This is a genomic window from Pelagimonas varians, from assembly GCF_003208435.1.
GTDB lineage: Bacteria > Pseudomonadota > Alphaproteobacteria > Rhodobacterales > Rhodobacteraceae > Pelagimonas > Pelagimonas varians.
The window spans coordinates 229,590-340,557 of the sequence record NZ_QKMF01000001.1; the positions used below are offsets into that span (position 1 = coordinate 229,590).

Sequence of the window (110,968 nt, forward strand, 5' to 3'; positions counted from 1 at the left end):
TATCGTGGCTGACGATGATCACTGCACCTGAATAGGCCGTCAAAGCTTCGACAAGCGCTTCGCGGCTCTCGATGTCCAAGTGGTTTGTTGGCTCATCGAGGATCAGCAAATGCGGTGCGTCAAGCGTTGCCAGTAGTAAGGACAAACGCGCCTTTTGACCACCGGACAAGCGGCCGACTTCGGTGTCGGCCTGCGCCGCCATCAAACCAAATCCGGCCAGCAAGGCCCGCAGTTTGGGCGGCATTGTTTCGGGGCGCTCGCGCTGCAAATGCTGGATCGGCGTTTCGTCCAGATGCAATTCGTCTACCTGATGCTGGGCAAAATACCCGATGCGCAGTTTGGACGATTTGCTCATCTTGCCAGCTTGCAAGGGCAGGCGGTCGGAAAGCAGTTTCGACAGGGTCGATTTACCCTGACCGTTGCGGCCCAGAAGGGCGATCCGGTCATCTTGGTCGATGCGCAGATCAAGCTTTTTCAAGATGGTGGTGTCACCATAGCCAGTCGAGCCGTTCTCGATCGCGATGATCGGGGGCGACAGTTGATCGGGCTGTGGAAAGCTGAACACGCGCTTGGCCGCATCTTCGGGGGCCGAAATCATGTCCATCTTTTCGATCATTTTCAGACGTGATTGCGCCTGTTTGGCCTTGGAAGCCTTGGCGCGGAAGCGGTCGACAAAGCTTTGTAAATGGGCGCGGCGTGTTTCTTGTTTTTTCGCACTGGCGCTGGCCTGGGCGCGTTTTTCGGCGCGCAATTTGACAAAGCCGTCGTAAGGCGTGCCGTAATAGGTCAGCTGTTTGTCTTCGAGATGCAGGATCGAATTCACCGCCCGGTTCAATAGCCCGCGGTCGTGGCTGATGACAATCACGGTGTGCGGGTATTTCGACAGATAGCTTTCCAGCCACAAAGCGCCTTCAAGATCCAGATAGTTTGTCGGTTCGTCGAGCAAAAGCAAATCAGGCTGGGCGAACAGAACACCGGCCAAAGCCACCCGCATCCGCCATCCGCCAGAGAAATCCGCGCAGGGGCGCAGTTGGGCTTCGGCATCAAACCCCAGACCTTTGAGAATCGACGAGGCGCGGCTTTCGGCGCTCCAGGCATCGATATCGGCAAGACGCGTTTGCACTTCGGCAATGCGGGTCGGGTCGGTTGCGGTTTCGGCTTCGCGCATCAATTCGGCGCGCTCAGTATCGGCCTCAAGCACGGTATCGATCAATGAGGTATCCGAAGAGGGCACCTCTTGGGCAATGCCGCCAATCCGGGCGCGCGGCGGCAAGGAAATGTCGCCGTTGTCGAGCGCCAGTTCCTGCTTGATAATGCGGAACAGCGTGGTTTTCCCAGCACCATTGGGACCGACAAGGCCCACCTTGTGACCTGCGGGAATGGTGGCGGTCGCGCCTTCGAACAGGGGGCGACCTTCGACGGAATAAGAGATATCTTGGATACGTAACATGTGCGGGCAGTGCCAGAGGCACCCGTCAGTGTCAATTGGCGCTGAGAGCGCGACGGCAGGTTTTGGGCGTGAAGCCGCAAGAGTTTGCAACCGAGGTCGGTTTGAGGGCTTCCCAAAAATTGCAGCCCATGCTAACGCCCGCCCAATAGGTATCACCGGGCATTCTGCCCGAACTGAATTTTGACCCATTTTGACGGAGCAAGCCCATGACACTTGAGCGCACTTTCTCGATCATCAAACCTGACGCAACTCGCCGCAACCTGACTGGCGCGATCAACGCCAAGTTCGAAGCCGCTGGCCTTCGTATTGTTGCACAAAAGCGCATCCACCTGACCAAAGCCCAAGCCGGCGTGTTCTACGCTGTGCACGCTGAGCGCCCTTTCTATGACGAACTGTGCGAATTCATGGCCTCCGAGCCAATCGTATGTCAGGTTCTGGAAGGTGAAGGCGCAATCGCGAAAAACCGCGAAGTTATGGGCGCAACCAACCCTGCAGACGCAGCTGCTGGCACCATCCGCGCCGAATTCGCTGAATCTGTTGGCGAAAACTCGGTTCACGGGTCGGACGCACCTGACACAGCCGCGATCGAAATCGCTTACTTCTTCTCGGGTCTTGAACTGGTTGGCTAAAGCCTGTTCGATCCAATGAATTGAAAAAGGGGCCTTTGTGGGCCCCTTTTTTTATGCCGGTGCTGACTTGGCTAGGGCGTCCGGTCAAAACCGGGCGGAAGGACGCCGATTGCAATCAGCTCGGCTTCGATCCGGGACAGGGGGGCGGCTTTGGTGCTGGATTTCAGATCGTCGAATTGTTTGCGCAGGCTGTCCTTTTCAGCGCCTTTGCAATCGTTCCACGGGCGACCTTGCAAGGCCATGTGCAGCACATAATAGCCAATGAAATGCGGATGTGTGCCCGATTGCAGCATCTTGCGATAGGCTTCGTTAGCCCCCAATTCGCGCAGGGTTTCGGCATCAAGAATACCGGCTGCATGGCATTGTTTTTCAACCGATGGACCAAGGTTGCGTATGGTTGTGATCGGTGTGCCTGTCATTTTAATCGCGTCATTTCGTCAACAGAGCGTCGATGGTGTCGCCGGAGATACCATTGCCGAGGCTGTCAAAGCGGCCTTCGCCAAACATTTGTTGCGCGGCGTCATGGATCGCACGGTGGGTGACACGGGCAAGGGCCGACCCGAGAGAGATACGCGCCACACCGGCCTTGGCAAAATCGCGGCGGCTGTGGGCTGTAAACGGGCCAGCTGCCAGCGCATTAACCGGAAGCGCTGTTGCGGCGCAGATTGTTGCGAGATCACTGAATTGGGGCGGTAGAGGGATGTAGACGCAATCGGCACCTGCGGCCTCATAGGCCTGAATGCGGCGGATGGCTTCGGCCAGATCGTATTGGCCGTTCATGACACCATCGGCGCGGGCCACCAAAACAAAATCGCGCGGCAGGTCGCGGGCTGCGGCGCTGGCCGCTTTGATACGCTCTGCAGCCAGATCAGCGGCGTAGGGGGTGGCGGCGGGCAGGGCGGTGTCTTCGATCGAGATGCCGGCAAGGCCGGCTTCGCAGGCAAGGCGAACGGTTTCGGCGCAGTCTTCTGGCGCGTCGCCAAAGCCGTTTTCGAAATCACCCGATACCGGAACAGAAACTGCGGCGACGAGGTCGGCGGCATGGCTGAGCGCTTCGTCGCGGGTGACATGGCCCATATCGGGGCGGCCAAGCGTGAAGGCGTGAGCCGCAGACGAAGTCGCAATTGCTGGTGCGCCCATTGCGGCCAGCATTTTGGCAGAGCCGATGTCCCAAGCGTTGGCTAGGATGAACGGATCACCGGGAATATGCAGGGCACGAAAGGCGGGACCGGGATCATGTGGCATTGCTGCGGCCTTGTGTAAGTTGTTCGGCAAACTGGCATATGGTGCGCACGGATGCGGCCAGCTTGTCATCAGCAACGGTAAGGGCGACGCGGATGTGACCGGCGGCCGAGGTGCCAAAGCTTTCGCCCGGCATGACTGCGATTTTATGTTCGGTCAAAAGCGCTTGGGCAAAGTCAAAACCGGATAGCCCCGTGGCGCGGATATCCAGCATTGTGTACATCGCGCCATTGGATGGAATCGCAGTGACGGTGTTTTGTTCCGACAGAACATCCAAAACAAGTGTGCGGCGGCGGCGGAAGGGGGTTGCGATTTGTTCTTCGAGTGCGTCCCCTTGCGCCAAAGCAAAAAGCGCCGCGTCCTGAATATAACCCGGTACGCCATAGGTGGTTGAGGTGGCGAGATCGATCATGCAGTCGATGGCTGGCTTTGGACCGATAATCCATCCGATCCGTGATCCGGTCATGGCATGGCTTTTGGACAAGGAGCCGACCACGAATGTGCGGTCCGCCATTTCGGGTAGGGCGCGGGGGCTGAGATGCGCGCCTTTCCAGATCTGGGTGTCATAGACTTCGTCCGAGATCAGCCACATGTCGTTGTCGACGCAAGATTTCGCAATCTGCTCAATGCTTTCGCGGGGGTAGACCGAACCGGTTGGATTGTTGGGCGAGTTGACTAGCAAACTGCGGGCTGCGTGGGTTTGGGCCGCAGCGTTTATTGCCTCGGGATCGGGGAGAAACGCATCCCGCGCTCGTGTTTGAATTGCTACAGGTTTTGCAGAGGCCGCGCGAATAGTCCCCGGATAGGTGGCGTAGTATGGATCGATGTAAAGCGCGGTGTCGCCGGGTGAACATGCGGCCATGTGGGCGGCAAACAGCGCGGATTGGCCTCCGGGGGTGATCAGAACATTGTCGGCAGATGTAGGTACGCCGGTGCGGGCTTGAACACGGGCGGCAACAGCGTCGCGTAGCGCAGGCACGCCCGGTACAAGAGCATAGCCGGTTTGGCCGCTACGCGCGGATCGATGCATAGCGTCCAAAATGCTGTCATCGGTTAGGATATCATGCTCGCCCTGCGTCAGCTCGGTGACCGTTTCTCCGGCGGCAATCATCTGGCGCGCGCGATTGAATACTTCCCAGCCATCCGAGCCGCCACCGGTGATGGATGTGATCCGTGTCGATAGTTTTGCCATGCCGGTTCCCCCTTTGTGTTGCGCCCCTGATGCCAGAGCAAGAGCAGGAGTGGCAAGAGGAGACACGCTTTCAGTAATACATTGTTAATTTTAATTAACAGTATCAGAATGTTACGACCGTGCCCCAGATTGACCGAACGTCGGGCGCGCCGTACATTCCCAAACATGCTGGACGAGGTATGACAGCGGCCCTTGGATCAACCTCCCAAGGTCCGGTTTCATGCCCTGCGCCCTGGAGGGGGCAACCTTACAGGCAAAAAAGGTGTCGAGCATGGAAAGAGCAGAAAAAGATCCGGTTTTGATCCGGGCGAAAGAAGATGTTCAGCGACTCGAAGAACAGCGCGAAGAAATTGCGCAGGAGCTGGATGACCTAACCACGGAAATCCGTGAGTTGAGGGCACGCATCAGGAATGGAGATCCCGATAGGAAAGGCGAGTCCGGCAAATTGCTGGGCGATGTGAAATATTGGCTGAAGGCAGCCCGAGAAACGGAGTGTGAGATTGATGCGATCAGACGAAAAGAAAGCGAGATCACCGGAGAATACGGACTTGATCTTGAAGCGGCCCGACATGAGATCGGGTGCCGTTTGGCTCGCCTCCGCCCCTGCGACGGTGAAAGATGAGTTCTTGAGGGAACTATCGGTAGGGGGGCGCATGGCGCTCCCCTATCTATTTGAATTTTGGGCGCATGCGCATCAGCTGCCGCCCGAGGGAGATTGGCGGGCTTGGGTCATTCTGGGCGGGCGCGGAGCAGGCAAAACGCGCGCGGGGTCAGAATGGGTGCGATCAATGGTGGAGGGGGCGCGGCCGCTGAGCAAAGGTAAATGCAAGCGGCTGGCGCTGGTTGGGGAAACCTTTGATCAAGTCCGCGAAGTGATGATTTACGGCGACAGCGGGATAATGGCCTGTTCGCCGCCGGACAGAAGACCCAAATGGGTGGCTTCGCGTCGTTGTTTGGTCTGGCCGAACGGAGCCGAGGCAATGGCGTTTTCAGCGCATGACGCCGAAGGGCTACGCGGGCCGCAATTTGACGGCGCGTGGGTTGATGAATTGGCCAAATGGAAAAAGGCACGTGAAACTTGGGACATGCTGCAATTTTGTTTGCGCTTGGGCGATCATCCGCAGGTTTGTGTCACAACGACGCCGCGCAACGTGGGTGTTCTAAAGGAATTGTTGGAACTGTCGTCAACCGTGGTCACACGGGCTGCCACTGAGGCGAACGCCGCCAATTTGGCGAAGACATTCCTTGACGAAGTGCGCGCCCGTTATGGGGGATCGAAACTGGGCTTGCAGGAACTGGACGGGGTGTTGCTCGATGAAATCGAGGGCGCTTTGTGGACACGTGAGGTGTTTGATGCAGCACGGGCGGGCAAGCTGCCGGAGTTTACGCGAATAGTCGTGGCGGTTGATCCACCAGCCGGCGAGGGCAAGACCAGCGATGAATGCGGGATTGTTGTGGCGGGCGTGGTGCAAGACGGTCCGCCGCAAGACTGGCGGGCCTATGTGCTGGAGGATGCAACGGTTCAGGGCCTGTCGCCCTTGGGATGGGCCCAAGCGACTGTGGATGCAGCCAAACGCTGGGAAGCAGACCGAGTGGTCGCTGAGGTGAATCAGGGCGGGGCCATGGTGACCGAACTTTTACGGCAGGTTGATCCGATGGTATCGGTCAAATCTGTCCATGCAACGCGCGGCAAGTCTGCGCGGGCGGAACCGATTGCGGCGCTGTACGAGCAAGGTCGCGTGCGTCACTGTCGCGGGCTGGAGGATCTGGAGACACAGATGTGTCTGATGACTCATGCCGGATTCGAAGGTGCGAACAGCCCCGACCGTGTGGATGCAGCCGTTTGGGCCTTGACCGAGCTGATGTTGCAACCTGCCGGTTGGCAGTTGCCTCAAGTGCGTACGCTGGGGTGAGATGGTTTTAACTTTGGAAATCTAAGTTGGTTTTCAAGACGAAGGGCGACCTTCGAAACAGGTATCCAGAGGATGTGAAACAGGTGGTTTCGACACAGCGGGCAAGGCAAAACGCTTTGCCCGCAGGGGAGAGATTTGCCCGCATCATATCCGCCAAGGAATAGGAGCGAACGGCATGGTATTCGATTTTCTGCGACGGGCCCGAACACAGCAGGCTGCAAGCGCGGACGCCCCGGAAGCCAAGGCATCTGCCACCGGACGCATTGTTGCGCAGGTGAGCGGTGGCCGGGTGGCTTGGTCGCCGCGCGATACGGTCTCTTTGACCAAGCAAGGCTTTGCTGGCAATCCGGTTGGCTTTCGCGCGGTGAAGTTGATCGCAGAAGCGGCCGCCGCGTTGCCCTTGATTTTGCAAGATTCTGAAACGCGATATAGCGAGCATCCGGTTCTGAATTTGATTGCCGGTCCCAATCCGGCGCAGGGCCGCGCCGAGTTGTTTGAGGCGCTCTATGGGCAAATGCTGTTGTCTGGTGATGGCTATATCGAAGCGGTTTCCGGCGAACAGGGGGTGCCTTTTGAACTGCATGTTTTGCGATCGGACCGGATGCGGGTTGTGCCGGGGGCGGATGGTTGGCCCGTAGCCTATGAATACGCGGTGGGCGGGCGCAAACACCGTTTTGATGTGAGCGGTCCTATTTCGCAGATTTGCCACGTGAAGAACTTTCACCCCCAAGACGACCATTATGGATTGTCACCGCTGCAAGCGGCTGCCCAAGCCGTGGATGTGCACAACAGTGCCAGCCGTTGGACCAAGGGGTTGCTGGACAATGCTGCCCGCCCGTCGGGGGCCATTGTTTGGAAAGGGGCAGAAGGCCAGGGGCAGCTGAGTGCCGAGCAATTCGACCGTCTGACCCATGAAATGGAAAGCATGCACCAAGGGGCCCGCAACGCGGGGCGTCCAATGTTGCTGGAGGGGGGGTTGGATTGGAAGCCGATGGGCTTTTCCCCCAGCGACATGGAGTTTTTGAAAACCAAGGAAGCCGCCGCACGTGAAATTGCCACGGCCTTTGGGGTGCCGCCGATGTTGTTGGGGGTTCCCGGCGAGGCAACCTTTGCCAATTACGCAGAGGCGCAGCGTGCGTTCTACCGTCAGACTGTCTTGCCATTGGCGACCAAGGTTTCGGCGTCGATTGGACGTTGGCTGTCGGGGTTCATCGGCGAAGAAGTGTCGCTGAAGCCGGACCTGGATCAGGTGCCTGCGCTGGCGTCGGAGCGTGATGCGCAATGGAACCGCGTGACGACAGCTGAATTCCTGACCGCAGCTGAAAAACGTCAAATTCTGGGACTGCCGGCCTTGGCAGACGAGGAGGCGGGCGGTGACTGAGTTGCGCACAAAGGAGCCATTCGCCTGCGCCCCTTCCATGCGGCTGGAAAGCCATGAACGGGTTAGCAAGCTGCAATTCGAGGCGTTGAACGACAAGTTCAGTCGCATCGAGGGGCTCATTGAACGTCTCGAAAAACGGTTGTGGTTGGCAGTGTACGGAGTCGCGGGGGTCATTTTGGCTCAAGCCTTTCTTGGCCTGATGAAAGTTGCGCCTTGAGCGCTGGTGAGAAAAGGACGGAACATGGATCTGGAACACAAGTTCTGCCGCTTTGATGCGGATGTGACCCTTGTCGAAGGGACCAAGATTGAGGGCTATGCTTCTCTTTTTGGGGCCTGCGATCAAGGCGGTGATGTGGTGACAAAGGGGGCCTATGCCCGGTCGCTGACCAAATTGTCTGGTGATCAGCGGGCGGTGAAAATGCTGTGGCAGCACGACCCTGCACAACCGATCGGGATCTGGGACGAGGTGCGCGAAGACGACCGCGGTTTGTATGTCAAAGGCCGCTTGCTGGAGAGTGTCGAGCGCGGCCGCGAAGCCGCCGCGTTGATTGAGGCGGGCGCGATTGACGGCCTGTCGATCGGCTACCGGACCGTAAAATCATCAAAGAATGACAAGGGCCAACGGCTCTTGAACGAACTGGAGCTTTGGGAAGTGTCTTTGGTGACCTTTCCAATGCTGCCCAGTGCCCGAGTGGCGGCCAAGGGGGATGACCCTGAAAGTGACCACTGGGCTGCACTGGCGGATGTCCTTGAGGACGCCCGCCGTAACCTGGCGGGCGACTGACGCGCGCCACTCATGAGGAATAGGTACATGAGTACAGCCGAGACCAAGTCTCGGACCGGGGAAGATATGCCTCCGGTCGCCCGGGTAAGTGCCGCGATGGCGGGACTAATTGGGGATTTCAGGGCCTTACAGGCTGACCTTCAAAAGAAACTACATAAACAAGAAGAGCGACTGACTATGCTTGATCACAAATCTGCCGTTGCGGCACGTCCTGTTCTGTCAACCCGCGCAGAGGTTGATGCTCCCCATCAAAAAGCCTTCGATTCCTATCTGCGTTCCGGCGACGATGATGGTTTGCGCGGCTTGGAGCTGGAAGGCAAAGCCATGTCCACGGCGGTGAATTCCGACGGCGGATATCTGGTGGATCCGGTGACCTCTGAAACTATTAAGTCAACGCTTGCGGCCACTGCGTCGATCCGTGCGATTTCGAGCGTCGTCAATGTAGAAGCCACGTCTTTCGACGTGTTGATCGATCAGAACGACACCGGCGTGGGTTGGGCCGATGAGGCCTCTTCTCCGGCTGAAACCGGAACTCCGACAATCGAGCGGATTTCAATTCCACTATACGAACTCAATGCGATGCCGAAGATTTCGCAACGCTTGTTGGATGACAGCGCCTTCGACGTGGAAAACTGGCTGGCGGGGCGGATTTCGGAAAAGTTTGCCCGCGCCGAGGCCTCTGCTTTTGTCACCGGTGATGGTGTTGACAAGCCGCGCGGTTTTTTGAACCACACCTCTGTCGACAATGGCATTTGGTCTTGGGGCAACCTTGGTTACGTGCAGTCCGGCGCTGCTGGTAGTTTGGGCGATGGCGATGCATTGATCGATTTGGTCTACGCTTTGGGCGCGCAGTATCGCGCCAGTGCCAGCTTTGTCTTGAATTCAAGGACGGCGGGCGCATTGCGCAAGCTGAAGGATGCCGATGGTCGCCATTTGTGGGCCGATGGGCTTGCTGCAAGTGAGCCAGCGCGATTGCTGGGTTATCCGGTATTGATTTCAGAAGATATGCCAGACGTCGACGCAGGGTCTATACCTGTCGCCTTTGGCGATTTTGGAGCAGGTTACACCATTGCCGAACGCCCGGACCTTCGTGTTCTGCGCGATCCGTTTAGCGCCAAACCGCATGTCCTGTTTTATGCCTCCAAACGTGTTGGCGGCGATGTAAGCGACTTTGCTGCGATCAAACTGCTGCGTTGTTCAAACGCCTAAGCGCGCAGTCACGAGATGAGAGGCGGGGGCAGGTTCCGCCTCTCACAGGGCGCGCGCAGCCGATGTTGTCCAGCAATCCCCCTCCGCCCGTGCAGCGTGGGCGGCGCGCGCCCGTCAAGGCAGGGGGATTGAGGCAAGCCTAGGGAATTCGGAGAAGAAACATGATGTTGGTGGAAGAAACTCAGGTGCCCGAAGCGGCCCTTCCGATTGATGCGCTACGGCGTCATTTAAGGCTGGGCAGCGGGTTTGCCGAAGATGATCTGCAAGACGCGGTCCTGTCTTCGTTTTTGCGCGCTGCACTTGCAGCAGTGGAAGGCCGAACGGGCAAAGCATTAATTTCTCGCGATTTTTTGGTGCGGTTTGCGAAGTGGCGCAGCAGCTCAGGTCAAAACCTGCCGATTGCCCCCGTTGAGGCGATCAACGCTGTCACATTGGTCGATCGACTAGGGAGCAATAATGAACTTCAGATCGAAGAGTTTCGTCTGCAAAAGGATCCGTTTGAACCAAAGTTGAAGCCAGTCGGATCGATTCTGCCCTCCATCCCCGCAGAGGGCGAAGCCGTGATCCAAGTGACCGCCGGGTATGGACCCAGTTTTGCAGACTTGCCCAGTGATCTTGCCCAGGCGGTGCTTTTGCTGGCGGCGCACTATTACGAATACCGTGATGAGACCGCGCTTGGTCAGGGGTGTATGCCTTTTGGGGTAACCAGTCTTATTGCCCGATATTGTGTCGTTAGACTTGGGGCAGGCGTATGAAACGGATCGCGTTGAACCGGCGGTTGGTGCTCGAATCCATGCAGCGCAGTAATGACGGTGCGGGTGGATTTATCGAAGTATGGCAGGAGCTTGGAACGCTTTGGGGGAATGTGCGCCCGAGATCGGGCCGTTTGACTGAAGGCGAAGTCGGCGCGCTGTCGGTTTTCGGATTTCAAATCAGGGTCCGCGGAGCCCCAGAGGGGCAAACGAACAGGCCGACGGCAGGACAACGGTTTCGTCTTGGAACGCGCATTTTTCGGATTGAAGCCGTGACAGAAGATGAGCCCAAGGGGGCCTATTTGATCTGCCAGTGCGAAGAGGAGTTGGCAGCATGAGTTACGCGCTTTCAGGTCCTTTGCAGACCGCTGTTTTTGCGGCGTTGCAATCGGACGGTACATTGGGTGCCTTGGTAGACAACAACATCTTTGACGCTTTACCCAGTGGAAAATTGCCCAATATTTACGTGGCCTTAGGGCCGGAAACAGTGACAGAGGCCGGTGACGGAAGTGATGCCGGAGCATGGCACAATTTCGTCGTGTCTGTGGTGACGCAAACATCCGGTTTTTTGGCGGCAAAACATGCAGCTGGCGCAATCAGTGACGCTTTGCACGAGGCGGATTTGGTATTGGGCCGAGGCCGATTGATCGGTCTGTGGTTCCGCAAGGCCAAAGCAACACGCGAAACCGGCGGACTTCGCCGGATCGACCTGACTTTCCGCGCCCGCGTGGAAGACAATTGACCTTTTAAAACGGAGTGATGGCTATGGGTGCTCAGAACGGAAAAGACCTTTTGTTAAAAGTGGATCTGACAGGCGGTGGTTCGTTTGAAACACTGGCGGGCTTGCGGGCTACGCGGATCAGTTTTAACGCTGAACAGATTGATGTGACATCGCTGGAAAGCCAGGAAGGTTGGCGTGAATTGCTGGCAGGCGCGGGTGTCAAATCGGCCAGTATCTCTGGCTCGGGTGTGTTCAAGGACGCCGCCAGTGACGAACGGACACGGCAAATCTTCTTCGATAGTGAAATCCCTGATTTTCAGGTGATTATCCCTGACTTTGGCACAGTCGAAGGTGCGTTTCAGGTGACCAGTATCGAATATTCGGGCTCTCACAATGGCGAGGCAACCTATGAGGTCTCAATGGCCTCTGCCGGAGCGCTCAGCTTTGTTGCGGCTCCGGTGGTGTGATGGCCAATCCTTGGCGGGGAGAGGTGGCGCTGACCATTGATGGAAAGCGCCACCTGATGCGGCTGACCCTTGGCGCTTTGGCTGAGTTGGAAACCCAGATCGGGAGCGGTACTTTGGTTGAATTGGTGCAAAGGTTTGAAACCGGCGGATTTAACACACGCGATGTGTTGGCGTTGGTCGTGGCGGGCCTGCGCGGCGGCGGTTGGCAAGGGCAGACCAAAGATTTGCTGGATGCCGAAATCGCCGGTGGGCCCATGGCGGCCACCCGTGCGGCGGCCGAACTTCTGGCCCGCGCCTTTATGCTGCCGGAGCACGCGGATGCCGGACAATAAACGCGGGTTTGATTGGCCAACATTAATGCGAGCAGGGATGCGCGGGCTGGGCCTGCGCCCTCAGGAATTTTGGGATTTGACCCCGGCCGAACTGCAACTGCTGCTCGGAGAAGGGGAGGGGGCGACGCCGATGGGACGCTTGCGGCTTGATGAGCTTATGAGCGCGTTTCCGGACAGCATGACCCCACAATACAAAGGAGATGCACCGCGATGACAAAAAGCGAGATGATCGATGATCTGCAAGGGCAGGTTGAGGCGTTGGAATCCTCACTTGGAGGCGCAATTGGCGTTGCAGCGCAATTTGATGACGAAATGCGCCGTGTCCAAGAGACTTTCACAACAACAGGTCAGGGCGCGGCGCGGCTTGAGCGGACGCTAAGTTCTGGCGTGACGAGGGCAATTGATGGCGTGGTTCTAGACGGTATGAAGCTGTCGGATGCGTTGAAAACGGTGGCCAACTCCATGATCGACGCGGCATGGAAGGCGGCCGTGCGGCCTGTATCGGATCATATCGGCGGCATGATGGCCAGCGGGGCGGCTGCGATGTTCGGATCCTATACGCCCTTTGCGGAGGGGGGCAGCTTTTCTCAAGGGCGGGTGATGCCTTTTGCCAATGGCGGCGTGGTTAACGGGCCGGTCAACTTTCCAATGCGCGGCGGAATGGGGTTGATGGGCGAAGCGGGTCCGGAGGCAATCATGCCACTGGCACGCGGCGCTGATGGCAAGTTGGGCGTGCGGGGTGCTGGCGGCGGCAGCCCGGTCAATATCGTGATGAATATCCAATCCCCGGATGTGCAGGGGTTCCAACGCAGCCAGTCGCAAATCGCCGCTCAGATGAGCCGCGTCTTGGGCGCTGGCGCACGCAACAGGTGATCGGAGACTAACATGTCATTTCATGAAATTCGGTTCCCAACGGACCTTAGCTTTGGCTCAGTCGGCGGCCCTGAACGGCGCACGGACATTGTGCAATTGACCAGCGGTTTCGAAGAGCGCAACACGCCTTGGGCCCATTCGCGCCGGCGGTATGATGCGGGGCTTGGGTTGCGGTCGCTGGATCATATAGAACAGCTGATTGCGTTTTTTGAAGCACGTCAAGGTCAGCTTTTCGGGTTTCGGTGGAAGGATTGGGCTGACTATAAATCCTGCGCTCCGTCACAACGACCAGGGGCTGACGATCAACTGATTGCTCTGGGAGACGGGACCAGTCGCAGTTTTCAGCTGACAAAGAGCTATAGTTCAGGGGCCGCGACCTATGTGCGCCCGATTACCAAACCCGTGGAGGGCAGTGTCGTTGCGGCCGTTCAAGGGGCGGAACGTTCGACCGGTGTGGACTTTGAGGTCGACGTGAACACCGGATTGATCACTTTTGATGTTCCACCTTTGGCGGGTGAAGAAATCACGGCTGGGTTTGAATTTGACGTTCCAGTGCGGTTCGACACGGATCGGCTTAGTGTATCAATGGCCAGCTTTCAGGCGGGTCAGGTGCCGGATGTTCCAGTGGTGGAGGTTCGGGTCTGATGCCAACAGCACAAGCACTACATACCCACTTGCAAGCCGGTGTTGCATCGGTTTGCCGCGCTTGGTCTGTCACGCGCAAAGACGGGGTTCAATTCGGATTCACGGACCATGACTGCGACCTCAGTTTTGATGGTTACACCTTCAAAGCAGACTCTGGTCTGTCGGCCAAGGCTTTGCAACAAGCCACCGGTCTGTCGGTGGACAACACCGAAGCCATGGGTGCGCTGAGTGATGCATCCATTCGCGAAGAAGACATTGCTGCCGGCCGATTTGATGGGGCCGAGGTAACGGCTTGGCTGGTCAATTGGGCAAATGTTGAGGCGCGCAGGGTGATGTTTCGCGGCTCTATTGGTGAAATGCGCCGCGGCGGCGGGGCTTTTCATGCAGAGCTGCGTGGATTGACCGAAGCGTTGGGCCGGCCAATTGGTCGAGGGTATCAAAAACCTTGCTCGGCGGTATTGGGTGATCGCAACTGCCAATTTGATTTGGACACTCCGGGGTACTTTGCGGAGGTGCCGGTTTTGGCGACTGCCGAAAATCGGGTGTTCGAGTTCGAAGGTCTGGCGGGTTTTGACCCTGACTGGTTCCAACGTGGACGGTTGGAAATTATCAGCGGTGCGGCCGCTGGCCTGACCGGCGCAATCAAGCGCGACCGATTTTCTTCCGGTGTACCGCGACGTGTGGAAATATGGGAACCCTTGCGGGCAATGGTTGCGGCAGGTGACGTGATCCGGCTTGTAGCGGGCTGTGACAAACGCATGGAAAGCTGCCGGGTCAAGTTTAGCAATTTGCTGAACTTTCAGGGATTTCCTGACATTCCAGAGGATGATTGGGTCACAGTACATCCTACGCTGGCCAAAAAACAAAACGGCGGTAGCCGTAGATGAGGGGCGTGGTGACAGCGGCCCGCGGATGGATTGGCACGCCCTACCTGCATCAAACCTCGCTCAAGGGGGCTGGATGTGATTGCCTTGGATTGTTGCGCGGGGTTTGGCGCGAAGTGATCGGGCCGGAGCCAGAGAAGATTCCGGCTTACAGCATGGATTGGTCAGAACCACAGGGCGACGAACGCCTTTGGCGTGCAGCGGTGCGCCATCTGAGACCCAAGCCATTGACGTCCGCAACGCCCGGCGATGTTTTGCTATTTCGCATGCGGGACAATGCGGTGGCCAAACACATAGGCATTCAGGCGGATATCGAAACAAAATCCGGGTCGGGGGCCTCTTTCATACATGCCTACAGCGGGCACGGTGTGATTGAGAGCGCCCTCGGCCCCCAATGGGCCAAGCGCATTGTAGCGCGGTTTGCCCTACCATTGGAGATCTAGTGATGGCGACTATCCTTCTTTCAGCTGCGGGCGCAGCACTTGGCAGTTCGATGGGCGGTTCGCTCTTGGGACTTTCGATGACTGCTGTCGGGCGCTTTATCGGTGCCTCTGTCGGGCGGTCGTTGGACCAGCGTTTGCTAGGGCAAGGGTCGGATGTCATTGAAACGGGCCGCATTGAACGGTTTCGTCTGAGCGGCGCAGGTGAAGGTGCGCCGATTGCGCAGGTCTATGGCCGGATGCGGGTCGGGGGGCATGTGATTTGGGCCACAGAGTTCAAAGAGCATGTGAAAAAATCCGGAGGCGGGGGTAAAGGCGGCCCGTCACAACCAACGGTTAAGGCCTTTAGCTATTCGATCAGCATTGCTGTTGCACTGTGCGAAGGTGAAATCACCGGCGTAAACCGCGTCTGGGCGGATGGGGCCGAAGTCCCCGTCAAGGACCTTAATATGCAGGTCTACTATGGCAGCCAAGACCAGCAGCCTGACCCCACAATGGAAGCCATCGAAGGCACCGGTCTGGTTCCGGCCTATCGCGGGACTGCTTACGTGGTAATGGAAAATCTCCAGCTTGCCAGTTTTGGCAACCGGGTGCCGCAATTCAGCTTTGAAGTCACCCGTCCGGAATTGGCCGACAGTGAAGATGTGCCTTTGGCCGTCAAAGGCGTGGCTGTGGTTCCGGGCACGGGCGAATACGGGTTGGCGACAGAACCTGTATATTTGACCTATTGGAAATTCGGGCTGGAGCTGCCGATTGACTGGATCAAATTACCGTCCAAACGCGGGGTGGTGAATGTGAACTCACCATCAGAGCAGCCTGATTTCAACACCTCCCTGACCCAGCTACAAGACGAGCTGCCAAATTGCGGGGCGACCTCCCTTGTGGTCAGCTGGTTTGGCAATGATCTGCGCTGCGGCTCGTGTGAGATAAAACCGAAAATTGAACAAAAGGAATTTGATTCCGACGACATGCCTTGGGGTGTGAGCGGCCTTGACCGTGAAACGGCGGACCTTGTGCCGACCATCGATGAACAGGTCGTCTATGGCGGTACGCCGACGGATAAATCGGTTGTTCAGGCGATCCGCCGGATGGCCGCGCAGGGCCTCAAAGTCATGTATTATCCCTTCATTTTGATGGACCAGTTGGAAATAAACGGGTTGCAAGACCCGTGGACCGGCGGCCCAGATCAACCCAGATTACCATGGCGCGGGCGCATAACATTGAGCCATGCGCCGGGGCAAAGCGGATCGCCAGATCAAACGCCTGATGCCGACAGTGAAGTGGCCGACTTCTTTGGTACAGCAAGCGCGGCTGATTTCGGGGTTGTCGATGGAACCGTTGTCTATAGCGGACCGGATGAATGGGGTTACCGCCGGTTTATCCTGCACCAAGCCGCGCTTTGCGCTTTGGCTGGCGACGTCGATGCGTTTTGCATTGGCTCAGAGATGCGCGGCTTGACACAAATTCGCGGGGCAAATGGATTTCCAGCGGTTGAACAGCTGAAACTGCTGGCAGCCGAATGCCGGGTGCTTTTGGGGACGCAGGTCAAAATCAGTTATGCGGCGGATTGGTCGGAATATTTTGGATATCACCCGCAGGATGGATCTGGGGATTTGTATTTCCATCTTGACCCACTGTGGAGCGATGCGAACATCGATTTTGTCGGTATCGACAACTATATGCCGTTGGCGGATTGGCGCGACGGAACAGAACATGCGGACGCCCATTGGGGCACCGTCTATGATACGGACTACCTGAAATCCAATATCGAAGGCGGTGAAGGCTATGATTGGTATTACGCATCGCCTGCGGCCCGCGACAGCCAAGACCGCGTACCGATTGACGATGGCGCTTATGATGAACCTTGGGTGTGGCGCTACAAAGATATTCGCAACTGGTGGGGACAACCACACCACGAGCGCCGTGCAGGAGTTCGTGACAACGCTCCGACGTCATGGCAGCCACAGTCCAAACCGATTTGGTTCACCGAATTAGGCTGTGCAGCGATCAACAAAGGGGCAAACCAACCCAATAAGTTCCTTGATCCCAAATCCTCGGAATCCTCGCTTCCGCATTATTCCAATGGTTTGCGCGATGAAACCATACAGCGCCAATATCTGCGTGCTATGTTGAGCCACTGGGGAAATGATTCAAACAATCCCGTCTCCGACATTTACGGGGGGCAGATGCTGGACATGGATCATGCCTTTGTTTGGGCGTGGGATGCGCGGCCTTTTCCATGGTTTCCTGCCAATGACACGCTCTGGTCGGATGGGCCGAATTACCGCCGCGGTCATTGGATAAACGGGCGGGTGTCTGCCCGCTCCTTGGCGTCGGTTGTCACCGAGATCTGTAATCGGGCGGGCGTCGGTCAGATCGACACCACAGGCTTATACGGCGTTGTGCGCGGGTTTGTAGAGCCCAATATCTCGGATGGGCGGCGGGCGCTGCAATCCCTGATGCTGGCGTATGGTTTTGATGCCATCGAACGCGATGGTCAATTGGTCTTTCGGATGCGCGATGGGTTGAAAGCCGTTGATATCGCTTACGAAGATCTTGCGATCAGCGATGAAATCGACGGTGACCTAAGCGAGGTCAGAGCTGCCGAAGCCGAAATGGCGGGAAGGGTGCGGCTACGGTTTGTTCTGGCAGATGCCGATCATCAGGTTGCAGCAGAAGAGGCGGTTTTGCCTGACGAAGAAACCCATGCAGTGGCGGAGTCCGAGTTGGCCTTGGCGATGACACGCGGAGAGGGCCTGCAAACCGCAGAACGCTGGTTGGCAGAGGCCCGGGTAGGGCGCGACAGCCTGCGATTTGCCTTACCGCCGTCCAAGTTATCCTTGGGGGCAGGGGATATCGTCCGCCTGCCGTCCAAGTCAGGTCCGACCTTGGCGCGGATAGATCGTGTTGACGTCATGGATCACCAGATCGTTGATGCGGTCCGTATTGAGCCCGACGTCTACGAAGCATCAGACTATGCGGAAGACAGTGTGACACTGCGGCCTTTCACACCGGCTATGCCAGTGATGCCAATCTTTATGGATTTACCCTTGATGGGAGGGGATGAGATCGCACATGCGCCGCATTTGGCCTTGGCTGCCGAACCCTGGACGGGCGCAGTTGCGGTCTATGACTCTGCGACGGATGCGGACTACTCCTTGGTTGATACCATTTCTGCGCAATCGGCTGTCGGGATCACTGAAACGTCCTTTCCAGCGGCTCAGGCAGGGTTGATCGACCGGGGTGATGCCCTGCAAGTTCAACTTCTGTCAGGGGCACTACAATCCGTCAGCGACGAAGCATTGCTTTCCGGCGCGAATTTGATGGCAATTGGTGATGGCACCTCCGGAAATTGGGAACTGTTTCAGTTTCGCGATGCCCAACTGTTGTCAGAAGATCGTTGGCTCGTTTCGCACAGGCTACGCGGTCAGGCTGGCAGCGATGGCATAATGCCAGCAGTGTGGCCGGCTGGATCATTGGTTGTGCTTCTGGATGGGGCCCCCTCGCAGATCCCGCTCAGTGCTGCGCAGCGTCGGATCGAACGACACTACCGGATTGGCCAGGCAAACAGGTCTTATGATGATGCTGTCTTTGTACATCAGGTGCAGGCTTTTGAGGGCAATGGTCTTCGCCCTTACCGTCCGGCGCATTTGAAAACGACTGTTTTGGTGGGAGAAATGAACGCGTCAGATTCCGACGCAGCAGCGAGCATGCCAACTTTGATGGCAGACTTGATGATCTCTTGGGTGCGGCGCACGCGGATCGACGGCGATGATTGGGAAGGGTTCGAGGTGCCGCTTGGGGAGGACAAGGAAACTTATATCGTACGGGTTCAGCAAGGCGACACGATTGTCCGAGAAACCCAAACCGCAGTTGCTCAGTGGACCTATAGCGCATTGAACCGGTTTTTGGATGGGATCAGTGGGCCCTTTCAGATTGCGGTGGCCCAGGTTTCTGAGCGCTTTGGCCCCGGCCCGTTTGCGGTGATCGATTGTCAACCATGAGACCGGTCTTGCCCGGCGATATCAGCGCAGCGGCGCGGGCTTTGTTGCCCGTTCCGCCTGCACAGCGCAGGCAATTGGCGGCAAGACTGCTGCGCGAAGCCCATGCGGCTGATTGCTACCGCAAACGGTTCAAGAAGGCGCACGCAATGTGGGGAAATGGAACCCTGATGGCGGCCGCCTTGAAACGGCCAACGGGTCGCGAACCGCGTTTGGATGATCAAGAATACCTTGAATGTCAGAGTATTGTATTCAACGCGCTTCAGGTTCGGAACAAATGGAAAAGAACTCCTTGAGACTTGAATACTTCCTTCAAGTGCCAATACTTTCAGGTATTTTTAACTGTGACAGGAGCCATCACAGAATTGCGTTTCGCAAAATGTGTACTATCTGTTAGTCTGGATTGGTCAAAGGAGATCACTGATGGCAGAGAGACGCGCAAAACTGGCGGAAATCGATCCCGTCTGGGCTCGCATCATGCGCGAGGCCGAAGAAGCCGTTGTGGATGAACCGCTGTTGGGCGGTTTGATTCACTATTCGGTTCTGCATCACCCGACGTTGGAACGGGCGCTGAGCTACCGCGTGTCGTTGAAACTGGCCAATGCAGAAATGTCCGAGCAAATCGTTCGTGAAATCTGCGACGAGGCTTATGGCAATGAACCGGATCTGGCGATGGCAGCGCGTGCTGATATCACCGCCACCTTTGAACGCGATCCAGCCTGCCTTCGCTTTTTACAGCCTTTGTTGTTTTTCAAAGGGTTCCAAGCGATCCAAGCCCACCGCATTGCAAATTGGTTGTGGAAACAGGGGCGCAAAGACCTGTCCTACTTCTTTCAGATGCGTTGCTCCGAAGTGTTCGGCATCGACATCCATCCGGCAGCCACAATCGGCCGGGGCATTATGATCGACCACGCCCATTCCATCGTAATCGGTGAAACTGCGGTTGTGGGCGACAATGTATCGATGTTGCACTCCGTGACTTTGGGCGGCACCGGCAAAGAAGAAGAGGACCGGCATCCAAAAATTGGCAACGGTGTTCTGATAGGCGCGGGCGCAAAGGTTTTGGGCAATATTCGTGTTGGCCATTGCTCGCGGATTGCTGCAGGTTCGGTTGTGCTTGAAGAAGTACCGCCCTGCACAACAGTTGCGGGCGTTCCGGCGCGGATTGTTGGCAAAGCAGGCTGCGATCAGCCGTCAGTTGAAATGGATCAGCTGTTGCACGGCAAAGCCTGATAAGTCTCAATGAGCGACAAAAAGGCCGGTCTGATTGACCGGCCTTTGGTGTTAGAAAATGGATAGGTTTAGGCCAACATAACCATCGGGTTCTCTAGGTTCTCCACGATGGCTTGCAAAAGTTGTGCGCCAAGCGCGCCGTCAATCACGCGGTGATCAACACTGAGGGTGACAGACATTACGGTGGCCACGGCCAATGCACCTTCGCTGTTCACTACCGGTTTTTTAACCCCTGCGCCGACAGCCAAAATGGCACCATGCGGTGGGTTGATCACCGCGTCGAAATTGTCGATGCCAAACATCCCTAGGTTTGAAATCGCAAAACTGCCGCCTTGATATTCATGCGGAGCAAGTTTGCGGTCGCGGGCCCGCGTTGCAAGGTCCTTCATTTCCGCGCTGAGGGCCGAGAGCGATTTGTGATGGGCATCTTGCAAAACCGGGGTGAACAAACCGCCATCGATGGCAACAGCAACTGCCACATCGGACGGGGTCAATTGCAAGATTTTGTCACCGGCCCAAACAGCATTGGCCTCTGGCACTTGTTGTAATGCATTGGCGCAGGCCTTGATGATGAAGTCATTGACGCTGAGCTTGATCGAACGTGCTGCTAGCTGCTTGTTCAACTGGCTTCGAAACTCCAAGAGTGCATCAAGCTGGATGTCGCGGCGTAAATAGAAATGCGGGATGCTTTGTTTGGCTTCTGTCAGTCGCGCGGCGATGGTTTTGCGCATGCCATTTAGTTCAACGACCTGATAATCGCGGTTCTCGTACATGCGGGCAATGGTGTCGGATGACGGACCGCTGGCGAGGGCCTGACCGGCTGCAACAGCAGGAGACGGTTGGACGCGCGGGGTTTGGGCCGCGCCCGCTGCAACAGTAGAACCTGCGGTGGCATTTTCAACATCGGCTTTGACAATCCGTCCGCGTGGGCCACTGCCTGTGATCTGCGACAGATCCAACCCTTTTTGACCTGCTATCCGGCGGGCAAGCGGCGATGCAAAAACGCGCGACCCGTCTTTTGATAGGGCAGGGGCGGCTTTGTCGGAGCCCCCTGCGGGAGCCACCTCCGCAGCCGCGGCAGCAGGCTGTGCCTCTGCCGGCGTTTGCGGCGCGGTGGTTGCTATATCATCCGCAGTTTCGCCTTCTTCGAGCAAAATCGCGATGGGCGTGTTCACTTTGACATCCGCACTGCCATCGGGGATGAGCACTTTGCCGATGATCCCTTCATCCACGGCTTCGAATTCCATGGTGGCTTTGTCGGTTTCGATCTCGGCGAGGATATCGCCCGAATGCACGGTATCCCCTTCCTTGACCAACCATTTGGCAAGCGTGCCTTCCTCCATGGTGGGGGAAAGGGCGGGCATGAGAATTTCGATCGGCATGGGGGTCTCCTGTCGCGGGAGGCTTGGTTGTGAAACGCAGCCGAGGCACCAATGCCCCGAGCTGGTGTGGAAGAGATGTCGCCTAGCGGTATGTCACCTTTTTGACAGCATCAACGACCTCTTGTGAGGTGATCAACGCGTGTTTTTCTAGGTTGGCTGCATAAGGCATGGGCACGTCCTTACCGGTGCAGTTGATCACCGGGGCATCGAGATAGTCGAAAGCCTGTTCCATCAAAACGGCCGAGATATGGTTGCCAATCGATCCGACAGGAAAGCCTTCTTCGACGGTCACACAGCGGTTGGTTTTCTGAACACTGGCGATGACTGTTTCGGTGTCAAGCGGGCGCAGGGTGCGCAGGTCAATGACTTCGGCGCTGATGCCTTCCTTTGCCAATTGATCTGCGGCGGCAAGAGTGTGCGCCATGCCGATACCAAAACTAACCAGCGTTACGTCGGTGCCGGTCTGCCAAACCCGCGCTTTGCCAAAGGGAACGGTGTAATCATCAATTTGTGGCACGTCGAAGCTGCGGCCATAGAGGATCTCGTTTTCTAGGAAGATCACAGGATTGGGATCGCGGATGGCCGATTTAAGCAGGCCTTTGGCGTCCGAAGCGCTGTAGGGCATAACAACTTTGAGGCCGGGGATATGGGCATACCACGCGGCGTAATCCTGAGAATGCTGGGCTCCGACGCGGGCGGCCGCGCCATTGGGGCCGCGAAACACAATCGGGCAGCCCATTTGGCCACCTGACATATACAGCGTTTTCGCAGCGGAGTTGATAATTTGATCAACGGCTTGCATGGCAAAGTTAAATGTCATGAACTCTACAATAGGCCGCAGGCCGCCAAAGGCTGCGCCGACACCAATACCAGCAAAGCCGTGTTCGGTGATTGGTGTGTCGATCACGCGCTTCGCGCCGAATTCCTCAAGCAGGCCCTGACTGATCTTATAGGCCCCTTGGTATTCGCCAACCTCTTCTCCCATGAGAAAGACTTCGTCGGTGCCGCGCATTTCTTCGGCCATGGCATCGCGCAGCGCTTCGCGTACGGTTTGCTTTTTGGTCTTGGTACCTTCGGGCCAAGGCGTTTCGGCTTTCACCGGAGGAAGGGGGGCGGCAGTGTCGGAGCCCCCTGCGGGAGCCGCCTCCGCTGCCGCGGCGACCGATGCCGGAACCGTGGGCGTTGCTGCAGGCGCGCTGGCCGCTGGCACGTCCTCTCCCTCTTCGACCAAAATGGCGATGGGGGTGTTGACCTTGACGTCGGCAGTGCCCTCAGCGATCAGGATCTTGCCCATCACGCCTTCGTCGACGGCTTCAAATTCCATCGTTGCCTTGTCGGTTTCAATTTCTGCAAGGATGTCGCCCGATTGGACGGTGTCCCCTTCTTTGACCAACCATTTGGCCAGTGTGCCTTCCTCCATCGTGGGGGACAGGGCGGGCATTAGAATTTCGGTTGCCATCTTGGTATCTCCTGTGGTCCCAGTGGGTTAGGCGTCTGCGTAGATATCCGTCCAAAGCTCATCCAAGGGAGGCTCCGGACTTTCGCGGGCGAAATCGGCGGCGGCGCTGACAACGGCTTTGATGTCTTTGTCGATGGCCTTCAAATCGTCCTCGGTTGCGTGTTTACCTTGCAAAAGCAGATCCCGAACATGATCGATCGGGTCCCGCTCTTCACGCATTTTTTGCACCTCTTCTCGGGTGCGGTATTTGGCTGGATCAGACATGGAATGGCCACGGTAGCGATAGGTCTTGATCTCGAGAATATAGGGGCCCTTACCGGCGCGGCAGTGCTTGACCGCCTTTTCACCGGCGGCCTTGACCGCCAGTACATCCATCCCATCGACAACTTCGCCTTTGATGCCAAAGGCTTCGCCGCGCATGTACAGCTCGGGGGAGGACGTGGACCGGTTTTGCGCGGTGCCCATCGCATATTGGTTGTTTTCAATGACAAAAACCACGGGCAAATCCCACAGCGCTGCCATATTGAAGGTCTCATAGACCTGTCCCTGGTTCGCGGCTCCATCACCAAAATAGGTAAATGTCACACGGCCGTTGCCTTTGTATTTGTCGGCAAAGGCCAAGCCGGCACCCAATGGCACCTGCGCGCCAACAATACCATGCCCGCCGTAGAAATGCTTTTCCTTGGAGAACATATGCATCGAGCCACCCTTGCCTTTGGACAAGCCGTCAATCCGGCCGGTCAGCTCGGCCATCACACCGTCCGGTTCCATGCCACATGCCAGCATGTGCCCGTGATCGCGGTACGAGGTGATCCGTTTGTCACCTTCTTCGGCGGCGGCCTCAAGGCCGACAACAACGGCCTCTTGCCCGATATAAAGATGGCAAAACCCGCCAATCAGGCCCATGCCATACAGCTGGCCAGCCTTTTCCTCAAAACGTCGGATCAGCAACATGTCTTTGTAATAAGCTTTGAGCTCATCTGCGGACACATTGGGCTTGGCAGTCGATTTGCGCGCAGCCATGGCCGTCCCTCCCCAATAATATGTTTAATGCTAAACCATTTTTCAGGTTTGGGAGGAGCGTAGCGCGGGGCGGCGGAGACGTAAAGTGTCCCATTGTCCCCATGCCAAGGACATTTTTGCAAAGTTGAAAATGAAACGGCGGATTTATGCGCTTAGTTCACGACAATTTCGTCAGACCGCACAAGGCCCAACACATCCCGCGATTGCTGATCAAGCAGGTCAAGATCCAGAAATTCATCCGACAAACGCAATGTCAGGTTTTCCATGCGTGCGACTTCGGTGCGCAATCCGTCGACTTCTTGCGCCAGCTTTTTGCCTTCGACAACGATCTCGGCGCGGCGAAACAGGCCAAAATCACCTTGCACAGCGGCGAAGGTGAAATACGCTGACAAGCTCAGCGTCACAGCAAAAAAAATCAAGACGCCGAAAGAGGGGCGTGCGGAACGAAGAGTCATTGAGGTCTGCCCTTTTGCATCTCTTAATTGGATGCGTGACACAGTTGTGCCACAGGCGACGCAAGGGGAAAAGACATCCTGCATTGCCAAGCGAATCAGTTTGAAAAGCGTTGCATTCCTGCCAAAGCTAACCGTATTCCGAAGAACGCGGAAAATTTTTGGTGGTGTTGCACGGTGATCAAATCTTGGCTTATCCTAATGGTAACGATTGCCCTTGTAGGGTGCGCGCCGCGTGGCACATTTCATTTTGAGGAAAACGGGCAAGCGGCGCATGTGGTGCAGCCGATTTATGTGGCCACCAATAGATTGCGCGATGATGACCAAACCCAGGGCTTTTTCCGGCAGGATTTTGGTGACAACCGCGATTCCCACGTACGGTTCGCCCGTATGGATATCTCAATCCCGCCAAGTCACACCATCGGACGGATTGAATGGCCCGGTCACAATCCCCCCAATTCAAACCGGCATTTTGTGGTGCAGGAAAATACCCTGTTCGACGGGGAAAACGGGTTTTTAACCGACTTGAATCATCCTGCGAATTCGAAGGATGTCATTGTTTTTGTCCATGGTTTTAACGTCAATTACGCCGAAGCCGTTTATCGCTTGGCGCAGGTTGCGCATGATTATCAATCCCAACTTCCGGTCATTGCATTTTCCTGGCCATCTGCGGGCAGTTCACGTGGCTATGCCTACGATCGTGACAGCGTCACCTTTTCACGTGACAGTCTGGAAACCTTGTTTTCGCTTTTGGCGCGAAAACACCGAAAGGTGTATTTGGTAGCCCATTCTATGGGCAGTCAATTGGTGGTGGAAACCCTGCGACAAATGTCCATTTCTGGCAATAGGTCGGCATTGGCGCAATTTGAATCAGTGACTTTGATCAGCCCTGACATCGATGAAGATGTCTTTATACAGCAGTTGCGCCGGATTGATCCCTTGCCGGTGCCCTTTACGCTGATGGTGTCGCAGCATGACCGGGCGTTGGACATATCCGCCTTTTTGACCGGCAAACCCAATCGCCTAGGCACCATTCAATCGGGTGATCGGCTTGGGGATTTTCCGGTCAATGTTGTCGACCTCAGCTATGCAACCGGCGGCGATAGAAGCGGGCATTCCACCGCATTCACATCCCCTGAGGTGATCGAAGCATTGCGCACGTGGTGATCTAACGCAAAAGCGCCACCCGAACGGACAGCGCTTTTGACGTCAGGGTTTTGAAGTAAGCTCTAGCTCAGCGCGGCAACTCCGGGCAGTTCTTTGCCCTCCATCCATTCCAAAAAGGCACCACCAGCGGTTGAGATGTAGCTGAAATCATTGGCTGCATCCGCCTTGTTCAAGGCCGCAACGGTATCGCCGCCACCGGCGACAGACACAAGTTTACCGGCTGCACTACGCTCGGCTGCGAATTTCGCAGCGGCGTTGGTGGCAATGTCAAAGGGCGCAATTTCAAACGCGCCAAGCGGGCCGTTCCAGATCAGTGTCTTTGCCTTGTTGATCGCGTCCTTGATGGCTGCAACCGCTTCGGGGCCCGCGTCCAAAATCATCGCATCAGCGGGGCAAGCGTTGGCGGCCACGGTCTCATTCGCTGCACCTTCTTTGAATTCACGCGCCACGACAACGTCGGTTGGCAAAATGATTTCGCATCCGGCGTCCGCCGCTTTGGCCAGAATTTCACGGGCGGTGTCAGCCATTTCATGTTCGCAAAGGGATTTGCCGACGTCGATGCCTTGGGCTGCCAAAAAGGTATTGGCCATCCCGCCGCCGATCACCAGCATATCAACTTTGGCGACCAAATTTCCTAGCAAATCCAGTTTGGTCGAAACTTTTGCACCGCCAACCACTGCCAGCACCGGACGCTCGGGCTCGGACAGTGCACTTTCCAGCGCGGAGAGTTCAGCCTGCATCAAGCGCCCTGCGCAAGAGGGCAGCAACCGAGCCAACCCTTCGGTGGAGGCATGCGCGCGGTGCGCGGCTGAAAAGGCATCATTGCAATAGATGTCACCGAGTTTGGCCATTTGCGCAGCCAATTCAGGGTCGTTTTTTGTTTCGCCAGCATGAAAACGGGTGTTTTCCAGCAAGGCGACTTGACCGTCCTGCAAAGCATCCACCACAGCCGACGCTGCGGGTCCAACGCAATCAGAGGCAAAAACCACCGGAGACCCAAACACAGATTCAAGCGCCGGAATCAGCGATTGCAGGCTCATGTCCATGTTCCGCTCGCCCTTGGGACGGCCGAAATGCGCCAGCAAAACAGGCTTTCCGCCGCGATCAAGGATATCTTGAACCGTTGCTGCAATGCGTTCGATACGCGTTGTGTCAGTGACTTTTCCGTCTTCGAACGGCACGTTGATATCAACACGCGTCAGCACGCGTTTGCCTGCCAGATCCATGTCGTCGAGGGTTTTCCAGACCATGATTTTGCTCCCAAACCAGTTGGCATTTGTCTGCCTCTTTCCGGCGCAGAGGTCAACGCCTGCTTGGCATTGGCGCGCAGGCAGGCTACCTGTGCGGTCAGGATTTTTTACGGAGAGAGACATGGCCGATATCAAGGACCCGGAAAACACTATTCTGATGGAGCTGACTGGCGGGACCGTCACCATCGAATTGCTGCCCGATGTGGCCCCAAAGCATGTGGAACGCATGAAAGAGCTGGTTCGTGCCGGTGCCTATAATGGCGTGGCATTTCACCGCGTGATCGATGGTTTCATGGCCCAAACCGGCGATGTGGCCTTTGGCAACATGGACGGCGAAGACTATCAACCGCGCCGCTGTGGTACAGGCGGTTCCGATCTGCCCGACGTTCCAGCAGAATTTTCCAAGATTCCCCATGCACGCGGGTCTTTGGGCGCAGCACGCTCTGCGAACCCGAATTCGGCAAATTCGCAGTTCTTTATCAATTTCAAAGACAATGATTTCCTGAACGGCCAGTACACCGTTTACGGTCAGGTTGCGTCTGGAATGGAGCATGTGGATGCCATCGTCAAAGGCGAGCCACCCGCGAACCCCGACAAGATGATCAGCGTCAAGGTGGCTGCAGATGCGTAAGCTAGCGTTTGTTTTGGCGCTTTTGGGTGCCCCCGCCTTTGCATCCGGTCTGAAGATCGAAGTTGCTGGCGAAGCCAATGGTGTGATTGAAATTGATCTGCTCGAAGATGTTGCCCCCGGCCACGTTACGCAGATCACGGCACTGGCGGCAGATGGCAAATATGATGGTGTGGTATTTCACCGCGTGATCGAAGGCTTCATGGCGCAGACCGGCGACGTCAAATTCGGCGTTCCTGGTGGTGACATGCGGATGGCTGGAATGGGCGGTTCCGATTTGCCCGATCTAAAGGCCGAATTTTCCGACATCACCTTTGATCGCGGTGTGGTTGGTATGGCCCGGTCGCAAAACCCCGACAGCGCCAATTCCCAGTTCTTCATCATGTTTGCACCTGGTTCCTTCCTGGACGGGCAATACACCGTTGTTGGCAAAGTCACCTCTGGTCTTGAGGTTCTGGATGCAATCAAATTGGGCAAGGGCCAAAACGGGTCCGTTGTCGGCGCGCCTGATCGCATGATCAAAGTAACAGTCACAGACTAAACTTGCACGTCGCAGGGTTTTACACATGGGGCGCGCCTTTGGGCGCGCTCTTTTTGTTTTTCGTTCAGGCCACGAAGGCCTTGGGGCAAGCCCCAAACCCCGAAAGCTGCGCTGACATTGGTTCACAACTGCGTATCGTCTCTGGGCAGGTTGGGCATTCTGCGGCATCTTGGGATCAGGAGGATTGCCCCATGCGTATTATTGCTGCTGTGCTTGCCTGTGTTTTGACAACCGCCGCCAGTGCCGATCCTAATTTTTGGAAGCACGAATGGCCACAGACAGATTTTGCCAACACATCGGTGAAAAACTGGGTTGAAATCATGTCGGGTGGGCCGCCCAAGGATGGCATTCCTGCGTTAAACGACCCGCAGTTTATCGTTGTTGAGCAAGAAAGCGGTATCGCGGGCAACGAACCGGTGATCACCGTCGAGATCGACGGAGAACGCCCGCGCGCCTATCCGATCCGATATTTGACTTGGCATGAGATCGTGAACGATCGCATTGGCGGCGTGCCTGTGGCCGTCACTTTTTGCCCGCTGTGTAATTCCGGCATAACGTTTGACCGCCGGGTCAAGGGCAGGGTGCTGACGTTCGGTGTGTCGGGCAAGCTTCGCAATTCTGACATGGTGATGTTTGATCGTGAAACCGAAAGCTGGTGGCAGCAAGCGATCGGAACCGGCATCGTAGGGGATATGAACGGAGTGGAATTGACAGCGTTGCCCAGTTGGATGGAAAGTTGGGACCAGTTCAAGGCTCGAAATCCGGATGGATTGGTGATGTCTGAACCGGCGTGGAACCGGTCTTATGGCAGCAATCCTTATCGCGGGTATGACAGTTCTCGGCGTCCTTTTTTATATTCAGGAGAGATGCCGCCGCATGGCATTGCGCCTTTGATGCGCGTGGTTCGGGTTGGGTCGCGCGCCTGGCCGATGGACCGCTTGGCCAAAGAGCAGGAGGTAAGCGAGGCTGGGGTGACGTTGTCTTGGCAAGCTGGCCAAGCGTCGGCTTTGGACACAGCCGTGATCGCCAAAGGGCGCGATGTTGGTTCGGTTCGGGTGCGGGACGGACAAGGTCGGGATGTGCCGCATGATGTGATGTTTGCCTTTGCCTTTCATGCGTTCTGGCCCCATGGCACATGGATGCGCGGACAATAGGGGTGTCAGGCGGCCAATCGCATCGGAAGATGGCGGGCAAGTGGGGCCAGTGCCCCTTGATGCAGCCAAGTGCCCCCTAATTGGTGAATATACGCGCCAGTTCCAAGTTTGAAATGCGCCAATCCGGGGGCATCATCACGGTTTAAAAGGCCCAGATCCAACATGTCATGACCTTGGTCAGACAGCCAGTTCATCATCCGCCAAAGCACCAGATTCATAGCATTCAACTGTCGGCCTGCCGGTGTTGAGCTGCCAATCTGCCAAGTTGCCATGGACCCGTGCCGCAACACCAGCGCAGCTGCCACGGGCTTTCCATTGTGGCGCGCCTCAAACACCAATGCCTGGCCGGGATTGACCTTGGAATAAGCGGCGGAAAAGGCCGGTGGCAGACCGCGATACCCACGTTTGCGGGACTGCGCGATTTCCGCGCCCAAAATCCAGTGACGCGCATCCAGCGCATGCCGTGTCACTTTTAGGCTGGCGGTTTCGGCCTTATTAAGCCTGTTGCGCCACTTTTGCTTGATGGCGGCCCGCATCTGTTCCCGCGTCCCCAATGGCAGTATTGCCAAGGACGCCGGGGTCATCAAAGGCCAAAATCCGGCGCGGCGCAAATCAACGGCACCCATGCCGTCCGCATTCAAAATCAATGGCCGGCCATCGTGCCAATGTTGCCAGCGGTCCAGCCAGCTGGCGCGATCGTCTGGCGTGGCGGCGACAGGCCCGCGTGACACCATATCCACCCGTCCCAAGGGGCCAAATTTGCGCGACTGAATTTGCCACAGCAACCGCACCTCTCCGTGGGCTTCACGCTTACACAAACGGATCGGGCGGCCAATCGCATCGCAAGCGCGGGCGTATTCGGGGGATTGGGGCAGGGGTAAATGAAAAGCTGTCATAGCGTAAATTAACGCCATGGAAAGTTTAGGCTGGGTTAATAGCAGCCATGAAACATGATTCTTTGTCCCGAGGGAATTCAGGCCGTCCCGCCAAGGCCGTCAGCCAGCAACGGCCCCGCCCGACGATGGCAGCAGCGCTGCTGTTTGCATCGCTGCTTTCTGTGCCATTTCTGGTGTTGGCTGTGGCGCAATTGGTCTTTTAGCGGGCCAGTTTCACCAGCGCGTGCCGTTTTTTGCCTGCGCTTAGCTTGATCGGTGTTGCCAACGCGTCGGCATCCAAAATCAAACCGGCTTCGGACAATGGGGCGTCATCCATTTTTGCACCGTTTTCCGAAATCAGACGCTTGGCCTCTTTGCCGGATTTTGCCAGTCCGGACCGCACAATCAATTGCACGATGGAAATCCCATCGCCAATCTCTTCAGCGCTCAGTTCAAGCGTTGGCAAGTCATCCCCGACGCCGCCTTTTTCAAAGACTTCGCGTGCAGTTGCAGCCGCGGCAGCCGCAGCATCGGCCCCGTGGCACAGGGTTGTGACTTCATTTGCAAGCACGATTTTGGCGTCGTTGATGTCAGACCCTTCCAAAGCGCCCAAGCGGTCACATTCTTCAACGGGCAGTTCTGTATACAGCTTGAGGAAGCGGCCTACATCCGCATCTGTGGTGTTGCGCCAGAATTGCCAGAACTCATAGGGCGCGCACATATCCCCGTTCAGCCAAATCGCGCCGTTCAACGATTTGCCCATCTTTTTGCCATCCGAGGTGGTCAGCAAAGGCGAGGTAAGCCCGTAAATTTCATGGTCGAGCACTCGGCGCGTCAGATCGATACCGTTGACGATATTGCCCCACTGATCACTGCCGCCCATTTGCAGCAAACAGCCGTAGCGGCGGTTTAACTCCAAGAAATCATATGCTTGCAAAATCATGTAGTTGAATTCAAGAAATGACAGAGATTGTTCGCGGTCGAGCCGTGATTTCACCGATTCAAACGACAACATCCGGTTAACGCTGAAATGGCGGCCAATGTCGCGTAGAAAATCAAGGTAGTTGAGTTCGTCCAGCCATTCCGCATTGTTCAGCATCAAGGCTCCGCCGGGGGTGTCATCATAGCTGACGTATTTGGCAAACACTTGCTTGATGCCATCGATATTGGCGTCAATCTGGTCTGGCGTCAGCAATGGTCGTTCATCCGCCCGAAAGGATGGATCGCCGACCTTGGTTGTGCCGCCGCCCATAAGGGTGATCGGCTTGTGGCCGGTCTTTTGCAGCCAGCGCAACATCATGATCTGGATCAGCGATCCGACATGCAATGATTTGGCCGTTGCGTCAAAGCCGATATAGGCGGGGACGGTGCCGTCAACCAATGCATCATCCAATGCTTGATAATCCGTGCAGTCGGCCAGAAAGCCGCGCTCGATCATCACGCGCATGAAGTCCGATTTGGGATGGTAGGTCATGTGTCCGCCTCTTAGTATTACGCGCAAAGCTATAAGTAAGGTTTGAGCAGAGGGAAAGACCATGTTGGGTGCAGATGTGGTGAAAGCGCTGGGGGCGATGTCCGGAACGTCTCTGGACGGTGTCGATGCAGCGCTGATCGAAACCGACGGAGAGCGGATCATAGCCTTTGGGGCTTCGGCCTATCATCCTTATTCGGATGAAGAGCGGGCAGTTTTGCGTGCTGCCTTGGGAAAGTGGCAGGGCGATGATTGCGCCGCCGCCGCTGGTGTTGTTCACCGTGTGCATTGTGAAGTGCTGGCCGAACTACAAGATGCTGATATCGTTGGATTTCATGGCCAGACTTTGGCCCATGATCCGCATGGACGCGGAACCCACCAATTGGGGGATGGCAATATTTTGGCTGAAACCTTGGGCCTGCCTGTGGTATGGGATTTCCGGTCGGCTGATGTGGCAATGGGCGGTGAGGGCGCGCCCTTAGCCCCGTTCTTTCACTTTGCCTGCGCCAAATGGATCGGAGCAACCGAGCCAGTTGCGTTTTTGAATCTAGGCGGGGTTGGCAATCTGACATGGGTCGATCCAAGCAAGTCAAAACCGCAAGAAGACGGCGCATTGTTGGCGTTTGACACTGGACCGGCAAATGCACCGTTGAATGATTTGGTTGCACTACGGCTTGGGCTGGATTGCGACAGGGATGGAAAACTGGCGGCAAAAGGCAAAGTCGAGGAGGGCGCGTTGGAGCTTTTCCTTGAAGAGGCATTCTTTAACAAGATGCCCCCCAAGTCATTGGACCGCGATGACTTTTCCGTCATGCTCGACCTTGTCCGAGAGCTGAATGACGCGGATGCGGCCGCGACAATGACAGCGATGGCTGCCACAGCAGTTATGGTAGGGATGGAGCATTGTCCAAGCCCTCCAACTCGCGTCTTGGTTACTGGCGGAGGGCGAAAAAACCCTGTGATGATGCGCATGCTCTCGGTTGGTCTGGATTGCCGGGTTGATCCGGTTGAGGCTGTGGGGCTGGATGGGGATATGCTGGAAGCGCAGGCGTTTGCTTTTCTAGCTGTTCGGGTTGGCCGCGGACTGCCGACTTCTGCGCCCTCGACAACACGTGTTGCTGCTCCTGTTGGAGGCGGGCAAATCAGCCGCCCAGATTCAGTTTAGGCGTCATGTCATTTGATTGTGCGCCTGCGGCGCATGCCTCCGGCGGGGATATTTGCTGGACAGAAGAAATCAAGGAGCGCAAAAGGCAGGCCGGATTTCACACCGACCCGCCTTGAAAGAAGCAAAGCTTCTCCTGTCACGGCCATCGGCGTCCCCGCCTGTTCCGCAATACAAGATTCCGCCAAATTGGTTAATTATTGGTTTCTTCTGTCTTGAAATATCCCGGGGGTTTGGGGGCAGAGCCCCCATGAAATATATTCCAATACGCAAGTCGCAAACTTGCTCCCGTGTGATGAAGTAGCGGATTTATCCGCCGGTATGGCTCATGTGCCGAGACATTTTTCCGTCCACAGATTGACGGGAGTAGTCAAAATCATGACCTTTGGGTTTGAGCAAAATTGCTGACCGGATTGCGTCTTCCAGTGGGGCTTCGCTGTCGGGGTTATCTCTCAGGGCCGCGCGTAGATCCGCATTGTCTTCTTGGCCCAAACACATGAACAGTTCGCCGGTACAGGTCAGACGCACGCGGTTGCAGCTCTCACAGAAGTTATGGGTTAGAGGTGTGATAAATCCAATCCGTTGGCCGGTTTCCTCAAGCCGTACATAGCGTGCAGGGCCGCCGGTGCTGTCGGGCAGATCGGTGACTGTGTAGTGCTCGCGCAAGCGATCGCGTAGATCATCCAGTTTCCAGTATTGATCCAAACGATCTTCGTTGCCTATGTCCCCCATGGGCATCACTTCAATCCATGTCAGATCCATATCCCGTTCGGCGCACCATTTGGTAATGGTGAGCAGCTCAACATCGTTGAATCCTTTCAACGCCACCGCGTTGATTTTGACACGCAAACCAGCCTTCTGCGCGGCATCAATCCCCTTCAGAACCTGCGGCAAGCGGCCCCAGCGCGTGATGTCTGCAAATTTGGTTTCATCCAGCGTGTCGAGCGAAACATTGACCCGGCGAACCCCGGCTGCATACAGCCCTTCGGCATATTTTTCCAACTGGGATCCGTTGGTTGTCAGTGTCAGTTCTTTGAGTGCGCCGCTTTCAAGGTGCCGGGACATACCTTGGAAGAACCGCATAATGTCGCGGCGAACCAAAGGCTCGCCTCCTGTGATGCGCAGCTTTTCAACACCAAGGTTGATAAACGTCGAACACATGCGGTCCAACTCTTCCAGCGTCAGCAACTCCTTTTTGGGCAAAAAGCTCATGTTCTCGGACATGCAATAGACGCATCTAAAATCGCAACGGTCGGTCACCGAAACGCGAAGATATGAGATGGGGCGATGAAACGGGTCAATCAGCGGCTGTGTCATTAAAAACAGATAGCGCTCGGCAATGAATTGGGCAAGTCTCTGGCAGCAATTGTAACCTCAAGACCAAGGTCGTAGGGTATGCCCATGAGAGTCCTATTTGTTCCCCTTCTGGCTGTGTCCCTTGCGGGCTGCGCCAATAGTCCGCTTTTCAAAGGCAGTGGCCAGTCGGGCACTGACGCGCCAATTGCACAAGATGCCGATGGCCAATTGCGCCCACAGTCGCGGCCCGGTGCCTTGGAGGCAAATGCGGCCATTCCTGTTGTTTCGGCCCAAACGCCTGAGCAGTTCGATACCACCACCGCCGAAGAACGTTTGGCAGCCGCCGCGGCCCCTGAGGATGCCGGAGGCGAAAAACTGTTGGGCGAAACTGTTGCCAGTCTCGGCGATCCCACAAAACCGGGATTTTGGCTGGAAACACCGCTTGTGTCCAAGCCGACAATCGGGCGCGTACATTTCGTTGGATCAGGGAAATCCGCCCAGGTTGATTTGATCCCTATAGATGGTCCACCAACCGCAGGCAGCCGGATTTCTCTGGCTGCGATGCGCTTGATTGATGCCCCTTTGACAGATCTTCCAACGCTACAGGTGTTTGCAAATGACTAAAGCCATGTTGATCGTTGCGGGCATTCTGGCAGCGGCACCCGTTTGCGCGGATGAGGCCAGTGATACATTTGTCGAAGCCAACATTTTGGGAATTTTCTACCACGAATTGGGCCATGCCTTGATCGACACAGAAAACCTGCCGGTATTTGGGCAAGAGGAAGACGCAGCAGATGTGTTTTCGATCCTGCTGGTTGATTCCTTATACGACCACGAGACCGCCGTAGACATGGCCTATGATGTTGCGAACGGGTTCTGGGGCGAAGCTTTGGTGCGGGATCAAGACAATCAGGATGTGGCTTGGTGGGATGTGCATGGACCCGACGAGCAGAGATTTTACAACACTGTTTGCTTGTTCTACGGCGCTGATCCGGACGCCCGCGAAGATTTTGCCGCAGATATGGACCTGCCGCAGGAACGGGCCGACTATTGCTACGATGAGTTCTCGAAGGCCTTGGACAGCTGGGGATCGGTGTTGGACGACATGGCCGAGCGAAAAAGCGGTGGCACATTGGAATATGCTGGCGGCTCAGACAGTTTGACGGAGCAAATCATTGAGCAAGAAGTTGCGGCCCTGAACGCTGAATTCCGTTTTGCGCACCCCGTAACGATATCGGTCGAATCTTGCGGAGAGGCGAATGCATTTTATGACCCCCAAGACCGGGCGATTATCATGTGCACGGAATTTGAAGATCACCTGCGGGCAATGGCTGACCTTCTTTAGTCTACTTCAGGTATTTACCGGCTTCTTTAACCGCAAAACCCTTCATCTTTGATCCGTGCTCTTCTAGAAACGCGATGCTGCGCGCAGCGTCGTGTTTCGATAGGTCACGCACCCACCAAGCCACGGCTTTTTGGATAAACCAATCTCTGTCAGACACATAATCGGCAGCCCAGCCCAAAACGCGATCCCGCGTTGCAAGATCGGCTTCGGTTGGAAAATTCTGTTTTGTCCAGGGTAGGGTGATTACCAATGCGGCGCGGCGCGTCCACATGTGTTCGGACACCGTCCAGGCCTCAACCTCATCCAGACGTGATGGATCAGCGACCAGCCGTTTCGATCCCGCACTACAGACGTGATCGGCAATCGCCCAAGCGTCAAAGCCGGGAACCCATGAGGCAATCAGCGCCCAGACCTGATCGTCGGGACGAATGCGGGCCTGTGTGAGAAGTTTGGCAGCCGCAACACGGGCCTCGTGGATGTCTGTGTCCCAAAGCTGGACGCACAAAGCAATCCGTTGGTCCAGATCAAGATCCTTGCGCCAATCTCGGGTCAGATCGTTGATGACCGGATTGGGCGTGCCCAGATAGTCACGCTTGGCCTTGTGATAGGCGGCACTGCCTGCGGCGCGTTCGGGATCAGAATGCGCCCGCAGCGCCTCTAATGCTGTCTCAACTGTGATCATCGGTGACACCGGTTGCAAATCCATCCAAAGTTTGTCCGTTACGTTCTTGCCAATAGGTGTCGATCCCGTCGCGGTCTTTCTTGCCGGACCAGCTTTCCAGAACCTTGCGGTCCTCTTTGTAGTCAAAGAAGGGCACTGCATACCCGCAGGAGGTCTGAACCATGTCGACGGTCATGTCATATATCTGCCTTGCGCCGATATCATCAGGGAATTCAGCGTTCAGCACGGCGAATTCCGGATCGCGGAAGTGGTAGGTATGGGCCGTGCCGTAGCAGCGCAAAATAATCGGGCGGGTTTCAAACCCGCACCACATCAAAGTCATGCGGTTGACCCGTGTCAGATGTCCGGCGGTTTCGTTGCCCGAACCTGTCAGGTTGCGCCAGATGATCCGGTTGGGTCCTTTGATCCGCAGGCAATCCCCGCCTTTGGGCGATATATTGACCTTGCCGGTTTCAGCAGCGGACCCGACAAAAAACAGCTTTTGGTCAGCAATGAAACCGGTGTGGTCGTCGGTGAGGGCAGCAAACTGTTTGCCCATTATTCAACCGTTACAGACTTGGCCAAGTTGCGCGGCTGATCGACGTCTGTACCCTTGGCGACGGCGGTGTGATAGGCCAACAGCTGGGCTGGCAAAGCATAAAGCAGGGGTGAAAGAACTTCGGGTACGGCGGGCAGTACAACTGTGCGCCAAACGTCTTCACCGGCGGCCTCAGCGCCAGCGGCATCGGTGATCAAAACCACCTTTCCGCCGCGTGCCATGACCTCTTGCATGTTGGACACGGTCTTTTCAAACAGGCTGTCTTTGGGGGCAAATACCACCACGGGCATATGTTGGTCGATCAGTGCAATTGGACCGTGCTTCAGCTCGCCTGACGCATAGGCTTCTGCGTGTATGTAGCTGATTTCTTTTAGTTTTAACGCGCCTTCAAGGGCGAGCGGATACATTAGGCCACGGCCGAGGAAAAGAACATCACGCGACTCTGCCAAGCGGCTGGAAATGCTGGAAAAATCAGCATCCCTGTCCAGCGCAGCATTGAAGGTTCCGGGCATTGCGCGCAGCCCTTCAAGGATGTCCTCAAGCCGGTCTTGGGTCATGCGGCCCCGTTCTACAGCAGCCTTAAGGGCCAGCAATAACAGAACGTTCAACTGGCAGGTAAAGGCTTTGGTCGAAGCCACGCCAATTTCTGCGCCTGCGTGGATGGGCAAGGCCAGGTCGCTTTCCCGCGCGATCGAGCTTTCGGAGACATTGACCACCGAGAAAATCTTGTCGGCTTTGCCTTGGCAATAGCGCAGCGCGGCCAAAGTATCTGCTGTCTCGCCTGACTGGCTGACAAACAGGGCTGCGGTGCCTTTGGTGATCGGGGGTTCCCGGTAGCGAAACTCGGAGGCAACATCCACTTCGACGGGCATGCCAGCCAGTTGTTCGAACCAGTATTTCGCGGTGAAACATGCGTAGAATGCCGTGCCGCAGGCGACCATTGTCAAACGGTCAATCTTGGAAAAGTCGATACCGGGATCGGGCAGGGCGATGCCATGTTCCGTGACATAGGCCGACAAGGCATTGGCCAGAACCGAAGGTTGCTCGGCTATTTCTTTTGCCATGAAGTGTTTGTAGCCATCTTTATCAACGCGCGCCGCGTCCACCTGAATGGTTTTTTGTTCGCGGTTGACCAATCGGCCTTCGGCATCGCGGATCTCAACACTGGTCCGGGTCAGGATGGCGCTGTCACCTTCCTCAAGATAAGTGACTTGATTGGTCATCGGTGCCAAAGCAAAAGCATCAGACCCGACATACATTTCACCGTCACCATGCCCGATGGCAAGCGGAGAGCCTTTGCGCGCGGCGATCATCAAATCCTGCTCGCCCTCAAACAAAAACGCCAGCGCAAAAGCCCCCTCAAGCCGGCCAAGGGTCGCCATCGCGGCCTCGGTTGCGGATTTCCCAGAGGCTAGGAATTGATGCGTCAGCAGGGCAATGGTTTCCGTGTCGGTTTGGGTTTGCGGCTCGATACCGGCTTGGGCCAGTTCTGCGCGCAACTCCTTGTAATTTTCGATAATCCCGTTGTGGACCACCGCCACATCACCGGCGCGATGCGGGTGGGCATTGGCGACGGTTGGCGCGCCATGTGTCGCCCATCGGGTGTGGCCAATGCCGGATTTCCCGGCCAGCGGATCGTGGACCAGCAAATCAGACAGATTAACCAATTTTCCGACAGCCCGACGGCGGGCCAGTTTGCCATCGTTGATTGTGGCAATTCCGGCGCTGTCATAGCCGCGATACTCCAACCGCCGCAGCGCATCGACCAGAATAGGGGCCACCTCATGGGTTCCAAGTACACCGACAATGCCACACATGTTCAAATCCTCTTTCTGCTCAGATCCCCTAAAGGGGGCGCAAATTTTAAAATTAGTCTTTTTGGGCTTGCTGTTTGGCCTTTTTGGCACGCAGCATCGCGAATAATTTCGTTGCAAGCCCGGGCTTGGAAACTTGTTTGGCGCGGCCAATGGCCAACGCGCCGTCTGGCACATTTTCTGTGACAACCGATCCGCTGGCCGTCATCGCTTCGTTGCCGACACTGACGGGGGCCACCAGCATAGTGCTGGACCCGATAAAGGCGTCCCTGCCGATGGTGGTTTTGTGTTTAAACACGCCGTCATAATTGCAAGTGATTGTTCCAGCACCAATATTTGTGCGTTCCCCGATTTCGGCATCGCCGATATACGTCAGGTGGTTGACCTTGGCACCTTGATGCACCTGCGCGTTCTTGATCTCGACAAAGTTGCCGACATGGGTGTCTTCTGCCAGCTCTGCACCGGGGCGCAGACGGGCATAGGGGCCAACTGTTGCGCCGCGGCTGACATGCGCGCCCTCAAGATGTGAAAACGCCCGAATGCGGGCTTCGCTTTCGACGGTGACACCGGGGCCGAAGATCACATAAGGCTCCACCTCGGCGTCGCGGCCAATGACAGTGTCCCAAGCCAAAAACGTTGTGTCCGGCGCATGCATTGTGACACCGTTGTCCAGCAGCTCTGCGCGCGCAAGGGTTTGAAAACCGGCTTCGGCGCTTGCCAGCTCGGACCGTGAATTTACACCCAGTGTTTCGGCTTCCGGGCAGCGGACAACACCGGCGGTCAGACCGCGTGATTTTGCAATCGCGACAATGTCGGTCAGATAGTATTCGCCCGAAGCGTTGTTGTTGCCAACGGCGTCAATCAAATCGAATAGCACTTCCGCTTTGGCGGAAATAACACCTGAATTACAAAGCCTTAAAGAACGTTCCAGCGGTGAGGCGTCTTTAAATTCGACAATGCGCATCAGCTCGTCGCCATCGGTGATCAAACGGCCATACCGGCCCGGATCAATTGCATCAAAGCCCAAGACAACAACGTCATTTGAAACGCGGGCCTGTGTGATGGCCGCAAGGGTTTCTTCGCGGATAAACGGAGTGTCACCGTACAAAACGATCGCATCGCCCTCAAACCCGTCAAGCGCGGGACGGGCCTGTGCGACTGCATGGGCGGTGCCCAGCTGTTCGGTTTGCAGGGCAATCTGGATTTCGGGATCAAACTCATGCGCCGATGCTTGAACCAAGTCAGCGCCATGCCCGGCAACAACAACAGTTTTTTCCGGCTCAAGCACCAGACCGGCGCGCAGGGCGTGCCACAACATCGGGGCATGGGCAATTTTGTGCAGTACTTTCGGCAAATCCGATTGCATGCGGGTTCCCTTGCCAGCGGCAAGTACGATTAAGGCAATGCTCAAAAACTCAATCCCATTTGTCTTTTGCTTGTCGCCGTTTTATCGCTTTGAACAAATAGGGCAAGCCAAGACTGGTCACGCTTGGTTTCCGGTTATGACAAAGGGGCATGGGCATGAAGCGATGCGTAATATTTGATCTCGACGGCACACTGGCCGATACCAGCGGCGATTTGATTGCGTCGGCCAATCATTGTTTTGCGCAGATGGGGATAGATGAGAGGCTTGATCCGCTGTTGGACGCCGGCACAGCGGTGCGCGGCGGTCGGGCAATGCTGACGCTGGGCCTGACCCGTGCGGGATTAATGTCCGAAGAAACCGTCACCCGCTGGTATCCCGAATTGCTCACCGCTTATGACGACGCGATTGACCATCACACAGTGATGTACCCCGGCGCGGTTGAGGCCGTCGAAGATTTGCGCCGCGCCGATTATGCCGTAGGGATCTGCACCAACAAGCCCGCCGCTTTGGCCGAAAAGCTGCTGCGCAGTTTGGGGGTGAGAGACATGTTTGCTTCCATGATCGGGGCGGACACGATGCCGACGCGCAAGCCGGATGTCGCCCCGTATTGGGCGGCAGTTGATCGCGCTGGCGGACGGCGCGATGCGTCACTTTTGGTGGGCGATAGTGTAACGGATCGCAACACGTCCGCGGCGGCCGGGGTGCCGTCAATCTTGGTGACTTTTGCGGTGGGCGGCGAAGATGTGCATCCCCTGAAGCCGGAAAGCGTGATTGACCATTTTCACGAACTGGTGCCCGAAGTCATACGTCTAATCGGCTGATTTCCGGTGAACTATGCATGAAACGACTATTTCCTTTTTTGAAATGTCGCGAATACGTCTTTCGATCAGATTGCCATCGCGCAAGGATACGGCATGACTGAGAATTTTTCGGGTAGTTTCACCCAACAAGAACCCATCCCCCAAGACGGGATCGATGCCGCCTTGGCGGTGATGCAAAGCGGGCGTTTGCACCGCTATAATGTCGCTGAAGGGGAGCTGGCCGAGGCCGCTTTGCTTGAGCGCGAATTCGCAGAGCAAATGGGCGCGCGATTCTGCGTAGCGGTCGCGTCGGGCGGTTATGCGCTGGCCAATGCTCTGCGTGCGGTTGGGGTTGTGCCGGGCGATACCGTGCTGACCAATGCCTTTACGCTGGCCCCTGTGCCGGGCGCGATTGCCAGCGTCGGTGCCAAGCCGGTGTTCGTTGGAGTCACCGAAGATCTGGTGATTGATCTCGACGACTTGGAGACTAAGCTGGATCAAGCAAAAGTGTTGATGCTGAGCCATATGCGCGGCCATCTGTGCGACATGGACCGCTTGTTGGAGATGTGCAACGCGACCGGTGTCCAGGTGATCGAGGATTGCGCCCACACTATGGGGGCGAAATGGCGCGGCGTGCCGTCCGGCCGTCAGGGGATTGTCGGCTGTTATTCTGCGCAAACCTATAAACACGTCAATTCCGGTGAAGGCGGGTTTCTGATCACTGATGACGAAGACGTGGCTGCGCGGGCGATCATGCTTTCTGGATCATACATGCTGTATGGACGTCACCTTGCTGCACCGTCACCAGAGGTTTTTGAGCGGGTGAAATACACAACGCCAAACGTGTCTGGCCGTATGGATAACCTGCGTGCAGCGATCTTGCGGCCGCAATTGCGCGATTTGGAGACACAGGTCCGGCGTTGGAATGAACGCTATGAAACCGTTGAAGCCGGATTGCAGAACACGCCGGGCCTGCGCTTGGTCACCCGCGATGATCGGGCGCGTCCTGTTGGGTCTTCGATCCAGTTTCTTTTGCTGGATTGGTCGCCGGAGCGTGTGAACAAGGTGATTGCGCGCTGCGCGGATCGCGGAGTTGAGCTCAAATGGTTTGGCGGGGCCGAACCTGCCGGTTTCACTTCGCGGTATGACAGCTGGCGCTATGCCAACGCCGAGCCGATGCCTGCCAGTGACCGGATTTTGGCTGGCATCGTTGACATGCGCCTGCCGCTGACGTTTTCGCTAGACGATTGCGCCTTGATTGCTCGGATCATTCGGGCCGAAGTCGGTGCCGTGTGGCAAACCCCATAAAACAAGGGCTTTTGTCCACTGCTACTAGAAAAACCCTGCGCCTTTTGGCGTAGGGTTTTTTCATGCCGCTTGACCCGACTCAGAAAATGCGCTTATTAACTGAACACACGTTCAATAAGCGCGAGGAGGCGCTGCGTAATGTTCCTGGCCAGCATGAATTTCGACCTTGGTGAAGACGTCAATGCCCTGCGCGACATGGTGCACAAATGGGCGCAAGAGCGGGTCAAGCCGATGGCGGCTGAAATTGACCGCTCCAATAATTTCCCCAATGAACTGTGGACCGAAATGGGCGAGCTGGGTTTGCTTGGCGTCACAGTGCCCGAAGAATTCGGCGGCGCGCAGATGTCCTATCTTGCGCATGTGATTGTGGTCGAGGAAATCGCCCGCGCCAGCGCGTCGGTGTCTTTGTCCTACGGGGCGCATTCCAACCTGTGTGTGAATCAGATCAAGCTGAACGGCACGGACGAGCAGCGCCGCAAATACTTGCCCGGTCTGCTGTCGGGTGAACATGTCGGCGCTTTGGCCATGTCAGAGCCCGGTGCCGGATCCGACGTTGTTTCGATGAAGCTGCGCGCCGAAAAGCGCAATGACCGCTTTGTTCTGAACGGTAACAAATACTGGATCACCAACGGCCCCGACGCCGATACGCTGGTCGTTTATGCCAAAACCGACCCCGATGCAGGGGCCAAGGGCATCACCGCCTTTATCGTCGAAAAATCCATGACCGGTTTTTCAACCAGCCCGCATTTCGACAAGATGGGGATGCGTGGATCGAACACCGCTGAGCTGATCTTTGAGAACGTCGAAGTGCCCTTTGAAAACGTGCTGGGCGAAGAGGGCAAGGGCGTGCGCGTCTTGATGTCCGGCCTTGATTACGAGCGCGTGGTTCTGGCCGGTGTCGGCACTGGCATCATGGCCGCCTGTATGGACGAAGTGATGCCCTATGTGGCCGAGCGTAAGCAATTCGGCCAGCCAATCGGGAACTTCCAGCTGATGCAGGGCAAGATCGCGGATATGTACACAGCGATGAATTCCGCCCGCGCTTATGTGTACGAAGTGGCCCGCGCCTGTGATCGCGGCACCGTGACCCGTCAGGATGCTGCGGCGTGCTGCCTATATGCGTCCGAGCAGGCGATGGTGCAGTCACATCAGGCGGTTCAAGCGCTTGGCGGGGCCGGTTTTCTGGCAGATGCGGCGGTTGGCCGTTTGTTCCGCGATGCAAAATTGATGGAAATCGGGGCTGGCACAAGCGAAATTCGCCGTATGTTGATCGGGCGCGAGTTGATGGGCAAAATGCTCTGATCACGTGCAGGCCGGGCAGGGTGTCCGGCCTCTTTCAAACATCAGGAGCCCATATGCGCCTTTTCAGCCTTCTTTGTATTCTGGCCGCCGCGCCCGCCGCTGCGCAGGATTTGAACTATTCGGACCATGCCACTGACGCCTGTATGCAGAGCGGGAGCGACCATGGTGACTGTATCGGTTTGTCCGCACTTCAGTGTATGCAAGACACGCCTGGCGGGTTTTCGACCTATGGCGAAGGCGGGTGTCTGAACGCCGAATTGGAGTATTGGGACCGGTTGCTCAACGTCAATTACAAGGCACGCATGGCGGCTTCAAAACGCAATGACGTTGCAAATGACGGCTTTGGTCCCAGTCAGGCCGAGGCTTTGAAAATGATGCAGCGCGCTTGGATTGCCTACCGCGATGCGAAATGTGATTTTGAGCGCAGTCAATGGGGTGGCGGAACGGGCGGTGGTCCTGCGACGCTCAACTGTTTGATGTACGAAACCGCGCATCAATCTGTTTTCCTTGGGCTTTATTCGAATTACTGATGTTGGAGCGCGGGTTATCATATGACGCCCTCAGGGCTGCAGGATTGGGCGATGTTCCAAAACTTTTGAACATGGCCGCACAGGTCTGCGATGATTGGGTGGATCGCAATGCAGATCGTCTGGCCATCATTGATCTGTCAGAGGGCCCGCGCAAGGACATCACCTATAGCGACCTGCAAAAACTCAGCTGGCAAGTGCAGGCTGAACTGGTGGCGCGCGGTGTGCGCTCCGGTGACCGAGTAGGCGTCTTGTTGGGGCAATCGCCGCTTTGCGCGGCGGCCCATATCGCGGCATGGCGGATGGGGGCGATTTCGGTGCCTTTGTTCAAGCTGTTTCGCCATGATGCACTGGCGTCCAGAATAGCCAACTCCGGCATGCAAGCCGTTGTTTCCGATGAAGAAGGGGCCAAAATGCTGGCCACTTTCGATTTGGATATCGTCTTGCGTTCCGATCTAAGCGATCCAGTGCCGCAACCCAGCGTTCAAACCAATGCCAATGATCCGGCGATTATCATCTACACCTCTGGCACCACAGGCAAACCAAAGGGCGCGCTTCATGCGCACCGCATGCTGAGCGGCCATCTACCCGGTGTGGAAATAAGCCATGATTTTCTGGGTTTGGAGGGGGATGTTCTTTGGACACCCGCAGATTGGGCGTGGATCGGCGGCCTCTTTGATGTGTTGATGCCTGGCCTTGCATTGGGTGTTCCGGTTGTTGCTGCGCGTATGGCCCGCTTCAATGTCGAAGAGTGCATTAATATAGTCGAACAAACATCTGTGAAAAATGTATTTTTCCCTCCAACGGCTCTCCGGATGCTTCGGTCGGAAAGCGCGCAAATCGATGGCCTAAGGTCTGTTGCATCTGGCGGCGAACCGCTTGGGGCTGAAATGTTGGCATGGGGGCGTAAATCGCTCGGCGTTGAAATCAATGAATTCTACGGGCAGACCGAATGCAACATGGTGGCGAGTTCCTGCGGTGCCTTGTTCACCGCCCGGCCCGGTGCGATCGGCAAAGCCGTGCCGGGGTTCGACGTGGCAGTGATTGACGAAGACGGTGTTGAGACCGACGGAGAAGGCGATATTGCGGTTCGCTGCGGTGCACCCTCTATGTTGTTGGAATATTGGAATAACCCCACAGAAACTGCCCGAAAGTTTCGCGGTGACTGGCTGGTGATGGGGGATCGCGGTGTGATCGAAGACGGTTTTTTACGGTTTGTAGGACGTGATGATGACGTCATCACCTCTGGCGGCTACCGCATCGGCCCGTCCGAGATTGAAGACTGTTTGCTGACGCATTCTGGCGTCGTAACGGTGGGTGTTGTCGGCAAACCTGATCCGCTGAGAACTGAAATTGTAAAAGCTTATGTTGTTCAAAAACAAGGCGTTAACCTTTCGGAAATAGATCTTCAGACATGGGTCAAGGATCGGCTGGCAAGCTATTCTTACCCAAGGGAAATCACGTTTGTAGACGAATTGCCTATGACGGTGACCGGCAAGGTCATCCGCAAAGAACTCAAAGCCCGCGCAACTGCCGAGGCAAAAATAGACATCTCGAAAGAGCAGGAGGCGACATGAAGCTTCAATCCCAAGCCATTGCTTCATCAGAGCAATTTAAAACCAACAAGGCGTCTCATACCCAAGCGCTTGAGCAAATTCGAGAGGCGGCAGCCCTTGCGGCGGCGGGTGGCGGTGAAAGATCGAGGGAACGCCATGTCAGTCGTGGCAAGATGTTACCCCGCGAACGGGTGGCCAACCTGCTTGATCCTGGCTCGCCCTTTCTTGAGGTCGGCGCGACGGCTGCGCATGGTCTATATGACAATGCAGCCCCCTGCGCGGGTGTGATTGCCGGCATCGGTCAGGTTCAGGGTCGACAAGTTATGGTTGTGTGCAACGATGCAACCGTTAAGGGCGGAACGTACTTCCCGATGACGGTCAAAAAGCATCTTAGGGCGCAAGAGATCGCCGAAGAAAACCACCTGCCTTGTATCTATCTTGTCGACAGCGGCGGTGCGAACCTTCCGCAGCAGGACGAAGTGTTTCCCGATCGTGACCACTTTGGCCGGATCTTTTACAATCAGGCCCGCATGTCCGCCAAAGGCATCGCGCAAATTGCTGTGGTCATGGGGTCGTGCACAGCTGGCGGGGCCTATGTGCCAGCAATGTCGGACGTGACGATTATCGTCAAAGAGCAAGGCACGATTTTCCTCGCCGGTCCGCCGCTGGTCAAAGCTGCAACGGGCGAAGTCGTCACCTCCGAGGATCTGGGCGGCGGTGATGTGCACACCCGCCTCTCCGGCGTCGCGGATTACCTTGCCGAAGACGACAGCCACGCCTTGGCACTGGCCCGCCGCGCGGTTGGCAATCTAGGTCCCGTCAAAGGGGCGTTGGTCAATCTGCAAAGCCCCGAAGATCCGGCCTATGATCCCGACGAAATTCTCGGTGTCGTGCCGGGTGATTTGCGCACGCCTTACGACATTCGCGAAGTCATTGCCCGAATGGTTGACGGATCGCGCTTTGACGAATTCAAAGCACGCTTTGGCGAAACCCTTGTAACTGGTTTCGCCCATGTGATGGGCATGCCGGTGGGGATTATCGCCAACAATGGCGTGCTCTTTTCCGAGGCTGCGCAAAAAGGGGCCCATTTTGTCGAACTGTGCTCACAGCGCGGCATTCCGCTGGTGTTTTTACAAAACATCACCGGCTTTATGGTCGGCCGTAAATATGAGAACGAGGGCATCGCCCGTCACGGTGCCAAAATGGTGACCGCCGTTGCCACCACCAATGTGCCGAAAATCACCATGCTTGTGGGGGGCTCTTTCGGGGCTGGAAACTATGGCATGTCAGGCCGGGCGTATCAGCCACGCTTTCTTTGGACATGGCCCAACAGCCGTATCTCCGTGATGGGCGGCGAACAGGCCGCAGGTGTTCTGGCAACTGTGAAACGGGACGGGATCGAACGCCGCGGCGAAAGCTGGTCCGCTGAGGATGAAGCCGAATTCAAACGCCCGACCATCGAGATGTTCGAGAGACAAGCACATCCCTTGTACGCCTCGGCCCGCCTTTGGGATGACGGTATCATTGACCCGCGCAAATCCCGCCAAACCTTGGCCCTGTCTTTGCGCGCCGCATTGAACGCCCCGATTGAGGAGACACGTTTCGGCGTGTTCCGCATGTGATGCCGTTCTTTGATTTCTTCTGTCTAAAAATATCCCGGGGAGCGCGAGGGGCTGGCCCCTCGCTTGCACCACGTGGTCGAGGAGACCGACAATGATTGATACTATCTTGATCGCCAACCGCGGTGAAATTGCCTGCCGCGTCATCGAAACAGCCTCAAAAATGGGGCTGCGCACTGTGGCTGTACATTCTGACGTTGACGCAGGTGCGAAACACGTTGCGATGGCCGACACCGCAATTTGCATCGGCGAAGCAGCACCCGCCGCAAGCTATCTGCGCGGCGATGCCATCATCGCGGCGGCCCAAGCCAGCGGAGCGCAATTGATCCATCCGGGCTATGGTTTCCTGTCCGAAAACCCGGATTTCGTAGACGCGGTCGAAGCGGCGGGTCTGATCTTTGTTGGCCCCTCGGCCCATGCGATCCGCTCTATGGGACTAAAAGACGCTGCCAAACGGCTGATGGACCATGCGGGGGTGCCGATCGTCCCGGGCTATATGGGCGAAAATCAGGACCCTGCGCATCTGAAATCAGCGGCTGATGGCATTGGGTATCCGGTCTTGATCAAGGCCGTTGCTGGCGGCGGCGGCAAAGGGATGCGCTTGGTCGAAGACCCTAAGGATTTCCTCGATGGGCTCACAAGCGCTCAGTCCGAAGCGCGTACCGCCTTTGGCAATGATCATGTGTTGATCGAAAAATACATTCAAAAACCGCGTCATATCGAAGTGCAGGTCTTTGGCGATGGCACTCATGCGGTGCATCTGTTTGAGCGCGATTGCTCGTTGCAGCGCCGCCACCAAAAAGTCATCGAAGAAGCCCCAGCGCCGGATATGCCCCCAAAAGTCCGCAAGGCTATGGGGGACGCGGCTGTCCGTGCCGCCGAAGCCATCGGCTACAAAGGGGCAGGGACGGTGGAATTCATTGTTGACGGGGCAAATGGCCTGCGTCCGGACGGGTTCTGGTTCATGGAAATGAACACGCGTTTGCAGGTCGAGCATCCCGTGTCGGAACTGATCACCGGTGTTGATCTGGTGGAATGGCAAATCCGGGTTGCCGCGGGCGAAAGCCTGCCTGCCCAACAAGACGAATTGTCAATCAATGGACATGCTTTCGAGGCGCGTCTTTACGCCGAGGACGTTCCAGCCGGTTTCTTACCTGCCACGGGCCGCCTTGCGCATTTGTCCTTTCCGGAAGGGGTGCGCGCCGATAGCGGTGTGCGCTCTGGTGATACCATTAGCCCGCATTACGATCCGATGATTGCCAAAGTGATTGTCCACGGACCAACCCGCGCTGTGGCTTTGCGGCAATTGGCACGCGGCTTGCGTGATACGCAAGTGGCGGGCACAGTGACCAATCTGTCCTTTCTCGGTGCCTTGGCCGAACACGAAGGATTTGGCCGCGGCGAAGTGGATACAGGCCTGATTGCCCGCGACCTTGAGGCATTGGTACAACAACCCGGGGTCAATCTGGTTGCACGGGGCTTGGCTGCCCTGATCGCGGCCGGTCTGACAGAGCCAGAGCAGACTTTGAGTGGTTTCACTTTATGGGAGCCCTTGCGCCGCACAGTTCTGATCGAAGAGGCCGGAGAGGCGCATGAGGTACAGCTGCGCCTTTCGGGAGCAAACACCTGCCTGATTGACACCGGCGGCGACACGATTACTGCACAGCGCAGCGATGCGGGTTGGACGTTGAATGGACAACGGGCACCCGAATTTGCTGTGGCCGGTGATGATATCACTGTGTTCGCAGACTATGGCCGCAGCTACCGCATAATTGACCCGTTGGCGCGCGATACCGCTGGCGGTGCGGATGCAACCTTGACCCTTGCCCCGATGCCGGGACGGGTGGTTTCTGTGCATGTGTCTGCTGGTGAAGCCGTATCCGAAGGTGACAAACTGGCCGTTCTTGAAGCCATGAAAATGGAACACACCATGTTGGCCGGCCGCGACGGCGTGATTGCCGAAGTTCTGGTTTCGGGTGGGGACCAAGTAGAGGCGGGGGCCCCGCTGATCCGTCTGGAAGACGAAGCAGAGGGCTAAACGCATTGCATGTCCCGCTGACAGGGGCATGCGATCAAACGAAAGGGAGGTTCCATGACTCAAGAGATCATTCGCGTCCACAATGTTCCGTATTCACGCGGGTTTCGGGTTCTTTGGCTGCTCGAAGAGCTGGGCCTGAGCTATGATGTTGTGAACTATAAGATCGGGGATCGCTCGATGCGTGAGGGCGGGCTGGACGCTTTGTCGCCTGCCACCCGTGTGCCAGCAATTGAAATCGGTGATTTGGTCATGGCCGAAAGCGGCGCGATTGTTCAGCACCTGATCGAGACCCACGGGCCGCAGTTCGGCCGCCCTGTTGGTGATCCAGAACGTCCGGCCTTTTTGCAGTGGCTGCATTATTCCGAAACCATGGCATCTTTGGTCGAGCAGTTGAACCTCAACCACGTGTTCTTGCGCCCACCTGCCAAGCCAAGCGCCATTGTGATCAAGCTAAACACAGCGCGCCTGCGCCAGTCACTGGCCGGAATGGAGGCGCGTTTGGGCAATCATGACTTCCTGCTGCCCGGAGGCTTTTCGGGGGCGGATATCATGATGGGTTTTAACCTGTATGCGGTTCCGTTCTACGTCGATTGCTCGGAATTCCCAAAGCTGTTGGCCTACCGAAAACGGCTTGAGGCGCGGCCAGCCTATCAAACGGCTTTGGCTAAGGAAGGCCCACAAGAATTCTACGACCGTGATTTCTATCCGGTCCCCGAAGAATAACCTGATCGCTCGGGCATAGGATAAAGAACATGTCGCAATATGTTGAAATATTTGAAGTAGGTCCACGTGATGGTCTGCAAAACGAAAAGCGGGAAATCCCAACTGCGGATAAAATCGCGCTTGTGGATTGCCTGAGCGGTGCCGGTTTCAAACGGATCGAATGCGCCAGTTTTGTCAGCCCGAAATGGGTGCCCCAAATGGCGGACAGTGCCGAGGTGCTGGCCGGGATTACGCGCGCCACAGACATTTCATATGCGGCGCTGACCCCGAATATGAAGGGTTTGGAAAACGCGATTGCCGCCAAGGCAGACGAGGTTGCGATCTTTGGCTCGGCCTCCGAAGGGTTCAGCAAGGCCAATATCAACGCCTCCATTGCCGAAAGTCTGGAGCGGTTCAAACCTGTGACCGAAGCGGCGAAGGCGGCAGGGTTGCCGGTACGGGGCTACGTGTCATGCGTTGTGGAATGCCCATATGACGGGGCCATAGATCCCGCCTCGGTGGCCCGTGTTGTGGCCGCCTTGCGCGATATGGGCTGCTATGAGGTGTCGCTGGGTGATACGATCGGGCGCGGCAAGCCCGAAGCGATCGCCGCAATGTTAGCTGCCGTGTTGCAAGAGCTACCGGCAACGCAACTGGCGGGGCATTTTCACGATACGGGCGGGCAGGCGCTTGCTAATATCGAAGTGGCTTTGGAAAAGGGGCTGCGGGTGTTTGATGCGGCGGTCGGCGGATTGGGTGGATGCCCTTATGCCCCCGGTGCCGCGGGCAATGTGGCCACCGAGGCGGTGCATGATCGCGTCTTGGCTTTGGGGTATGAAACCGGTCTCGACCGCACCATTTTAATGCAAGCCGCAGCAATGGCCCGCGCGATGCGAGGAGATGCCTAGATGTTTGAAACGATAGCAATCCAGACGGATGATCGCGGTGTGGCAACGCTGACGCTGGACCGTGCCGAAAAACACAATGCCATGTCGGCGCAGATGATCGCCGAATTGACACAGGCGGCGGTGCAGTTGGGCGCGGATGAAACCGTGCGGGCGGTTATTCTGACCGGCGCAGGCCGCAGTTTTTGCGCGGGTGGTGATTTGCGTTGGATGCAAGACCAGATGGCAGCGGATGCCGCGACACGCTTTGTCGAGGCGAAAAAACTGGCGATGATGCTCAAAGCGCTGAACGAGCTGCCAAAACCGTTGATTGGCCGCGTGCAGGGGCAGGCCTTTGGCGGCGGCGTTGGTATGGCGTCGGTCTGTGATGTGGCGATTGGCGTCGACACGGCCAAATTTGGCCTGACGGAAACCAAGCTGGGGCTGATCCCGGCCACCATCGGCCCCTATGTTCTGGCCCGCTTGGGCGAAGCTATGGCGCGGCGGGTCTTTATGTCTGCGCGCATCTTCAAGGCCGATGAGGCGGTGACCTTGGGCCTATTGGCCAAGGCGGTGCCTGCGGATGAACTGGACGCCGCTGTCGAAGCCGAAGTCGCCCCCTATCTTTCCGTAGCTCCGGGCGCGGTGGCCGAGGCCAAGCGCTTTACCCGCTGGCTTGGCCAACCCATCACCGAAGAGATTATTGATCAGACCATTCAAGGGCTCGTCGATCGGTGGGAAGGGGCCGAAGCCCAAGAGGGAATCGGAGCCTTTTTCGACAAACGCAAACCCGCCTGGCTGCGCTAGTCTATTCGGCACAGACCGCGATTTTGGAGACAATCCAATAGACTTCGGTCTCTTGCTTATAGAGACCGATTTCGAGCGCCTGCGGAGAGTTTTCAGGATTGATGTGCAGCCAAAGGTGGTGCGGCGTGCCATCGGCTGACAAAAAGTCCACTCCGACTCCTTCGTCGACGCTGTCGCGTATGTCTTCACATGAATAACTGCGTGGCGGCGTTCCTATAATTTCAACGCGGTCGGCGACTGCGCAAAGGGCAATGTCGCGCTCAAAGCGAATATGGCGGACGTTTTCTGGCAATTCCAGAAATCCGCCTGCGATGGGGGCTATCCCGAGTTCCTGGCTTTCGCCGTCGCAGTCATGGCCTTGGGATCTGGTTTGTGTTTGGTTTTCCGCCAGAACCACGGGCGGATTTGAAGACTTCGCTGGTGGCATCAATGGCTGCGAAAAAAGGGCTGTCATGCTTGATAACAAGGTGAAAATTGCAATAAATTGGGTCATAAATCGGGGCTCCTACAAAAAACAGGTTGGGAAATTGCCGCGGGATGTCGTCTAGGATACCATAGATCGAAGCTATTTCGAAACGGGGGCATTATGACCACTCAGATTGCTCATTTATTTGCGACAGGTTGTATCGCAATCTGTTTCTTTCAAATCGCGCTGATCGCAGGTGCACCTTTGGGGGAATTCACCCAAGGAGGCCAGAATCGCGGAGCCTTGCCGCTGAGTGGCCGCGTTATTGCCGCCGTATCGATTCCCATTTTGGTGTTTTGTGGTTTGGCAATTGTGTCTGCCGCCGGCTTTCCGGGGCTGAACTGGTCGCGAAAGGCAGGGTGGGTGGCCCTTGCTGTTATGACAATAAGCGCAATTTTGAACTGGATCACCCCCAGCGCCAAAGAGCGGGCCGTTTGGGGTCCGATAATGACCGTTATGGCCGGATTTTCGGCGCATGTGATGATCGCAACCGGAGATCTGGGTTGAAGTGAGGCAGGCAAAGAAATCTGTTTCCGCGACGCATGCGCGCGCCTTACGCTGGAACTGGACTGTGGTGTCTGTAGTAAGTGCTTGTTATTAATAGGTACAAATGAAAGTTGGGCCTCTGTTCGTGGTTGATATCAAACTATTGAATATCTCTGCGCCTTGTTGACCCTGCCTGCCCATAGGGCTAAGGCATGCCTGAACCGATTTGCGCGTTTTCGCGCCTTAGAAGGAGCCGCCTCGTGGAAGAGATGCTGCGGGAATACCTTCCCATCCTCGTCTTTACGGCCATTGCCGTAGCCATTGGTCTTGTTTTTCTATTCGCTGCGATTCTGATTGCGGTGCGGAACCCGGACCCGGAAAAAGTGTCGGCCTACGAATGCGGATTCAACGCATTTGACGACGCCCGAATGAAATTCGACGTCAGGTTTTACCTCGTTGCGATCTTGTTTATCATCTTTGATCTTGAAATTGCCTTCCTGTTCCCATGGGCGGTGGCGTTGCAGGACATCTCGATGGTGGGCTTTTGGTCAATGATTGTATTCCTCGGAGTATTGACCATCGGATTTGCTTACGAATGGAAGAAAGGGGCGCTCGAATGGGAGTGATGACAGGGACCCAGGTTGGCGCGGACAAAGAAGTCGCCACTCAGGCCATCAACCGCGAACTGCAGGACAAAGGTTTTCTGCTGACTTCGACGGAAGACATCATTAACTGGGCGCGCACCGGCTCGCTGCACTGGATGACCTTCGGGTTGGCCTGCTGTGCGGTTGAAATGATGCACACCTCAATGCCGCGGTATGACGCCGAACGGTATGGGATTGCCCCGCGCGCCAGCCCCCGTCAGTCCGACCTGATGATTGTGGCTGGAACGCTGACCAACAAAATGGCTCCGGCATTGCGCAAGGTTTATGACCAGATGCCGGAACCGCGTTATGTGTTGTCGATGGGCAGCTGCGCCAATGGCGGCGGCTACTATCACTACAGCTATTCGGTTGTGCGCGGCTGTGATCGCATTGTGCCTGTTGATGTCTATGTGCCGGGCTGCCCGCCTACGGCTGAGGCGCTGCTGTATGGCCTGATGACGCTGCAAAAGAAAATCCGCCGGACGGGGACTCTTGTACGATGACCGAAGCACTTAAAGAACTGGGCGCATTGATCGAAGCCAAGCGCCCCGATTGCGTCCTTGGCTATAGCATCGCGTTTGACGAGCTGACTGTTGATGTGGCTCCGGCCAATATCAAAGGGTTTGTTGAGTTCCTAAAAACCGACCAGAACTGCAAATTTTCGTCACTGGTGGATATCACCGGAATCGATTTCCCGGAGCGCGGCAAGCGGTTCGACATCATCTATCACTTCTTGTCGATGTACCAAAACCACCGCATCCGGTTGCGGGTGTCGGTGCGCGAAGATGAAATGGTGCCGTCGATTGTGGATGTGCACCCCTCGGCCAACTGGTTCGAGCGCGAAGTTTTTGACATGTTCGGCGTGCTGTTTTCCGGCCACCCCGACCTGCGCCGTATTCTGACCGACTACGGGTTCCGTGGCTATCCGCTGCGCAAGGATTTCCCAACCACCGGTTATACCGAAGTGCGTTATGACGAAGAGCTGAAACGCGTCGTCTATGAACCCGTTTCACTGGTTCAGGAATACCGTCAGTTTGATTTCATGTCTCCCTGGGAGGGCGCGAAATACGTGCTGCCCGGTGATGAGAAGCAAGAAGAGGCGAAATGATGGACGGCTCCAAAGGTTTCGACGACGCCCAGACGGGCGAACAGAAAATCCGCAATTTCAACATCAACTTCGGGCCTCAGCATCCGGCGGCACACGGCGTGTTGCGCATGGTGCTTGAGCTGGACGGCGAGATTGTTGAACGTGCAGATCCGCATATTGGCCTGCTGCACCGCGGGACCGAAAAGCTCATGGAGAGCCGGACCTATTTGCAAAACCTGCCTTATCTGGACCGCCTCGACTACGTGGCCCCGATGAATCAGGAACATGCTTGGTGTCTGGCGATTGAAAAGCTGACCGGTGTCGAAGTCCCGCGTCGCGGCTCTTTGATCCGCGTGCTGTTTTCGGAAATTGGGCGGGTACTGAACCACCTGTTGAACGTGACTACGCAGGCGATGGACGTGGGGGCGCTGACGCCGCCGCTCTGGGGCTTTGAAGAGCGTGAGAAACTCATGATCTTTTACGAGCGCGCATGCGGTGCCCGTCTTCACGCCAATTATTTCCGCCCCGGCGGTGTCCACCAAGACCTGCCTCAGGCACTGTTGGATGATATCGTCGAATGGTGCGGGACGTTTCCGGCTGTACTCGAAGATATCGACGGCTTGCTGACGGAAAACCGGATTTTCAAGCAGCGGAACTGCGATATCGGTGTGATTTCTGAACAAGAGATCCTCGATTGGGGCTATTCCGGTGTTATGGTGCGCGGCTCCGGCCTTGCTTGGGATTTGCGCCGCTCGCAGCCCTATGAGTGCTACGATGAATTCGAGTTCCAGGTGCCTATCGGCAAAAACGGCGATTGCTACGACCGTTATCTTGTCCGCATGGAAGAAATGCGCCAGTCGGTGTCGATCATCCTGCAAGCTATTGAAAAGCTGAATGCCCCCGAAGGGCAGGGCGATGTTCTGGCCCGTGGCAAGATCACACCTCCGAAGCGCGCGGATATGAAAACCTCGATGGAAAGCCTGATCCACCACTTCAAGCTCTACACCGAAGGGTTCAAAGTTCCTGCTGGTGAAGTTTATGCCTGCGTAGAAGCGCCCAAAGGCGAATTTGGCGTGTTCATGGTCTCGGATGGCACCAATAAACCATACCGTGCAAAACTACGGGCACCCGGGTTCTTGCATCTGCAATCCATGGATCACGTGGCCAAGGGACACCAGCTTGCTGATGTTGCGGCGATCATCGGTACCATGGACGTTGTGTTTGGGGAAATCGACAGATGATGATACGGGCGGCGGTCCTTCTTTCGGCCGCTATGGCCCTTCCGCTTTCGGCGGAAGGGATTCCTGTGTTTGACGAAACCTTGGGGTTTGAAATCTCGGGGCTTGCCTTGGATGGCGGGCTTTTGGTGAACAATGCTGGGCAGGGGTTCTTTTGCGATGTCGATGACAGCGAAAAGGCCACCCATCTGGTTTTGAGGTCGTGCATTCCGTTTCTTGGACCTTTGGCTGCGGCTGCGTTGAATGATTCATCATCAGCAGATGGTCCGCTGGAAGCCGGTTTTGTCGCTGGTCTGGAAACTCTTCCCGAACCCGCCTTTACGCCCGCGATTGTTGATGCCTTTACCGAAATGGGCTGTGTGATCGATTTTAATGGCGGCGAAGATGCCTTTATCGCTGAGGTGGCGCATCAATTGGCGCGTTCAACCGGCTATACCGGTCCGGTCACTGATGTATCCTTCGAGGCTGTCAAACATTTGTCTGAACCCGCGGCAGACGCAATGGTAGAGCAAGGCCGCATTGTTTTGGACCGCGATGCCATGACCGCCACGTTTACCGAGTGTCAGTGACGGGCGTTGATATCGCCCAGTGTGACTTAAAGAATGCCCAGAAAGGCTGAAGATGAAGAAACTCGTTCCCGCTCTTGCTGCAATGGCTTTGACAACGGCCTGTGTGATGCCCCCCAAAGATGTGACCGACGAAGATCTGGTCGCCTATGATGCGGCTGTGGCTTCGATCGGGTGCGATCTTCGGTCCGAGTCTGATTACCTGCCTGTTGAATTGCAAACGGGCCTGACACGCGAAAAAATCATTGAAATCGGTCAATACAAACTCTCGACCGAAGAAGTTGTGGCATTGGAAGGCGGCGGTGTCCGTCTTGTCACTGGTGCCTGCGCGCCCACAGCGGCGTAATCCCAATTCGCCAAAGGGTGCGCGGCATCCTTTGGCATGAAAACAAACAGTCACCGGGCGTTGACCTTTGTCCGGATAGCCAACCGAAAGACCAAAGATATGCTGCGTCGTTTGCACTCCGAACAACCTGAAAGCTTTGAATTCACACCGGCCAATCTGGCCTGGGCCCAAAGTCAGGTCAGCAAGTATCCGCAAGGCCGTCAGGCCAGCGCGATTATTCCGCTGCTCTGGCGCGCGCAAGAACAAGAAGGCTGGCTGACCCGCCCCGCTATTGAATATGTCGCGGACATGCTGGACATGGCCTATATTCGTGCGCTCGAAGTGGCGTCTTTCTACTTTATGTTCCAGCTGCAACCGGTTGGATCCGTCGCCCACATCCAGATTTGCGGTACGCTGTCTTGTATGATTTGCGGCGCAGAAGATCTGATGGCGGTTTGCAAAGACAAGATTGCCGCCAAGCCACACGCATTGTCAGCCGACGGCAAATTCAGTTGGGAAGAAGTCGAATGTCTGGGCGCTTGTACCAATGCTCCGATGGCGCAAATCGGCAAAGATTATTACGAAGATCTGACCGCCGAAAAGCTAGGTCAGTTACTGGATGATATGGCCGCTGGAAAAGTGCCTCAGGTTGGTCCGCAAAATGGACGTTTTGCGGCAGAGCCGTCTTCTGGGATTTCGTCACTGACGGAATTTGTGAATGGCTCGATCAAGCTGAATGCCTCGGCGCAACTTGCAGCCGAAATCGGTGATACAATCAAGCGGATCGACGGCACAGAAGTTCCGGTTATTCAAGGTTGGGAAGATCAGTCTGACGGCGGCGCAGAGGCGGCGATTGCCTCGGTCGGGACACCTGCAAACACAGCTACGGCCCCTAAGGCACCCGCGGTGAAACCTGCTGCTGTGGCCGAAGAGACCGTGGAAACAGCCCCCGCCGAGCCGCTTTTGAAAGCGTCTAAACCACTTGCCGGTCAGGCGGAGCTGGCTGGGAAAAAAGGCACCTGGCGCTATGAAGGCGGCGATAAACCTGCGTCAGAGGGTCAAAAAGCCGAAAAACCTGCGGCTACGACCAATGTCGCGGACACCCCTTCAGAGCAGGCGGAAGGTGAGAAACCTTCGACTTTGGACGCAGCCCGAGAGGGCGGTGCAGATGATCTGAAACTGATCAAGGGCGTTGGCCCAAAGCTGGAAAAAATGCTTAATTCCATGGGGTTCTACCACTTTGACCAAGTCGCGTCCTGGAAGGCGAGCGAGTTGGCTTGGGTGGATCAAAACCTTGAAGGTTTCAAGGGCCGCGCGACTCGGGACGAATGGGTGGCGCAAGCCAAAACCCTTGCGTCAGGGGAAGAAACCGAATTTGCTACCCGTGCTAAAAAGGACGACATCTATAAAGACTAGATGTGCATAGACGCGGATAGGGAGATTCGAAGATGAGCAACGTGACTGGCGGGCAGGGATGCCCGATGAAATGTTGGTCAGCGGCAGGGGTGATCGGTGTTGTGACAGCACTGATCCTGATTGCTGTGGCTGGCAAGGGTGTAATGGCAGGTTTGATCCTTGGGATCTTGGCAGCGGTGCTGCTTGGGCTGCTGTTCACGTGGTTATTTTGTGCTCCCGTTCCCGCGATTGGTGCATCCGGCAATGTCGCTGACGCAGCGGTTGCCTCTGCCGAACCGGCGGCTGTGACGCCATCCCCAGCCCCGATTGCACAGCCGGTTGTGGCTGAGCCGGTGGCTGCAGTTCCCGAAAAGCCGGTTGAAGCCGCGCCCGTTGTGGCGGAAGCGGCTGACGCAGCTGCGGATGTTAAAGAGTCAGAGGTCGAGGCTTCAGATACGGTTGTAAAGCCAACCGCCGCTCTGGCAGGGCAAGACGAATTGTCCGGTAAAAAAGGCGATTGGCGCTACGAAGGCGGCGAAGCGCCTCAGACAGAGACCACTGAGGCGGCGCAAGCCCCGGACGCTCCGGTTGCAGCCGAATCTGTTGTTAAACCGTCAACAGCTTTGGCCGGTCAGGCTGAACTTGCCGAAAAAAAGGGCACTTGGCGCTATGAGGGCGGCGATGCTTTGCCCAAAGCGGATGAAAGCCCTGCGGTTGATGCTGGTAAAGACTATGACGGCGACGGCATTTTGGAAGGCACCGAAGAGGGCACGCGCCCTGCGTTGTTGGACGGGCCGGGTGAAGGCGGTGCGGATAATCTCAAAGAGATCAAAGGCATCGGACCGAAGCTTGAAAAAGTGTGCCATGGTCTTGGCGTCTATCACTTTAGCCAGATTGCAGCATGGAACGAAGATGAAGTCGCTTGGGCCAACGCCAATCTGGTTGGTTTCAAAGGCCGGGTAACCCGTGACAACTGGGTTGAGCAGGCAAAAATACTGGCAGCGGGCGGCGAGACGGAATTCTCGAAACGCGTTGACAAAGGCGGGGTCTACTAGGACCCTGCGACACCACTATGTCTTGCGTGCTGCGCTGCAGTATGCGAGGCGTAAACCGGCACTGTTGGGGAGGAACGGGGCTTTAATTGCGCAGACGGTCTGCGCTTTTTAATTGCTTGGAGCGATGACGTGACCATTACGACCCCCATGATGAAGATGACACCAGATTTTACACCTGTTGCCCGTGCATTCGCACTGCAAACCCGTATCGCCGGACAATCGAGCGAAACGATGATGCGTTTGGCGATGTTGCCTTGGAACAGCTGGACTGCTGGCGTGACTGCTTTGAAGACAACTCCGGCAGCGAAACCTGCTGCCAAACCCCAAGCCGCCCCTGTTGCGGTGGCCAAGAAAGCCGCGGTTGCCAAGCCATTGGCCAAAAAAGCTGCACCAAAGACGCCAGAGAAATCCGTTGCAGACGTCGCTGCGAAACCTGTAGCGCTGGTCGCCGAAACACCTGTTGCTGCAAAGCCGGTCGCTGTGAAGCCCGAGGCTGCTGCCCCGGTGGCTCCGGCGAAAATCGTTGCTGCACCTGTCGCTGACAAGCCGGTTGCAAAAGCCAAACCTGTTGATTCGAAACCTGCCGCGCCCGTTGCCGCAGTGGTTGCAGAGACCAAGCCCGTACCAAAGGCCGCGGCCAAAGTTGAAGCCAAGCCGGAAATCAAAGCCGCAGCCAAGGTCGCGCCAAAGGCAGAGACCAAAGCCGATGCAGACAAGCCTGCGATGCTTAAGGCGGCGCGTAACGGCCAGCCGGATGACCTAACGCAATTGAAAGGTGTTGGCCCCAAGTTGGCTTTGGCCTTGCAAGAGGCGGGCATCTACCACTACGACCAGATCGCGGAATGGACAGATGTTCAAACCGCTTGGGTTGACGAAAATATCGCTGGTGTGCGTGGCCGTGCGTCGCGCAATGAATGGGTCGAACAGGCCCTAGAACTGGCAACGGCATAAACCTTGGGGGCGGACATGCGCGATAAGGCCAATCAGGCACGGCAGGGACGGGCGATTTCGCTTGTGATTGCAGGTGTTGCGATTGGCTGGATCGCCATGACCGCCCTTGGGCAAGCGTTGGATTGGACCCAGCGCACACGCGTCTTGTTTGATCTTTTGGCTTTGGCCGGATTCGCAATGGCGATATGGATGATTTACGGACTCTGGCGGGATCGCCAGAAAGACAAGGACTAGGGTGGCTATGCTTCAGGATCAGGATCGGATCTTTACCAACCTCTACGGAATGCATGACCGGACACTGGCCGGCGCGCAAAAGCGCGGCCATTGGGATGGGACTGCGAAGATCATTCAAAACGGACGCGATTGGATCATTGATCAAATGAAGGCGTCGGGCCTGCGTGGTCGCGGCGGGGCGGGTTTCCCGACCGGTCTGAAATGGTCCTTCATGCCAAAAGAAAGCGACGGTCGCCCGTCCTATTTGGTGGTGAACGCAGACGAATCCGAGCCAGGCACCTGTAAAGACCGCGAAATCATGCGCCATGATCCGCATACGCTGATCGAAGGGTGCTTGATCGCCTCTTTCGCGATGCAGGCCAACAAATGCTACATCTACATTCGCGGCGAATACATCCGCGAAAAAGAAGCGCTGCAAGCGGCAATCGACGAAGCCTATGAAGCGGGTTTGCTGGGTAAGAACGCTGCTGGCTCTGGCTGGGACTTTGATTTGTTCCTGCATCATGGAGCTGGCGCGTATATTTGCGGTGAAGAAACCGCTTTGCTTGAAAGCCTTGAAGGCAAGAAGGGCATGCCGCGGATGAAACCGCCATTCCCTGCGGGCTCTGGCCTGTATGGTTGCCCGACCACGGTGAACAATGTCGAATCAATCGCAGTTGTTCCAACTATTTTGCGCCGCGGCCCTGAATGGTTTGCGGGCTTTGGCCGTCAGAACAACGCGGGTACAAAGCTGTTTGCGATTTCCGGCCACGTCAACAACCCATGTGTTGTTGAAGAGGCGATGTCGATTTCCTTCGAAGAGCTGATCGAGAAGCACTGCGGTGGTATTCGCGGCGGTTGGGACAATCTGCTGGCAGTAATTCCCGGCGGGTCGTCGGTACCTTGTGTGCGCGGTGAGCACATGAAAGACGCGATCATGGATTTCGACTACCTGCGCGGCGAACTTGGCTCCGGCCTTGGGACTGCGGCGGTGATCGTCATGGACAAACAGACTGACATAATCAAAGCGATCTGGCGTCTGTCCAAGTTTTACAAACATGAAAGCTGCGGCCAGTGTACCCCTTGCCGCGAAGGCACGGGCTGGATGATGCGCGTGATGGATCGTTTGGTGCGCGGCGAAGCAGACGTCGAAGAAATCGATATGCTTTGGGACGTGACCAAGCAGGTCGAAGGCCACACAATTTGCGCCCTTGGCGATGCGGCTGCTTGGCCGATTCAGGGTTTGATCCGCAACTTCCGCGAGGAAATTGAAGACCGGATCAAAGCTCAAAAGTCCGGAAAAGTCAGCGCAATCGCGGCTGAGTAACAGACAGTTCCAAGACGTATCAGGCGGGGGCATTTTGTGTCCCCGTTTTGAGTCTGCGTCCTATCCCATGCAAACCGAATGCGTTTGTGAACTCTGTAGGCTTGACCTATTGTCACGCAAACGCAAAACTGATTGTTGCCAAGACATTCATTTGGCTTATTGATTTATGTCGTTTAGAGTATCATCACAGCTTTTAGCCGCAATTTCGCGCCGCTGTGCAGAGGAGGCCAATCATGGAACGTCTTGCAATTTTAGTAATGATGGGGCTCGCGGTCTCTGGGTGTTCGAACATTGGCCTGCTGTCGCATAAAAATGATCCCATGTTTGATGGCATCCGGTTTGGCGGCAAAGCCAAGGCGCAAGATGCGAATACGGAGCGCCAGCATTTTGTTTCAACGGTCAAACCCGTTTCGAAGTCATTCGACGGCGCACGTGAGGCCGCGGAATACAAAGGTATTCGTCATTGTATTGAATACTTTGGTACGTCTGAAATCGACTGGCAGGTTGGCCCGGATACAGATCCAGCCGCACTTGTGATTGAAAATGATAGCGTGACCTATATGGGCACATGCCGCGACGCATAGGCGGAAAACTGGCCTCGATTGGTCGAAACTTGCCGATTTTCAGGCAAATAGCCCGCTGATATTGAATAACACAACAGGTTGCACCCATGTTTGGGGGACTTAGTAACCTTGGAGGCCGCCGATGCGCCCGATTCCCGTTGTTGTGTTTACCCTTGTCCTTGCTTTGACCTTTCCCCTAGCGGGCCCCGCCTTGGCAAAGGTTCCGCTGAGCAAAGTCTCCGCGATTGATGATTCCCTGATGGAGGTCGCGATCGCTGACGAGATTCGCAAGCAGTGCAATGGTATTAGCGCACGCATGTTTCGTGCCTTGGGCCGGCTTGAGGATTTGAAGGCCTTGGCGCTTTCGATGGGTTACAGCAAAAAAGAAATCGAAGACTATGTGACGTCGAAGTCGGAAAAACGGCGTATGCGCAGCAAGGCAGAGGCGTTTTTGTCCGGGCAGGGCGTTAACCCTAAGGACAAATCGCAATTATGCCGGTTTGGCTCGGCCGAGATGAAACGCGGCACTGGGATCGGCACATTGCTGCGGTAATTGCGCAATTTTGACGCAAGGCCAGGCCGGGGGGCTTTGGCGGGCGGTGCGCGTGTTTTCAGGTTTGGCCCCGTATCTGTTAACTATGCTTACCAATACGGGGCTATTTCTTGAATATACATTCATAAATATGCATTTAACCGACCCCAATTCCGAGGGGGCGCGGCGATTTTTCCCGCTTTTCCTGCCTCTAACGTCTGGCGCTGCACGTGCACACAGGCTAGAAGGCGAAGGACCGCAGCCTGCCATAAAGGTGCGCTGTGCCAGCCATTAACGTGGAAGGGCCGGGCATGTCCGAATTGCGCAAGATCATCATTGATGACCATGAAGTAGAAGTAGATGGTGCGTTGACGCTCATCCAGGCTTGTGAAGAAGCCGGGATCGAGGTGCCGCGCTTCTGCTATCACGAACGACTCTCTATCGCAGGCAATTGCCGGATGTGCTTGGTCGAGGTTGTGGGCGGTCCGCCCAAGCCCGCCGCGTCCTGCGCGATGCAGGTGCGCGATTTGCGCCCTGGCCCTGAAGGGCAGCCTCCGGTTGTAAAAACCAATTCCCCCATGGTCAAAAAGGCCCGCGAAGGTGTGATGGAGTTTATGCTCATCAACCATCCGCTGGACTGCCCGATTTGTGATCAGGGCGGCGAATGTGACCTGCAAGACCAAGCTGTGGCTTACGGGGTGGATTTCTCACGCTTTACCGAAGCCAAGCGGGCGGTTGACGATCTCGACCTCGGACCTTTGGTTGAAACGCACATGACACGCTGCATCAGCTGCACGCGCTGTGTTCGCTTCACATCTGAAGTGGCGGGAATCACCCAGATGGGCCAAACGGGTCGCGGCGAAGACGCCGAGATCACAAGCTATCTGAACCAGACGCTTGATTCGAATCTGCAAGGCAACATCATTGACCTGTGTCCGGTTGGGGCGCTGGTTTCAAAACCCTATGCCTTTACTGCCCGTCCGTGGGAATTGACCAAGACCGAAACCATCGATGTGATGGACGCGCTAGGATCAAACATCCGTGTTGATACCAAGGGCCGTGAAGTGAAGCGGATTTTACCGCGCAACCATGACGGTGTGAATGAGGAATGGATTTCCGACAAGTCGCGTTTCGTCTGGGATGGTTTGCGCCGCCAACGCTTGGATACACCTTATATCCGTGAGAACGGAAAATTACGTCCGGCCACTTGGCCAGAGGCTTTGGGTGCTGCGGCTGTTGCCATCAAGGGCGCTTCTAAACTTGGGGCGCTTGTTGGCGACCTTGCCTCGACCGAAGCGGCGTTCAGCGTCAAGCAACTGGTCGAAGGGCAGGGCGGTATCGTCGAATGCCGTGTCGATGGCGCGCGTCTTCCTGCGGGCAACCGCTCTGGTTACGTTGGCACGGCCAGCATCGAAGACATTGATACTGCCAAGTATATCATGTTGATCGGCACAAACCCGCGCGAAGAAGCGCCGGTGTTGAATGCCCGCCTGCGCAAGTCTTGGATCAACGGCGCAAACGTTGCGTTGATTGGTGAAAAGGTCGACCTGACCTTTGACTATGTCCACATGGGCACCGACCGCTCTGCGCTTGAAAAGCTCACTGAACATGAATTTGGCGAAGTCCGCGATGTGCCTTCATTGGTGATCGTTGGCCAAGGCGCTTTGACCGAAGCAGACGGCGCTGCTGTTCTGGCTGCCGCCCAACAAGTGGTTGAACGCACCAACGGCAAATTGCTTGTGTTGCACACAGCGGCTGGTCGGGTTGGCGCACTGGATGTTGGCGCAGTCAATGATGGCGGGCGCAACGCCGTGTCGGATTGCGATGTCATCTATAACCTTGGCGCGGATGAAGTTGAAATCGCTGCCGGTGCATTTGTTATCTATCAAGGGTCGCATGGGGATCGCGGGGCACACCGTGCCGATGTGATCTTGCCAAGCGCGGCCTATACCGAAGAAAACGGTTTGTTTGTAAACACCGAAGGGCGTCCGCAACTTGCGATGCGCGCGGGGTTTGCACCGGGTGAAGCCAAGGAAAACTGGGCTATCTTGCGTGCCTTGAGCGCCGAGATCGAAGCGACCCAGCCTTGGGATAGCCTTGCAGCATTGCGTCAGGCATTGATTGAGGCGGTTCCGCACTTGGCCAAAGTGGACACTGTGCCGGAAAATGACTGGCAGGCGGAAGCAATGGACAAGCTGGGCAAGGCGGATTTCCGCAATGCAGTCAGTGACTTCTATTTGACCAACCCGATTGCACGGGCGTCGAGCCTGATGGCTGATCTGTCGCGTTCCGCAAAAGAACGTGCCAACACGCCTTTGGCGGCCGAATAAGCAATGCGCAACGTCGCCCTCATATCCCTTGTTGGCATGGCCAGCAGCCTTAGCGCCTGTACGGAACAATCCGAACAGGTCGAGCTGCCCTTTGTCCCGGAATATGGCGGTGTCGAAACGCGGCTTTTGGATGGTGATCTTGTGAACTTCCACGTGAAAATGCGCGGTGCGCGTACGGTCACGGATGTGGATGACTATGCCGAATGTGCGGCGGCGCAATATGCGTTGATCCGCGGTTACGGCTTTGCGCGGCATTTGCGCACGACTGTGAACGAAGAGGGTGGCCTCTGGCGAGGAGATGCGGTTTATACCATCTCGCCGGCGCTGCCCCGCGGGCTAAAGACGATCGACGCAGAAGTCGTCGCCTCGGCCTGTACTGAGAACGGAATACCGATGGTATGAGGACCTGATGGCTGAATTCTTTACCACAACCTACCTAGGCATCGCGATTGTGATCGTGGCACAAATTCTCGCGGTTCTTGTACCACTGCTGGTGGCCTTGGCCTTTTTGATGTGGGGCGACCGCAAAATCTGGGCGGCTGTCCAGATGCGCAAAGGCCCGAACGTCGTTGGTTTCTTTGGACTTGCCCAAAGTTTCGCCGACTTCATCAAATATATCGTCAAAGAAGTCGTAGTGCCTGCGGGCGCAGACCGCTTTGTCTATTTCTTGGCCCCGATGATTTCTTTGGTGATGAGCTTCATCGCCTGGGCAGTGATCCCCTTTAATGACGGCTGGGTGATTTCGGATCTGAACATCGCCATTCTTTACGTCTTTGCAGTTTCCTCTTTGGAAGTTTACGGCGTGATTATGGGCGGTTGGGCGTCGAACTCGAAATATCCTTTCTTGGGGTCTCTGCGCTCTGCGGCGCAGATGGTTTCCTACGAAGTGTCGATCGGTTTGATCATCATTGGTGTTGTCATCTCCTCTGGATCTATGAACTTTGGCGAAATCATCAAGGCCCAGGATGGAATGGGTTTGCTCAGCTGGTACTGGATCCCGCATTTCCCGATGCTGATCTTGTTCTTTGTCTCGGCTCTGGCAGAGACCAACCGCCCTCCGTTTGACCTTCCCGAAGCGGAATCAGAACTGGTGGCTGGCTATCAGGTTGAATACAGCTCGACACCTTTCTTGCTCTTTATGATTGGCGAACTGACCGCTGTTGTTTTGATGTGCGCACTGATCTCGGTGATGTTCTTCGGCGGCTGGTTGTCCCCGATCGAAGGTTTGCCAGACGGTTTGTTCTGGATGGTCATCAAAATGATCATCGTCTTCTTCTTCTTCTCGATGGTGAAGGCGATCACACCGCGCTACCGCTACGATCAGTTGATGCGTCTGGGTTGGAAAGTATTCTTGCCAATGTCGTTGTTCTGGGTGGTCTTTGTGGCCTTCGCGGCAAAGTTCGACTGGTTCTGGGGCATCTACGCCCGCTTCGTAACCGGGAGCTGATGGGTGAAATTGGCAAAGTGTTCAGCAGATTTGGTCAAAGGGGGTGCCCGAGGCACCCCTGAAACGCCGGTGCTGACATGTGCTTTGTTTCAGGATTTGGAGGCAGTATGAGCGATCTAAAAGATAGCCTTTTGAATGCAAAATACATCGACATCATTTCGCTTGCGGATTTTGTCGTTCGTGATTGCGGTCTGCCGGATATGGACGAAGACGGCAATTTGATGCCGCAAGCCAACGAAGTTGCAGCGGCCTTGTTTCGCTGGGCTGCCGGAGCACATGCGGCGCCCGGCACACTAGAGACACTGGATGATGCCGCCACCGTGGATGCATCCTTTGATGAATTTGATGAAAACGGGGATCCGCTGATGGATGCGGAGACTGCCGAAAAGCGAGAGGCCGAAATCAAGGCCCAAGCCGAGGAGACAAATTGATGGCAACCATCGATTATGGCCGCGCTGCCAAATATTTTCTGCTGGCAGACTTTGTTAAGGGGTTCCAACTTGGGTTCAAATACTTTTTTGCCCCCAAGGTGACGCTGAACTATCCACACGAGAAGGGGCCTTTGTCGCCTCGGTTCCGCGGTGAACACGTGTTGCGCCGGTATCCTAATGGTGAAGAACGCTGCATCGCCTGTAAGCTTTGTGAAGCGATATGTCCTGCTCAGGCGATCACCATTGATGCTGAACCTCGCGAAGACGGTTCGCGTCGGACCACGCGGTATGACATCGACATGACCAAATGCATCTACTGCGGTTTCTGCCAAGAAGCCTGTCCGGTGGACGCGGTGGTCGAAGGTCCCAATTTCGAATTCGCCACGGAATCGCGCGAAGAACTGTTCTACGACAAAGCAAAACTGCTTGAGAACGGTGATCGCTGGGAGGCCGAAATCGCCCGCAACCTCGAACTTGATGCTCCTTACCGCTAAGGCCCGATTGTTATGATCCTCCGTTCTTCCCTTGTTGCGCTATGTGCCGTCGCCGTTCAGGCGTCTTCGGCCAGCTCGGCTGTGGCAGCGGATGATATGGGCAGTGCCGGTTGGATCGCTCAGCGGGCGCAGTTGTTTTCGCAGGTTTGTATGGCTGCGGCACCGACGTTTCTGGATTTTGAAACGCACGCAAAGGCGGCTTCGTTGAGCGAGACTGAAAACGGATGGCATATGGCGCCTGAGGTTTTGATCGACGTTTTGCAACACGATAGCTTTTGCAGCTGCTTCATGACCGTGATGGCCCCTGATCAAACTGCAATGATCACTGCGATCCACGCGCAATTGATGCAGGATTATGGCAGTGATTATAGCGGACCGAAATCCGGCCTTGCGACGGTCGCGCCGTTTGATCGTTCCGGAGTAGAGGTCGTATCGATCCTTGAGCCCCGTGAATTCAACGGAGACAAATGGGTTGCCGCGCGCCTATCGGTGTTTGGCACCTGTGCAGAGGCGGAGAAAACCAAATGAGTGACGGAAAAACCCCCTTTGAGCTGATGATGGAACAGGCTCAGGAAATGACCAAGGCCTTTAATCCGGCCATGACGTCGTTCGATCCCAAGGGCATGGAAAAGCTTTGGCCAACGATGGGCAAAGATGCCATGGAGATGTTTTTCGGCAAGGGGATGTCCAAGAATGGTTTGGACGCCAAAACCCGCCTTTTGCTGACCCTGGCTGGTCTGACAATGCAAGGTGCACAGGCCGAAGCGCCTTTGCGCCTGACGGTTCGCCATGCCCTTGAGGCTGGTGCCACCGAAGAAGAAATCGCCGAAACAATCGCACAAATGTCGATGTTCGCTGGAATTCCCGCCATGACACGGGCCATGGAAATGGCAAAATCTGTCATGGCAGATCAAAAGGATGATGAGACATGATGGTCTTTGCCTTCTATCTGTTTGCACTAGGCGCCATTACGGGCGGGCTGTTCACTGTGATCAGCCGCAATCCGGTGCATTCCGTACTTTGGCTGATCCTGGCCTTTATCTCCTCGGCCGGATTGTTCGTGCTGATGGGGGCCGAATTTGTCGCCATGTTGCTGATTATCGTCTATGTCGGCGCGGTGGCAGTTCTGTTCTTGTTTGTGGTTATGATGCTCGACATCGACTTTGCTGAACTCAAGGCCGAAATGGCGCGGTATTTGCCGCTGGCTTTGTTGATTGGCCTGATGATCCTGATGCAACTGGCCATGGCTTTTGGTGCTTGGGACTTTGCCGAAGTGGCGCAATCGCAGCTTGCAGCTCCGACACCGGATGCTTCGGAAATTCACAACACGCAGGCGCTGGGTTTGATTTTGTATGACCAGTATTTCCTCTTGTTCCAATTGGCCGGTTTGATCCTGCTGGTTGCGATGATTGGTGCGATCGTACTGACGCTGCGCCACCGCACAAATGTCAAACGTCAGGACATCCTGGCACAGATCTACCGTGATCCGGCCAAGGCGATGGAATTGAAAGACGTAAAACCGGGGCAGGGGCTGTGATGATAGAATTGGTGATTGCAGCGTTGATCTTTGGGGCGGCTTTGCTGCTTGCCCCGAAACCCCAGCCCAAGCGCATTTTGGTCAAGGCCGAGCGCAAGCGGCGCGGATTGAACTAAGCAGAGCTCCGGTGTCCCCGGATCTGCGGGCCTTTCGGGGCCACTACATACGAAGCGACGGGTGCAAGCCCGCTACGGAATTAGACGAGGCGGCTGCTATGCTGCAAAAAGGACGAGGGATATGATCGGATTGGAACATTACCTGACGGTGGCAGCGGTGCTGTTTGTCGTTGGGATTTTCGGGCTCTTCCTGAACCGCAAGAACGTCATCATTTTGCTGATGTCGATTGAACTTATGCTGCTTGCGGTGAATATCAACCTTGTCGCCTTTTCGACCCATCTGGGCGATCTGGTTGGCCAGGTCTTCACGCTCTTTGTACTGACAGTTGCGGCTGCAGAAGCTGCGATTGGCCTCGCCATTCTCGTCTGCTTCTTCCGGAACCGCGGTACGATTGCCGTGGAAGACGTTAACGTGATGAAAGGCTGACCCTGATGGAGAGCATCATCCTTTTCGCCCCACTTGTGGGCAGCTTGATCGCAGGATTTGGCTGGAAATTCATTTCGATCCGCGGCGCACAGTGGGTGACCACCGGCCTGCTGTTTTTGGCCTGTGCGCTAAGCTGGATCGTGTTCCTGACACATGGGCCTGAAACCCAGCACATCCAAGTGATGCGCTGGATTGAAAGCGGCACACTTAGCACAGACTGGTCAATCCGTCTGGACCGTCTGACATCGATCATGTTGATTGTTGTCACCACGGTTTCTGCGGTCGTGCACCTGTATAGCTTTGGCTACATGGCACATGACAGCCAGTTCAAAGACGGCGAGGAAAGCTACCGCGCCCGGTTCTTTGCGTATCTGAGCTTTTTCACATTCGCGATGCTTATGCTCGTGACCTCGGACAATCTGGTTCAGATGTTCTTTGGCTGGGAAGGTGTGGGCGTTGCGTCATACTTGTTGATCGGTTTCTACTATCGCAAACCTTCGGCCAACGCGGCTGCAATGAAAGCCTTCATTGTGAACCGTGTCGGTGACTTCGGCTTTGCGCTTGGTATCTTTGGCCTGTTCTATCTGACCGACAGCGTTAAGTTTGACGACATTTTCGCCGCCGCTCCGGCGCTGGCTGAAACACAGCTTCATTTCCTCTGGGGCACTTGGAACGCAGCCGAAGTTCTGGCGGTTCTGCTCTTTGTCGGGGCGATGGGTAAATCTGCTCAATTGTTCTTGCACACTTGGTTGCCTGACGCGATGGAAGGCCCGACACCTGTTTCGGCGCTGATCCACGCGGCGACCATGGTGACTGCCGGTGTCTTCCTTGTGTGCCGGATGTCGCCATTGATGGAGTTCGCTCCGAACGCGACAGCCTTTATCACGTTCCTCGGGGCCACAACCGCGTTTGTTGCGGCGACCATCGGCTTGGTTCAAAACGACATCAAACGCGTTATCGCTTATTCAACCATGTCCCAGCTGGGGTACATGTTCGTGGCGGCTGGTGTTGGCGTCTATTCGGTCGCGATGTTCCATTTGTTCACACACGCATTCTTTAAGGCGATGTTGTTCTTGGGGGCCGGTTCGGTCATCCACGGCATGCATCACGAACAAGACATGCGGAACTATGGCGGCTTGAAAGACAAAATGCCCAAGACATTCTGGGCAATGATGATCGGCACGCTGGCCATCACCGGTGTTGGCATTCCGCTGACGCATATCGGTTTCGCCGGTTACCTGTCCAAAGACGCAGTGATCGAAAGCGCATGGGCTGGCACGCAGGGCGGCTATGCCTTCTGGATGCTGGTGATCGCGGCTTTGTTCACCAGCTTCTACAGCTGGCGCCTGATGTTCCTGACCTTCTTTGGCAAACCGCGCGGCGACAAGCACACGCATGAACATGCCCACGAAAGCCCGACTGTTATGTTGGTGCCTCTCGGAGTTCTGGCCTTGGGTGCGATCTTCTCGGGTATGCTTTGGTACGGGTCGTTCTTTGGTGACCACAACAAGGTGAACGCTTTCTTCGGTGTCCCGGCACATGCCGAGGCAGCTGAACACGGCGATGATCATGCGGCACCTGCTGCTGATGACCATGCCGCTGATGAACACGGTGAGGCGAAAGAGCACGTTGCGATGCACACCTCTGATGATCACGCTGCTATGGCAGTTGAGCATCACGGGGCAGCCCCTCAAGGCGCGATCTTCACCCATCCTGACAATCACGTTATGGACGACGCGCATCACGCCCCGATTTGGGTCAAGATCAGCCCGTTCATCGCGATGGTGATTGGGTTCATCACAGCCTATTGGTTCTACATCGTGAACCCGTCGCTGCCCAAACGTCTGGCTGATACGCAGCGTCCGCTGTATCTGTTCTTGCTGAACAAATGGTACTTTGACGAAATCTACGATTTCCTCTTTGTCCAGCCGTCCAAAATGATCGGTCGCTTCCTTTGGAAGAACATCGACGAAGCGATCATCAAAGGCGGGCTGAACGGCATTGCCATGGGCATCGTTCCTTTCTTCACACGGCTTGCCGGTAAGGCGCAGTCTGGTTTCATCTTCACTTACGCCTTTGCGATGGTGATCGGCATGGCCGTTCTCATCACCTGGATGACGCTCAGCGGAGGAGCGCACTAATGGGTAACTTGCTTTCCATAGTCACCTTCCTGCCGGCCCTTGCGGCGCTGATCATGGCTGTGTTCTTGCGCGGCGGGAATGCCGCGGCAGACCGAAACGCAAAGTGGCTGGCGATGTTCGCCACTGGCGCAACATTTATTATCTCGCTGTTCATTCTGTTCCAGTTTGACCAAGCGGATACTGGGTTCCAGATGGTCGAAGAACGCGACTGGCTTCTGGGCCTTCAATACAAAATGGGCGTCGACGGGATTTCGGTTCTGTTCGTGATGCTGACAACCTTCATGATGCCACTGGTGATTGCTGCCAGCTGGGGGATTGATCATCGCGTCAAAGAATACATGATTGCTTTCTTGTTGCTTGAAACACTGATGCTTGGTGTGTTCATGGCGCTTGATCTGGTCTTGTTCTACCTGTTCTTCGAAGCCGGTTTGATCCCGATGTTCCTGATTATCGGTATCTGGGGCGGCAAGGAACGGATCTACGCATCGTTCAAATTCTTCCTCTACACGCTGTTTGGCTCGGTGCTGATGCTGGTTGCCATGGTGGCGATGTTTGCGGATGCCGAAACAACAGACATTGTCGCGCTGCTGAGCCACAACTTTTCCACCGAGAATTTTGACATTCTGGGCATTCACGTTGTCGGTGGATTGCAAACGATGTTGTTCATCGCCTTCTTCGCAAGCTTTGCGGTGAAGATGCCAATGTGGCCGGTGCACACCTGGTTGCCAGAAGCGCACGTTCAGGCACCAACGGCCGGTTCGGTTGTTCTGGCAGCGATCTTGTTGAAAATGGGCGGCTATGGTTTCTTGCGGTTCTCGCTGGCGATGTTCCCGGTTGGCTCAGATGTGATGGCGAATTTTGTCTTCACCCTGTCTGTCATCGCGATCATCTATACGTCGCTGGTGGCGCTGGTGCAGGACGATATGAAAAAGCTGATCGCTTATTCATCCGTTGCCCATATGGGTTATGTCACCATGGGTATTTTTGCTGCCAACCAACAAGGTGTGGATGGCGCGATCTTCCAGATGCTGAGCCACGGCTTTATCTCTGGCGCATTGTTCTTGTGTGTTGGCGTGATCTACGACCGGATGCACACACGCGAAATCGACGCATACGGCGGTCTGGTGAACCGGATGCCGGCCTATGCGCTGATCTTCATGTTCTTCACCATGGCCAATGTCGGCCTGCCGGGCACCTCTGGCTTTGTCGGTGAATTTCTGGTTCTGGTTGGTGTTTTCCAAGTCAACACATGGGTTGCCGCTGGTGCCACTACAGGTGTGATCTTGTCGGCGGCCTATGGTCTGTGGCTGTATCGCCGCGTGGTTATGGGGGATCTGATCAAGGAAAGCCTGAAAACCATCACCGATATGAACCTGCGCGAAAAGGCGATCTTTGCACCGCTGGTCTTCATGACGATTTGGCTTGGTGTCTATCCAGCTCCGATCCTTGACCGTATCGGCCCTTCGGTGTCGGCACTTGTACAAAATTATGACACGGCAGTTGCCGCGGCGGACCTTGGTGCGCATGCGGAAACCGCCGAAGTCGAACATCATTAAGGGGGCGGGGCTATGATCTCGGCTGATCTCAATCTCATCCTGCCGGAAATTGTGCTAGCGCTGTTCGCTATGGGCGCATTGCTGGGCGCGGTTTATACCGGCAAGGACAAGCTGGCGCAGGCCATGGTCTGGGCAACAGCGGCATTGTTCCTGGCCTTGGCGTTCTGGATCGGTGTTTCCGGTGAGGGGACACAAACCGGCTTTGGCGATATGTTCGTTGTTGATGGCTTTGCCCGTTTTGCCAAAGTTGTGATTTTGCTGTCTGCGGCCTGTGTGTTGCTGATGAGCGAAGGCTACATGACGCGCCGCGGCTTGTTGTTGTTTGAATATCCTGTCCTGATTGTCCTGTCGGTTATCGGCATGATGGTCATGGTGTCGGCAAGCGATTTGATGGTTCTGTATATGGGCCTCGAATTGCAGTCCTTGGCGCTTTATGTTGTGGCGTCCTTTCGCCGTGACAGTTCCAAGTCGACAGAAGCTGGCCTCAAGTACTTTGTACTTGGCGCGCTCAGCTCGGGCTTGCTGCTCTACGGTGCGTCTTTGACCTATGGTTTTGCCGGAACAACAAAGTTCACAGGCATTATCGAAGCGGCTGTCCACGGACACGTGACGGCAGGTTTGCTGATTGGTCTGGTGCTTTTGATTGCGGGTCTTGCATTCAAAGTATCTGCGGTTCCATTCCACATGTGGACACCGGATGTTTACGAAGGCTCGCCCACACCGGTCACAGCATTCTTTGCGACCGCGCCCAAAGTGGCCGCAATGGCGATGTTTGCCCGTGTGATGTTTGACGCCTTTGGTCAGGCCATCCCGGACTGGAGCCAGGTTGTTGCGCTGCTGTCTGTGTTGTCGATGTTCCTCGGTGCGATCGCCGCCATTGGTCAAACCGACATCAAACGCCTGATGGCATATTCATCGATTGCCCACATGGGGTTTGCTCTGATGGGCTTGGCCGCTGGGACTGCCTTTGGCGTGCAGGCGATGCTGATCTATATGGCGATCTATGTGACCATGAACATCGGAACGTTTGCCTTCATCATGTCGATGGAACGTGATGGGCAGCCGGTCACAGACGTCAAATCCCTTGGCATGTATTCGACCCGCGAACCTCTCAAGGCACTGGCGATGTTGGTGCTGCTGTTCAGCTTGGCAGGTATTCCGCCGCTGGTTGGCTTCTTTGGCAAGTTCTACGTTTTGCGTGCGGCCTATGATGCCGGTTTGGCGTGGTTGGCGGTTGCCGGTGTTATCGCTTCGGTGATCGGTGCCTTCTACTACCTGCGTATCGTCTTCTTCATGTATTTTGGCGAAGAGCAGGAAGAAGCGCTGGAAACCAACCGGTCAGTGGTGCTGAAGGGCTTTTTGTATGCCTCTGCCTTTGTGATGGTCGCTGGTGTGATCAATCTCTTCGGTGTCGAAGCCATGGCCCAAGCGGCAGCGGCTACACTGGTTCAGTGAACCGTTTAACGGAACTGTAATTTGAAATGACGCGCCCCTTGTGGCGCGTCATTTTGTTTGAAATCCACAGCAACGTGGATAGGATCTTTGTCAAAGGCGCGTTTTATGGCTTGGCCGGATGGATATGGAAAACGGGGGCTGCCCGTGGTTGATAGCACCAATGCCGAGGCAGGCAGGATTGCCAAGGATCTGTCTGGCCCCGAATGGATTTTGGGTCTGCAACAGACTGCTGCGCGCGGTCGGCGGGGACGCGCTTGGGTCAATCCCCTAGGCAATTTTTCCGCTACCTTGGTTTTGCGGCCCACCGAAACACCGGATATTGTCGCTTTGCGCAGCTTTGTTACAGCGCTGGCGCTGTATGACGCATTTGAGGCGCTGACCGGAACCGCGTCCGGATTGGCGTTGAAATGGCCCAATGATGTTTTGCTCAATGGGGGCAAAGTTGCCGGGATTTTACTTGAGGGGATCGGCGGTCCGGGCGGGCATCTGGCGATTGGGATTGGCGTCAATCTGATTGCAGCTCCGGATGTGTCGCAAGTTGAGGCAGGGGCCGTTGCCCCGGTTAGTCTGCTGGCAGAAACTGGCGTGCGGGTAAGCCCCGAAAAAATGCTCGAGGCTTTGGCCTCCGCTTATGCGGCACGCGAAGAAAGCTTTGTGACCTACGGATTCGCTCCAATCCGAACGGCTTGGATGGCCCGTGCGGCCCGAATTGGCGAAGTGATCACAGCCCGAATGGCCACAAGAGAGGTCACTGGCACCTTTGAAGAGGTGGACGAGCAGGGCAACCTTATCTTACAGACTGCCAAAACCCGCGAAATGATCGCGGCGGCAGATGTTTTTTTCTGAAAGGCGCGAATATGCTTTTGGCAATTGATTGCGGCAACACCAATACGGTTTTTTCCATATGGGATGGAACCAAATTCTTGTGCACGCTGCGCACGTCGACCCATCATTCGCGCACGGCAGATGCCTATTTCACATGGTATACGACGCTGGTGAACCATTACAAACTGGACGTGGACATCACCGATGTGATCATCACGTCGACCGTGCCGCGCGTTGTCTTTAACCTGCGGGTGTTTGCGGACAGGTTCTTTGGGTGTCGTCCTTTGGTGGTTGGCAAGCCCGGATGTGAATTGCCGATCCAGTCGCGTGTTGATGCCGGAACCGCAGTTGGTCCGGATCGTTTGGCCAATGCTGCCGCCGCTTATGATCGCCACGGCGGCGATGTGGTTGTGGTTGATTTCGGCACCGCGACGAACTTTGACGTTGTGGCCGAAGACGGCGCTTATGTTGGCGGCGTGATCGCACCGGGCGTGAACCTTAGCCTGGAGGCTTTGCATCAAGGGGCCGCCGCGCTGCCGCATGTTGATATTAGCCAGCCGGATCAAGTGATTGGCACGAACACGGTGTCGTGTATTCAATCCGGGGTGTTTTGGGGATATGTCGGTTTGATCCAAGGCATCACCGCGCGCATCAAAGCCGAATACGGCCGCCCGATGAAAGTTGTCGGCACAGGCGGACTTGCCCCTTTGTTTGCGACCGGCGAGGTGCTATTCGACACCATCGAAGACGACCTGACCATGCATGGCCTGACCGTCATTTATAATTATAACAAAAACGGGGGCCGCAGCTCATGAGTTCCGAGCGCTTAATTTATCTTCCTTTGGGGGGCGCCGGCGAGATCGGCATGAACTGCTATGTATACGGCTACGGTAAACCGGGCAAAGAACGGCTGATTGTTGTCGATCTGGGCGTGACTTTCCCCGATATGGACAGCACACCCGGTGTTGACCTGATTTTGCCAGACATCACGTGGCTCAAGGAAAATCGCAACCGGATCGAGGCTGTGTTTATCACCCACGCCCATGAAGATCACGTTGGTGCGGTTGGTCATCTGTTTGGTGATCTGGGCGTGAAAATCTATGCCCGCGCCTTCACATCCAACATTGCCCGCCACAAACTTGCGGAATACGGCATTGAGGGCGGCGCGGTGCAAACCGTTGGTAAATGGCCTGAAACTGTTACCACTGGCCCGTTGACCGTTGGTTTCTTGCCGATTTCACATTCGATTCCCGAAAGCAGCGCTTTGGTCATCGACTCTCCAGACGGCCGGATCATTCACACCGGTGACTTCAAACTCGATACCACACCCTTGGTGGGCGAGGCATGGGATCCCGAGCTATGGGCCGATGTGTCCAAAGATGGCGTCAAAGCCCTGATTTGCGATTCGACCAACGTGTTTTCCCGCACGGCCGGCCGGTCAGAAGCCATCGTAACCCCAGCCGTTGAAAAACTGGTGGCCGAAGCAGATCAAATGGTTGTGGCGACAACTTTTGCGTCCAACGTTGCGCGGGTGAAGTCTCTGGCTGAGGCCGGTGCTAAAGCCGGTCGTTCTGTGTGCCTTTTGGGCCGCGCAATGCGCCGGATGATCGAAGCGTCAAATGAAACCGGCGTTCTTAAAGGGTTTCCGCCGGTGATCGGGCCCGAAGATGTGGTGAAACTGCCACGCGACAACGTTATGCTGATTGTGACGGGCAGCCAAGGCGAACGCCGGGCGGCTTCGGCGCAGCTGGCACGTGGCAAATTCAATGGGATCACCCTTAAAGAGGGCGATTTGTTCCTGTTTTCGTCCAAAATCATTCCGGGCAATGAGCGCGGCGTGATTCGGGTCATGAACCAGTTTTCCGAAAATGGTGTTGATATTGTTGATGATTCCGATGGTGATTACCACGTTTCAGGCCATGCAAACCGACCTGACCTGGAGACCATGCAAGATGTGGTCAATCCCCAGATTGTTGTTCCGATGCATGGGGAACACCGCCATTTGCGTGAACACGTCAAGATGTCCGAGAGCAAGGGCCGGCAGGGCGTTTTGGCTATCAACGGCATGATGATTGACCTGTCTGGCAATAAGCCAAAAGTGGTTGAATACATCGAAACCGGCCGCACGTATTTGGATGGCTCGGTCCAGATTGGCGCGTTGGACGGCGTCGTGCGTGACCGGATTCGTATGGCATTGAATGGCCACGTTCTGGTGACCGTCATCATGGACGAAGATGACGAAGCACTTGGGGAACCATGGTGCGAAGTCATGGGTTTGCCGACCCAAGGTCGGAGCCATGCACCTTTGACAGATATTCTTGAAGCGGATTTGGCGCAGTTTATGGGGCGGGCCGGAGATAAAACTTTGACCGATGACAATAAGCTTGAAAATGAGTTGCGCAAACTCACTCGGCAAAGCTGTCTCAAAGAGATCGGCAAAAAGCCAGAAGTCACCGTTGTGATCAGCCGACTTTCCTAAAACTAAAACAGCCCCGACTTTACTGCCGGGGCTATTAATACAAGAAACAAAAATGCCTTGCGAAGACTTTAAGATGTCTTCGCAAGGCATTGATTTTTAGACTGATATGCGGATTTAACCAGCGCGACGTTCATCAAAGCTAAGAGCAATGAAGTCAGGCATATGGTCGCCCATTCCAACAATTGTATTGTCACGACCGCCACCGGATCGGCGGTTGTCTGTTTTTGGTTTGTCGGCATAGCGACTGCGCGGCGTGTTTGTGTCGCGCGGTTGATCAGCTTTGCTGCGGGTGGATTTCGCAGCTGTTTCTTTGGGCGGCGTTTCTTTTTTCTCAACCCGAGCGCGAACCGGTTTTTCAACTGGTTTTGCCGGCTTTTCAGCAGGTTTTTCGGCTGCCTTAATCGGGTTTTCAATACGGGGAATTGGCTTTTGAAGCAGCGCTTCAACCGCATCCAAATATTTTTCATCGCGAGGAATCACAATTGTGATCGCCTTGCCATCACGTCCCGCGCGGCCGGTTCTGCCAATGCGGTGAATATAGTCTTCGGCGTGGCTGGGTACGTCGAAGTTGAAAACGTGGCTGACAGATGGAACATCCAATCCGCGCGCAGCAACATCTGACGCAACCAAAATACGAAGGTCGCCGTTGCGGAATCCATCCAGTGTTTTTGTCCGCTGTGCTTGATCCAGATCGCCATGAATAGGAGCAGCGTCATAGCCGTATTTTTTCAGAGACTTAGATACGATATCGACATCAACCTTACGGTTGCAAAAGATAATCGCATTGGTGCATTTTTCACCTTCGCCGTCGATCAGCGCACGCAAAACACGGCGCTTTTCTGTGGCTTCGCGGTCGCGGCGCGACGCTTTGAACACCACAGCGCCTTGCTCAATCGTTTCCGAGGCAGAGGCCTGACGGGCTACTTCGATGCGGGCAGGGGCCGACAAGAAGGTGTTGGTGATTCGCTCGATCTCGGGGGCCATAGTGGCAGAGAAAAATAGGGTCTGGCGCGTGAAAGGTGTCAGGCTGAAGATGCGTTCAATATCCGGGATGAACCCCATATCGAGCATGCGGTCAGCTTCGTCGACAACCATAACTTGCACACCGGTCAACAGCAGTTTTCCGCGTTCAAAATGGTCCAGCAACCGGCCGGGTGTCGCAATCAAAACGTCAACGCCTTTGTCGATCAATGCGTCTTGTTCCTTGAACGACACGCCGCCGATCAGCAGGGCTTTGGTCAGTTTGACATGCTTGGAATAGGTGTCAAAGTTTTCCGCCACCTGCGCCGCAAGTTCGCGGGTCGGGCAGAGAACCAAGGACCGAGGCATGCGCGCGCGGGCGCGCCCACGGGCCAACATGGTGATCATTGGAAGGGTAAAGCTGGCGGTTTTGCCGGTTCCGGTCTGGGCGATGCCCAAAACGTCTTTGCCCTCAAGCGCCGGAGGAATCGCTCCTGCTTGGATCGGGGTTGGCGTTTCATAGCCAGCCTCATCAATCGCTTTAAGAACTTTCGGGCTTAGGTTCAGGTCACTGAATTTTGTCATTCGGGTCCGTTATCTGTGCGGACACTTGCCTGGCCCGCGCGTCTGTCAGAGGTCAGGCCCTGATGGCCCTGCATGTATGCAATCAACAACCTCTTGGCGCGTGGTTTAGTTAAAACAAGGGCTGAGGTCAATCATGGCGGTGATTTAGGGCCATTTATCATACCTATGATGTTTCCATTCAGGCAACTATTTGCCGGTTTAGAGGGTATTGATGCCTTGAAAGTGCTTTTCTTGCAGTTTGGGCAAGTTCAACTTGTGGCTCCGAAGCAATCCGTTGGCCTTTAGCCTTAAGCAAAGTTCGATATCGGCCACGCAAATCTCCTGAAAAAACGCTTTCAGCGCGAATTCACCCCCCTCAGATTCGATGGATTGGAACAGGTCATGCAAATTGGGTGCTCCATCCGTGCGCACCTGTGGTTTTAGCTCTGAGCGGTAAGACCCTTTTTCCAAGCGAAACCGGTAGGCTTGGAAAAAATGTTGCCAGCTGTCGGCGTGGAAATGACCCAATTCGATGTTGGGGCATTCGGTATGGCCGGGGTTTTGAACGCCATCCAGAACGACGTTGTGGATCTTGATTTGTAGACCCTTTTGACCCGTGCGAAAGAACAGTTTGCCTGCCACATGAGACAATAGTCCGCCTGGCAAAAACTGTCCCCAGGTTGGAAAACAGGCTTGTGCGGCTGCCTGCCGTTTTTTTTGGTCAAGATGGAACGCCTTGAAGGCGGTTTCGTCGGGGTCCACGGCATTGCCATGAGCCAGCGCTTCGACGGGGCGCATTCGGGCGCACGCGATGTCAGCGGGCAGGGACGCCAAGATCCCGCCAATGTCGCCGTCGGGCAGCATGAATTCATCGACATCAATATGCGCGAGCCAGTCAACTTCGACGCGGCGATTGTTGGCATGGCGGGCATTCAGGCTTTGACGCACCTGATGTTTTTCGGGGCGGCCTTTGCGCTTGTTCCAATAGGCGGCATCGGTGTGCATGGCCTTGATTTTGGGGTGTGAGCGCAGGGCGGCCAAGGTGTTTGGCGCGTCTTCATCCAAATAGAGATACAATCGGTGCGCGCCCAATTCCAAATGCCATGCCGCAAAGTTCAAAATTGCGGGTAAGGGGGCTTTGATCGTTGAAACGACGCCCCATTTTGCACGGGGATGTGGCTGGCTTTGGTGGTTCATGGCAGTCGTCCAAACACCCGCGTCACACTGGCATCGAAATCGAACCGGTGGTGCAGCAGCATTTTTCGATCCGCCAAGCGACGGCGCAATTCCGGGGTGTCGGCGCAAACCTCGTCAAAGAAGGCGCGCAGGCCTTCGTCACCCTCTTCCTCGCTTAGAAACCGCAGCAGTTCTGCCTGTCCCAGTTCCGGCCGGTCAGAGCGCGGGCGATAGCTGCCTTTGGTTTGGCGAAATTCAAGATGGTCGTAGAAGTGCTGCCAGCTGGACGCGTGGAAATGCGCTAAAAACAGCCCATCCGGTTTTTCACGGTTTGTGGCGTCTTCGCCAAGGTATTTCAGGGTGTGAATGCCCAAGCGGGTGTCGGGAATTCCGGTTCGCGCAAAAACCTTGCCGGAACTATGGGACAAGAACCCGCCATACAGGTGCATTCCAAAGGTGGGATAGACGTCTTGAAGTTCGGATTTCTTTACCGCCGCTTGTTTGTGGGTCAGCTTGAAATGCTCGGGCTCGCCGGTTTCAGGCGCAAGGCATTCTGCTGGCGGTATACGGGCCATGGCAATCGCAGGCCCAACCGCGGCCAGTTTGTGCGCCACGGGCTGCGATGTCAAAATGAACTCATCGACGTCGATATGCCCAAGCCAGTCCAAGCTGTCCGCCTGCGTACGCAGGGTTTGAGTGGCGTTATAGGCTTGGCGCAGTTGATGCGCCTCCATGCGGGGTTTGCCGCTGACCTTCCAATAGGCATCGTCACATTGCGTGACATGGATTTTTGGATGCTGCGAAAGGAACGTGGCGGTTGGGGCGTCTGGCGCATCCAAATAGATATGGAGCGCCTCTGCCCCCAGCTCGAGATGATGCGCAGCAAAGCGGGCGATCTGCGGCAAGGGGGCTTTGATGGTGCTGACAAGGCCCCAGCGCAAACTGTCCGCGTTTTGGTGCAAGCGATCGACGGGCACCGGTGCAATGTTGGATTTGGAACGCGGTTTTGCCTTGGTGTCTAACTGCCTGAGTTTGCGTTGCCGCATGGTTTGCAGGCGTCGAAACAGCGTGCGGTCGTCATGGATCAGCAAATCCAGCAGGTGATGGGCAAGGGAGGCAATCACCGGATCGGATTCTGCCTCTTGCCACAGCCGCGCAATCAAATTGACATCCAGCCCGCCGTTGGTGATCGAATAGCTGTCCATTTCCAGAGGCAGTTTTGACTGCGCCTTGCTGTCAATCGTATAGGCGCGGTCCGGTGTCAGGCCGGAATACAATCGTTCGGATTCGTACAGTTTCATTGTGCCAAAGAGCGCGGTCAGCGCCAGCCCCGTGGCGCGCTGCGTGGTGCCAGTGCCGTGATCGCCAAAGGTCGTGACGGCCGACACCAGCCAGCGTTGGTCAAGCTCTGCGATCAATTGCGGACCATGTTCGGCCCAGAGCCGCACAAAAAGCGCCGGTGCGTGATCCGGCCAGTCGCGTTTTCGCAAATGGGCAATCAACATGCCGTTCAGATAGGCCAATTCGGACAGGCCTTGCAGCTCATGGCGCAATTGAAACCGCTTGCGGTGGAATGACGACAAGAAAGGCCGGTCTTCGCCGGAAATTCCAGTTGGGTCCGTGATGCTTTTTCCTGCAAGCGCCATTAGATCACAGTCCAGCAGCGGCAAGCCTTCGCCCGACGCATAGGAAAAACTGTCTCGGCGGCCTTCATATTGGGCCAGCAAGGCGTTGATTCCGCCTTTATATGTCGGTGATCTGCTCATGATTGTATCATGAGTCGGACGGGCGTTGGGGGCAAGGGGCAGGGTGCGCAGCACCGGCAGCTTTTGCAACCTGTGTCCCATGCAACGCGCATCTGATTGGATCTTGGGCTTGATGCGCGCGCGGTCATCGGGCAAAGGGGCGGGATGGCACAGACATCTTTTGAACTCAAAGCCCAAGACGGGCAGGCCCGCACCGGCGTGATCTCAACGCCGCGCGGCGACATCAGAACCCCGGCGTTTATGCCGGTTGGCACCGCAGCAACCGTCAAGGGCATGATGCCCGAAAGCGTGCGCGCCACCGGTGCGGATATTTTGCTGGGCAACACCTATCATTTGATGCTGCGCCCCGGTGCCGAGCGGATCGACCGCTTGGGGGGCTTGCACAAGTTTATGAATTGGGATCGCCCGATTTTGACGGACAGCGGTGGGTTTCAGGTCATGAGCCTGTCGGATCTGCGCAAGCTGACTGAAGAAGGCGTGACCTTTAAATCCCATTACGACGGGTCCAAGCACCACCTGACGCCGGAACGCTCGATGGAGGTTCAAAAGCTACTGGGCTCTGACATTGTGATGGCCTTTGATGAATGTCCGGCCCTGCCAGCAGACCGCGACCGGATTGCGCAAAGCATGCGGTTGTCGATGCGGTGGGCACAGCGGTCGCGGGATGCCTTTGGGGATCGCCCCGGCCATATGCTTTTCGGAATTATGCAAGGCGGCCTTGAAAGCGATCTACGAGAAGAGAGCGCTAAGGCGCTGACAGATATCGGCTTTGACGGATATGCCGTTGGTGGTTTGGCCGTCGGAGAGGGCCAAGACGCAATGTTTGGCTGCCTTGACTATGCACCGGGCTTTTTGCCCGAAGACAAGCCGCGCTACTTGATGGGTGTTGGCAAGCCTGACGACATTGTTGGCGCGGTGAAGCGCGGCATTGATATGATGGATTGCGTGTTGCCGTCCCGCTCTGGCCGGACCGGTCAGGCATGGACGCGTCGCGGACAGATCAACATCAAGAATGCCCGCCACGCCGATGATCCGCGCCCGATTGATGAACACTGCACCTGTCCGGCCTGTAGCAGTTACAGCCGTGCCTATCTGCACCATGTTTTCCGGTCACACGAAATGATCAGCGGCATGCTTTTGACGTGGCACAATCTGCATTATTTCCAAGAAATCATGCAAGGGATGCGCGATGCGATTTCCGAAGGGCGATTTGATGCATGGGAGGCCGATTTTCATGCATTAAGGGCCGAAGGCGATATTGAGAAACTGTAATTTGGAGTGCGGGCAATGCGTTTTTTCCTAGTGACCTTGATGTTGGGCATGCCGGTGTCAGCCCTTGCAGATGGCTTTTGTGATGTCACCGATGTTTCCGAAGTTCACAGCCGTATTGCCGGAAAATGGCATCGCGAAGGTTCCATGTCTTTTGTCAACGCGACTACAGACATTGAGAGACCGTCTGATCCCTATATCACCGAGTTCTTTGAGACCGGGTTGGTTGCGAACAAGTTTTACGATGATCTGACCGGTGCCATGCAGTTGGCTGATCTTGTCGACACGCTCTATGACGTGGACAAAGTGGATGACATGCTTGACACGACTGGGCGCAGTGACTTCGCTGATGTTTTGTCTGACACTCTGTGTGGTCCAGATCAATTGCCGCAATTGGTGGTGAAAATTGAGATTCCTGTGGAAAACAGATCTCAATTGGCGGGAGCACCGGATATCGGGGTCTTCGGTACTGTTACATATGTCGCCTATTTTGATGACCGACTGCTTGAAATCTCGGAACTGACTGTAAAAACCGATGAAACCGTTGCGTTCCTAACGGAAACTGCACTTTTGACCCCTTACTCGGAATAACAAACCGTAAGGGTATTTTGCGCAATGCGCTGCAAAACCCCACTTGCGCCTTGGCGCAGCTAGGTACATTCTGCCTGCCAAAGGGGCGCTTTGGGGTGCGGCTGCGCTTGAACTTACGCAGATAAACCCCAAGTTAAGCTTCCGAGACCGGAGATGGACAAGGGTTGCCGCCAAGCGGGGCCAGCGCCGTCTTGCCAAGAACAGGAAACGAGCATGAAACAGCATTTAAATCCCTCTTATCCCGTGCTGCCGTTGCGCGACATCGTCGTGTTCCCGCATATGATTGTGCCGCTCTTTGTCGGACGCGAAAAATCAGTGCGCGCCCTCGAAGAGGTTATGAATGACGACAAGCAAATCTTGCTTGCCAGTCAGATCGATCCCGCCATCGATGATCCAAATACCGATGGTATCTACAAGGCCGGCGTGCTGGCCAATGTGTTGCAACTGCTGAAATTGCCCGATGGCACCGTCAAGGTGCTGGTCGAAGGCCAAACACGTGTGCGCATCACGGAATACCTTGAAAACGACAGCTTTTTTGAAGCCAGCTGTGACCATCTGACCGAAATGCCCGGCGATCCTGCTGCGCTTGAGGCCTTGGTTCACACTGTGTCCGAAGAGTTTGAGCGCTATGCCAAGGTCAAAAAGAATATTCCTGAAGAAGCGCTGTCTGCCGTTGGCGAAGCGACTGAACCTGCGCAATTGGCCGACCTTGTCGCCGGCCACTTGGGCATTGAAGTTCCGCAAAAACAGGAACTGCTGGAAACGCTGTCGATCTCTGAGCGTCTGGAAAAGGTCTATGGCCTGATGCAGGGCGAAATGTCTGTTTTGCAGGTCGAGAAAAAGATCAAAACCCGCGTTAAAACCCAGATGGAAAAGACGCAGCGCGAATACTATTTGAATGAGCAAATGAAAGCCATTCAGAAAGAGCTGGGCGACGGCGAGGATGGCAGCAACGAACTTGTTGAGCTTGAAGAGAAAATCGCGGGCACCAAGCTGAGCAAAGAGGCCAAGGAAAAGGCCGACGCAGAGCTGAAAAAGCTGAAAAACATGTCTCCCATGTCAGCTGAGGCGACCGTTGTGCGCAACTACCTTGACTGGATGTTGTCCATTCCTTGGGGCACCAAAAGCCGTGTCAAAAAGGACTTGAACAAAGCTCAGGAAGTCCTTGATCACGATCACTATTCTTTGGATAAAGTCAAAGAGCGGATCGTTGAGTATCTTGCGGTTCAAGCACGCTCGACCAAGCTCAAAGGTCCAATCATGTGCCTTGTTGGCCCTCCCGGTGTCGGGAAAACGTCGCTTGGAAAATCGATGGCCAAGGCAACGGGCCGTGAGTTCATTCGCATCAGCCTTGGCGGCGTGCGGGACGAATCCGAAATCCGTGGCCACCGTCGGACCTATATCGGATCTATGCCCGGTAAGATTATCCAAGCGTTGAAGAAAGCGAAAACCACCAATCCGCTTATCTTGCTCGATGAAATCGACAAGATGGGTCAAGATTTCCGTGGTGATCCCGCTTCTGCGATGCTTGAGGTGCTTGATCCGGAACAAAACGCCACTTTCGTCGATCACTACATGGAAGTTGAATACGATCTGTCCAACGTGATGTTTGTCACCACGTCGAACAGCTACAACATGCCAGGGCCTTTGCTGGACCGGATGGAAATCATTCCGCTGGCTGGCTACACCGAAGACGAAAAGCTGGAGATCGCCAAGCGTCACCTTCTTGACAAGCAGGTGAAGAACCACGGCTTGAAAAAGGGTGAGTTCGAGGTGTCCGACGGCGCATTGACAGATATGGTGCGGTACTACACCCGCGAAGCTGGCGTGCGGAATCTTGAGCGTGAGATCGCAAAACTGACCCGTAAAGCCGTGACTAAAATCGTGCGTAAGCAAGAGAAGAAAGTCTCGGTAACTTCTGATAACATTGACGATTTTCTTGGTGTGAAGAAGTATCGCTATGGTCTTGCCGAAGACGAAAACCAAGTCGGTGTTGTCACTGGCTTGGCTTACACGTCGGTTGGCGGGGATCTACTGCACATTGAGGCGCTTAAGCTGCCGGGCAAAGGCCGGATGAAAACCACCGGTAAGCTTGGCGATGTGATGAAGGAATCCATCGAAGCGGCAGCCAGCTATGTGCGCTCGATCTCGCCTCAGATCGGTGTAAAACCACCGCGTTTTGACAAGATCGATATTCACGTGCATGTGCCCGACGGTGCAACGCCTAAGGATGGTCCATCGGCCGGTTTGGCGATGGTCACGTCGATTGTCTCGGTGCTGACGGGTATTCCCGTGCGCCGCGACATTGCGATGACCGGCGAAGTGTCCTTGCGCGGGAATGCGATGCCAATTGGTGGGCTTAAGGAAAAACTGCTGGCGGCTTTGCGCGGTGGCATCACCACTGTTTTCATTCCTCAAGAGAATGAAAAAGATCTGGTGGAGCTGCCTGACAATGTCAAAAACGGGTTGAAGATCATCCCGGTCCGGCATGTTTCCGAAGTGCTGGCGCAAGCCCTGACCGGCAAGCCCGATCCAATTGAATGGGACGAAGAAGCTGAAGAAGCGGCAGCTGCGGCAGCCTTGAAATCAGCTGGCACGGCAGCAGGCGCAGTCGCACACTAACACCTGTTCAATGCTAAGAAAGAAACCCCGCGAACTTGCTTCGCGGGGTTTTGCGTTTGCGACTGGAAAACAGGGTTTTGAGCAGCCAAAACCTGCGTTCCGGTCTACCGGCTTTCTTTAGTGAGCGAGTGCCGCCCCAAAGACGGCAACCATCGACAATACCAAGACGATGTCCGCCGTGGGCGCGCTGCTTTGTGCGGCCTCTTGGCTAATTACGGCTGGTGGGATTTGCGGTTCAACGACGGGATCGTTCAGCGCCCCCGCGCTGGCGGATGTAGCCCAAACAAAAACGGAAAGGCAGGCAGCTAGCTTCTTCATCAAATGTCTCCAAATCTGCGAAAGTCCATCGAAAATGACGGTGGCAATGTGGGTGAGTCAAGCAATCGTTAGGGTTTTTGCTGCATTTTAGGTAATTTGAAGTGGGTCAAGACACCTCCTTCAGGCAGAAACTTCATGCAGAATACGCGGACTTTCACAGGAACTGGGGCAAATACGATGGCCATCACGAGCACAGGGATGTCGCAGCACGACGATGCATCCGAAACAAAATCATTTGCGAGTAAACCGGCTGGGGGCGCTATAGGTGAGCAGGCAGCTGTTGATACGCTTTTACACGCACCCAGCGCGGATCTGCCTCTGTCACCCCACGAGGCTATGAAGAAAAAGGAGTTGATTGACCTTGCTGTGGAACGCAGCGGCCTCAAAAAGCGCGACGTAAAACCCGCGGTAGAAGCAGTACTTGCCGTTTTGGGGGAGGCACTGGCCGAAGGTCGGGATATCAACATGCGGCCAATGGGCAAAATCAAAGTGACCCGCATGAAAAAGGTGAGAAATGGTCAGGTCATAGGTGCCCGAATTCGCCAACCAGAAGAAGTCGATATTTCTAGTCGAAGGCCACTTGCGCAATCCGTCGAGGACCGTTAAACCGCCCCTCACGGGTGATTAGCTCAGTTGGTAGAGCGCTTCGTTTACACCGAAGATGTCGGGAGTTCGAGCCTCTCATCACCCACCATTTTCTCGAAATCATAGTCTTACCTTCCCATTGTGGGTCTCTGAATTTTGCCCCTCTGCAATTGCGAAAGCCTGACCGGTTAATCGGGACACCTGTGGGACAACGCAGAATTTTTTACGACTTGCCGAAAACCGTTTCAAAGTCACGCGTTTTGCGTGATCTGGCGAAAGAAGCAGGGAAGGGAAGTGGACGCTTTGAACCGTAGGATTTCGCAGGTGCTATTGCTGCTCATAAGGAAAATTAGAAAAGCCGGATGAATCGTAAAAAAGCCTCTTGCGCAGTTCTTCAGCTTTGGCTAAACCGCCTTTCACGGGTGATTAGCTCAGTTGGTAGAGCGCTTCGTTTACACCGAAGATGTCGGGAGTTCGAGCCTCTCATCACCCACCAATCCTTCCTAATTCTTAGTTCTACCAACGCCTTACGTGCGCTCATTGCGTCGCGCAGTTGGCCCTGACTAAATGTGTTTTGCCTCAGCGATTGCCAAATTGAAGGCAAACAAATGTGCGGATGGATAAAGGGGCGCTCGTGCTCGGACCCGACCGGTTTGGGGGGTTATCGGCCCAGCAATCGCATACCGCGATCAATGCCATCCAAAGTCATCGGCACCATGCGCTCTTCGAAAATTTCGCGGATCATGTGAATCGATTGGGTATATTGCCAATGCTTTTGTGGAACCGGATTGATCCATAAATGGTTGGCCCATTGGCCGCGCATGCGTTCTAGCCAGACCTGACCGGCTTCTTGGTTCCAATGTTCATTTGCGCCGCCTGGATAGGCTATTTCGTAAGGAGACATCGAGGCGTCGCCAACAAAAATGCATTTGTAATCCGCCCCGTAGGTGTTGAGCACCTCCCAAGTGGGAACCTGCGCATCCCAGCGGCGTCGATTGTCGCGCCACAGGCCTTCGTAGACACAGTTGTGGAAGTAGAAGTGTTCGAGATGCTTGAACTCTACGCGCGCTGCGGAGAACAGTTCTTCGACGATTTTGACGTAGGGATCCATTGACCCACCCGCATCAAGAAACAGCAGTACTTTGACAGCGTTGCGCCGCTCGGCGCGGGTTTGGACATCCAGATACCCGTGTTCGGCTGTGGCGCGGATGGTACCGTCCAGATCCAGCTCTTCTTCGGCCCCGTCGCGCACCCAATTGCGCAGGCGTTTCAGCGCGACCTTGATGTTGCGTGTACCCAGCTCGACACTGTCGTCCAGGTTTTTGAATTCTCGCTTGTCCCAGACTTTGACCGCGCGCTGATGGCGCGATTTATCCTGACCGATCCGCACCCCTTCGGGATTGTACCCATAGGCCCCAAAGGGCGATGTGCCAGCAGTGCCGATCCATTTGTTGCCGCCTTGATGCCGGCCTTCTTGTTCTTTGAGGCGCTCTTTGAGCGTTTCCATCAGTTTGTCGAACCCGCCCAAGGCTTCGATCTCGGCCTTTTCCTCGGCGCTGAGATGTTTTTCCGCCATTTTGGCCAGCCAATCGGCGGGCAGGTCCACAGCGTCCAGAACTTGTTCAGGCGTGATGCTTTCAAGACCTTTGAAGCTGGCGGAAAAGGCGCGGTCAAAGCGGTCCAGATGGCGTTCATCCTTGACCATGATCGAGCGGCCCAGAAAATAGAAGGCCTCGATGTCATAGGTTGCCAGACCGGCGCGCATCCCCTCAAGAAAGGCGAGGTATTCGCGCAAGGAGACCGGCACACCGGCGTTTCGAAGATTTTCAAAAAAGGGCACAAACATGCGGTCTGTGTACGCAGGCAGCACCGTGGGTGCAACGGTCCATGCGCATCACGGCGCCGTGCCGTTGCGACAAATTGCGGGTGCCGTGCGAAGGGGAAAATCGCAAATCAGCTGATTAGGAAAGAAGTTTTTCCAAAACAATTGTGACGATCAGACCGGCCAGTGAAAAGGCGATGGCATAGCCGGTGGCATATTGCGCAATATCAGCCTTGTTGCCTTTGCGGCGTGCGGCCGTAAAGCCGCCGATCAAGGCCCCGATCAATGCACTTGCGATGACAATCATAATCCGCCTCTGCTACGTCTGACTGGATTGAGCGATGCGATTTCGCGCAGTTTTGCACGTACGGCCCAATCCGAGCCGAACCCGTATCGCGCCCAGCCAAGCGAGTCCAGTCGGACTTGGCGGCCTTCAGTGACGCGGCCTGACATTTCCATCGCTTCGGCGCGCAGCATCATCAGCGTTGCCAAAAGGGCGGCGTTTTCGTGGCGCATGGCGGTATCGAGATGCGGGGTCAGCAAATAAAGCGCATCTTCACTGCGGCCAGAACTGATGGCGTAGGCTGACAGTTGCGATGACACATAAGCGCGGTGCAAAGCCGTGTCGGGACCGGCACCAAAGTAACGCTGGGACAAGACAAAGTGATCTTGAGCGGCATCGGGATCGACGGCTTGCAGCAGGCGGCCCATGGCGTAATGCGAAAACGCTAGGCGGTGATCGGTCCAGCCCATTGCCTTGGCAACCTGAAGCGCTTCAGCAGCGGCAGAGCGGCGTTGCGCCGGGTCGGCTCCGGGGCCCAGTGCGGTTTGCACGGCATCAATCCAGACACGCGGGGTTTTGTTGAGCCGGCGTGCTGGTTTGCCCTGACCGCGCGGATTGAGGCGGGCGAAAATAGAAGGGAGTTTGTCGGCAACCTGCGTGCGGCTCATGCCATTGCGCAGGGCGGGGTCGTAATAGGCGCGCAAGATTGTCATGTCGTAGCCGGTCAAAACCGTATGCACATTGTCGTCATTGAAGACACTGTCAGGCAATCGGTACAAATCGTTTAAAGGGCCAAGCGCCTGAGCCAGTTCTTCGTGCAAACAATCGCGTACTTCTTGGGCGCTGGTGTCATTGGGAATAAAGATCGCCAGAGTTTCGCGTTTGGTGAGCTGCGACCAGCTGACTTTCCGGGTGCGCCGGTTGGTTTTGTATTCTGCCAGCGTTCTGACATTTGGAACCACAAAACAGGCGGCCGATGGCAAATGTTTGCGAATATCTGCGCGGCTAACGGCTTGGACCGTGATATTCGCATCGATGGAATTGGTCAGCGAGATGTTGATCCCTGCCTCTTTGCGCAATCGGTAGAGAAGGCGGGTCAGATCAGGAGCCAGCGAAGGCGGCGGCGATCCAGAAACTGTGACGGTGATCGGACCTTCGAACCTTGTAAGGGTCGACAAACTGCGGCCGGATTCCAAAGTAAAAGATAGATCCAGGAAATCGCGTGCCATGTCCGAATTCGAGGCAACTGGCGCTGACGGGCGCGGCACAGAAAACACCTTCATCGGGGGCAATCCGGACACAACCGATGTCGCAGAGCGAGTCGGGATGTCCGGTTGCGATACCGGCATGCAAGCACCAAGCAGCAAATACAGGGGGAGGATAAAACGTCTGGCTTTGAGCATCATGGCCTCTGGTATTTGAGGAATGGTGTGACAACGCCGATCCGGTCATAGAGCTGACGGGCGGTATCATTGAATTCCTGAGTTAACCAGTAAACAGACGGCGCGCCGTGTGCGTCTGCGGCTTTGTAAACGGCTTCGATCAATGCCCGGCCTACGCCTTTGCCGCGCACATCGGGAGAGGCGTATAGATCTTGCAAATAGCAGACCTCTTCGACTTTCCAGGCGTGGCGGTGAAAGAGGTAGTGAACAAGCCCGACAACGCGACCGTCAACTTCGGCGACCATAGCATTGAAATCACGCGGGTCGTCGCCCAAAAGGCGTGCAAATGTCGAGGTGTAGATCGCGTCAGGCAAAGAGGTCTCGTAGAAAGACAGATAGTCTTTCCAAAGTTCTTTCCACACGTGACCGTCCCCGGCACGCAAAGCGCGCACCATCATAGTCTCATCTTGGGACATGTATTAAAGCCTGCCTGCTCGTTGTTTTTAACTCAGATGTACAAGACATCCGGTGTTTTTCTGTCCTCTGTAGGGAGAGTATAGGGCAAAACTTTGATTTGTGCACAGGCCTCTGCAACCTTATGGAAAAATAATATTCCGTTTACGATAAGGCGGAGGAGTGTGTTTGTTTACAAAAGGTTAACCTGTGCATGAGGGCAACAATCAGGTTGATTAAATGTGCAAAATCAACTGGTAAAGGTGGCTGTATTGAGGCTTTTGGGCGGTGAATGGTGCGCAATGGCAGCGCATGAGGCTAGAATATGGTTAAAATTTGTTAGGCTTTGTTAATGTCTGGCCACATGCGCTGGTCTCATTGTCGTAGACGATTTTTCGACGAAAAATCGCGCCCGCCGGTAGAGGGCAGATGTGTTAACGGTCGCGCCGCGCCATAAAGGCCAAACGTTCAAACAAATGGACATCCTGTTCGTTCTTCAGCAGGGCACCATGCAACCGCGGCAGGGCGTTTGCAGCATCGCGCTTTAGGTCTTCGGCATCTAGGTCTTCGGCCAGCAGCAGTTTGAGCCAGTCCAGAACCTCAGAGGTTGAGGGCTTTTTCTTCAGGCCAGGCTGCTCGCGCACTTCATAGAACTGTGTCAGTGCCGTGGTCAGCAAGGCTTCTTTGACACCGGGGTGATGCACTTCGACAATCTTGCGCAGAGTGTCTTGGTCGGGAAACTTGATGTAGTGAAAAAAGCATCGGCGCAAAAATGCGTCCGGCAACTCTTTTTCATTGTTCGACGTAATAATAACGATGGGCCGGTTCACGGCTTTTATCGTTTCGCCCGTTTCGTAGACGTGAAATTCCATTTTATCGAGTTCTTGAAGTAGATCGTTCGGGAATTCAATGTCTGCCTTGTCGACTTCGTCGATCAGCAAAACCACCTTTTGATCCGCTTCAAAGGCCTGCCACAGTTTGCCTTTGCGGATGTAGTTTTTTACGTCATTGACACGCTCGTCGCCCAGCTGGCTGTCGCGCAGGCGCGATACCGCATCATATTCATACAGCCCTTGCTGCGCTTTGGTGGTGGATTTGACGTTCCATTCGATCATCGGCGCGCCAAGTGCGTCAGCCACCTGCCGTGCCAGCTCGGTTTTACCAGTGCCGGGCTCGCCCTTAACCAAAAGCGGGCGTTCCAAGGTGACGGCCGCATTTACAGCCATGGTCAGATCGTCAGTAGCGACATATGTGTCGGTGCCTTGGAAACGCATCAATTTCTCCTAAATATTGCACATTGAGGCCTACCCAGACCAAGCTGGCTTGGCAAGGCACGCCGTTTCGTCATTTTTCCGGAGTGGTGGTTCGCCACCTTGGAAGTCGCTTGTTTTCGATGGGTTAGGGGAGGCTGTTGGACAGGATGTTTTCGACGTCAGGTCGGCCGTTTTCGCTAGTGACATCCTCTCTGCCATACGTTAAATGCAGCGCCGAGGGCTGCCACTATCTGGAGAGAAATTGAACATGATGGATACTGGTGGAGACAGCGGGGGCACCATGAAACCTGAAAATTTCCTGCCTGACGATTATCGTCCGGTTGACAGCGAGCCATTCATGAATGAGCGGCAAACTGAGTATTTCCGTCGCAAGCTGCAAGATTGGAGAACCGATCTTTTGGCAGATAGCCGCGACACAATCGAAACCTTGCAAGAAGGCACGCGTAACATCCCGGATGTGAACGACCGCGCGAGTGAGGAAACCGATCGTGCGCTGGAATTGCGCACGCGCGACCGTCAGCGCAAATTGGTCAACAAGATCGATGCCGCGCTGCGCCGGATCGACGAAGGTGAGTATGGCTATTGCGAAAAAACCGGCGAGCCGATCAGCCTGAAACGGCTGGACGCGCGTCCGATTGCAACCATGACGCTTGAAGCACAAGAACGCCACGAGCGGCGCGAAAAAGTCCACCGCGACGACTGATGCGCCGCCTGCGCTGCGTTTTTCGATGCGCCGGTATGAGATTTAAACGCCGGGGCTGTTTGCTCCGGCGTTTTGCTTTTTGAGGGGATGACTATGTCTGTGGACGGTCTGGGCGTTACAATCATTGGCGGCGGTATTGGGGGCCTGACAACGGCCTTGGCGTTGCGCAGCAAGGGCGCAAATGTGCGCGTCTTGGAACAAGCTGACGCGATCCGCGAAGTCGGGGCTGGCATTCAGGTCAGCCCAAACGGTTTGCGGGTGTTCGAAGCCTTGGGGCTGGACGAGGCCTTTGCCAAGATTTCGGTGGCGGGGCAGGCTGTGTCGTTGCGCGACTACAAACGCGGGTCCGAAGTGATGCGCCTGGATCTGACCAAACTGCCCAAGGCGCAAATCTATCGCTTTGTGCACCGTGCTGATTTGATCGATCTTTTGGCAACCGCCGCGCGTAAGACTGGAGTGCAAATCAGGCTGCTGCAACAGGCCTCGAGCGTGCGCCCGGGCGCAAAGCCGCGGGTTGAATTTGGCAATGGCGATCATCTGGATGATGATCTTGTCATCGGAGCGGATGGCCTGCATTCCGTTCTGCGGCCGGTTTTGAATGGTGTTGCGGCCCCGTTTTTCACAGGTCAGGTTGCTTGGCGAGCCGTTGTGCCAAATCTGGTGGGCCACCCTCCCGAAGCGCGGGTGCATATGGGACCGGGCCGGCATTTGGTCAGTTACCCTTTACGCGGGGGTCAGGCTGTTAATCTGGTTGCAGTCGAGGAACGCAAAGCTTGGCAAGCCGAAGGTTGGAGCCATATCGATGATGCATCCAACCTACGCGCGGCCTTTGCTGGTTTTGGCGGTATGGTGCCTGAAATGTTGCATGCAGCAGATGCCCCCGGAATTTGGGGATTATTTCGGCATTCCGTGGCCCGCAACTGGACCGGCGAAAACGTGGCATTGCTGGGGGACGCGGCCCATCCTACATTGCCTTTTATGGCGCAGGGCGCGGTCATGGCTATCGAAGACGCCTGGGTTTTGGCTGATTGTCTGGCGCGCCACGACCATGTGGCTGAGGGGCTGGCAAGCTACCAGAAGCGCAGACGGGCACGGGTTGCAAAAGTGGTCGAGGCCGCCAACGGCAACGCTTGGAAATACCACCTGAGCAATCCATTGCTGCGCGGCGCAGCGCATTTGGGACTTGGGGTTATGGGACGTATGGCCCCGGATCGGATGCTGGGCCAGTTTGACTGGATCTATAAACATGATGTCACCGCCGAGACCTAAATCGCGGCAGTAACCACGCGGCCGCGCAGGGCCTGCGCGCCAACCCGATTCAGCCCCCAACCTGACCTTCCCCCGAACCCGGGGGAAGGAACCTTGCCTTGCTCGACCCCGACCCCAATTTGTTTTATGAATTTCAGACTTTAGGATGGGGCGACTTTGGTCTGCTCCGTGTTAAAATAAACGGCAGGAGGAGTCTTTCATGGATCGGTTCGACGAAATTCCCGAGCAGGCTTTGGCTTGGCACCGGGCAGGTGAAGGCGCAGTTCTGGCCAGTGTGATTGAAACCTGGGGATCGGCTCCGCGCCGTGTCGGGGCTCAGCTGGCGATTTCCGGGGGCGGCCAGATCGAAGGATCTGTCTCTGGCGGCTGTGTTGAAGGGGCGGTGATCGTCGAAGCATTGGAAGCGCTGGAAGAAGGCGGCGCGCGGGAATTGGAATTCGGCGTGTCCGATGGCGATGCCTTTGCCGTCGGGTTGGCCTGCGGCGGCACGATCCGCATCTTGTTGGAACCGATAGGAGCAGTCCTGCCCGAAGAGATGCTGGCGGAACTGGTCGCGGCGCGGGCGCAGCGAAAGCCGGCCGCCTACGTCGTTGATCTTGACAGTGGTGCCCGCCGTATTGATCACGCGGGTCATCAAGACAGGTTTCGTATGGATCGCTCTGGTTTTGAACCCGAAAGCCGGGAATTTGTTGCCATTCACAACCCGCCGCTGCGGTTGATTGTGGTGGGGGCTGTTCACATCACCCAAGCTTTGTTGCCGATGGCACGGATCGCCGGATACGATCCTGTTATCATTGATCCGCGTGAAACCTTTGGGTCTGGCGCGCGCTTCCCCGGCGAAACGATCTTGCATGACTGGCCTGATGAGGCGGTGACGCAATTGGGCCTTGATGGGCGCACGGCGCTGGTTTTGCTGACACATGATCCGAAACTGGACGATCCGGCACTGATGAAGGCGCTGCGATCGGGCTGTTTTTATATTGGAGCCTTGGGGTCCACGCGAACCCATGCAAAACGGGTGATGCGGTTGCAAGAGGCCGGGTTTTCCGAGGCAGAAATTGCTCGGATTCACGGACCGATCGGGCTTGACCTCGGGGCGTCCGGACCGGCTGAAATTGCGGTCTCGATCCTGTCGCAGATGGTTCAGGTACTAAGGAAGGGCGCATGAAATTTGGCCCTGTCGCAGTGTGCGATGCCGAAAGCACGATTTTGGCGCATTCCATTGCTTTGACCAACAAACGCCTGCGCAAGGGGCGAGTCATTTCAAATGAAGACATCGCGGCCATGCAGGTTGCGGGTTTGACCGAAGTTACTGTGGCACGTTTGGAAGCCGGAGATGTCGCCGAAGACGATGCGGCGCAGCAACTGGCTTTGGCGTTGGTTCCGGATGCAGGTCGTGCCGGTCTTAGGTTGGGCAAACCTGCGACGGGGCGCGTGAATATCTACGCAGAAGGTGTTGGTGTTGTTGAAGTTTTAGCAGACCGCATCAATGCGTTGAATGCCCTGCATCCAATGATTACGGTGGCAACAGTGCCGAAATGGCAACGTGTGGCGCAGCGCAATATGGTCGCGACCGTCAAGATTATTTCCTATGCTGTGCCTCAGGCTGCGCTTGACGCTGCCTGTCTTGCCGGTCAATCGGCTCTGCGTTTGCGGCCGGTGTCTTGCCGGTCGGCCCAGTTGATCCAGACATCGGTCGACGGTGCGGACACTGGCCAGAAAGGACAGGCTGTCACCCAAGACCGGTTGGAACGAATGAATGTTCAACTTGGTCCGATGCAAGTTGTCCGGCATAATATTGCATCGGTGTCCCAAGCCCTGACCGCCAGTGACGCCGATATTCTGCTGATCTTGACGGGTTCCGCAACCTCAGACGCTTTGGACGTCGGACCGCAGGCGCTGCGGGACGCCGGCGGAGAGGTCACGCATTTCGGTATGCCTGTAGATCCGGGCAACTTGTTGTTCTTTGGGCACTTAAAGGGCAGGCCGGTGATTGGGCTGCCGGGCTGTGCACGCTCTCCTGCTTTGAATGGTGCGGATTGGGTTTTGGAGAGATTGCTGTGCGGCGTTCCGGTGACGTCTTTGGACATTGCAGGCATGGGGGTTGGCGGTTTGCTTAAGGAAATTCCACAGCGCGGACGCCTTCGAGAGGCCTAATGCAGCTTTGGCCAGCTGCGAATCCTTGAAACAAAAAAACCCGCCGGAATTCGGCGGGTTTTGTGTTTGTCCGAAAGCGCAGCTTACTTGGGAAGCGGCCCGATCATCATGACCATTTGACGGCCTTCCATTTTCGGCATGTTCTCGATTTTGCCAAGCTCTTTGACATCACCGGCAACACGCTCCAGCAGCTCACGTCCAAGCTGTTGGTGGGCCATTTCACGGCCACGGAACCGCAAAGTCACTTTGACTTTGTCGCCGCCTTCAAGAAACTTGAAAACATTGCGCATTTTTACGTCGTAGTCATGAGTATCGGTCCCGGGACGGAACTTTACCTCTTTGACTTCAATAGTCTTTTGCTTTTTACGCGCTTCGGATTCACGCTTTTGCTGTTCGTACTTAAACTTGCCGTAGTCCATGATCTTACAGACCGGTGGATTGGCGTTGGGTGAAATTTCTACGAGGTCCAGCCCGGCCTGTTCGGCCATTTCCATGGCACGCGACGGTGTTACAACGCCGACGTTTTCACCTTCGGCGCCAATAAGGCGGATTTCAGGGGTGCGAATGCGGTCATTCACACGAGGGCCTGTGTCGCGCTGTGGCGGCGCGTTATGCGGTCTGCGGGCTATGGGTTTGCTCCGATTTATGGTCTATATCAAGGCGGCAGGGTAAACTTGACACCGGCGCGATACAAGCGGCAAATCGCCTTTGCTGCGCCATATGATGTAGCTTTCCCCCTTGCGGAGCGCGTCTAGCAGGGCCAAACCCCCAAGGGAAGCGCGGAGAAGAGTCGTTCGCGTAGATTTTTGTGTTTGCAAGGGAGTTCGACATGAACAAGTTGATCCTGGCCATTGTCGCGGCAGTTGTCGCGGTAGGGGGCTATTTTTGGTATTCGGGGCAAGCGCCTCAGGATGTAGCAAAAGAGGCGGCCGCCGCTGCCAGTGATGTCGCCAAAGACGTTGCAGAAGAAGTGACAGAAGGCGCTGCAGCCGTTGCTGATGCTGCGAAAGACGTTGCAGAAGATGTGGCCGAAGGTGCAGCGGAAGTTGCCGAAGACGCTGCCGAAGTTGCTGGTGATGTCGTCGAAACAGTTGAAGGCGCAGCCGATGCTGTCGCAGCTGAAGCGGCAGACGCCGTGGCAGACACAGCCGAAGCTGTTGCGGACACTGCAGAAGAGGCGGTTGAAGCTGTCGCTGATACCGCAGAAGACGCTGTTGAGGCCGTCGCCGAGCCGGTTGAAGAGGCTGTAGAAGCTGTTGCTGATACCGCAGAAGACGCTGTTGAAACCGTCGCTGAGCCGGTAGAAGCGGCTGTTGACGCTGTCGCCGATACTGCAGAAGAGGCTGTTGAGGCCGTCGCTGCGCCCGTCGAAGAAGCTGTTGAAACTGCGGCAGAGGCTGCTGACGTTGTTGCCGATCCTGCCGCTGTTGCTGCCGACGCCGTTGCAGAAACTGCTGAGCCAGCTGCCGCCGCTGCCGCCGCTGCTGCTGAAGGTGCTGCCGAGGTCGCTGCAGAGCCTGCCGCCGAAGCCGTTGAAGCTGTTGCTGACACCGCCGTAGCCGCCACCGAAACTCCAAGCATCACCGAACTGCTGACAGCTGATGGTTTCGATTACGACATGGTTTCCGACTATATTGACGGATCCGATCTGGATCTGGTCAGCAAAACAGGGGCCAAGGCCCTGTTGGAGCAAGCCAAAACCAACCCAGAAGGTCTAACCTCGATCCTGGGTCAGTTGTCTGGTCTGCTGGGCCTTTAAGGTCAGCCAATACAAGTTGGAAAAGGCCGCGGACTTTGTCTGCGGCCTTTTTCTTTTCGAGGTCTGTCGTTACGCTAAGCTTTCTTCCACACCCATATATTTAAGAGTGCGCGCACGGATCACATCCAGAAAATCGATGAAGGTGACCCATGTCGCGACGGATCGGGCATCCTCTGCCCGCTGGGCGATGCCAAGTTGGTCCTTGGCGACAGACATCATGTCTGCAGCGGAGCTGGCGTCTGCGGCTTGTCCCGTGATGTCACAAAGATGTCCGCGATAGCGTTCCCCGAAACTGGAAAACATCAGCATGTCAGCATCAAGCGGCTGACCCGCGGCCAGCATTTTGTCGACCAGGGCGTCTATCTCACGCGGGGTGATATTGCAGATGTCATAGCAGGCCATCATCCCGTCAAGTCGCGCCCGCTTGGCCCGGATTGCAGAAAATGCACCGGGGGCTGATTCCGATTTTGCGGGTGGAAAAATCTCAGTTTTGGGAAGGGGGGTGTCCATTCTGGCCTCCGAATTTGCGTTGAGCATAGGAGGCCAGAATAAAGTGGACATCAGGTTAAACAGGCCAAGAAAGGCCGGCAAAACCTGCATTTAGTCAAGGAAGGCTTTTTCAACAACGTAGTGTTTGGGATCGGAATTGGCCCCTTCTTCCAGACCGTATTCCTCAAGCATCTCTTTGATTTCCAAGTTAAATGCGAGATTTCCGCAAACCATCGCCCGGTCGCTCTCTTGGTTGATCACCGGCACGCCGAGATCCTTGAACGCTTCGCCTTTGCGCATCAGATCGGTGATGCGGCCCATCTTGGGGCTCTCTTCACGGGTGGTGGTCGGATAGTATTTGATCTTCTTCCAGAAGCCTTCGCCGATCACTTCGTTCAGCAATTCATCCGTCTTGAGCGCTTCGATCAAATCACGGCCATAAGTCAGCTCGCCCACTTCGCGGCAGGTGTGGGTTATGATAACTTCGTCGTAGTCTTCGTAGGTTTGCGGTTCGCGCAAAAGCGAGGCGAAAGGCGCGAATCCGGTGCCAGTTGCAAACAACCAGATACGCTTGCCGGGTAGCAGCGCATCATGCACCAAAGTGCCCACAGGCTTGGGCCGCAAAATGATCTGGTCGCCAACTTCGATGTGTTGCAAGCGCGACGTCAAAGGGCCGTCCTGTACTTTGATAGAATAGAACTCAAGCTCTTCGTCCCATGACGGCGATGCGATGGAATAAGCGCGCAGCAGCGGCTTTTCCTTGCCGGTTTTTTCGTTGATCGCCATCAAGCCGATCATCACAAATTCACCGGACCGGAACCGCATGGATGCAGGCCGCGTGCAGCGGAACGAAAACAAACGATCCGTGAAATGCTTTACTTCGGTCACGGTCTGGGCGTCGGGAACAGCCAGTTTGCGGGGCTGCGGGGCTTGGGTCGCTGTTGCTTCGGTCACGGGGGTCAACTCTGTCATTATTCCTCTGCCGGTTTTTTAACCGGTAAATGAGATTTAGCTTTGATTTATGTCAGGTAAAAGCCGCCACCCGATCACATTTGCCGGGCGGCGGCGAAAAACCTGTGCTTTTGTGCCGTTTAGCCGCGCATGCGTGCCTGATAGTCATGCTGCTGCCAGTTGGCGCGTGCGGTCCAGTGGTCTTCTGGCTGACGTGCGGCCAGATCGTCCGAGATCTCGACCTCGTCAAAACCGGACCGGCGGGCCATGGCGTATTGTTCGTTGATCATATGGCCTTTGGCGCGGAGCCGACCTGTGTATCCGCGTAGGCGCAACAGGCGAGCGATGGTGAAACCGCGACCATCAGCAAAACTGGGAAAGTCGACGCGGATGATTTGTGCGTCGTCAAATGCAACGCCGCTGGGATCTACATCAGAGGCCAGATCAAGCGCAGTGTCGCTGTCAAAGCCCAATGTCCAATCGTCCGCGGCAAAGCCGCTATCGGTCACGATCACGCTCATGCCGTTTCTCCTTGAATCTCGTTTTTTGCGCCGGCGGTCTTTTGATCCGCGCTTGCAGGGGGGCGTATCGCGCGACCATTTACAAAATGAATGCCGCACTCTTCTTTGTCTTCGCCGCGCCAGCGTCCGGCGCGGGGGTCTTCGCCCGGTGCAACCTTGCTGGTGCAAGGCGCGCAACCGATGCTTGGGTAGCCTTTGGCGACCAGCGGGTGTTTGGGCAGCCGGTTGGCTTCCATATAGTCGCGCACATCTGTCGGGCCCCAATGGGCCAGCGGATTGACTTTGATCCTGCCGGTCGCGTCCTCAAGTTCAAAGAACTGGAGATTGGCGCGGCTGGCGCTTTGGTAGCGTTTCCGGCCAGTGATCCAGCCGTCATACCCATCCAGCGCTTTTTCCAGCGGCTCGGTTTTGCGCAGGGAACAGCAAGCGTCGCGGTCCCCCAAGCGCAAGCCGCCGTAGGGGTCCCGTTTCGCCAGCGTGTCCGCATCTGTGTGGATCACCTGAAGGTTCTCGAGGCGCAACCGTTCTGCCAGTTCTTGTTGGTAGACCAGTGTTTCCGCGAACAAAAGCTGGGTGTCGATGAACAAAACCGGTGTCTTGCGGTCGACCATCGCCACCAAGTGCAGCAAAGCCACGCTTTCGGCCCCGAAGGAGGAAACCATAGCGATCCGACCCGCTTCCGGATCACGTAAAGCCCCTTGAAGAACCGCCGTCGCCGAATGGTGGCGATAGCGGCTGTTCAAGGCGTCAACGCGGGCCTGAAGAGCACTGTGATCGGGAACCGCGCCAGTGTTGCGGCCGGGAAATCCGGCAGATGTATTTTTCATTGTATTAGGCCGCCTTGGAACGCTTGTTTGCCGCTTCGCCATAGAGCGCTTCTTTGAAGGGAGGCATGCCAATACGGCGATAGGTTTCAAGAAAGGTCTCGTCTTCGGTCAGGCGCAAGTCCAGATAGGCCGCAACCAATCGTTCGATAGCCGGAACGATCTCGTCATAGCCAAATCCTGGGCCAGTGCGTGTACCGATTTCCGCAGTTTCAGTGTGATCGCCGCCCAGTGTGATCTGATAGGTTTCTACACCGCCACGGTCCAAACCAAGGATACCGATGTGCGCAATATGGTGATGCCCGCAGGCATTGATGCAACCCGAGATTTTGACTTTAAGATCACCGATTTCGTTTTCCAGCTTCAGTTCGTCAAAACGGGTGGCGATTTGCTGCGCGACAGGAATCGAACGGGCGGTTGCCAGTGCGCAATAATCCATACCGGGGCAGGCGATGATATCGCTGATCTTTCCGATGTTGGCCGTGGCCAGATCATGTGATTTCAGACGGGCGTGAATTTCTGGCAGGTCATCTTTGTGAACATGCGGAAGCACGACGTTTTGCTCATGGCTGATGCGCAATTCGTTGTGGCCAAATTCGTTGGCAATATCGGCCATGACGCGCATCTGGGCACTGGTTGCATCACCGGGGGTGTCGCCATGTTTCTTGATCGAGATCTGCGCGATGGCATAGCCTGGAGCCTTATGCTCGGACAGGTTGGTGTCGGCCCAGCTGCGGAAAACCGGATCACTGTTATAGGCACGTTCAAAGCCGGAAAGCGGGCGGTCGGCAAAGTCTGGCGCTGCGAAATGTGCTTCAATCGCCCTTAACTGTGCTTGATCTGCCCCTTTGAACAGCGGGCGGATTTCTTCAAAACGGGCCTCGGTCAGGCGCTGGATTTCTTCGATGCCATGCTCGTGCACGGTGATTTTGATACGGGCTTTGTACTTGTTGTCGCGGCGGCCAAGCATGTTCCAAACCGACACAACAGCTTCGGCATAGGCCAGCAGATCTTCTTGGGGCAAGAAGGCGCGCAGCACTTTGCCCACCATCGGAGTGCGGCCCAAACCGCCGCCGACGATGACTTCGAAACCGGGTTCGCCGGCGTCGTTGCGCACCATGCGGAAGGCCAGATCATGCGCCTTTGTTACGGCGCGGTCGTTTGGCGAACCTGTAACCGCGATCTTGAATTTGCGCGGCATGAACTGGAATTCAGGGTGGTCGGTGGACCACTGGCGCAGCAGTTCGGCAATCGGGCGCGGATCAGCAATTTCATCGGCAGCGGCACCGGCGAAATGATCGGCGGTCACGTTGCGGATGGTGTTGCCCGATGTCTGGATGGCATGCATTTCGACTTCGGCCAGTGCCTCAAGCATCTCGGGGATATCGCCCAGCTTTGGCCAGTTGTACTGGATGTTCTGGCGTGTGGTAAAGTGACCATACCCTTGGTCCCAACGATCAGCGATATCCGCCAGCTTGTGCATTTGTGTGCTGTTCAGCGTGCCATAGGGAATGGCGACGCGCAGCATATAAGCGTGCAGTTGCAGATACACACCGTTCATCAAGCGCAGCGGCTTGAATTCATCTTCTGTCAAGGCACCGGACAGGCGGCGATCTACCTGGCCGCGAAACTGGCGGTTACGTTCGGCAACAAAGGCCGCGTCGAATTCGGAATAGCTATACATGGCTTGGCTCCTGCGGATTTGCGCTTAGATGTTGGCTTGTTTGCCGTGAAAGTAGTTCGAAGGACCGCGGCGGCGGAACTCTTCGCGAAAATGCACCGGCTCGGGGCCGTTTGGTCCGGCCTTCATGTCGGCCAGATAAACACCAACAACGATTTCAGCCTGTGCGCTTGCTTCAAGTAAGCGAACATCGGCGACAGCCTCATCAGTAAGAAGTTCGGCTTGGGCCAGATCGCGCACCCAAACATCATTGGCGTCCAGATACACAACATCGCCTTCGGACAGGGCATTTGCGGTGATTACTTTTGGGGTAAAGGCTTTGGCCATCAGGCAAGCTCCTGCTTTAAAAGGGGAAGGGAGGCGGCATCGCGTGGGGCAAGACCCCAAAGCATCAGCGCCGGTCCGGTTAGGTCGGCCTGCTCAACGGCGTCAGGCAAATTCACAAGGGTGGTGCCCAGCACCGACTGATCGGTGCGGCTGGCGTTTTCCACCAAGGTCACAGGCGTGTCAGGTGCAGCGCCATGCATCAGCAAGCGGCCCTGGATAAACCGCGCGGCGCGCTTGCCCATATAGATGGCAGCAACTTCACCGGATCCGGCCAGCGTGCGCCAGTCATGGTCGGCAAAGCCCTTCATATCGTGGCCGGTCAAAATGCGCGCTGACGCATTGCGGCCGCGTTTGGTCAAAGACTGACCAATGGCCGCCAAAGAAGCCGAGGCCGCGGTGATTCCAGGGACGATGTCATAATCTATGCTGGCAGCCTCAAGCGCCTCGATCTCTTCATCAAGGCGGGCAAAAACGGTTGGATCACCGCCCTTAAGGCGCACAACTGTGTGTCCTTGCCGGGCGTTTTCAACGATACGGGCGTTGATCACGTCTTGGGGGGTATGCTGACCGAAACCTTTTTTGCCAACGGGAATGAACTTCATGGCCGAGGTCGCCAGTTTAACGATCGACACTGGAACCAGACCGTCATGAATGACAACGTCTGCCTCTTGCAGCGCCGTCAACGCTTTGACGGTCAGCAGGTCGGGGTCGCCGGGACCTGCGCCGACAAAACGCACCTTGCCCACTGTACGGCCAAGGGCCGGGGCAGGGCGCTTGCCGCGCAATGTGGAAAAGATCTGTGTCAGGGGCATGTTGGCCTCGGGTGTTTCGTTGACCCCAATATAGGAAACTTTCCCTATGTGTTGCCAGTTACCTAGGCAAATAAGGAATGATGTTCTAAGCTGTAGCGTGAAGGGGAGAGAAGTTCCCATATTTTGCGAAATCAGGAACAATGCATGAAGATTGACGACACAGACCGGAAAATCCTTGTTGCGCTGCAGCGCGATGCTTCACAATCTTTGGATGAAATTGCCCGCGAAGTGGGGTCTTCGAAGACCCCTGTTTGGAATCGAATCCGCAAAATGCGTGATGCCGGAGTGATTGGTGCGCAGACCGTTGTGCTGGATGCCGAAGCCCTTGGATTCGAAGCGACCTTTTTCGTTTTGATCCGCACATCTGAACACGAAGCGGATTGGCAGCTAAAGTTTCTAGCGGCGTTGCAGGCCCGCCCTGAAGTGCAAGAGGCGCATCGTTTGGCGGGCGATATTGATTACATCCTGAAGGTTCGGGTAAAAAATGCACGCGCCTATGACGAGTTCTACCAAGCGCTGATTTCCGAGGTGAAAGTGCACAATGTGACGGCGCTTTTGTCGATGGAAGAGATCAAGGCCACCACCGCCTTGCCTTTGTAGCAGGCGGTTTTGCAGCTGTGGCTCATCGTGTGTTGCTTGTGTAGGGTTCTGGTATGAATGGTTTTCCGAACAAACGCGGATGGGGCGTTGCGCTGTATCTGATTTTTGTCGCCGGTCTCTCTTGGGGGGCTTGGACCTATGGCTATGGTCAGGCAATCGGTCAGCTGGCAGCGCGCGGCGAGGCGGATTTGGCATTGGCGTCAGATCGGCTTGTTGCGGGCTTGCTACGCTATCGGTCCACGGCTGTTTTGTTGTCAGACCATCCTGCCTTGATGGATTTACACTCGGGCACCGCGCCCGAGGTTGCCAATCAGTTGTTGCAAGAAACCGTCGATAAAACCGGGGCTTTGACCGCGTTCTATCTGGATGCCGAAGGGGCCGTTTTGGCGTCGGCCCATGGCCGCGCGCCGCCTGCGGTGGCCCAATCGTCATATTTTTTACGGGCAAAAGACGGCGCATTGGGCGCGGGTCACAGCGTCAATGCGCTGTTCGATAACCGCGCCTATTATTTCGCCGCCCCAAGCTTTGCAGCAGGCGGAGGCGTTCTGGGGGTCTTGGTTGTTGCGGTGAATATCGACCGGCTGGAACAAGAATGGCGGGCGTCACGCCCTGCGGTGTTTTTCAGCACGGAAGCAGGCGAGGTATTTGTCACCAGCCGGTCAGAGCTGTTGTTTTGGAAAAAAGTCCCCGGGGGCATGGTAAACCTTGCGGGCGACAGGTTTGATATAACGTTTGAACAGCTGGGCGAGCATGTGTTTTTGAAGCAAAACCTGAGCCCCTATGTGCCTAATACGGCGTTGTATTTAAATCAGGCGTTGCCTGTCATCGGAATGGTTGCGGAATCATTGGTAGATATCCGGTCTGCGCAGCGATTGGCCGGACTGCAAGCGGCTGTTGTGGCGGCGCTCTGTCTGGGGCTCGGGGGTTTTTTGTTTTTTGCGGGGACACGTCGGCGGGCCTTGGCACGGGCCAATCTGGCGCTCGAAAGCCGGGTACGTGAACGTACTTTGGATCTTGAAAATGTGAACAAAGCGCTGCGCAGCGAAGTTGTGGAGCGCGAGGATGCAGAGGCGGCCTTGCGACAGGCGCAGGCCGATTTGGTCCAAGCTGGCAAGCTTAGCGCGCTGGGGCAGATGTCGGCCGGGATCAGCCATGAGTTAAACCAGCCTTTGATGGCGATCCGGCAATATGCGGAAAACGGTCAGGCGTTTTTAGGGCGCGGGCAGCCTGATAAAACCGGCGAAAACCTCAACCGCATCGCAAGCCTTGCCAGCCGTGCGGCGCGTATCATCACCAATTTGCGGGCGTTTTCGCGCAATGAAAGTGAACCGATGGGCAGGGTAGATTTGGTTGGGGTGCTGCAATCCGCTGTTGAATTGACCGAAGCGCGATTGAAGCAGGACGGGGTTGAGCTTGACTGGGATCCAGCAGCAACCAATGGTCCGGTTTATGCGCGGGGCGGTGAAGTGCGTTTGACGCAAGTCTTTGTAAATCTGATCAATAATGCCGCTGATGCGATGTTGGAGAAGGATCGCAGGTATATTCGTATTGTGATCGACAACGGCGAAAAACTGGCCGTCACCGTGCGCGATTTGGGACCGGGCATTGCCGATCCGGAGCGGATTTTCGAACCGTTTTATTCGACAAAAGAGGTCGGCGCGGGTATGGGGCTTGGCCTGTCTATTTCATACGGGCTGGTTCAAAGCTTTGGCGGCAAAATCCGCGGGGCCAATGTGGGCCAGGGTGCGATGTTCACGGTCGAATTGGACTACTGGCAAGATGAGGACGGCGTGCAGGCACAAGGAGCGCTAAAGTGAAGGTTTTGCTGGTTGATGATGATCCGGAGGTGCGCGAGGCGCTGGTCCAGACTTTGGAGCTGGCCGAGATCGAGACGCTCAGCGCCGGTTCGTTTTTGGAAGCCAAGGATTACATCAACGCCAAATTTGACGGGGTTATTGTCTCTGACATTCGCATGCCGGGGCGCGATGGGTTTCACCTTCTGGATTTCACCCGTGGGCAGGATATCGACCTGCCAGTTGTCTTGCTGACCGGTGAAGGCGACATTCCCATGGCGGTCAAAGCCATGTCTATGGGGGCCTTTAGCTTTTTGGAAAAACCTTGTGGTGCCAGCGAGTTAATAAGCGTTGTTAAACGGGCGATGCACACCAGATCGCTGGTTTTGGAAAACCGTTTGCTTAAGGCGCAGCTGGAAACGGGGGATCCTGCTGCACGGCTCATCTTTGGTATCTCGGCCAAGGCGGAAACTTTGCGGACACGGGTGCGGGCGGCGGCGCAGGCGGGGACAGATGTCCTTTTGTCCGGCGCTCCGGGCACAGGGATTTCCAAGGTCGCCGAAGTTGTTCATCTGGGGGCTGTGCGCGCCAAAGGCCCGTTCGAAAAACGTGCCGCAGCGGCGATGGACCGGTCCGATTTGGAAACAGTTTGGGCGTCCTGTGTCACCGGAACGCTGTTCTTGGACGAAATCGGAGCTTTGCCGATGGACACCCAAGTTGCCTTGATGGACCTGTTGGAACGCGGCGGGGCAATTTTGATTGGTGGCACCACGCAGGATCTTTCGGAGTTGGTGGCGCAGGGGAAATTCTCCGCAGAACTCTATTATAGGCTAGAAGTCATGCAATTGCGCATTCCTGCCTTGGCTGAGCGTCCCGAAGATATACCGGTTCTGTTTCGGCACTACGTCGCGCAAGCGGCGGAGCAAGCCGGCCTTTCGGTTCCAGAGATCCCCGATGATCTGCTGGCCAGTCTGGTTGCGCGCGATTGGCCGGGGAATGCACGGGCGTTGATGTCCGAAGCGATGCGTCTTGTTTTGGGGCTGGCCGAAGAAAACGCGGTGCCTGTTGATGATTTGGGCCTGTCTGAGCGTATGGCGCAGGTCGAACGGTCGTTGCTGGCCGAGGCCTTGGGGCAGGCGGGCGGGCAGGCGCGCCTTGCAGCCGAACTGCTAAAACTGCCGCGCAAGACCTTCTATGATAAAATGGCGAAATACGGGCTGAGGCCCGATGATTTTCGCAAAACGGAATAGTCGAATCACGATTCGGTTATTCTGTGCGGATTTCCGCACAATGGGCGCTAACGGCTGTGCGAATTTCCGCACAGGGCGGTTTAGGGTCTTGCGTATACACCTTTGGATGTCGGTGTATCCATTTGAATAAATTTGAAAAAATTAAATTTGGGGTGCCCTTTAAACACGTGCTTGATCCGATTCGATGCGCAGGGCTTTGTTAAGCGGTCAGCCACCCGAGGAGGGGTGGCGCACCACTTAATCAACTTTGGGGAGGATACCCATGAAAAAGCTTTTGTTGTCCGCTGTTGCGGCCACCGCTCTTGTAACTGGCGCCACTGGCGCAATGGCAGCATGTGATGACGGCGAAATCGTCATCAAGTTCAGCCACGTAACAAACACCGACAAGCACCCGAAAGGCATCGCAGCCAGCTTGCTTGAACAGCGCGTTAACGACGAGATGAACGGCAAGGCCTGCCTTGAGGTTTTCCCGAACTCGACGCTCTATAATGACGATCAGGTTCTCGAAGCCCTTCTGAATGGCGATGTTCAGTTGGCGGCACCTTCGCTGTCCAAGTTCGAACAGTTCACCAAACAGTTCCGCATTTTTGACCTGCCCTTTATGTTCAAAAACATCGACGCGGTTGATGCTTTCCAAAACTCCGAAACCGGTCAGGCGATGAAAGAATCGATGACACGTCGCGGTCTTTTGGGCTTGGCCTTCTGGCACAATGGCATGAAACAGATGTCCGCAAACAAAGCACTGGTTAACCCAACCGATGCTGCCGGTCTGAAGTTCCGTGTACAAAACTCCGAAGTTCTGAAAGCTCAAATGGCAGCCCTGGGCGGTAGCCCGCAGCCAATGGCATTTTCCGAAGTCTACGGCGCACTGCAAACCGGTGTTGTTGACGGTCAGGAAAACACCTGGTCGAACATCTATGGCAAAAAGTTCTTCGAAGTGCAGGACGGGATCACCGAAACCAACCACGGTGTGATCGACTATATGCTCGTAACGTCGACAGATTTCTGGGACAGCTTGCCCGAAGAAGTTGGCACACAGCTGGCGACAATCATCACCGAAGTGACCGCAACGCGTAACAGTGAATCCTTCACTGTGAACCAAGCGGCCAGAAAATCGGTCATCGATGCAGGCGGCGTTGTGCGCGAACTGGATGCAGATCAGCGCGCGGCATGGGTTGAAACCATGAAGCCTGTTTGGGAACAGTTTGTCGGCGATGTTGGTCAAGACAACATTGACGCAGCTCAAAAAATCAACGGCATGCACTAATCTAGTGTAGCTTTCATAGACCGGCCCGAACAATCGGGCCGGTTTTCATATCCTCTATGGACAGCGGAGGACGGGGCATGTCAGGACATTCCCAGACCCCCTCATTACTTGGCGGTTTTATCGACGAGCTTGAGGAAAGTTTTATCGCGATCATTCTTGGTTTGATGACGATCATCACCTTTTTGAACGTGATTGTAAGATATGTATTCAATTCAGGTTGGTGGCGTAGTTTAGAAGGTGTCATCGGCATCGAGGCACCGCGTTCCATGATCTGGGCGCTTGAGACAACCTCGTTTTTGTTTGCGTGGCTCGTGCTGTTTGGCATCAGCTATGCGGTGAAAAAGACGTCCAATCTGGGTGTCGATGTGGTGCTGAATATGGTGCCGCCGCCCATGCGCCGCACCATGGGTTTAATCGCAGCAGCAATTTGTGTCGCCTATGCGTGTCTACTGTTTAAAGGCGCGTGGGACTATTGGGCACCGTTTGCAGGATTGAATGCCACCGAAGGGCGCTGGTTCCCGACAGGGATCGCAGATAGCCGCGACCAAGCCTGGTACGAGGTGAACGATATTCGCATCCCGGAGTGGCTGCGCTTTATCGAACCGATCTTCAATCAAGGCGAGGCCTACGAAAAGATCCCGCGCTTTATTCCCTATTTTATCTTGCCCTTTGGTGCGGCGCTGCTGCTGTTGCGCTTTTGCCAAGCCACTTGGGCCATCATGACCGGTTCGGCGGACAGCCTGATCGTGAGCCATGAAGCCGAAGATGCGGTCGACGATGTCGCCCATCTGAATCGCGAGGATTGATTCAATGGATGTCGCTATTCTCTTTCTAATGGTCATTGGCCTAATGCTGATTGGTGTTCCGATCGCTGTGTCCTTGGGCTTTTCATCCATCCTGTTTTTGCTGGTTCTGTCTGAGACGTCTCTCAGCGCCGTTGCTCAAAGCTTTTTCCAAGCGATGGCAGGGCATTATACCTTGCTGGCGATCCCGTTCTTCATTCTGGCGTCGTCCTTTATGTCGACGGGCGGCGTGGCACGGCGGATCATCCGGTTCTCGATTGCCATTGTGGGGCATTTCCACGGCGGTCTGGCGATTGCGGGTGTGTTTGCCTGTATGCTGTTTGCAGCGTTGTCCGGATCTTCCCCGGCAACGGTTGTGGCCATCGGCTCGATCGTGATCGCCGGCATGCGGCAGGTCGGGTATACCAAGGATTTCGCAGCTGGCGTTATTGCCAACGCGGGCACCTTGGGCATCTTGATCCCGCCATCGATTGTTATGGTTGTCTATGCCTCCGCGGTCGAGGTCTCTGTTGGCCGGATGTTCTTGGCGGGCGTTATTCCCGGTCTTTTGGCTGGCACGATGTTGATGATCACCATCTACATCATCGCCCGTGTCAAAAGCCTTCCTAAGGGCGAGTGGCGCGGTTGGGGCGAAGTGTTCGAAGCTGGCGGAGACGCGGTTTGGGGCCTGTTCCTGATCGTCATCATTCTGGGCGGCATCTATGGCGGTATCTTTACCCCCACAGAAGCGGCGGCGGTTGCGGCGGTCTATGCTTTCTTTATCGCGAACTTTATCTACCGCGATATGGGGCCTTTGGCGGGCAAAGACGGCGAACCGAACAAGTCGCTGGCCTCGAAGCCGATCGCGATTATCACGGCGTTTTTCCACAAAGACACCAAAGACACGCTGTTCGAAGCCGGTAAGCTGACCATCACCTTGATGTTCATCATCGCCAACGCTTTGATCCTCAAGCACGTGTTGACCGATGAGCAGATCCCGCAGCAGATTGCCGGTGCGATGATCAATGTCGGCTTCGGCGCGGTGATGTTCCTTGTGATCGTCAATGTGATCTTGCTGATCGGTGGTCAGTTCATGGAACCATCGGGTTTGATTGTTATCGTGGCACCACTGGTGTTCCCGATTGCGATGGAGCTGGGGATCGATCCAATCCATTTGGGCATCATCATGGTGGTGAACATGGAAATCGGGATGATCACACCGCCTGTTGGTCTCAACCTGTTTGTGACTTCCGGTGTGGCCGGGATGCCGATGATGCGGGTTGTGCGTGCGGCGCTGCCGTTCCTTGCCGTGCTCTTCGTCTTCTTGATTATGGTG

The 110,968-nt window shown here is 55.9% G+C and carries 115 protein-coding genes, 2 tRNA genes and 1 pseudogene (2 of these 118 only partly in view); 84 read left to right on the top strand and 34 right to left on the bottom strand.

What is annotated here, in order from left to right:
• A protein-coding gene (locus C8N36_RS01100; protein WP_097802796.1) for an ABC-F family ATP-binding cassette domain-containing protein crosses the window boundary here: on the bottom strand, positions 1–1,450 show its 5' portion. Its footprint begins 410 nt before the window's first position; 1,450 of the gene's 1,860 nt are visible here — the first part of the coding sequence; it begins with the start codon at positions 1,448–1,450; its stop codon lies beyond the left edge, outside the window.
• A gap of 206 nt (positions 1,451–1,656) precedes the next feature.
• Between C8N36_RS01100 and ndk the strand changes: the two genes are divergently transcribed.
• Positions 1,657–2,079: a nucleoside-diphosphate kinase gene (gene ndk, locus C8N36_RS01105; RefSeq protein ID WP_097802795.1), complete on the top strand. Its 423-nt coding sequence runs from the start codon at positions 1,657–1,659 to the stop codon at positions 2,077–2,079.
• Positions 2,080–2,150: 71 nt separating this feature from the next.
• Here the strand turns inward: ndk and C8N36_RS01110 are convergent, their stop codons facing one another.
• From C8N36_RS01110 to C8N36_RS01120, 3 genes are read right to left on the bottom strand one after another with little or no spacing between them, the layout of a single operon-like run.
• Positions 2,151–2,498, bottom strand: a complete 348-nt coding sequence (locus C8N36_RS01110; protein WP_097802794.1) for a TfoX/Sxy family protein — start codon at positions 2,496–2,498, stop codon at positions 2,151–2,153.
• A gap of 10 nt (positions 2,499–2,508) precedes the next feature.
• On the bottom strand, positions 2,509–3,324 hold the full coding sequence (locus C8N36_RS01115) for an isocitrate lyase/PEP mutase family protein (RefSeq protein ID WP_097802793.1): 816 nt from the start codon (positions 3,322–3,324) through the stop codon (positions 2,509–2,511).
• Positions 3,314–4,513 carry a pyridoxal phosphate-dependent aminotransferase gene (locus C8N36_RS01120; RefSeq protein ID WP_097802792.1) on the bottom strand — a complete coding sequence of 400 codons (1,200 nt, stop codon included), beginning with the start codon at positions 4,511–4,513 and terminating at the stop codon, positions 3,314–3,316. The genes C8N36_RS01115 and C8N36_RS01120 overlap by 11 nt, the downstream gene beginning before the upstream one ends.
• Before the next feature lie 220 nt (positions 4,514–4,733).
• On the opposite strand from C8N36_RS01120, the gene C8N36_RS01125 reads away from it, so the two are divergent.
• The 19 genes from C8N36_RS01125 to cysE all read left to right on the top strand — a co-directional run bounded on the left by C8N36_RS01125 (position 4,734) and on the right by cysE (position 20,148).
• A complete protein-coding gene (locus tag C8N36_RS01125) occupies positions 4,734–5,135 on the top strand; it encodes a hypothetical protein (RefSeq protein ID WP_245910690.1) in 402 nt (133 codons plus the stop codon).
• Entirely contained in the window at positions 5,083–6,426 is a 1,344-nt protein-coding gene (locus C8N36_RS01130) for a DNA-packaging protein (protein ID WP_097802791.1), read from the top strand. Before C8N36_RS01125 ends, C8N36_RS01130 begins: the two co-directional genes overlap by 53 nt.
• Positions 6,427–6,601: 175 nt before the next feature.
• Positions 6,602–7,807, top strand: coding sequence for a phage portal protein (locus C8N36_RS01135; protein ID WP_097802790.1), 1,206 nt, complete (start codon positions 6,602–6,604; stop codon positions 7,805–7,807).
• The gene (locus C8N36_RS01140; protein WP_245910691.1) at positions 7,800–8,024 is read left to right on the top strand and encodes a GTA head formation protein, RCAP_rcc01685 family; all 225 of its coding nucleotides are present in this window, start codon (positions 7,800–7,802) and stop codon (positions 8,022–8,024) included. Before C8N36_RS01135 ends, C8N36_RS01140 begins: the two co-directional genes overlap by 8 nt.
• A 24-nt stretch (positions 8,025–8,048) precedes the next feature.
• Positions 8,049–8,591, top strand: a complete 543-nt coding sequence (locus C8N36_RS01145; RefSeq protein WP_097802788.1) for an HK97 family phage prohead protease — start codon at positions 8,049–8,051, stop codon at positions 8,589–8,591.
• 27 nt (positions 8,592–8,618) lie between these two features.
• Positions 8,619–9,800 carry a phage major capsid protein gene (locus tag C8N36_RS01150; protein WP_097802787.1) on the top strand — a complete coding sequence of 394 codons (1,182 nt, stop codon included), beginning with the start codon at positions 8,619–8,621 and terminating at the stop codon, positions 9,798–9,800.
• A gap of 161 nt (positions 9,801–9,961) precedes the next feature.
• A complete protein-coding gene (locus C8N36_RS01155) occupies positions 9,962–10,555 on the top strand; it encodes a head-tail connector protein (protein ID WP_097802786.1) in 594 nt (197 codons plus the stop codon).
• Positions 10,552–10,890: a head-tail adaptor protein gene (locus C8N36_RS01160; RefSeq protein WP_097802785.1), complete on the top strand. Its 339-nt coding sequence runs from the start codon at positions 10,552–10,554 to the stop codon at positions 10,888–10,890. The genes C8N36_RS01155 and C8N36_RS01160 overlap by 4 nt, the downstream gene beginning before the upstream one ends.
• A complete protein-coding gene (locus C8N36_RS01165) occupies positions 10,887–11,294 on the top strand; it encodes a DUF3168 domain-containing protein (RefSeq protein ID WP_097802784.1) in 408 nt (135 codons plus the stop codon). Before C8N36_RS01160 ends, C8N36_RS01165 begins: the two co-directional genes overlap by 4 nt.
• Before the next feature lie 23 nt (positions 11,295–11,317).
• Positions 11,318–11,740 (top strand): phage major tail protein, TP901-1 family, encoded by a 423-nt coding sequence (locus tag C8N36_RS01170; protein ID WP_097802783.1) that lies wholly within the window; start codon positions 11,318–11,320, stop codon positions 11,738–11,740.
• Positions 11,740–12,072, top strand: coding sequence for a gene transfer agent family protein (locus tag C8N36_RS01175; protein WP_097802782.1), 333 nt, complete (start codon positions 11,740–11,742; stop codon positions 12,070–12,072). The genes C8N36_RS01170 and C8N36_RS01175 overlap by 1 nt, the downstream gene beginning before the upstream one ends.
• Positions 12,059–12,286, top strand: a complete 228-nt coding sequence (locus C8N36_RS01180) for a rcc01693 family protein (RefSeq protein ID WP_097802781.1) — start codon at positions 12,059–12,061, stop codon at positions 12,284–12,286. The genes C8N36_RS01175 and C8N36_RS01180 overlap by 14 nt, the downstream gene beginning before the upstream one ends.
• The gene (locus C8N36_RS01185) at positions 12,283–12,945 is read left to right on the top strand and encodes a phage tail tape measure protein (RefSeq protein WP_097802780.1); all 663 of its coding nucleotides are present in this window, start codon (positions 12,283–12,285) and stop codon (positions 12,943–12,945) included. The genes C8N36_RS01180 and C8N36_RS01185 overlap by 4 nt, the downstream gene beginning before the upstream one ends.
• A 12-nt stretch (positions 12,946–12,957) precedes the next feature.
• Positions 12,958–13,590 carry a DUF2460 domain-containing protein gene (locus C8N36_RS01190; RefSeq protein ID WP_097802779.1) on the top strand — a complete coding sequence of 211 codons (633 nt, stop codon included), beginning with the start codon at positions 12,958–12,960 and terminating at the stop codon, positions 13,588–13,590.
• Positions 13,590–14,477, top strand: a complete 888-nt coding sequence (locus C8N36_RS01195; RefSeq protein ID WP_097802778.1) for a DUF2163 domain-containing protein — start codon at positions 13,590–13,592, stop codon at positions 14,475–14,477. Before C8N36_RS01190 ends, C8N36_RS01195 begins: the two co-directional genes overlap by 1 nt.
• Positions 14,474–14,917 carry an NlpC/P60 family protein gene (locus C8N36_RS01200; protein ID WP_097802777.1) on the top strand — a complete coding sequence of 148 codons (444 nt, stop codon included), beginning with the start codon at positions 14,474–14,476 and terminating at the stop codon, positions 14,915–14,917. Before C8N36_RS01195 ends, C8N36_RS01200 begins: the two co-directional genes overlap by 4 nt.
• Positions 14,918–14,919: 2 nt before the next feature.
• On the top strand, positions 14,920–18,918 hold the full coding sequence (locus tag C8N36_RS01205) for a baseplate multidomain protein megatron (protein WP_097802776.1): 3,999 nt from the start codon (positions 14,920–14,922) through the stop codon (positions 18,916–18,918).
• Between the two features lie 8 nt (positions 18,919–18,926).
• Positions 18,927–19,211: a DUF7742 family protein gene (locus C8N36_RS01210; protein WP_245910692.1), complete on the top strand. Its 285-nt coding sequence runs from the start codon at positions 18,927–18,929 to the stop codon at positions 19,209–19,211.
• A 127-nt stretch (positions 19,212–19,338) separates the two neighbouring features.
• Positions 19,339–20,148, top strand: a complete 810-nt coding sequence (cysE, locus tag C8N36_RS01215) for a serine O-acetyltransferase (RefSeq protein ID WP_097802774.1) — start codon at positions 19,339–19,341, stop codon at positions 20,146–20,148.
• Positions 20,149–20,216: 68 nt separating this feature from the next.
• Here the strand turns inward: cysE and C8N36_RS01220 are convergent, their stop codons facing one another.
• The 4 genes from C8N36_RS01220 to C8N36_RS01235 form a co-directional block, all read right to left on the bottom strand.
• A complete protein-coding gene (locus C8N36_RS01220; RefSeq protein WP_097802773.1) occupies positions 20,217–21,530 on the bottom strand; it encodes a pyruvate dehydrogenase complex dihydrolipoamide acetyltransferase in 1,314 nt (437 codons plus the stop codon).
• Between the two features lie 82 nt (positions 21,531–21,612).
• On the bottom strand, positions 21,613–22,989 hold the full coding sequence (locus C8N36_RS01225; protein ID WP_097802772.1) for a pyruvate dehydrogenase complex E1 component subunit beta: 1,377 nt from the start codon (positions 22,987–22,989) through the stop codon (positions 21,613–21,615).
• A 27-nt stretch (positions 22,990–23,016) separates the two neighbouring features.
• Positions 23,017–24,012: a pyruvate dehydrogenase (acetyl-transferring) E1 component subunit alpha gene (pdhA, locus tag C8N36_RS01230; RefSeq protein WP_097802771.1), complete on the bottom strand. Its 996-nt coding sequence runs from the start codon at positions 24,010–24,012 to the stop codon at positions 23,017–23,019.
• Between the two features lie 152 nt (positions 24,013–24,164).
• Positions 24,165–24,467, bottom strand: a complete 303-nt coding sequence (locus C8N36_RS01235) for an FtsB family cell division protein (RefSeq protein WP_097802998.1) — start codon at positions 24,465–24,467, stop codon at positions 24,165–24,167.
• A 198-nt stretch (positions 24,468–24,665) separates the two neighbouring features.
• Between C8N36_RS01235 and C8N36_RS01240 the strand changes: the two genes are divergently transcribed.
• A complete protein-coding gene (locus tag C8N36_RS01240) occupies positions 24,666–25,631 on the top strand; it encodes an alpha/beta hydrolase (RefSeq protein ID WP_141467921.1) in 966 nt (321 codons plus the stop codon).
• A gap of 62 nt (positions 25,632–25,693) precedes the next feature.
• Here the strand turns inward: C8N36_RS01240 and C8N36_RS01245 are convergent, their stop codons facing one another.
• Complete coding sequence (locus C8N36_RS01245; protein WP_097802997.1) at positions 25,694–26,881, bottom strand: phosphoglycerate kinase; 1,188 nt, start codon at positions 26,879–26,881, stop codon at positions 25,694–25,696.
• 121 nt (positions 26,882–27,002) lie between these two features.
• Between C8N36_RS01245 and C8N36_RS01250 the strand changes: the two genes are divergently transcribed.
• From C8N36_RS01250 to C8N36_RS01260, 3 genes are all read left to right on the top strand, one after another.
• On the top strand, positions 27,003–27,512 hold the full coding sequence (locus tag C8N36_RS01250) for a peptidylprolyl isomerase (protein WP_097802769.1): 510 nt from the start codon (positions 27,003–27,005) through the stop codon (positions 27,510–27,512).
• Positions 27,505–28,050 (top strand): peptidylprolyl isomerase, encoded by a 546-nt coding sequence (locus C8N36_RS01255; RefSeq protein WP_097802768.1) that lies wholly within the window; start codon positions 27,505–27,507, stop codon positions 28,048–28,050. The genes C8N36_RS01250 and C8N36_RS01255 overlap by 8 nt, the downstream gene beginning before the upstream one ends.
• A 191-nt stretch (positions 28,051–28,241) precedes the next feature.
• Positions 28,242–29,204 (top strand): DUF3179 domain-containing protein, encoded by a 963-nt coding sequence (locus tag C8N36_RS01260; protein ID WP_097802996.1) that lies wholly within the window; start codon positions 28,242–28,244, stop codon positions 29,202–29,204.
• 5 nt (positions 29,205–29,209) lie between these two features.
• On the opposite strand, the gene C8N36_RS01265 is transcribed toward C8N36_RS01260, so the two are convergent.
• Positions 29,210–30,100, bottom strand: a complete 891-nt coding sequence (locus C8N36_RS01265; RefSeq protein ID WP_097802767.1) for a GNAT family N-acetyltransferase — start codon at positions 30,098–30,100, stop codon at positions 29,210–29,212.
• 47 nt (positions 30,101–30,147) lie between these two features.
• Between C8N36_RS01265 and C8N36_RS24050 the strand changes: the two genes are divergently transcribed.
• Positions 30,148–30,303 carry a hypothetical protein gene (locus tag C8N36_RS24050; protein WP_170125765.1) on the top strand — a complete coding sequence of 52 codons (156 nt, stop codon included), beginning with the start codon at positions 30,148–30,150 and terminating at the stop codon, positions 30,301–30,303.
• Here the strand turns inward: C8N36_RS24050 and tyrS are convergent.
• Positions 30,300–31,553, bottom strand: coding sequence for a tyrosine--tRNA ligase (gene tyrS, locus C8N36_RS01270; RefSeq protein ID WP_097802766.1), 1,254 nt, complete (start codon positions 31,551–31,553; stop codon positions 30,300–30,302). The genes C8N36_RS24050 and tyrS overlap by 4 nt on opposite strands.
• 61 nt (positions 31,554–31,614) lie before the next feature.
• Here tyrS and C8N36_RS01275 point away from each other — a divergent pair, with 61 nt between their 5' ends.
• Positions 31,615–32,715 carry an anhydro-N-acetylmuramic acid kinase gene (locus tag C8N36_RS01275; protein WP_097802765.1) on the top strand — a complete coding sequence of 367 codons (1,101 nt, stop codon included), beginning with the start codon at positions 31,615–31,617 and terminating at the stop codon, positions 32,713–32,715.
• 306 nt (positions 32,716–33,021) lie between these two features.
• Here C8N36_RS01275 and moaA read toward each other — a convergent pair whose 3' ends face one another.
• Entirely contained in the window at positions 33,022–34,029 is a 1,008-nt protein-coding gene (gene moaA / locus C8N36_RS01280; RefSeq protein WP_097802764.1) for a GTP 3',8-cyclase MoaA, read from the bottom strand.
• Between the two features lie 84 nt (positions 34,030–34,113).
• Between moaA and C8N36_RS01285 the strand changes: the two genes are divergently transcribed.
• Together C8N36_RS01285 and C8N36_RS01290 are read left to right on the top strand one after the other, a co-directional pair.
• Positions 34,114–34,632, top strand: a complete 519-nt coding sequence (locus tag C8N36_RS01285; protein WP_170125766.1) for a hypothetical protein — start codon at positions 34,114–34,116, stop codon at positions 34,630–34,632.
• Positions 34,625–35,353: a DUF4344 domain-containing metallopeptidase gene (locus C8N36_RS01290; protein WP_097802762.1), complete on the top strand. Its 729-nt coding sequence runs from the start codon at positions 34,625–34,627 to the stop codon at positions 35,351–35,353. The genes C8N36_RS01285 and C8N36_RS01290 overlap by 8 nt, the downstream gene beginning before the upstream one ends.
• A 1-nt stretch (position 35,354) precedes the next feature.
• Here the strand turns inward: C8N36_RS01290 and C8N36_RS01295 are convergent, their stop codons facing one another.
• Genes C8N36_RS01295 through glmU form a run of 4 tightly spaced genes read right to left on the bottom strand, consistent with a single transcriptional unit; the run spans position 35,355 to position 39,798 of the window.
• Entirely contained in the window at positions 35,355–36,059 is a 705-nt protein-coding gene (locus tag C8N36_RS01295) for a DNA alkylation repair protein (RefSeq protein ID WP_245910693.1), read from the bottom strand.
• Positions 36,022–36,573 carry a pyridoxamine 5'-phosphate oxidase family protein gene (locus tag C8N36_RS01300; protein WP_097802760.1) on the bottom strand — a complete coding sequence of 184 codons (552 nt, stop codon included), beginning with the start codon at positions 36,571–36,573 and terminating at the stop codon, positions 36,022–36,024. The genes C8N36_RS01295 and C8N36_RS01300 overlap by 38 nt, the downstream gene beginning before the upstream one ends.
• Complete coding sequence (gene glmS, locus C8N36_RS01305) at positions 36,573–38,390, bottom strand: glutamine--fructose-6-phosphate transaminase (isomerizing) (protein ID WP_097802759.1); 1,818 nt, start codon at positions 38,388–38,390, stop codon at positions 36,573–36,575. Before glmS ends, C8N36_RS01300 begins: the two co-directional genes overlap by 1 nt.
• A 52-nt stretch (positions 38,391–38,442) precedes the next feature.
• On the bottom strand, positions 38,443–39,798 hold the full coding sequence (gene glmU, locus C8N36_RS01310; RefSeq protein ID WP_097802758.1) for a bifunctional UDP-N-acetylglucosamine diphosphorylase/glucosamine-1-phosphate N-acetyltransferase GlmU: 1,356 nt from the start codon (positions 39,796–39,798) through the stop codon (positions 38,443–38,445).
• 110 nt (positions 39,799–39,908) lie between these two features.
• Between glmU and C8N36_RS01315 the strand changes: the two genes are divergently transcribed.
• The 10 genes from C8N36_RS01315 to C8N36_RS01360 all read left to right on the top strand — a co-directional run bounded on the left by C8N36_RS01315 (position 39,909) and on the right by C8N36_RS01360 (position 51,296).
• A complete protein-coding gene (locus C8N36_RS01315; RefSeq protein ID WP_097802995.1) occupies positions 39,909–40,574 on the top strand; it encodes an HAD-IA family hydrolase in 666 nt (221 codons plus the stop codon).
• Positions 40,575–40,667: 93 nt separating this feature from the next.
• A complete protein-coding gene (locus tag C8N36_RS01320; RefSeq protein WP_097802757.1) occupies positions 40,668–41,861 on the top strand; it encodes a DegT/DnrJ/EryC1/StrS family aminotransferase in 1,194 nt (397 codons plus the stop codon).
• Between the two features lie 138 nt (positions 41,862–41,999).
• Positions 42,000–43,163: an isovaleryl-CoA dehydrogenase gene (locus C8N36_RS01325; RefSeq protein ID WP_097802756.1), complete on the top strand. Its 1,164-nt coding sequence runs from the start codon at positions 42,000–42,002 to the stop codon at positions 43,161–43,163.
• 53 nt (positions 43,164–43,216) lie between these two features.
• Positions 43,217–43,693 (top strand): lysozyme inhibitor LprI family protein, encoded by a 477-nt coding sequence (locus C8N36_RS01330; RefSeq protein WP_097802755.1) that lies wholly within the window; start codon positions 43,217–43,219, stop codon positions 43,691–43,693.
• Positions 43,693–45,267 carry an AMP-binding protein gene (locus C8N36_RS01335; protein ID WP_097802754.1) on the top strand — a complete coding sequence of 525 codons (1,575 nt, stop codon included), beginning with the start codon at positions 43,693–43,695 and terminating at the stop codon, positions 45,265–45,267. The genes C8N36_RS01330 and C8N36_RS01335 overlap by 1 nt, the downstream gene beginning before the upstream one ends.
• The gene (locus C8N36_RS01340) at positions 45,264–46,868 is read left to right on the top strand and encodes a carboxyl transferase domain-containing protein (protein WP_097802753.1); all 1,605 of its coding nucleotides are present in this window, start codon (positions 45,264–45,266) and stop codon (positions 46,866–46,868) included. The genes C8N36_RS01335 and C8N36_RS01340 overlap by 4 nt, the downstream gene beginning before the upstream one ends.
• A 91-nt stretch (positions 46,869–46,959) precedes the next feature.
• Positions 46,960–48,903 carry an acetyl/propionyl/methylcrotonyl-CoA carboxylase subunit alpha gene (locus C8N36_RS01345; RefSeq protein WP_097802752.1) on the top strand — a complete coding sequence of 648 codons (1,944 nt, stop codon included), beginning with the start codon at positions 46,960–46,962 and terminating at the stop codon, positions 48,901–48,903.
• Between the two features lie 54 nt (positions 48,904–48,957).
• Positions 48,958–49,626: a glutathione S-transferase family protein gene (locus C8N36_RS01350; RefSeq protein ID WP_097802751.1), complete on the top strand. Its 669-nt coding sequence runs from the start codon at positions 48,958–48,960 to the stop codon at positions 49,624–49,626.
• Positions 49,627–49,655: 29 nt separating this feature from the next.
• The gene (locus tag C8N36_RS01355) at positions 49,656–50,513 is read left to right on the top strand and encodes a hydroxymethylglutaryl-CoA lyase (protein ID WP_097802750.1); all 858 of its coding nucleotides are present in this window, start codon (positions 49,656–49,658) and stop codon (positions 50,511–50,513) included.
• Positions 50,514–51,296 carry a crotonase/enoyl-CoA hydratase family protein gene (locus tag C8N36_RS01360; RefSeq protein ID WP_097802749.1) on the top strand — a complete coding sequence of 261 codons (783 nt, stop codon included), beginning with the start codon at positions 50,514–50,516 and terminating at the stop codon, positions 51,294–51,296. It abuts the gene before it with no gap.
• Between the two features lies 1 nt (position 51,297).
• Here C8N36_RS01360 and C8N36_RS01365 read toward each other — a convergent pair whose 3' ends face one another.
• On the bottom strand, positions 51,298–51,789 hold the full coding sequence (locus C8N36_RS01365; RefSeq protein ID WP_097802748.1) for a hypothetical protein: 492 nt from the start codon (positions 51,787–51,789) through the stop codon (positions 51,298–51,300).
• 93 nt (positions 51,790–51,882) lie between these two features.
• Here C8N36_RS01365 and C8N36_RS01370 point away from each other — a divergent pair, with 93 nt between their 5' ends.
• The 29 genes from C8N36_RS01370 to C8N36_RS01510 all read left to right on the top strand — a co-directional run bounded on the left by C8N36_RS01370 (position 51,883) and on the right by C8N36_RS01510 (position 77,382).
• On the top strand, positions 51,883–52,269 hold the full coding sequence (locus C8N36_RS01370; RefSeq protein WP_097802747.1) for a hypothetical protein: 387 nt from the start codon (positions 51,883–51,885) through the stop codon (positions 52,267–52,269).
• A gap of 239 nt (positions 52,270–52,508) precedes the next feature.
• A complete protein-coding gene (locus C8N36_RS01375; RefSeq protein WP_097802746.1) occupies positions 52,509–52,874 on the top strand; it encodes an NADH-quinone oxidoreductase subunit A in 366 nt (121 codons plus the stop codon).
• Positions 52,865–53,395, top strand: coding sequence for a NuoB/complex I 20 kDa subunit family protein (locus C8N36_RS01380; protein WP_097802745.1), 531 nt, complete (start codon positions 52,865–52,867; stop codon positions 53,393–53,395). Before C8N36_RS01375 ends, C8N36_RS01380 begins: the two co-directional genes overlap by 10 nt.
• Positions 53,392–54,000 (top strand): NADH-quinone oxidoreductase subunit C, encoded by a 609-nt coding sequence (locus C8N36_RS01385; protein ID WP_097802744.1) that lies wholly within the window; start codon positions 53,392–53,394, stop codon positions 53,998–54,000. Before C8N36_RS01380 ends, C8N36_RS01385 begins: the two co-directional genes overlap by 4 nt.
• Entirely contained in the window at positions 54,000–55,220 is a 1,221-nt protein-coding gene (locus C8N36_RS01390) for an NADH-quinone oxidoreductase subunit D (RefSeq protein WP_176527060.1), read from the top strand. Before C8N36_RS01385 ends, C8N36_RS01390 begins: the two co-directional genes overlap by 1 nt.
• Positions 55,217–55,786, top strand: a complete 570-nt coding sequence (locus C8N36_RS01395) for a hypothetical protein (protein WP_097802742.1) — start codon at positions 55,217–55,219, stop codon at positions 55,784–55,786. Before C8N36_RS01390 ends, C8N36_RS01395 begins: the two co-directional genes overlap by 4 nt.
• 52 nt (positions 55,787–55,838) lie before the next feature.
• On the top strand, positions 55,839–56,129 hold the full coding sequence (locus C8N36_RS01400) for a hypothetical protein (protein ID WP_097802741.1): 291 nt from the start codon (positions 55,839–55,841) through the stop codon (positions 56,127–56,129).
• Between the two features lie 99 nt (positions 56,130–56,228).
• The gene (locus C8N36_RS01405) at positions 56,229–57,524 is read left to right on the top strand and encodes an NADH-quinone oxidoreductase subunit E (RefSeq protein WP_097802994.1); all 1,296 of its coding nucleotides are present in this window, start codon (positions 56,229–56,231) and stop codon (positions 57,522–57,524) included.
• A 32-nt stretch (positions 57,525–57,556) separates the two neighbouring features.
• Entirely contained in the window at positions 57,557–58,558 is a 1,002-nt protein-coding gene (locus C8N36_RS01410) for an endonuclease (protein ID WP_245910694.1), read from the top strand.
• Positions 58,559–58,687: 129 nt separating this feature from the next.
• Entirely contained in the window at positions 58,688–59,509 is an 822-nt protein-coding gene (locus C8N36_RS01415; RefSeq protein ID WP_141467919.1) for a hypothetical protein, read from the top strand.
• A gap of 15 nt (positions 59,510–59,524) precedes the next feature.
• A complete protein-coding gene (locus C8N36_RS01420; protein ID WP_097802739.1) occupies positions 59,525–59,743 on the top strand; it encodes a DUF5337 domain-containing protein in 219 nt (72 codons plus the stop codon).
• 7 nt (positions 59,744–59,750) lie between these two features.
• On the top strand, positions 59,751–61,049 hold the full coding sequence (nuoF, locus tag C8N36_RS01425; protein ID WP_097802738.1) for an NADH-quinone oxidoreductase subunit NuoF: 1,299 nt from the start codon (positions 59,751–59,753) through the stop codon (positions 61,047–61,049).
• Positions 61,050–61,282: 233 nt separating this feature from the next.
• Complete coding sequence (locus tag C8N36_RS01430) at positions 61,283–61,633, top strand: hypothetical protein (protein ID WP_097802737.1); 351 nt, start codon at positions 61,283–61,285, stop codon at positions 61,631–61,633.
• A 121-nt stretch (positions 61,634–61,754) separates the two neighbouring features.
• Positions 61,755–62,165 (top strand): DUF5333 domain-containing protein, encoded by a 411-nt coding sequence (locus C8N36_RS01435; protein ID WP_097802736.1) that lies wholly within the window; start codon positions 61,755–61,757, stop codon positions 62,163–62,165.
• Positions 62,166–62,455: 290 nt separating this feature from the next.
• A complete protein-coding gene (gene nuoG / locus C8N36_RS01440) occupies positions 62,456–64,474 on the top strand; it encodes an NADH-quinone oxidoreductase subunit NuoG (RefSeq protein WP_097802735.1) in 2,019 nt (672 codons plus the stop codon).
• Positions 64,475–64,477: 3 nt separating this feature from the next.
• Positions 64,478–64,876: a hypothetical protein gene (locus tag C8N36_RS01445; RefSeq protein ID WP_097802734.1), complete on the top strand. Its 399-nt coding sequence runs from the start codon at positions 64,478–64,480 to the stop codon at positions 64,874–64,876.
• A 7-nt stretch (positions 64,877–64,883) separates the two neighbouring features.
• The gene (nuoH, locus tag C8N36_RS01450) at positions 64,884–65,921 is read left to right on the top strand and encodes an NADH-quinone oxidoreductase subunit NuoH (RefSeq protein ID WP_097802733.1); all 1,038 of its coding nucleotides are present in this window, start codon (positions 64,884–64,886) and stop codon (positions 65,919–65,921) included.
• A 107-nt stretch (positions 65,922–66,028) separates the two neighbouring features.
• A complete protein-coding gene (locus C8N36_RS01455) occupies positions 66,029–66,352 on the top strand; it encodes a hypothetical protein (protein WP_097802732.1) in 324 nt (107 codons plus the stop codon).
• A complete protein-coding gene (nuoI, locus tag C8N36_RS01460) occupies positions 66,352–66,846 on the top strand; it encodes an NADH-quinone oxidoreductase subunit NuoI (RefSeq protein WP_097802731.1) in 495 nt (164 codons plus the stop codon). Before C8N36_RS01455 ends, nuoI begins: the two co-directional genes overlap by 1 nt.
• A gap of 12 nt (positions 66,847–66,858) precedes the next feature.
• Positions 66,859–67,374 (top strand): hypothetical protein, encoded by a 516-nt coding sequence (locus C8N36_RS01465; protein ID WP_097802730.1) that lies wholly within the window; start codon positions 66,859–66,861, stop codon positions 67,372–67,374.
• Positions 67,371–67,778, top strand: a complete 408-nt coding sequence (locus tag C8N36_RS01470; protein ID WP_097802729.1) for a carboxymuconolactone decarboxylase family protein — start codon at positions 67,371–67,373, stop codon at positions 67,776–67,778. Before C8N36_RS01465 ends, C8N36_RS01470 begins: the two co-directional genes overlap by 4 nt.
• The gene (locus C8N36_RS01475) at positions 67,775–68,383 is read left to right on the top strand and encodes an NADH-quinone oxidoreductase subunit J (RefSeq protein WP_097802728.1); all 609 of its coding nucleotides are present in this window, start codon (positions 67,775–67,777) and stop codon (positions 68,381–68,383) included. The genes C8N36_RS01470 and C8N36_RS01475 overlap by 4 nt, the downstream gene beginning before the upstream one ends.
• Positions 68,384–68,620: 237 nt before the next feature.
• Positions 68,621–68,926 carry an NADH-quinone oxidoreductase subunit NuoK gene (nuoK, locus tag C8N36_RS01480; protein ID WP_097802727.1) on the top strand — a complete coding sequence of 102 codons (306 nt, stop codon included), beginning with the start codon at positions 68,621–68,623 and terminating at the stop codon, positions 68,924–68,926.
• A 5-nt stretch (positions 68,927–68,931) separates the two neighbouring features.
• Positions 68,932–71,067, top strand: a complete 2,136-nt coding sequence (nuoL, locus tag C8N36_RS01485; protein WP_097802726.1) for an NADH-quinone oxidoreductase subunit L — start codon at positions 68,932–68,934, stop codon at positions 71,065–71,067.
• Complete coding sequence (locus C8N36_RS01490) at positions 71,067–72,623, top strand: NADH-quinone oxidoreductase subunit M (protein WP_097802725.1); 1,557 nt, start codon at positions 71,067–71,069, stop codon at positions 72,621–72,623. Before nuoL ends, C8N36_RS01490 begins: the two co-directional genes overlap by 1 nt.
• Positions 72,624–72,635: 12 nt before the next feature.
• Positions 72,636–74,078, top strand: coding sequence for an NADH-quinone oxidoreductase subunit NuoN (gene nuoN, locus C8N36_RS01495; protein WP_097802724.1), 1,443 nt, complete (start codon positions 72,636–72,638; stop codon positions 74,076–74,078).
• Positions 74,079–74,183: 105 nt separating this feature from the next.
• Complete coding sequence (locus C8N36_RS01500; RefSeq protein WP_097802723.1) at positions 74,184–74,924, top strand: biotin--[acetyl-CoA-carboxylase] ligase; 741 nt, start codon at positions 74,184–74,186, stop codon at positions 74,922–74,924.
• Between the two features lie 11 nt (positions 74,925–74,935).
• Positions 74,936–75,718 carry a type III pantothenate kinase gene (locus C8N36_RS01505; protein ID WP_097802722.1) on the top strand — a complete coding sequence of 261 codons (783 nt, stop codon included), beginning with the start codon at positions 74,936–74,938 and terminating at the stop codon, positions 75,716–75,718.
• Positions 75,715–77,382, top strand: coding sequence for a ribonuclease J (locus tag C8N36_RS01510; protein ID WP_097802721.1), 1,668 nt, complete (start codon positions 75,715–75,717; stop codon positions 77,380–77,382). The genes C8N36_RS01505 and C8N36_RS01510 overlap by 4 nt, the downstream gene beginning before the upstream one ends.
• Positions 77,383–77,496: 114 nt before the next feature.
• Here C8N36_RS01510 and C8N36_RS01515 read toward each other — a convergent pair whose 3' ends face one another.
• From C8N36_RS01515 to C8N36_RS01525, 3 genes are all read right to left on the bottom strand, one after another.
• The gene (locus tag C8N36_RS01515; protein ID WP_097802720.1) at positions 77,497–78,927 is read right to left on the bottom strand and encodes a DEAD/DEAH box helicase; all 1,431 of its coding nucleotides are present in this window, start codon (positions 78,925–78,927) and stop codon (positions 77,497–77,499) included.
• Positions 78,928–79,125: 198 nt separating this feature from the next.
• On the bottom strand, positions 79,126–80,103 hold the full coding sequence (locus C8N36_RS01520; protein WP_097802719.1) for a glycosyltransferase family 2 protein: 978 nt from the start codon (positions 80,101–80,103) through the stop codon (positions 79,126–79,128).
• A complete protein-coding gene (locus C8N36_RS01525; protein ID WP_097802992.1) occupies positions 80,100–81,848 on the bottom strand; it encodes a glycosyltransferase family 2 protein in 1,749 nt (582 codons plus the stop codon). The genes C8N36_RS01520 and C8N36_RS01525 overlap by 4 nt, the downstream gene beginning before the upstream one ends.
• 144 nt (positions 81,849–81,992) lie before the next feature.
• Here C8N36_RS01525 and tgt point away from each other — a divergent pair, with 144 nt between their 5' ends.
• The 3 genes from tgt to lon all read left to right on the top strand — a co-directional run bounded on the left by tgt (position 81,993) and on the right by lon (position 86,330).
• Positions 81,993–83,120 carry a tRNA guanosine(34) transglycosylase Tgt gene (tgt, locus tag C8N36_RS01530; protein ID WP_097802718.1) on the top strand — a complete coding sequence of 376 codons (1,128 nt, stop codon included), beginning with the start codon at positions 81,993–81,995 and terminating at the stop codon, positions 83,118–83,120.
• A 15-nt stretch (positions 83,121–83,135) separates the two neighbouring features.
• Positions 83,136–83,708 carry a hypothetical protein gene (locus C8N36_RS01535; protein ID WP_097802717.1) on the top strand — a complete coding sequence of 191 codons (573 nt, stop codon included), beginning with the start codon at positions 83,136–83,138 and terminating at the stop codon, positions 83,706–83,708.
• Between the two features lie 213 nt (positions 83,709–83,921).
• Entirely contained in the window at positions 83,922–86,330 is a 2,409-nt protein-coding gene (gene lon / locus C8N36_RS01540) for an endopeptidase La (RefSeq protein WP_097802991.1), read from the top strand.
• A 117-nt stretch (positions 86,331–86,447) separates the two neighbouring features.
• Here lon and C8N36_RS01545 read toward each other — a convergent pair whose 3' ends face one another.
• On the bottom strand, positions 86,448–86,648 hold the full coding sequence (locus tag C8N36_RS01545; RefSeq protein ID WP_097802716.1) for a hypothetical protein: 201 nt from the start codon (positions 86,646–86,648) through the stop codon (positions 86,448–86,450).
• Between the two features lie 177 nt (positions 86,649–86,825).
• Between C8N36_RS01545 and C8N36_RS24425 the strand changes: the two genes are divergently transcribed.
• The 3 genes from C8N36_RS24425 to C8N36_RS01560 all read left to right on the top strand — a co-directional run bounded on the left by C8N36_RS24425 (position 86,826) and on the right by C8N36_RS01560 (position 87,729).
• Positions 86,826–87,254 carry an HU family DNA-binding protein gene (locus C8N36_RS24425; protein WP_245910695.1) on the top strand — a complete coding sequence of 143 codons (429 nt, stop codon included), beginning with the start codon at positions 86,826–86,828 and terminating at the stop codon, positions 87,252–87,254.
• 12 nt (positions 87,255–87,266) lie between these two features.
• Positions 87,267–87,342 (top strand) — tRNA-Val (locus C8N36_RS01555).
• 311 nt (positions 87,343–87,653) lie between these two features.
• Positions 87,654–87,729: transfer RNA gene (locus C8N36_RS01560), tRNA-Val, on the top strand.
• A gap of 165 nt (positions 87,730–87,894) precedes the next feature.
• On the opposite strand, the gene C8N36_RS01565 is transcribed toward C8N36_RS01560, so the two are convergent.
• The 5 genes from C8N36_RS01565 to C8N36_RS01585 form a co-directional block, all read right to left on the bottom strand.
• Positions 87,895–89,079, bottom strand: a complete 1,185-nt coding sequence (locus tag C8N36_RS01565) for a vWA domain-containing protein (RefSeq protein ID WP_097802715.1) — start codon at positions 89,077–89,079, stop codon at positions 87,895–87,897.
• A gap of 115 nt (positions 89,080–89,194) precedes the next feature.
• Positions 89,195–89,362: an apolipoprotein acyltransferase gene (locus tag C8N36_RS01570; protein WP_097802714.1), complete on the bottom strand. Its 168-nt coding sequence runs from the start codon at positions 89,360–89,362 to the stop codon at positions 89,195–89,197.
• The gene (locus tag C8N36_RS01575; protein WP_245910696.1) at positions 89,359–90,687 is read right to left on the bottom strand and encodes a DUF2927 domain-containing protein; all 1,329 of its coding nucleotides are present in this window, start codon (positions 90,685–90,687) and stop codon (positions 89,359–89,361) included. The genes C8N36_RS01570 and C8N36_RS01575 overlap by 4 nt, the downstream gene beginning before the upstream one ends.
• A gap of 53 nt (positions 90,688–90,740) precedes the next feature.
• Positions 90,741–91,196: a GNAT family N-acetyltransferase gene (locus tag C8N36_RS01580; RefSeq protein WP_097802713.1), complete on the bottom strand. Its 456-nt coding sequence runs from the start codon at positions 91,194–91,196 to the stop codon at positions 90,741–90,743.
• 411 nt (positions 91,197–91,607) lie between these two features.
• Positions 91,608–92,447 carry an AAA family ATPase gene (locus tag C8N36_RS01585; protein WP_097802712.1) on the bottom strand — a complete coding sequence of 280 codons (840 nt, stop codon included), beginning with the start codon at positions 92,445–92,447 and terminating at the stop codon, positions 91,608–91,610.
• Between the two features lie 280 nt (positions 92,448–92,727).
• On the opposite strand from C8N36_RS01585, the gene dksA reads away from it, so the two are divergent.
• The 4 genes from dksA (at position 92,728) to C8N36_RS01605 (ending at position 96,576) form a co-directional block, all read left to right on the top strand.
• Positions 92,728–93,150, top strand: a complete 423-nt coding sequence (gene dksA, locus C8N36_RS01590; RefSeq protein ID WP_097802988.1) for an RNA polymerase-binding protein DksA — start codon at positions 92,728–92,730, stop codon at positions 93,148–93,150.
• Between the two features lie 93 nt (positions 93,151–93,243).
• Positions 93,244–94,419, top strand: a complete 1,176-nt coding sequence (locus C8N36_RS01595; protein WP_097802711.1) for an FAD-dependent monooxygenase — start codon at positions 93,244–93,246, stop codon at positions 94,417–94,419.
• Between the two features lie 199 nt (positions 94,420–94,618).
• A complete protein-coding gene (locus C8N36_RS01600) occupies positions 94,619–95,587 on the top strand; it encodes an XdhC family protein (protein WP_097802710.1) in 969 nt (322 codons plus the stop codon).
• The gene (locus C8N36_RS01605) at positions 95,584–96,576 is read left to right on the top strand and encodes a molybdopterin-binding protein (protein ID WP_097802709.1); all 993 of its coding nucleotides are present in this window, start codon (positions 95,584–95,586) and stop codon (positions 96,574–96,576) included. The genes C8N36_RS01600 and C8N36_RS01605 overlap by 4 nt, the downstream gene beginning before the upstream one ends.
• Positions 96,577–96,659: 83 nt before the next feature.
• On the opposite strand, the gene infC is transcribed toward C8N36_RS01605, so the two are convergent.
• Positions 96,660–97,154 (bottom strand): translation initiation factor IF-3, encoded by a 495-nt coding sequence (infC, locus tag C8N36_RS01610; RefSeq protein ID WP_245910697.1) that lies wholly within the window; start codon positions 97,152–97,154, stop codon positions 96,660–96,662.
• Positions 97,155–97,405: 251 nt separating this feature from the next.
• Here infC and C8N36_RS01615 point away from each other — a divergent pair, with 251 nt between their 5' ends.
• Complete coding sequence (locus C8N36_RS01615; RefSeq protein WP_097802707.1) at positions 97,406–98,335, top strand: hypothetical protein; 930 nt, start codon at positions 97,406–97,408, stop codon at positions 98,333–98,335.
• 69 nt (positions 98,336–98,404) lie between these two features.
• Here C8N36_RS01615 and C8N36_RS01620 read toward each other — a convergent pair whose 3' ends face one another.
• From C8N36_RS01620 to cobA, 7 genes and pseudogenes are all read right to left on the bottom strand, one after another.
• Positions 98,405–98,845 carry a hypothetical protein gene (locus C8N36_RS01620; RefSeq protein WP_141467917.1) on the bottom strand — a complete coding sequence of 147 codons (441 nt, stop codon included), beginning with the start codon at positions 98,843–98,845 and terminating at the stop codon, positions 98,405–98,407.
• Positions 98,846–98,935: 90 nt separating this feature from the next.
• Positions 98,936–99,796, bottom strand: coding sequence for a ferredoxin--NADP reductase (locus C8N36_RS01625; protein ID WP_097802705.1), 861 nt, complete (start codon positions 99,794–99,796; stop codon positions 98,936–98,938).
• A gap of 119 nt (positions 99,797–99,915) precedes the next feature.
• On the bottom strand, positions 99,916–100,296 hold the full coding sequence (locus tag C8N36_RS01630) for a DUF934 domain-containing protein (RefSeq protein ID WP_097802704.1): 381 nt from the start codon (positions 100,294–100,296) through the stop codon (positions 99,916–99,918).
• A complete protein-coding gene (locus C8N36_RS01635) occupies positions 100,293–101,123 on the bottom strand; it encodes a phosphoadenylyl-sulfate reductase (RefSeq protein ID WP_097802703.1) in 831 nt (276 codons plus the stop codon). The genes C8N36_RS01630 and C8N36_RS01635 overlap by 4 nt, the downstream gene beginning before the upstream one ends.
• A gap of 4 nt (positions 101,124–101,127) precedes the next feature.
• Positions 101,128–102,804 (bottom strand): nitrite/sulfite reductase, encoded by a 1,677-nt coding sequence (locus tag C8N36_RS01640; protein WP_097802702.1) that lies wholly within the window; start codon positions 102,802–102,804, stop codon positions 101,128–101,130.
• 24 nt (positions 102,805–102,828) lie between these two features.
• Positions 102,829–103,128: a DUF2849 domain-containing protein gene (locus C8N36_RS01645; RefSeq protein WP_097802701.1), complete on the bottom strand. Its 300-nt coding sequence runs from the start codon at positions 103,126–103,128 to the stop codon at positions 102,829–102,831.
• Positions 103,128–103,871, bottom strand: a pseudogene (gene cobA / locus C8N36_RS01650) (uroporphyrinogen-III C-methyltransferase); the annotation flags it as partial. The gene C8N36_RS01645 and the pseudogene cobA, both read right to left, overlap by 1 nt.
• A 213-nt stretch (positions 103,872–104,084) precedes the next feature.
• Here cobA and C8N36_RS01655 point away from each other — a divergent pair.
• The 6 genes from C8N36_RS01655 to C8N36_RS01680 form a co-directional block, all read left to right on the top strand.
• Positions 104,085–104,540, top strand: coding sequence for an Lrp/AsnC family transcriptional regulator (locus C8N36_RS01655; RefSeq protein ID WP_097802699.1), 456 nt, complete (start codon positions 104,085–104,087; stop codon positions 104,538–104,540).
• Between the two features lie 53 nt (positions 104,541–104,593).
• On the top strand, positions 104,594–106,357 hold the full coding sequence (locus C8N36_RS01660; RefSeq protein WP_110767747.1) for a sensor histidine kinase: 1,764 nt from the start codon (positions 104,594–104,596) through the stop codon (positions 106,355–106,357).
• Positions 106,354–107,583 carry a sigma-54-dependent transcriptional regulator gene (locus tag C8N36_RS01665; RefSeq protein WP_097802697.1) on the top strand — a complete coding sequence of 410 codons (1,230 nt, stop codon included), beginning with the start codon at positions 106,354–106,356 and terminating at the stop codon, positions 107,581–107,583. Before C8N36_RS01660 ends, C8N36_RS01665 begins: the two co-directional genes overlap by 4 nt.
• Positions 107,584–107,845: 262 nt before the next feature.
• The gene (locus C8N36_RS01670) at positions 107,846–108,850 is read left to right on the top strand and encodes a DctP family TRAP transporter solute-binding subunit (RefSeq protein ID WP_097802696.1); all 1,005 of its coding nucleotides are present in this window, start codon (positions 107,846–107,848) and stop codon (positions 108,848–108,850) included.
• 77 nt (positions 108,851–108,927) lie between these two features.
• Complete coding sequence (locus C8N36_RS01675) at positions 108,928–109,656, top strand: TRAP transporter small permease (RefSeq protein WP_097802695.1); 729 nt, start codon at positions 108,928–108,930, stop codon at positions 109,654–109,656.
• Between the two features lie 4 nt (positions 109,657–109,660).
• Positions 109,661–110,968, top strand: partial view of a TRAP transporter large permease gene (locus C8N36_RS01680; protein WP_097802694.1) — the 5' portion only. It continues 69 nt past the right edge of the window; the window shows 1,308 of its 1,377 coding nt (coding positions 1–1,308); its start codon is at positions 109,661–109,663; the stop codon falls past the right edge of the window.

What these genes read in the sequence shown, in the direction of transcription:
- ndk (WP_097802795.1), top strand. Translation starts at nt 1,657, where the DNA reads ATGACACTTGAGCGCACTTTCTCGATCATCAAACCTGACGCAACTCGC.
- C8N36_RS01110 (WP_097802794.1), bottom strand. Translation starts at nt 2,498, where the DNA reads ATGACAGGCACACCGATCACAACCATACGCAACCTTGGTCCATCGGTT.
- C8N36_RS01115 (WP_097802793.1), bottom strand. Translation starts at nt 3,324, where the DNA reads ATGCCACATGATCCCGGTCCCGCCTTTCGTGCCCTGCATATTCCCGGT.
- C8N36_RS01120 (WP_097802792.1), bottom strand. Translation starts at nt 4,513, where the DNA reads ATGGCAAAACTATCGACACGGATCACATCCATCACCGGTGGCGGCTCG.
- C8N36_RS01125 (WP_245910690.1), top strand. Translation starts at nt 4,734, where the DNA reads ATGCCCTGCGCCCTGGAGGGGGCAACCTTACAGGCAAAAAAGGTGTCG.
- C8N36_RS01130 (WP_097802791.1), top strand. Translation starts at nt 5,083, where the DNA reads ATGAGATCGGGTGCCGTTTGGCTCGCCTCCGCCCCTGCGACGGTGAAA.
- C8N36_RS01135 (WP_097802790.1), top strand. Translation starts at nt 6,602, where the DNA reads ATGGTATTCGATTTTCTGCGACGGGCCCGAACACAGCAGGCTGCAAGC.
- C8N36_RS01145 (WP_097802788.1), top strand. Translation starts at nt 8,049, where the DNA reads ATGGATCTGGAACACAAGTTCTGCCGCTTTGATGCGGATGTGACCCTT.
- C8N36_RS01150 (WP_097802787.1), top strand. Translation starts at nt 8,619, where the DNA reads ATGAGTACAGCCGAGACCAAGTCTCGGACCGGGGAAGATATGCCTCCG.
- C8N36_RS01155 (WP_097802786.1), top strand. Translation starts at nt 9,962, where the DNA reads ATGATGTTGGTGGAAGAAACTCAGGTGCCCGAAGCGGCCCTTCCGATT.
- C8N36_RS01160 (WP_097802785.1), top strand. Translation starts at nt 10,552, where the DNA reads ATGAAACGGATCGCGTTGAACCGGCGGTTGGTGCTCGAATCCATGCAG.
- C8N36_RS01165 (WP_097802784.1), top strand. Translation starts at nt 10,887, where the DNA reads ATGAGTTACGCGCTTTCAGGTCCTTTGCAGACCGCTGTTTTTGCGGCG.
- C8N36_RS01170 (WP_097802783.1), top strand. Translation starts at nt 11,318, where the DNA reads ATGGGTGCTCAGAACGGAAAAGACCTTTTGTTAAAAGTGGATCTGACA.
- C8N36_RS01175 (WP_097802782.1), top strand. Translation starts at nt 11,740, where the DNA reads ATGGCCAATCCTTGGCGGGGAGAGGTGGCGCTGACCATTGATGGAAAG.
- C8N36_RS01180 (WP_097802781.1), top strand. Translation starts at nt 12,059, where the DNA reads ATGCCGGACAATAAACGCGGGTTTGATTGGCCAACATTAATGCGAGCA.
- C8N36_RS01185 (WP_097802780.1), top strand. Translation starts at nt 12,283, where the DNA reads ATGACAAAAAGCGAGATGATCGATGATCTGCAAGGGCAGGTTGAGGCG.
- C8N36_RS01190 (WP_097802779.1), top strand. Translation starts at nt 12,958, where the DNA reads ATGTCATTTCATGAAATTCGGTTCCCAACGGACCTTAGCTTTGGCTCA.
- C8N36_RS01195 (WP_097802778.1), top strand. Translation starts at nt 13,590, where the DNA reads ATGCCAACAGCACAAGCACTACATACCCACTTGCAAGCCGGTGTTGCA.
- C8N36_RS01200 (WP_097802777.1), top strand. Translation starts at nt 14,474, where the DNA reads ATGAGGGGCGTGGTGACAGCGGCCCGCGGATGGATTGGCACGCCCTAC.
- C8N36_RS01205 (WP_097802776.1), top strand. Translation starts at nt 14,920, where the DNA reads ATGGCGACTATCCTTCTTTCAGCTGCGGGCGCAGCACTTGGCAGTTCG.
- cysE (WP_097802774.1), top strand. Translation starts at nt 19,339, where the DNA reads ATGGCAGAGAGACGCGCAAAACTGGCGGAAATCGATCCCGTCTGGGCT.
- C8N36_RS01220 (WP_097802773.1), bottom strand. Translation starts at nt 21,530, where the DNA reads ATGCCGATCGAAATTCTCATGCCCGCCCTTTCCCCCACCATGGAGGAA.
- C8N36_RS01225 (WP_097802772.1), bottom strand. Translation starts at nt 22,989, where the DNA reads ATGGCAACCGAAATTCTAATGCCCGCCCTGTCCCCCACGATGGAGGAA.
- pdhA (WP_097802771.1), bottom strand. Translation starts at nt 24,012, where the DNA reads ATGGCTGCGCGCAAATCGACTGCCAAGCCCAATGTGTCCGCAGATGAG.
- C8N36_RS01235 (WP_097802998.1), bottom strand. Translation starts at nt 24,467, where the DNA reads ATGACTCTTCGTTCCGCACGCCCCTCTTTCGGCGTCTTGATTTTTTTT.
- C8N36_RS01240 (WP_141467921.1), top strand. Translation starts at nt 24,666, where the DNA reads ATGGTAACGATTGCCCTTGTAGGGTGCGCGCCGCGTGGCACATTTCAT.
- C8N36_RS01245 (WP_097802997.1), bottom strand. Translation starts at nt 26,881, where the DNA reads ATGGTCTGGAAAACCCTCGACGACATGGATCTGGCAGGCAAACGCGTG.
- C8N36_RS01250 (WP_097802769.1), top strand. Translation starts at nt 27,003, where the DNA reads ATGGCCGATATCAAGGACCCGGAAAACACTATTCTGATGGAGCTGACT.
- C8N36_RS01255 (WP_097802768.1), top strand. Translation starts at nt 27,505, where the DNA reads ATGCGTAAGCTAGCGTTTGTTTTGGCGCTTTTGGGTGCCCCCGCCTTT.
- C8N36_RS01260 (WP_097802996.1), top strand. Translation starts at nt 28,242, where the DNA reads ATGCGTATTATTGCTGCTGTGCTTGCCTGTGTTTTGACAACCGCCGCC.
- C8N36_RS01265 (WP_097802767.1), bottom strand. Translation starts at nt 30,100, where the DNA reads ATGACAGCTTTTCATTTACCCCTGCCCCAATCCCCCGAATACGCCCGC.
- C8N36_RS24050 (WP_170125765.1), top strand. Translation starts at nt 30,148, where the DNA reads ATGAAACATGATTCTTTGTCCCGAGGGAATTCAGGCCGTCCCGCCAAG.
- tyrS (WP_097802766.1), bottom strand. Translation starts at nt 31,553, where the DNA reads ATGACCTACCATCCCAAATCGGACTTCATGCGCGTGATGATCGAGCGC.
- C8N36_RS01275 (WP_097802765.1), top strand. Translation starts at nt 31,615, where the DNA reads ATGTTGGGTGCAGATGTGGTGAAAGCGCTGGGGGCGATGTCCGGAACG.
- moaA (WP_097802764.1), bottom strand. Translation starts at nt 34,029, where the DNA reads ATGACACAGCCGCTGATTGACCCGTTTCATCGCCCCATCTCATATCTT.
- C8N36_RS01285 (WP_170125766.1), top strand. Translation starts at nt 34,114, where the DNA reads ATGAGAGTCCTATTTGTTCCCCTTCTGGCTGTGTCCCTTGCGGGCTGC.
- C8N36_RS01290 (WP_097802762.1), top strand. Translation starts at nt 34,625, where the DNA reads ATGACTAAAGCCATGTTGATCGTTGCGGGCATTCTGGCAGCGGCACCC.
- C8N36_RS01295 (WP_245910693.1), bottom strand. Translation starts at nt 36,059, where the DNA reads ATGGATTTGCAACCGGTGTCACCGATGATCACAGTTGAGACAGCATTA.
- C8N36_RS01300 (WP_097802760.1), bottom strand. Translation starts at nt 36,573, where the DNA reads ATGGGCAAACAGTTTGCTGCCCTCACCGACGACCACACCGGTTTCATT.
- glmS (WP_097802759.1), bottom strand. Translation starts at nt 38,390, where the DNA reads ATGTGTGGCATTGTCGGTGTACTTGGAACCCATGAGGTGGCCCCTATT.
- C8N36_RS01315 (WP_097802995.1), top strand. Translation starts at nt 39,909, where the DNA reads ATGAAGCGATGCGTAATATTTGATCTCGACGGCACACTGGCCGATACC.
- C8N36_RS01320 (WP_097802757.1), top strand. Translation starts at nt 40,668, where the DNA reads ATGACTGAGAATTTTTCGGGTAGTTTCACCCAACAAGAACCCATCCCC.
- C8N36_RS01325 (WP_097802756.1), top strand. Translation starts at nt 42,000, where the DNA reads ATGTTCCTGGCCAGCATGAATTTCGACCTTGGTGAAGACGTCAATGCC.
- C8N36_RS01330 (WP_097802755.1), top strand. Translation starts at nt 43,217, where the DNA reads ATGCGCCTTTTCAGCCTTCTTTGTATTCTGGCCGCCGCGCCCGCCGCT.
- C8N36_RS01335 (WP_097802754.1), top strand. Translation starts at nt 43,693, where the DNA reads ATGTTGGAGCGCGGGTTATCATATGACGCCCTCAGGGCTGCAGGATTG.
- C8N36_RS01340 (WP_097802753.1), top strand. Translation starts at nt 45,264, where the DNA reads ATGAAGCTTCAATCCCAAGCCATTGCTTCATCAGAGCAATTTAAAACC.
- C8N36_RS01345 (WP_097802752.1), top strand. Translation starts at nt 46,960, where the DNA reads ATGATTGATACTATCTTGATCGCCAACCGCGGTGAAATTGCCTGCCGC.
- C8N36_RS01350 (WP_097802751.1), top strand. Translation starts at nt 48,958, where the DNA reads ATGACTCAAGAGATCATTCGCGTCCACAATGTTCCGTATTCACGCGGG.
- C8N36_RS01355 (WP_097802750.1), top strand. Translation starts at nt 49,656, where the DNA reads ATGTCGCAATATGTTGAAATATTTGAAGTAGGTCCACGTGATGGTCTG.
- C8N36_RS01360 (WP_097802749.1), top strand. Translation starts at nt 50,514, where the DNA reads ATGTTTGAAACGATAGCAATCCAGACGGATGATCGCGGTGTGGCAACG.
- C8N36_RS01365 (WP_097802748.1), bottom strand. Translation starts at nt 51,789, where the DNA reads ATGACCCAATTTATTGCAATTTTCACCTTGTTATCAAGCATGACAGCC.
- C8N36_RS01370 (WP_097802747.1), top strand. Translation starts at nt 51,883, where the DNA reads ATGACCACTCAGATTGCTCATTTATTTGCGACAGGTTGTATCGCAATC.
- C8N36_RS01380 (WP_097802745.1), top strand. Translation starts at nt 52,865, where the DNA reads ATGGGAGTGATGACAGGGACCCAGGTTGGCGCGGACAAAGAAGTCGCC.
- C8N36_RS01385 (WP_097802744.1), top strand. Translation starts at nt 53,392, where the DNA reads ATGACCGAAGCACTTAAAGAACTGGGCGCATTGATCGAAGCCAAGCGC.
- C8N36_RS01390 (WP_176527060.1), top strand. Translation starts at nt 54,000, where the DNA reads ATGGACGGCTCCAAAGGTTTCGACGACGCCCAGACGGGCGAACAGAAA.
- C8N36_RS01395 (WP_097802742.1), top strand. Translation starts at nt 55,217, where the DNA reads ATGATGATACGGGCGGCGGTCCTTCTTTCGGCCGCTATGGCCCTTCCG.
- C8N36_RS01400 (WP_097802741.1), top strand. Translation starts at nt 55,839, where the DNA reads ATGAAGAAACTCGTTCCCGCTCTTGCTGCAATGGCTTTGACAACGGCC.
- C8N36_RS01405 (WP_097802994.1), top strand. Translation starts at nt 56,229, where the DNA reads ATGCTGCGTCGTTTGCACTCCGAACAACCTGAAAGCTTTGAATTCACA.
- C8N36_RS01410 (WP_245910694.1), top strand. Translation starts at nt 57,557, where the DNA reads ATGAGCAACGTGACTGGCGGGCAGGGATGCCCGATGAAATGTTGGTCA.
- C8N36_RS01420 (WP_097802739.1), top strand. Translation starts at nt 59,525, where the DNA reads ATGCGCGATAAGGCCAATCAGGCACGGCAGGGACGGGCGATTTCGCTT.
- nuoF (WP_097802738.1), top strand. Translation starts at nt 59,751, where the DNA reads ATGCTTCAGGATCAGGATCGGATCTTTACCAACCTCTACGGAATGCAT.
- C8N36_RS01430 (WP_097802737.1), top strand. Translation starts at nt 61,283, where the DNA reads ATGGAACGTCTTGCAATTTTAGTAATGATGGGGCTCGCGGTCTCTGGG.
- C8N36_RS01435 (WP_097802736.1), top strand. Translation starts at nt 61,755, where the DNA reads ATGCGCCCGATTCCCGTTGTTGTGTTTACCCTTGTCCTTGCTTTGACC.
- nuoG (WP_097802735.1), top strand. Translation starts at nt 62,456, where the DNA reads ATGTCCGAATTGCGCAAGATCATCATTGATGACCATGAAGTAGAAGTA.
- C8N36_RS01445 (WP_097802734.1), top strand. Translation starts at nt 64,478, where the DNA reads ATGCGCAACGTCGCCCTCATATCCCTTGTTGGCATGGCCAGCAGCCTT.
- nuoH (WP_097802733.1), top strand. Translation starts at nt 64,884, where the DNA reads ATGGCTGAATTCTTTACCACAACCTACCTAGGCATCGCGATTGTGATC.
- C8N36_RS01455 (WP_097802732.1), top strand. Translation starts at nt 66,029, where the DNA reads ATGAGCGATCTAAAAGATAGCCTTTTGAATGCAAAATACATCGACATC.
- nuoI (WP_097802731.1), top strand. Translation starts at nt 66,352, where the DNA reads ATGGCAACCATCGATTATGGCCGCGCTGCCAAATATTTTCTGCTGGCA.
- C8N36_RS01465 (WP_097802730.1), top strand. Translation starts at nt 66,859, where the DNA reads ATGATCCTCCGTTCTTCCCTTGTTGCGCTATGTGCCGTCGCCGTTCAG.
- C8N36_RS01470 (WP_097802729.1), top strand. Translation starts at nt 67,371, where the DNA reads ATGAGTGACGGAAAAACCCCCTTTGAGCTGATGATGGAACAGGCTCAG.
- C8N36_RS01475 (WP_097802728.1), top strand. Translation starts at nt 67,775, where the DNA reads ATGATGGTCTTTGCCTTCTATCTGTTTGCACTAGGCGCCATTACGGGC.
- nuoK (WP_097802727.1), top strand. Translation starts at nt 68,621, where the DNA reads ATGATCGGATTGGAACATTACCTGACGGTGGCAGCGGTGCTGTTTGTC.
- nuoL (WP_097802726.1), top strand. Translation starts at nt 68,932, where the DNA reads ATGGAGAGCATCATCCTTTTCGCCCCACTTGTGGGCAGCTTGATCGCA.
- C8N36_RS01490 (WP_097802725.1), top strand. Translation starts at nt 71,067, where the DNA reads ATGGGTAACTTGCTTTCCATAGTCACCTTCCTGCCGGCCCTTGCGGCG.
- nuoN (WP_097802724.1), top strand. Translation starts at nt 72,636, where the DNA reads ATGATCTCGGCTGATCTCAATCTCATCCTGCCGGAAATTGTGCTAGCG.
- C8N36_RS01500 (WP_097802723.1), top strand. Translation starts at nt 74,184, where the DNA reads ATGGCTTGGCCGGATGGATATGGAAAACGGGGGCTGCCCGTGGTTGAT.
- C8N36_RS01505 (WP_097802722.1), top strand. Translation starts at nt 74,936, where the DNA reads ATGCTTTTGGCAATTGATTGCGGCAACACCAATACGGTTTTTTCCATA.
- C8N36_RS01510 (WP_097802721.1), top strand. Translation starts at nt 75,715, where the DNA reads ATGAGTTCCGAGCGCTTAATTTATCTTCCTTTGGGGGGCGCCGGCGAG.
- C8N36_RS01515 (WP_097802720.1), bottom strand. Translation starts at nt 78,927, where the DNA reads ATGACAAAATTCAGTGACCTGAACCTAAGCCCGAAAGTTCTTAAAGCG.
- C8N36_RS01520 (WP_097802719.1), bottom strand. Translation starts at nt 80,103, where the DNA reads ATGAACCACCAAAGCCAGCCACATCCCCGTGCAAAATGGGGCGTCGTT.
- C8N36_RS01525 (WP_097802992.1), bottom strand. Translation starts at nt 81,848, where the DNA reads ATGAGCAGATCACCGACATATAAAGGCGGAATCAACGCCTTGCTGGCC.
- tgt (WP_097802718.1), top strand. Translation starts at nt 81,993, where the DNA reads ATGGCACAGACATCTTTTGAACTCAAAGCCCAAGACGGGCAGGCCCGC.
- C8N36_RS01535 (WP_097802717.1), top strand. Translation starts at nt 83,136, where the DNA reads ATGCGTTTTTTCCTAGTGACCTTGATGTTGGGCATGCCGGTGTCAGCC.
- lon (WP_097802991.1), top strand. Translation starts at nt 83,922, where the DNA reads ATGAAACAGCATTTAAATCCCTCTTATCCCGTGCTGCCGTTGCGCGAC.
- C8N36_RS01545 (WP_097802716.1), bottom strand. Translation starts at nt 86,648, where the DNA reads ATGAAGAAGCTAGCTGCCTGCCTTTCCGTTTTTGTTTGGGCTACATCC.
- C8N36_RS24425 (WP_245910695.1), top strand. Translation starts at nt 86,826, where the DNA reads ATGGCCATCACGAGCACAGGGATGTCGCAGCACGACGATGCATCCGAA.
- C8N36_RS01565 (WP_097802715.1), bottom strand. Translation starts at nt 89,079, where the DNA reads ATGTTTGTGCCCTTTTTTGAAAATCTTCGAAACGCCGGTGTGCCGGTC.
- C8N36_RS01570 (WP_097802714.1), bottom strand. Translation starts at nt 89,362, where the DNA reads ATGATTGTCATCGCAAGTGCATTGATCGGGGCCTTGATCGGCGGCTTT.
- C8N36_RS01575 (WP_245910696.1), bottom strand. Translation starts at nt 90,687, where the DNA reads ATGCCGGTATCGCAACCGGACATCCCGACTCGCTCTGCGACATCGGTT.
- C8N36_RS01580 (WP_097802713.1), bottom strand. Translation starts at nt 91,196, where the DNA reads ATGTCCCAAGATGAGACTATGATGGTGCGCGCTTTGCGTGCCGGGGAC.
- C8N36_RS01585 (WP_097802712.1), bottom strand. Translation starts at nt 92,447, where the DNA reads ATGCGTTTCCAAGGCACCGACACATATGTCGCTACTGACGATCTGACC.
- dksA (WP_097802988.1), top strand. Translation starts at nt 92,728, where the DNA reads ATGAAACCTGAAAATTTCCTGCCTGACGATTATCGTCCGGTTGACAGC.
- C8N36_RS01595 (WP_097802711.1), top strand. Translation starts at nt 93,244, where the DNA reads ATGTCTGTGGACGGTCTGGGCGTTACAATCATTGGCGGCGGTATTGGG.
- C8N36_RS01600 (WP_097802710.1), top strand. Translation starts at nt 94,619, where the DNA reads ATGGATCGGTTCGACGAAATTCCCGAGCAGGCTTTGGCTTGGCACCGG.
- C8N36_RS01605 (WP_097802709.1), top strand. Translation starts at nt 95,584, where the DNA reads ATGAAATTTGGCCCTGTCGCAGTGTGCGATGCCGAAAGCACGATTTTG.
- C8N36_RS01615 (WP_097802707.1), top strand. Translation starts at nt 97,406, where the DNA reads ATGAACAAGTTGATCCTGGCCATTGTCGCGGCAGTTGTCGCGGTAGGG.
- C8N36_RS01620 (WP_141467917.1), bottom strand. Translation starts at nt 98,845, where the DNA reads ATGGACACCCCCCTTCCCAAAACTGAGATTTTTCCACCCGCAAAATCG.
- C8N36_RS01625 (WP_097802705.1), bottom strand. Translation starts at nt 99,796, where the DNA reads ATGACAGAGTTGACCCCCGTGACCGAAGCAACAGCGACCCAAGCCCCG.
- C8N36_RS01630 (WP_097802704.1), bottom strand. Translation starts at nt 100,296, where the DNA reads ATGAGCGTGATCGTGACCGATAGCGGCTTTGCCGCGGACGATTGGACA.
- C8N36_RS01635 (WP_097802703.1), bottom strand. Translation starts at nt 101,123, where the DNA reads ATGAAAAATACATCTGCCGGATTTCCCGGCCGCAACACTGGCGCGGTT.
- C8N36_RS01640 (WP_097802702.1), bottom strand. Translation starts at nt 102,804, where the DNA reads ATGTATAGCTATTCCGAATTCGACGCGGCCTTTGTTGCCGAACGTAAC.
- C8N36_RS01645 (WP_097802701.1), bottom strand. Translation starts at nt 103,128, where the DNA reads ATGGCCAAAGCCTTTACCCCAAAAGTAATCACCGCAAATGCCCTGTCC.
- C8N36_RS01655 (WP_097802699.1), top strand. Translation starts at nt 104,085, where the DNA reads ATGAAGATTGACGACACAGACCGGAAAATCCTTGTTGCGCTGCAGCGC.
- C8N36_RS01660 (WP_110767747.1), top strand. Translation starts at nt 104,594, where the DNA reads ATGAATGGTTTTCCGAACAAACGCGGATGGGGCGTTGCGCTGTATCTG.
- C8N36_RS01670 (WP_097802696.1), top strand. Translation starts at nt 107,846, where the DNA reads ATGAAAAAGCTTTTGTTGTCCGCTGTTGCGGCCACCGCTCTTGTAACT.
- C8N36_RS01675 (WP_097802695.1), top strand. Translation starts at nt 108,928, where the DNA reads ATGTCAGGACATTCCCAGACCCCCTCATTACTTGGCGGTTTTATCGAC.